Source organism: Streptomyces sparsogenes (assembly GCF_001704635.1).
In the GTDB taxonomy this organism is placed as follows: domain Bacteria; phylum Actinomycetota; class Actinomycetes; order Streptomycetales; family Streptomycetaceae; genus Streptomyces; species Streptomyces sparsogenes.
Genome location: NZ_MAXF01000136.1, coordinates 1 through 103,953, shown reverse-complemented (window position 1 = coordinate 103,953; position 103,953 = coordinate 1). Strand labels below are relative to the sequence as shown.

152 protein-coding genes (1 of these 152 only partly in view) are annotated in these 103,953 nt (G+C 70.8%); 43 read left to right on the top strand and 109 right to left on the bottom strand.

The window, feature by feature from the left end; translation table 11 throughout:
* From BBH68_RS28700 to BBH68_RS39845, 5 genes are all read right to left on the bottom strand, one after another.
* On the bottom strand, positions 1-1,177 hold the 5' portion of the coding sequence (locus tag BBH68_RS28700; protein WP_065966617.1) for a hypothetical protein. 473 nt of this gene lie to the left of the window's left edge; 1,177 of the gene's 1,650 nt are visible here — the first part of the coding sequence; it begins with the start codon at positions 1,175-1,177; the stop codon falls past the left edge of the window.
* Between the two features lie 8 nt (positions 1,178-1,185).
* Positions 1,186-1,644 (bottom strand): phage terminase small subunit, encoded by a 459-nt coding sequence (locus BBH68_RS28695; protein ID WP_245738348.1) that lies wholly within the window; start codon positions 1,642-1,644, stop codon positions 1,186-1,188.
* Between the two features lie 13 nt (positions 1,645-1,657).
* Positions 1,658-2,260, bottom strand: coding sequence for a DNA primase (locus tag BBH68_RS28690; RefSeq protein WP_065966616.1), 603 nt, complete (start codon positions 2,258-2,260; stop codon positions 1,658-1,660).
* Positions 2,261-2,496: 236 nt separating this feature from the next.
* On the bottom strand, positions 2,497-2,670 hold the full coding sequence (locus BBH68_RS42195; RefSeq protein ID WP_158080392.1) for a hypothetical protein: 174 nt from the start codon (positions 2,668-2,670) through the stop codon (positions 2,497-2,499).
* A 137-nt stretch (positions 2,671-2,807) separates the two neighbouring features.
* Positions 2,808-3,068, bottom strand: a complete 261-nt coding sequence (locus tag BBH68_RS39845; RefSeq protein WP_076972100.1) for a hypothetical protein — start codon at positions 3,066-3,068, stop codon at positions 2,808-2,810.
* Here BBH68_RS39845 and BBH68_RS28680 point away from each other — a divergent pair.
* Positions 3,067-3,321, top strand: coding sequence for a hypothetical protein (locus BBH68_RS28680; protein WP_065966614.1), 255 nt, complete (start codon positions 3,067-3,069; stop codon positions 3,319-3,321). The two genes, BBH68_RS39845 and BBH68_RS28680, sit on opposite strands and share 2 nt — an antisense overlap.
* On the opposite strand, the gene BBH68_RS28675 is transcribed toward BBH68_RS28680, so the two are convergent.
* The 37 genes from BBH68_RS28675 to BBH68_RS28510 all read right to left on the bottom strand — a co-directional run bounded on the left by BBH68_RS28675 (position 3,293) and on the right by BBH68_RS28510 (position 20,463).
* Complete coding sequence (locus BBH68_RS28675) at positions 3,293-3,646, bottom strand: hypothetical protein (protein WP_065966613.1); 354 nt, start codon at positions 3,644-3,646, stop codon at positions 3,293-3,295. The genes BBH68_RS28680 and BBH68_RS28675 overlap by 29 nt on opposite strands.
* Positions 3,646-3,966, bottom strand: a complete 321-nt coding sequence (locus BBH68_RS28670) for a hypothetical protein (protein ID WP_065966612.1) — start codon at positions 3,964-3,966, stop codon at positions 3,646-3,648. The genes BBH68_RS28675 and BBH68_RS28670 overlap by 1 nt, the downstream gene beginning before the upstream one ends.
* A gap of 23 nt (positions 3,967-3,989) precedes the next feature.
* Complete coding sequence (locus tag BBH68_RS28665) at positions 3,990-4,259, bottom strand: DUF7352 domain-containing protein (protein WP_065966611.1); 270 nt, start codon at positions 4,257-4,259, stop codon at positions 3,990-3,992.
* Positions 4,256-4,486: a hypothetical protein gene (locus BBH68_RS28660; protein WP_065966610.1), complete on the bottom strand. Its 231-nt coding sequence runs from the start codon at positions 4,484-4,486 to the stop codon at positions 4,256-4,258. Before BBH68_RS28660 ends, BBH68_RS28665 begins: the two co-directional genes overlap by 4 nt.
* Positions 4,487-4,502: 16 nt before the next feature.
* Complete coding sequence (locus BBH68_RS28655) at positions 4,503-5,522, bottom strand: hypothetical protein (protein WP_065966609.1); 1,020 nt, start codon at positions 5,520-5,522, stop codon at positions 4,503-4,505.
* A complete protein-coding gene (locus BBH68_RS28650) occupies positions 5,519-5,851 on the bottom strand; it encodes a hypothetical protein (RefSeq protein WP_141713075.1) in 333 nt (110 codons plus the stop codon). The genes BBH68_RS28655 and BBH68_RS28650 overlap by 4 nt, the downstream gene beginning before the upstream one ends.
* 15 nt (positions 5,852-5,866) lie before the next feature.
* The gene (locus BBH68_RS28645; RefSeq protein WP_065966607.1) at positions 5,867-6,733 is read right to left on the bottom strand and encodes an NAD-dependent epimerase/dehydratase family protein; all 867 of its coding nucleotides are present in this window, start codon (positions 6,731-6,733) and stop codon (positions 5,867-5,869) included.
* Entirely contained in the window at positions 6,733-7,518 is a 786-nt protein-coding gene (locus tag BBH68_RS28640) for a glycosyltransferase family 2 protein (protein ID WP_065966606.1), read from the bottom strand. The genes BBH68_RS28645 and BBH68_RS28640 overlap by 1 nt, the downstream gene beginning before the upstream one ends.
* Positions 7,519-7,835: 317 nt before the next feature.
* Positions 7,836-8,075: a helix-turn-helix domain-containing protein gene (locus tag BBH68_RS28635; protein WP_065966605.1), complete on the bottom strand. Its 240-nt coding sequence runs from the start codon at positions 8,073-8,075 to the stop codon at positions 7,836-7,838.
* 56 nt (positions 8,076-8,131) lie between these two features.
* On the bottom strand, positions 8,132-8,425 hold the full coding sequence (locus BBH68_RS28630) for a hypothetical protein (protein WP_065966604.1): 294 nt from the start codon (positions 8,423-8,425) through the stop codon (positions 8,132-8,134).
* A 142-nt stretch (positions 8,426-8,567) separates the two neighbouring features.
* The gene (locus tag BBH68_RS28625) at positions 8,568-9,257 is read right to left on the bottom strand and encodes a hypothetical protein (RefSeq protein WP_065966603.1); all 690 of its coding nucleotides are present in this window, start codon (positions 9,255-9,257) and stop codon (positions 8,568-8,570) included.
* Between the two features lie 398 nt (positions 9,258-9,655).
* Entirely contained in the window at positions 9,656-9,949 is a 294-nt protein-coding gene (locus BBH68_RS28620; protein ID WP_065966602.1) for a hypothetical protein, read from the bottom strand.
* 18 nt (positions 9,950-9,967) lie between these two features.
* Complete coding sequence (locus BBH68_RS28615) at positions 9,968-10,183, bottom strand: hypothetical protein (protein ID WP_141713074.1); 216 nt, start codon at positions 10,181-10,183, stop codon at positions 9,968-9,970.
* Positions 10,184-10,198: 15 nt separating this feature from the next.
* Positions 10,199-10,399, bottom strand: coding sequence for a hypothetical protein (locus tag BBH68_RS28610; RefSeq protein WP_065966600.1), 201 nt, complete (start codon positions 10,397-10,399; stop codon positions 10,199-10,201).
* Between the two features lie 35 nt (positions 10,400-10,434).
* Positions 10,435-10,629, bottom strand: coding sequence for a hypothetical protein (locus BBH68_RS28605; RefSeq protein ID WP_065966599.1), 195 nt, complete (start codon positions 10,627-10,629; stop codon positions 10,435-10,437).
* A gap of 17 nt (positions 10,630-10,646) precedes the next feature.
* Positions 10,647-11,204, bottom strand: coding sequence for a DUF6919 domain-containing protein (locus tag BBH68_RS28600; RefSeq protein WP_065966598.1), 558 nt, complete (start codon positions 11,202-11,204; stop codon positions 10,647-10,649).
* Entirely contained in the window at positions 11,204-11,509 is a 306-nt protein-coding gene (locus tag BBH68_RS28595) for a DUF7739 domain-containing protein (RefSeq protein ID WP_065966597.1), read from the bottom strand. The genes BBH68_RS28600 and BBH68_RS28595 overlap by 1 nt, the downstream gene beginning before the upstream one ends.
* A gap of 16 nt (positions 11,510-11,525) precedes the next feature.
* On the bottom strand, positions 11,526-12,140 hold the full coding sequence (locus BBH68_RS28590; RefSeq protein WP_079254615.1) for a DUF6197 family protein: 615 nt from the start codon (positions 12,138-12,140) through the stop codon (positions 11,526-11,528).
* A gap of 86 nt (positions 12,141-12,226) precedes the next feature.
* Positions 12,227-12,418: a hypothetical protein gene (locus BBH68_RS28585; protein ID WP_065966596.1), complete on the bottom strand. Its 192-nt coding sequence runs from the start codon at positions 12,416-12,418 to the stop codon at positions 12,227-12,229.
* Positions 12,419-12,454: 36 nt separating this feature from the next.
* A complete protein-coding gene (locus BBH68_RS28580) occupies positions 12,455-12,649 on the bottom strand; it encodes a hypothetical protein (RefSeq protein ID WP_065966595.1) in 195 nt (64 codons plus the stop codon).
* Positions 12,650-12,748: 99 nt separating this feature from the next.
* A complete protein-coding gene (locus BBH68_RS42190) occupies positions 12,749-12,910 on the bottom strand; it encodes a hypothetical protein (RefSeq protein WP_158080393.1) in 162 nt (53 codons plus the stop codon).
* Positions 12,910-13,314: a hypothetical protein gene (locus tag BBH68_RS28575; RefSeq protein WP_065966594.1), complete on the bottom strand. Its 405-nt coding sequence runs from the start codon at positions 13,312-13,314 to the stop codon at positions 12,910-12,912. Before BBH68_RS28575 ends, BBH68_RS42190 begins: the two co-directional genes overlap by 1 nt.
* A gap of 184 nt (positions 13,315-13,498) precedes the next feature.
* Entirely contained in the window at positions 13,499-15,340 is a 1,842-nt protein-coding gene (locus tag BBH68_RS28570; RefSeq protein ID WP_141713072.1) for an FtsK/SpoIIIE domain-containing protein, read from the bottom strand.
* A 216-nt stretch (positions 15,341-15,556) separates the two neighbouring features.
* On the bottom strand, positions 15,557-16,729 hold the full coding sequence (locus BBH68_RS28565; RefSeq protein WP_065966592.1) for a hypothetical protein: 1,173 nt from the start codon (positions 16,727-16,729) through the stop codon (positions 15,557-15,559).
* 38 nt (positions 16,730-16,767) lie between these two features.
* Positions 16,768-16,986: a hypothetical protein gene (locus BBH68_RS28560; protein WP_065966591.1), complete on the bottom strand. Its 219-nt coding sequence runs from the start codon at positions 16,984-16,986 to the stop codon at positions 16,768-16,770.
* Positions 16,983-17,228, bottom strand: a complete 246-nt coding sequence (locus tag BBH68_RS28555; RefSeq protein WP_141713071.1) for a hypothetical protein — start codon at positions 17,226-17,228, stop codon at positions 16,983-16,985. The genes BBH68_RS28560 and BBH68_RS28555 overlap by 4 nt, the downstream gene beginning before the upstream one ends.
* A 47-nt stretch (positions 17,229-17,275) precedes the next feature.
* Positions 17,276-17,551, bottom strand: a complete 276-nt coding sequence (locus BBH68_RS28550; protein WP_065966589.1) for a hypothetical protein — start codon at positions 17,549-17,551, stop codon at positions 17,276-17,278.
* Positions 17,552-17,644: 93 nt separating this feature from the next.
* On the bottom strand, positions 17,645-17,857 hold the full coding sequence (locus tag BBH68_RS28545; protein ID WP_065966588.1) for a hypothetical protein: 213 nt from the start codon (positions 17,855-17,857) through the stop codon (positions 17,645-17,647).
* Between the two features lie 73 nt (positions 17,858-17,930).
* Positions 17,931-18,155, bottom strand: coding sequence for a hypothetical protein (locus tag BBH68_RS28540; protein WP_065966587.1), 225 nt, complete (start codon positions 18,153-18,155; stop codon positions 17,931-17,933).
* 31 nt (positions 18,156-18,186) lie between these two features.
* The gene (locus tag BBH68_RS28535; protein ID WP_065966586.1) at positions 18,187-18,399 is read right to left on the bottom strand and encodes a hypothetical protein; all 213 of its coding nucleotides are present in this window, start codon (positions 18,397-18,399) and stop codon (positions 18,187-18,189) included.
* Between the two features lie 2 nt (positions 18,400-18,401).
* On the bottom strand, positions 18,402-18,584 hold the full coding sequence (locus BBH68_RS28530) for a hypothetical protein (protein WP_065966585.1): 183 nt from the start codon (positions 18,582-18,584) through the stop codon (positions 18,402-18,404).
* Positions 18,585-18,749: 165 nt separating this feature from the next.
* The gene (locus BBH68_RS42185) at positions 18,750-18,905 is read right to left on the bottom strand and encodes a hypothetical protein (protein WP_158080394.1); all 156 of its coding nucleotides are present in this window, start codon (positions 18,903-18,905) and stop codon (positions 18,750-18,752) included.
* Positions 18,902-19,363 (bottom strand): DUF6197 family protein, encoded by a 462-nt coding sequence (locus BBH68_RS28525; protein WP_141713070.1) that lies wholly within the window; start codon positions 19,361-19,363, stop codon positions 18,902-18,904. Before BBH68_RS28525 ends, BBH68_RS42185 begins: the two co-directional genes overlap by 4 nt.
* Complete coding sequence (locus BBH68_RS28520) at positions 19,363-19,668, bottom strand: hypothetical protein (protein ID WP_065966583.1); 306 nt, start codon at positions 19,666-19,668, stop codon at positions 19,363-19,365. The genes BBH68_RS28525 and BBH68_RS28520 overlap by 1 nt, the downstream gene beginning before the upstream one ends.
* Positions 19,668-19,835 carry a hypothetical protein gene (locus tag BBH68_RS42180; RefSeq protein WP_170066605.1) on the bottom strand — a complete coding sequence of 56 codons (168 nt, stop codon included), beginning with the start codon at positions 19,833-19,835 and terminating at the stop codon, positions 19,668-19,670. Before BBH68_RS42180 ends, BBH68_RS28520 begins: the two co-directional genes overlap by 1 nt.
* On the bottom strand, positions 19,835-20,143 hold the full coding sequence (locus tag BBH68_RS28515; RefSeq protein ID WP_065966582.1) for a hypothetical protein: 309 nt from the start codon (positions 20,141-20,143) through the stop codon (positions 19,835-19,837). Before BBH68_RS28515 ends, BBH68_RS42180 begins: the two co-directional genes overlap by 1 nt.
* 83 nt (positions 20,144-20,226) lie before the next feature.
* Positions 20,227-20,463 (bottom strand): helix-turn-helix domain-containing protein, encoded by a 237-nt coding sequence (locus BBH68_RS28510; protein ID WP_076972101.1) that lies wholly within the window; start codon positions 20,461-20,463, stop codon positions 20,227-20,229.
* A gap of 174 nt (positions 20,464-20,637) precedes the next feature.
* Between BBH68_RS28510 and BBH68_RS28505 the strand changes: the two genes are divergently transcribed.
* The 6 genes from BBH68_RS28505 to BBH68_RS28480 all read left to right on the top strand — a co-directional run bounded on the left by BBH68_RS28505 (position 20,638) and on the right by BBH68_RS28480 (position 24,786).
* Positions 20,638-21,165 (top strand): GntR family transcriptional regulator, encoded by a 528-nt coding sequence (locus BBH68_RS28505; protein WP_065966580.1) that lies wholly within the window; start codon positions 20,638-20,640, stop codon positions 21,163-21,165.
* Between the two features lies 1 nt (position 21,166).
* On the top strand, positions 21,167-21,928 hold the full coding sequence (locus BBH68_RS28500; protein ID WP_065966579.1) for a GntR family transcriptional regulator: 762 nt from the start codon (positions 21,167-21,169) through the stop codon (positions 21,926-21,928).
* A gap of 137 nt (positions 21,929-22,065) precedes the next feature.
* Positions 22,066-22,707: a GntR family transcriptional regulator gene (locus BBH68_RS28495; protein ID WP_065966578.1), complete on the top strand. Its 642-nt coding sequence runs from the start codon at positions 22,066-22,068 to the stop codon at positions 22,705-22,707.
* Between the two features lie 741 nt (positions 22,708-23,448).
* Entirely contained in the window at positions 23,449-23,868 is a 420-nt protein-coding gene (locus tag BBH68_RS28490) for a DUF6907 domain-containing protein (RefSeq protein ID WP_141713069.1), read from the top strand.
* Entirely contained in the window at positions 23,865-24,251 is a 387-nt protein-coding gene (locus BBH68_RS28485; protein WP_065966576.1) for a RapZ C-terminal domain-containing protein, read from the top strand. Before BBH68_RS28490 ends, BBH68_RS28485 begins: the two co-directional genes overlap by 4 nt.
* A gap of 202 nt (positions 24,252-24,453) precedes the next feature.
* Positions 24,454-24,786, top strand: coding sequence for a hypothetical protein (locus tag BBH68_RS28480; protein ID WP_079151245.1), 333 nt, complete (start codon positions 24,454-24,456; stop codon positions 24,784-24,786).
* 257 nt (positions 24,787-25,043) lie between these two features.
* Here BBH68_RS28480 and BBH68_RS28475 read toward each other — a convergent pair whose 3' ends face one another.
* Positions 25,044-25,439 (bottom strand): hypothetical protein, encoded by a 396-nt coding sequence (locus tag BBH68_RS28475; protein WP_065966574.1) that lies wholly within the window; start codon positions 25,437-25,439, stop codon positions 25,044-25,046.
* A 119-nt stretch (positions 25,440-25,558) separates the two neighbouring features.
* Here BBH68_RS28475 and BBH68_RS28470 point away from each other — a divergent pair, with 119 nt between their 5' ends.
* Complete coding sequence (locus tag BBH68_RS28470) at positions 25,559-25,882, top strand: hypothetical protein (RefSeq protein WP_141713068.1); 324 nt, start codon at positions 25,559-25,561, stop codon at positions 25,880-25,882.
* A 68-nt stretch (positions 25,883-25,950) separates the two neighbouring features.
* Here BBH68_RS28470 and BBH68_RS28465 read toward each other — a convergent pair whose 3' ends face one another.
* The 14 genes from BBH68_RS28465 to BBH68_RS42175 form a co-directional block, all read right to left on the bottom strand.
* Positions 25,951-26,781, bottom strand: a complete 831-nt coding sequence (locus tag BBH68_RS28465) for a coiled-coil domain-containing protein (protein WP_245738347.1) — start codon at positions 26,779-26,781, stop codon at positions 25,951-25,953.
* Between the two features lie 153 nt (positions 26,782-26,934).
* Positions 26,935-27,186: a hypothetical protein gene (locus tag BBH68_RS28460; protein WP_065966572.1), complete on the bottom strand. Its 252-nt coding sequence runs from the start codon at positions 27,184-27,186 to the stop codon at positions 26,935-26,937.
* Complete coding sequence (locus BBH68_RS28455) at positions 27,183-27,491, bottom strand: hypothetical protein (RefSeq protein ID WP_065966571.1); 309 nt, start codon at positions 27,489-27,491, stop codon at positions 27,183-27,185. The genes BBH68_RS28460 and BBH68_RS28455 overlap by 4 nt, the downstream gene beginning before the upstream one ends.
* Positions 27,492-27,785: 294 nt before the next feature.
* Positions 27,786-28,031 carry a hypothetical protein gene (locus BBH68_RS28450; RefSeq protein WP_065966570.1) on the bottom strand — a complete coding sequence of 82 codons (246 nt, stop codon included), beginning with the start codon at positions 28,029-28,031 and terminating at the stop codon, positions 27,786-27,788.
* Positions 28,032-28,049: 18 nt separating this feature from the next.
* Positions 28,050-28,334, bottom strand: a complete 285-nt coding sequence (locus BBH68_RS28445; RefSeq protein WP_065966569.1) for a hypothetical protein — start codon at positions 28,332-28,334, stop codon at positions 28,050-28,052.
* Positions 28,335-28,590: 256 nt separating this feature from the next.
* Positions 28,591-28,803 (bottom strand): DUF6011 domain-containing protein, encoded by a 213-nt coding sequence (locus BBH68_RS43430; RefSeq protein WP_076972104.1) that lies wholly within the window; start codon positions 28,801-28,803, stop codon positions 28,591-28,593.
* A gap of 13 nt (positions 28,804-28,816) precedes the next feature.
* Complete coding sequence (locus BBH68_RS28440; RefSeq protein ID WP_141713067.1) at positions 28,817-29,119, bottom strand: hypothetical protein; 303 nt, start codon at positions 29,117-29,119, stop codon at positions 28,817-28,819.
* Between the two features lie 13 nt (positions 29,120-29,132).
* Positions 29,133-29,474 carry a hypothetical protein gene (locus BBH68_RS28435; RefSeq protein WP_141713066.1) on the bottom strand — a complete coding sequence of 114 codons (342 nt, stop codon included), beginning with the start codon at positions 29,472-29,474 and terminating at the stop codon, positions 29,133-29,135.
* Complete coding sequence (locus BBH68_RS28430) at positions 29,471-29,668, bottom strand: hypothetical protein (RefSeq protein ID WP_065966566.1); 198 nt, start codon at positions 29,666-29,668, stop codon at positions 29,471-29,473. Before BBH68_RS28430 ends, BBH68_RS28435 begins: the two co-directional genes overlap by 4 nt.
* 39 nt (positions 29,669-29,707) lie before the next feature.
* Complete coding sequence (locus BBH68_RS28425) at positions 29,708-29,902, bottom strand: hypothetical protein (RefSeq protein WP_065966565.1); 195 nt, start codon at positions 29,900-29,902, stop codon at positions 29,708-29,710.
* Between the two features lie 45 nt (positions 29,903-29,947).
* Entirely contained in the window at positions 29,948-30,160 is a 213-nt protein-coding gene (locus tag BBH68_RS28420) for a hypothetical protein (protein WP_065966564.1), read from the bottom strand.
* An 86-nt stretch (positions 30,161-30,246) separates the two neighbouring features.
* Positions 30,247-30,582 (bottom strand): hypothetical protein, encoded by a 336-nt coding sequence (locus BBH68_RS28415; protein WP_065966563.1) that lies wholly within the window; start codon positions 30,580-30,582, stop codon positions 30,247-30,249.
* Positions 30,583-30,655: 73 nt separating this feature from the next.
* The gene (locus BBH68_RS28410) at positions 30,656-30,949 is read right to left on the bottom strand and encodes a hypothetical protein (protein WP_065966562.1); all 294 of its coding nucleotides are present in this window, start codon (positions 30,947-30,949) and stop codon (positions 30,656-30,658) included.
* 125 nt (positions 30,950-31,074) lie between these two features.
* Entirely contained in the window at positions 31,075-31,251 is a 177-nt protein-coding gene (locus BBH68_RS42175; protein WP_158080395.1) for a hypothetical protein, read from the bottom strand.
* A gap of 140 nt (positions 31,252-31,391) precedes the next feature.
* Here BBH68_RS42175 and BBH68_RS28405 point away from each other — a divergent pair, with 140 nt between their 5' ends.
* Entirely contained in the window at positions 31,392-31,679 is a 288-nt protein-coding gene (locus BBH68_RS28405) for a hypothetical protein (RefSeq protein ID WP_065966561.1), read from the top strand.
* A 54-nt stretch (positions 31,680-31,733) separates the two neighbouring features.
* On the opposite strand, the gene BBH68_RS28400 is transcribed toward BBH68_RS28405, so the two are convergent.
* From BBH68_RS28400 to BBH68_RS28330, 15 genes are all read right to left on the bottom strand, one after another.
* Positions 31,734-32,297 (bottom strand): hypothetical protein, encoded by a 564-nt coding sequence (locus BBH68_RS28400; RefSeq protein WP_065966560.1) that lies wholly within the window; start codon positions 32,295-32,297, stop codon positions 31,734-31,736.
* Positions 32,298-32,357: 60 nt separating this feature from the next.
* Positions 32,358-32,537: a hypothetical protein gene (locus BBH68_RS28395; protein ID WP_065966559.1), complete on the bottom strand. Its 180-nt coding sequence runs from the start codon at positions 32,535-32,537 to the stop codon at positions 32,358-32,360.
* Entirely contained in the window at positions 32,537-32,803 is a 267-nt protein-coding gene (locus BBH68_RS28390) for a hypothetical protein (RefSeq protein ID WP_065966558.1), read from the bottom strand. The genes BBH68_RS28395 and BBH68_RS28390 overlap by 1 nt, the downstream gene beginning before the upstream one ends.
* Positions 32,804-33,086: 283 nt before the next feature.
* A complete protein-coding gene (locus BBH68_RS28380; protein WP_141713065.1) occupies positions 33,087-33,326 on the bottom strand; it encodes a hypothetical protein in 240 nt (79 codons plus the stop codon).
* Positions 33,326-33,664, bottom strand: a complete 339-nt coding sequence (locus BBH68_RS44575; RefSeq protein ID WP_065966555.1) for a response regulator transcription factor — start codon at positions 33,662-33,664, stop codon at positions 33,326-33,328. Before BBH68_RS44575 ends, BBH68_RS28380 begins: the two co-directional genes overlap by 1 nt.
* Complete coding sequence (locus BBH68_RS42170; protein ID WP_065966554.1) at positions 33,661-33,882, bottom strand: hypothetical protein; 222 nt, start codon at positions 33,880-33,882, stop codon at positions 33,661-33,663. Before BBH68_RS42170 ends, BBH68_RS44575 begins: the two co-directional genes overlap by 4 nt.
* Positions 33,879-34,352 carry a DUF4031 domain-containing protein gene (locus BBH68_RS28365; RefSeq protein WP_065966553.1) on the bottom strand — a complete coding sequence of 158 codons (474 nt, stop codon included), beginning with the start codon at positions 34,350-34,352 and terminating at the stop codon, positions 33,879-33,881. The genes BBH68_RS42170 and BBH68_RS28365 overlap by 4 nt, the downstream gene beginning before the upstream one ends.
* 83 nt (positions 34,353-34,435) lie before the next feature.
* Positions 34,436-34,699 carry a hypothetical protein gene (locus BBH68_RS28360; protein ID WP_065966552.1) on the bottom strand — a complete coding sequence of 88 codons (264 nt, stop codon included), beginning with the start codon at positions 34,697-34,699 and terminating at the stop codon, positions 34,436-34,438.
* Between the two features lie 70 nt (positions 34,700-34,769).
* A complete protein-coding gene (locus BBH68_RS28355; protein WP_065966551.1) occupies positions 34,770-34,949 on the bottom strand; it encodes a hypothetical protein in 180 nt (59 codons plus the stop codon).
* Positions 34,946-36,676: a DNA cytosine methyltransferase gene (locus BBH68_RS28350; RefSeq protein WP_079151257.1), complete on the bottom strand. Its 1,731-nt coding sequence runs from the start codon at positions 36,674-36,676 to the stop codon at positions 34,946-34,948. Before BBH68_RS28350 ends, BBH68_RS28355 begins: the two co-directional genes overlap by 4 nt.
* On the bottom strand, positions 36,676-36,873 hold the full coding sequence (locus BBH68_RS40940) for a hypothetical protein (protein WP_065966550.1): 198 nt from the start codon (positions 36,871-36,873) through the stop codon (positions 36,676-36,678). Before BBH68_RS40940 ends, BBH68_RS28350 begins: the two co-directional genes overlap by 1 nt.
* Positions 36,870-37,106 carry a hypothetical protein gene (locus tag BBH68_RS41580; RefSeq protein WP_141713064.1) on the bottom strand — a complete coding sequence of 79 codons (237 nt, stop codon included), beginning with the start codon at positions 37,104-37,106 and terminating at the stop codon, positions 36,870-36,872. The genes BBH68_RS40940 and BBH68_RS41580 overlap by 4 nt, the downstream gene beginning before the upstream one ends.
* On the bottom strand, positions 37,103-38,473 hold the full coding sequence (locus tag BBH68_RS28340) for a replicative DNA helicase (RefSeq protein WP_065966549.1): 1,371 nt from the start codon (positions 38,471-38,473) through the stop codon (positions 37,103-37,105). Before BBH68_RS28340 ends, BBH68_RS41580 begins: the two co-directional genes overlap by 4 nt.
* Positions 38,470-39,087, bottom strand: a complete 618-nt coding sequence (locus BBH68_RS28335; protein WP_065966548.1) for a DnaA ATPase domain-containing protein — start codon at positions 39,085-39,087, stop codon at positions 38,470-38,472. Before BBH68_RS28335 ends, BBH68_RS28340 begins: the two co-directional genes overlap by 4 nt.
* Positions 39,071-39,976, bottom strand: a complete 906-nt coding sequence (locus BBH68_RS28330; protein ID WP_141713063.1) for a helix-turn-helix domain-containing protein — start codon at positions 39,974-39,976, stop codon at positions 39,071-39,073. Before BBH68_RS28330 ends, BBH68_RS28335 begins: the two co-directional genes overlap by 17 nt.
* 166 nt (positions 39,977-40,142) lie before the next feature.
* On the opposite strand from BBH68_RS28330, the gene BBH68_RS28325 reads away from it, so the two are divergent.
* Complete coding sequence (locus BBH68_RS28325) at positions 40,143-40,436, top strand: hypothetical protein (protein WP_065966546.1); 294 nt, start codon at positions 40,143-40,145, stop codon at positions 40,434-40,436.
* A 57-nt stretch (positions 40,437-40,493) separates the two neighbouring features.
* On the opposite strand, the gene BBH68_RS28320 is transcribed toward BBH68_RS28325, so the two are convergent.
* From BBH68_RS28320 to BBH68_RS28210, 25 genes are all read right to left on the bottom strand, one after another.
* Positions 40,494-41,183: a BRO-N domain-containing protein gene (locus tag BBH68_RS28320; protein ID WP_065966545.1), complete on the bottom strand. Its 690-nt coding sequence runs from the start codon at positions 41,181-41,183 to the stop codon at positions 40,494-40,496.
* Between the two features lie 85 nt (positions 41,184-41,268).
* On the bottom strand, positions 41,269-42,033 hold the full coding sequence (locus tag BBH68_RS28315; protein ID WP_065966544.1) for a helix-turn-helix domain-containing protein: 765 nt from the start codon (positions 42,031-42,033) through the stop codon (positions 41,269-41,271).
* Positions 42,030-42,278: a hypothetical protein gene (locus tag BBH68_RS28310; RefSeq protein ID WP_065966543.1), complete on the bottom strand. Its 249-nt coding sequence runs from the start codon at positions 42,276-42,278 to the stop codon at positions 42,030-42,032. Before BBH68_RS28310 ends, BBH68_RS28315 begins: the two co-directional genes overlap by 4 nt.
* Positions 42,275-42,643, bottom strand: coding sequence for a hypothetical protein (locus BBH68_RS28305; protein WP_065966542.1), 369 nt, complete (start codon positions 42,641-42,643; stop codon positions 42,275-42,277). Before BBH68_RS28305 ends, BBH68_RS28310 begins: the two co-directional genes overlap by 4 nt.
* A 76-nt stretch (positions 42,644-42,719) precedes the next feature.
* Positions 42,720-43,220, bottom strand: a complete 501-nt coding sequence (locus BBH68_RS28300; RefSeq protein WP_065966541.1) for an endonuclease VII domain-containing protein — start codon at positions 43,218-43,220, stop codon at positions 42,720-42,722.
* Between the two features lie 57 nt (positions 43,221-43,277).
* Positions 43,278-44,249 (bottom strand): ATP-binding protein, encoded by a 972-nt coding sequence (locus BBH68_RS28295; RefSeq protein ID WP_079151241.1) that lies wholly within the window; start codon positions 44,247-44,249, stop codon positions 43,278-43,280.
* A gap of 10 nt (positions 44,250-44,259) precedes the next feature.
* Positions 44,260-45,093 (bottom strand): PD-(D/E)XK nuclease-like domain-containing protein, encoded by an 834-nt coding sequence (locus BBH68_RS28290; RefSeq protein ID WP_065966540.1) that lies wholly within the window; start codon positions 45,091-45,093, stop codon positions 44,260-44,262.
* Positions 45,094-45,199: 106 nt separating this feature from the next.
* The gene (locus BBH68_RS42780; protein WP_065966539.1) at positions 45,200-45,520 is read right to left on the bottom strand and encodes a hypothetical protein; all 321 of its coding nucleotides are present in this window, start codon (positions 45,518-45,520) and stop codon (positions 45,200-45,202) included.
* A gap of 61 nt (positions 45,521-45,581) precedes the next feature.
* A complete protein-coding gene (locus BBH68_RS42165; RefSeq protein WP_158080396.1) occupies positions 45,582-45,734 on the bottom strand; it encodes a hypothetical protein in 153 nt (50 codons plus the stop codon).
* On the bottom strand, positions 45,731-46,936 hold the full coding sequence (locus BBH68_RS28280) for a beta clamp domain-containing protein (protein ID WP_065966538.1): 1,206 nt from the start codon (positions 46,934-46,936) through the stop codon (positions 45,731-45,733). The genes BBH68_RS42165 and BBH68_RS28280 overlap by 4 nt, the downstream gene beginning before the upstream one ends.
* Positions 46,937-47,051: 115 nt before the next feature.
* The gene (locus BBH68_RS28275) at positions 47,052-47,381 is read right to left on the bottom strand and encodes a hypothetical protein (protein WP_065966537.1); all 330 of its coding nucleotides are present in this window, start codon (positions 47,379-47,381) and stop codon (positions 47,052-47,054) included.
* Positions 47,378-47,665, bottom strand: coding sequence for a hypothetical protein (locus BBH68_RS28270; protein WP_065966536.1), 288 nt, complete (start codon positions 47,663-47,665; stop codon positions 47,378-47,380). Before BBH68_RS28270 ends, BBH68_RS28275 begins: the two co-directional genes overlap by 4 nt.
* Entirely contained in the window at positions 47,665-48,087 is a 423-nt protein-coding gene (locus BBH68_RS28265) for a hypothetical protein (protein ID WP_065966535.1), read from the bottom strand. Before BBH68_RS28265 ends, BBH68_RS28270 begins: the two co-directional genes overlap by 1 nt.
* Positions 48,087-48,560: a hypothetical protein gene (locus BBH68_RS28260; protein WP_065966534.1), complete on the bottom strand. Its 474-nt coding sequence runs from the start codon at positions 48,558-48,560 to the stop codon at positions 48,087-48,089. The genes BBH68_RS28265 and BBH68_RS28260 overlap by 1 nt, the downstream gene beginning before the upstream one ends.
* Positions 48,561-48,675: 115 nt before the next feature.
* Entirely contained in the window at positions 48,676-48,837 is a 162-nt protein-coding gene (locus BBH68_RS42160; RefSeq protein WP_158080397.1) for a hypothetical protein, read from the bottom strand.
* Entirely contained in the window at positions 48,822-49,004 is a 183-nt protein-coding gene (locus BBH68_RS28255) for a hypothetical protein (protein WP_065966533.1), read from the bottom strand. Before BBH68_RS28255 ends, BBH68_RS42160 begins: the two co-directional genes overlap by 16 nt.
* Positions 49,001-49,321, bottom strand: a complete 321-nt coding sequence (locus BBH68_RS28250; RefSeq protein WP_065966532.1) for a hypothetical protein — start codon at positions 49,319-49,321, stop codon at positions 49,001-49,003. Before BBH68_RS28250 ends, BBH68_RS28255 begins: the two co-directional genes overlap by 4 nt.
* Complete coding sequence (locus BBH68_RS28245) at positions 49,318-49,563, bottom strand: hypothetical protein (RefSeq protein ID WP_065966531.1); 246 nt, start codon at positions 49,561-49,563, stop codon at positions 49,318-49,320. The genes BBH68_RS28250 and BBH68_RS28245 overlap by 4 nt, the downstream gene beginning before the upstream one ends.
* The gene (locus BBH68_RS28240) at positions 49,560-50,021 is read right to left on the bottom strand and encodes a hypothetical protein (RefSeq protein WP_065966530.1); all 462 of its coding nucleotides are present in this window, start codon (positions 50,019-50,021) and stop codon (positions 49,560-49,562) included. The genes BBH68_RS28245 and BBH68_RS28240 overlap by 4 nt, the downstream gene beginning before the upstream one ends.
* Positions 50,018-50,635 (bottom strand): hypothetical protein, encoded by a 618-nt coding sequence (locus BBH68_RS28235; protein WP_065966529.1) that lies wholly within the window; start codon positions 50,633-50,635, stop codon positions 50,018-50,020. Before BBH68_RS28235 ends, BBH68_RS28240 begins: the two co-directional genes overlap by 4 nt.
* On the bottom strand, positions 50,632-50,835 hold the full coding sequence (locus tag BBH68_RS28230) for a hypothetical protein (RefSeq protein WP_065966528.1): 204 nt from the start codon (positions 50,833-50,835) through the stop codon (positions 50,632-50,634). The genes BBH68_RS28235 and BBH68_RS28230 overlap by 4 nt, the downstream gene beginning before the upstream one ends.
* Positions 50,835-51,398 (bottom strand): hypothetical protein, encoded by a 564-nt coding sequence (locus BBH68_RS28225; RefSeq protein WP_065966527.1) that lies wholly within the window; start codon positions 51,396-51,398, stop codon positions 50,835-50,837. The genes BBH68_RS28230 and BBH68_RS28225 overlap by 1 nt, the downstream gene beginning before the upstream one ends.
* Positions 51,395-51,805, bottom strand: coding sequence for a hypothetical protein (locus BBH68_RS42585; RefSeq protein WP_065966526.1), 411 nt, complete (start codon positions 51,803-51,805; stop codon positions 51,395-51,397). The genes BBH68_RS28225 and BBH68_RS42585 overlap by 4 nt, the downstream gene beginning before the upstream one ends.
* Before the next feature lie 86 nt (positions 51,806-51,891).
* Positions 51,892-52,221 carry a hypothetical protein gene (locus BBH68_RS28215; RefSeq protein ID WP_065966525.1) on the bottom strand — a complete coding sequence of 110 codons (330 nt, stop codon included), beginning with the start codon at positions 52,219-52,221 and terminating at the stop codon, positions 51,892-51,894.
* A gap of 1 nt (position 52,222) precedes the next feature.
* Positions 52,223-52,435, bottom strand: a complete 213-nt coding sequence (locus BBH68_RS28210; protein ID WP_245738346.1) for a helix-turn-helix domain-containing protein — start codon at positions 52,433-52,435, stop codon at positions 52,223-52,225.
* A 211-nt stretch (positions 52,436-52,646) separates the two neighbouring features.
* On the opposite strand from BBH68_RS28210, the gene BBH68_RS28205 reads away from it, so the two are divergent.
* The 7 genes from BBH68_RS28205 (at position 52,647) to BBH68_RS28175 (ending at position 58,842) form a co-directional block, all read left to right on the top strand.
* The gene (locus BBH68_RS28205; protein ID WP_065966523.1) at positions 52,647-53,072 is read left to right on the top strand and encodes a helix-turn-helix domain-containing protein; all 426 of its coding nucleotides are present in this window, start codon (positions 52,647-52,649) and stop codon (positions 53,070-53,072) included.
* Positions 53,073-53,490: 418 nt separating this feature from the next.
* The gene (locus BBH68_RS28200) at positions 53,491-54,831 is read left to right on the top strand and encodes an integrase (protein ID WP_107501314.1); all 1,341 of its coding nucleotides are present in this window, start codon (positions 53,491-53,493) and stop codon (positions 54,829-54,831) included.
* 149 nt (positions 54,832-54,980) lie between these two features.
* Positions 54,981-55,916 (top strand): M56 family metallopeptidase, encoded by a 936-nt coding sequence (locus BBH68_RS28195; protein ID WP_065966522.1) that lies wholly within the window; start codon positions 54,981-54,983, stop codon positions 55,914-55,916.
* A 127-nt stretch (positions 55,917-56,043) separates the two neighbouring features.
* Positions 56,044-56,496, top strand: a complete 453-nt coding sequence (locus BBH68_RS28190) for an NUDIX domain-containing protein (RefSeq protein ID WP_065966521.1) — start codon at positions 56,044-56,046, stop codon at positions 56,494-56,496.
* 94 nt (positions 56,497-56,590) lie between these two features.
* Entirely contained in the window at positions 56,591-57,280 is a 690-nt protein-coding gene (locus tag BBH68_RS28185) for a phosphatase PAP2 family protein (protein WP_065966520.1), read from the top strand.
* A 26-nt stretch (positions 57,281-57,306) separates the two neighbouring features.
* On the top strand, positions 57,307-58,017 hold the full coding sequence (locus BBH68_RS28180; protein WP_065966519.1) for an HAD family hydrolase: 711 nt from the start codon (positions 57,307-57,309) through the stop codon (positions 58,015-58,017).
* A gap of 156 nt (positions 58,018-58,173) precedes the next feature.
* A complete protein-coding gene (locus BBH68_RS28175; RefSeq protein WP_065966518.1) occupies positions 58,174-58,842 on the top strand; it encodes a TetR/AcrR family transcriptional regulator in 669 nt (222 codons plus the stop codon).
* Here BBH68_RS28175 and BBH68_RS28170 read toward each other — a convergent pair.
* Entirely contained in the window at positions 58,833-60,290 is a 1,458-nt protein-coding gene (locus tag BBH68_RS28170; protein WP_065966517.1) for an LVIVD repeat-containing protein, read from the bottom strand. The two genes, BBH68_RS28175 and BBH68_RS28170, sit on opposite strands and share 10 nt — an antisense overlap.
* A 229-nt stretch (positions 60,291-60,519) precedes the next feature.
* Here BBH68_RS28170 and BBH68_RS28165 point away from each other — a divergent pair, with 229 nt between their 5' ends.
* Together BBH68_RS28165 and BBH68_RS28160 are read left to right on the top strand one after the other, a co-directional pair.
* The gene (locus BBH68_RS28165; protein WP_425428855.1) at positions 60,520-61,191 is read left to right on the top strand and encodes a DUF305 domain-containing protein; all 672 of its coding nucleotides are present in this window, start codon (positions 60,520-60,522) and stop codon (positions 61,189-61,191) included.
* A 149-nt stretch (positions 61,192-61,340) separates the two neighbouring features.
* Entirely contained in the window at positions 61,341-62,681 is a 1,341-nt protein-coding gene (locus BBH68_RS28160) for an FAD-dependent oxidoreductase (protein WP_065966516.1), read from the top strand.
* A 17-nt stretch (positions 62,682-62,698) separates the two neighbouring features.
* On the opposite strand, the gene BBH68_RS28155 is transcribed toward BBH68_RS28160, so the two are convergent.
* Positions 62,699-63,073, bottom strand: coding sequence for an ArsR/SmtB family transcription factor (locus BBH68_RS28155; protein WP_065966515.1), 375 nt, complete (start codon positions 63,071-63,073; stop codon positions 62,699-62,701).
* A gap of 145 nt (positions 63,074-63,218) precedes the next feature.
* Here BBH68_RS28155 and BBH68_RS28150 point away from each other — a divergent pair, with 145 nt between their 5' ends.
* From BBH68_RS28150 to BBH68_RS28125, 6 genes are all read left to right on the top strand, one after another.
* The gene (locus BBH68_RS28150) at positions 63,219-64,316 is read left to right on the top strand and encodes an NADH:flavin oxidoreductase/NADH oxidase (protein WP_065966514.1); all 1,098 of its coding nucleotides are present in this window, start codon (positions 63,219-63,221) and stop codon (positions 64,314-64,316) included.
* A gap of 155 nt (positions 64,317-64,471) precedes the next feature.
* Positions 64,472-65,557 carry a WD40/YVTN/BNR-like repeat-containing protein gene (locus tag BBH68_RS28145; protein ID WP_065966513.1) on the top strand — a complete coding sequence of 362 codons (1,086 nt, stop codon included), beginning with the start codon at positions 64,472-64,474 and terminating at the stop codon, positions 65,555-65,557.
* A 108-nt stretch (positions 65,558-65,665) separates the two neighbouring features.
* Complete coding sequence (locus tag BBH68_RS28140; protein ID WP_065966512.1) at positions 65,666-66,328, top strand: uracil-DNA glycosylase; 663 nt, start codon at positions 65,666-65,668, stop codon at positions 66,326-66,328.
* A gap of 39 nt (positions 66,329-66,367) precedes the next feature.
* Entirely contained in the window at positions 66,368-67,183 is an 816-nt protein-coding gene (locus tag BBH68_RS28135) for an LURP-one-related family protein (protein ID WP_065966511.1), read from the top strand.
* A gap of 3 nt (positions 67,184-67,186) precedes the next feature.
* Positions 67,187-68,293, top strand: a complete 1,107-nt coding sequence (locus BBH68_RS28130; protein ID WP_065966510.1) for an N-acetylglucosamine kinase — start codon at positions 67,187-67,189, stop codon at positions 68,291-68,293.
* Positions 68,294-68,304: 11 nt separating this feature from the next.
* Positions 68,305-69,297: a sirohydrochlorin chelatase family protein gene (locus BBH68_RS28125; RefSeq protein WP_079151239.1), complete on the top strand. Its 993-nt coding sequence runs from the start codon at positions 68,305-68,307 to the stop codon at positions 69,295-69,297.
* A 96-nt stretch (positions 69,298-69,393) separates the two neighbouring features.
* Here the strand turns inward: BBH68_RS28125 and BBH68_RS28120 are convergent, their stop codons facing one another.
* Together BBH68_RS28120 and BBH68_RS28115 are read right to left on the bottom strand one after the other, a co-directional pair.
* Complete coding sequence (locus BBH68_RS28120; RefSeq protein WP_065966692.1) at positions 69,394-70,446, bottom strand: lactonase family protein; 1,053 nt, start codon at positions 70,444-70,446, stop codon at positions 69,394-69,396.
* Positions 70,447-70,534: 88 nt separating this feature from the next.
* Positions 70,535-72,034, bottom strand: coding sequence for an FUSC family protein (locus tag BBH68_RS28115; protein WP_065966691.1), 1,500 nt, complete (start codon positions 72,032-72,034; stop codon positions 70,535-70,537).
* Positions 72,035-72,290: 256 nt separating this feature from the next.
* Here BBH68_RS28115 and BBH68_RS28110 point away from each other — a divergent pair, with 256 nt between their 5' ends.
* The 8 genes from BBH68_RS28110 to BBH68_RS28075 all read left to right on the top strand — a co-directional run bounded on the left by BBH68_RS28110 (position 72,291) and on the right by BBH68_RS28075 (position 83,476).
* The gene (locus BBH68_RS28110) at positions 72,291-72,806 is read left to right on the top strand and encodes an Lrp/AsnC family transcriptional regulator (protein ID WP_065966508.1); all 516 of its coding nucleotides are present in this window, start codon (positions 72,291-72,293) and stop codon (positions 72,804-72,806) included.
* A 26-nt stretch (positions 72,807-72,832) separates the two neighbouring features.
* Positions 72,833-73,603 carry an HAD family hydrolase gene (locus tag BBH68_RS28105; RefSeq protein ID WP_065966507.1) on the top strand — a complete coding sequence of 257 codons (771 nt, stop codon included), beginning with the start codon at positions 72,833-72,835 and terminating at the stop codon, positions 73,601-73,603.
* A gap of 76 nt (positions 73,604-73,679) precedes the next feature.
* The gene (locus BBH68_RS28100) at positions 73,680-74,612 is read left to right on the top strand and encodes a D-alanyl-D-alanine carboxypeptidase family protein (protein WP_065966506.1); all 933 of its coding nucleotides are present in this window, start codon (positions 73,680-73,682) and stop codon (positions 74,610-74,612) included.
* Positions 74,613-74,828: 216 nt separating this feature from the next.
* The gene (locus BBH68_RS28095; protein ID WP_065966505.1) at positions 74,829-76,712 is read left to right on the top strand and encodes a serine/threonine-protein kinase; all 1,884 of its coding nucleotides are present in this window, start codon (positions 74,829-74,831) and stop codon (positions 76,710-76,712) included.
* 146 nt (positions 76,713-76,858) lie between these two features.
* Complete coding sequence (locus BBH68_RS28090; protein WP_065966504.1) at positions 76,859-78,271, top strand: family 2B encapsulin nanocompartment shell protein; 1,413 nt, start codon at positions 76,859-76,861, stop codon at positions 78,269-78,271.
* A gap of 36 nt (positions 78,272-78,307) precedes the next feature.
* Complete coding sequence (locus BBH68_RS28085; protein WP_065966503.1) at positions 78,308-80,548, top strand: family 2 encapsulin nanocompartment cargo protein terpene cyclase; 2,241 nt, start codon at positions 78,308-78,310, stop codon at positions 80,546-80,548.
* 78 nt (positions 80,549-80,626) lie between these two features.
* Positions 80,627-82,183 carry a bifunctional phosphatase PAP2/diacylglycerol kinase family protein gene (locus BBH68_RS28080; protein WP_065966502.1) on the top strand — a complete coding sequence of 519 codons (1,557 nt, stop codon included), beginning with the start codon at positions 80,627-80,629 and terminating at the stop codon, positions 82,181-82,183.
* Positions 82,184-82,279: 96 nt separating this feature from the next.
* A complete protein-coding gene (locus tag BBH68_RS28075) occupies positions 82,280-83,476 on the top strand; it encodes a DMT family transporter (RefSeq protein WP_065966501.1) in 1,197 nt (398 codons plus the stop codon).
* 168 nt (positions 83,477-83,644) lie between these two features.
* On the opposite strand, the gene BBH68_RS28070 is transcribed toward BBH68_RS28075, so the two are convergent.
* Complete coding sequence (locus tag BBH68_RS28070; protein ID WP_107500875.1) at positions 83,645-84,652, bottom strand: NAD(P)-dependent oxidoreductase; 1,008 nt, start codon at positions 84,650-84,652, stop codon at positions 83,645-83,647.
* 6 nt (positions 84,653-84,658) lie between these two features.
* On the opposite strand from BBH68_RS28070, the gene BBH68_RS28065 reads away from it, so the two are divergent.
* From BBH68_RS28065 to BBH68_RS28055, 3 genes are all read left to right on the top strand, one after another.
* The gene (locus BBH68_RS28065; protein WP_065966690.1) at positions 84,659-85,018 is read left to right on the top strand and encodes a winged helix-turn-helix transcriptional regulator; all 360 of its coding nucleotides are present in this window, start codon (positions 84,659-84,661) and stop codon (positions 85,016-85,018) included.
* Positions 85,019-85,439: 421 nt separating this feature from the next.
* A complete protein-coding gene (locus BBH68_RS28060; protein ID WP_065966499.1) occupies positions 85,440-86,801 on the top strand; it encodes an MFS transporter in 1,362 nt (453 codons plus the stop codon).
* A 103-nt stretch (positions 86,802-86,904) separates the two neighbouring features.
* Entirely contained in the window at positions 86,905-89,232 is a 2,328-nt protein-coding gene (locus BBH68_RS28055; protein WP_065966498.1) for a heavy metal translocating P-type ATPase, read from the top strand.
* Between the two features lie 117 nt (positions 89,233-89,349).
* Here BBH68_RS28055 and BBH68_RS28050 read toward each other — a convergent pair whose 3' ends face one another.
* Positions 89,350-90,318, bottom strand: a complete 969-nt coding sequence (locus BBH68_RS28050) for a ferritin family protein (RefSeq protein WP_245738345.1) — start codon at positions 90,316-90,318, stop codon at positions 89,350-89,352.
* 214 nt (positions 90,319-90,532) lie between these two features.
* On the opposite strand from BBH68_RS28050, the gene BBH68_RS28045 reads away from it, so the two are divergent.
* The 3 genes from BBH68_RS28045 to BBH68_RS28035 all read left to right on the top strand — a co-directional run bounded on the left by BBH68_RS28045 (position 90,533) and on the right by BBH68_RS28035 (position 94,223).
* Entirely contained in the window at positions 90,533-91,204 is a 672-nt protein-coding gene (locus BBH68_RS28045; RefSeq protein WP_065966497.1) for a response regulator transcription factor, read from the top strand.
* On the top strand, positions 91,195-92,538 hold the full coding sequence (locus BBH68_RS28040) for a sensor histidine kinase (protein ID WP_065966496.1): 1,344 nt from the start codon (positions 91,195-91,197) through the stop codon (positions 92,536-92,538). The genes BBH68_RS28045 and BBH68_RS28040 overlap by 10 nt, the downstream gene beginning before the upstream one ends.
* A gap of 95 nt (positions 92,539-92,633) precedes the next feature.
* Positions 92,634-94,223, top strand: coding sequence for a class I adenylate-forming enzyme family protein (locus BBH68_RS28035; protein ID WP_076972107.1), 1,590 nt, complete (start codon positions 92,634-92,636; stop codon positions 94,221-94,223).
* A gap of 64 nt (positions 94,224-94,287) precedes the next feature.
* Here the strand turns inward: BBH68_RS28035 and BBH68_RS28030 are convergent, their stop codons facing one another.
* From BBH68_RS28030 to BBH68_RS28005, 6 genes are all read right to left on the bottom strand, one after another.
* Entirely contained in the window at positions 94,288-95,568 is a 1,281-nt protein-coding gene (locus BBH68_RS28030; RefSeq protein ID WP_065966495.1) for a cation:proton antiporter, read from the bottom strand.
* Positions 95,565-97,034 carry a cytochrome P450 gene (locus BBH68_RS28025; protein ID WP_065966494.1) on the bottom strand — a complete coding sequence of 490 codons (1,470 nt, stop codon included), beginning with the start codon at positions 97,032-97,034 and terminating at the stop codon, positions 95,565-95,567. Before BBH68_RS28025 ends, BBH68_RS28030 begins: the two co-directional genes overlap by 4 nt.
* Positions 97,031-98,143: an alpha-hydroxy acid oxidase gene (locus BBH68_RS28020; protein WP_065966493.1), complete on the bottom strand. Its 1,113-nt coding sequence runs from the start codon at positions 98,141-98,143 to the stop codon at positions 97,031-97,033. Before BBH68_RS28020 ends, BBH68_RS28025 begins: the two co-directional genes overlap by 4 nt.
* 8 nt (positions 98,144-98,151) lie before the next feature.
* The gene (locus BBH68_RS28015; protein WP_065966492.1) at positions 98,152-99,774 is read right to left on the bottom strand and encodes an NAD(P)-binding domain-containing protein; all 1,623 of its coding nucleotides are present in this window, start codon (positions 99,772-99,774) and stop codon (positions 98,152-98,154) included.
* 126 nt (positions 99,775-99,900) lie between these two features.
* Complete coding sequence (locus tag BBH68_RS28010) at positions 99,901-100,854, bottom strand: TAXI family TRAP transporter solute-binding subunit (protein ID WP_079151236.1); 954 nt, start codon at positions 100,852-100,854, stop codon at positions 99,901-99,903.
* Positions 100,855-100,994: 140 nt separating this feature from the next.
* Positions 100,995-101,450, bottom strand: coding sequence for an ATP-binding protein (locus tag BBH68_RS28005; protein WP_245738344.1), 456 nt, complete (start codon positions 101,448-101,450; stop codon positions 100,995-100,997).
* A gap of 214 nt (positions 101,451-101,664) precedes the next feature.
* Here BBH68_RS28005 and BBH68_RS28000 point away from each other — a divergent pair, with 214 nt between their 5' ends.
* From BBH68_RS28000 to BBH68_RS27985, 4 genes are all read left to right on the top strand, one after another.
* Complete coding sequence (locus tag BBH68_RS28000; protein WP_065966490.1) at positions 101,665-102,522, top strand: helix-turn-helix domain-containing protein; 858 nt, start codon at positions 101,665-101,667, stop codon at positions 102,520-102,522.
* A 32-nt stretch (positions 102,523-102,554) separates the two neighbouring features.
* On the top strand, positions 102,555-102,827 hold the full coding sequence (locus BBH68_RS27995; protein WP_065966686.1) for a DUF397 domain-containing protein: 273 nt from the start codon (positions 102,555-102,557) through the stop codon (positions 102,825-102,827).
* The gene (locus BBH68_RS27990) at positions 102,824-103,642 is read left to right on the top strand and encodes an SAM-dependent methyltransferase (protein ID WP_065966489.1); all 819 of its coding nucleotides are present in this window, start codon (positions 102,824-102,826) and stop codon (positions 103,640-103,642) included. The genes BBH68_RS27995 and BBH68_RS27990 overlap by 4 nt, the downstream gene beginning before the upstream one ends.
* Positions 103,639-103,953 (top strand): SAM-dependent methyltransferase (locus BBH68_RS27985; protein WP_174589105.1); only part of this gene is annotated, 315 nt, incomplete at its 3' end. The genes BBH68_RS27990 and BBH68_RS27985, both read left to right, overlap by 4 nt.

The window sequence follows — 103,953 nt, the reverse complement described above, 5'->3', positions numbered from 1 at the left end:
CTTCCCAGCCCTTGCCCAACGGGCCTTCCGGGCGCTCCCAGATCCCCAGCGGCTGCACCAGCCGGTCCGCGATCCGCATGGCGATCAGCGCCGTCGCGTCGTCGGTCTTACCGCCGTCGAAACCGAGGGCGATTTCGTCGCCGTCCTGCAGCCGCAACTCCGAGGCGCACCGAGCCCACTTACCCGGGTCCAGCAGCGCATCCTCCGCCGCCACAGGTTGGTTCAGCCAGTAGCGGCGCGAATCCGACGGGGCCGACTGCGGATCCCAGATCTCAGCGATGATGCCGTCCAGGTCCATCCAGGACGCGGCCGGCCCGTAGGCCTCCTTCAACCCGACGAGCAGCGCGTCCCGATCCGCGAGGTCCGTGCCGTCCTTCGCCTGCCGATGGTCGAAAAGCAGGCCCGCCGCATCAGCGTCACGGATCCGGCCCTCCCGGATGGCCTTGTAGTAGGTGTGCGTCGCCTCGGCCACCGAGTCCTGGCCCGGCTCGTACATCGTCGACGTCTCAAGGCACCACGGCTCGGCTTCCTTGCGCTTACGCAAGTTCCGGCGGACCGTGCCGTGCATGCGCCGCAACTCGGGCAGCACGTACAGGTGCGTCTCGTCGAAAACCGCGAAGGTCTCCTTACCGCCGTCCTTCGCCGCCGAGGAAGCCGTCGACGGCGTGATCTCCCCGCGCTGATGGTGCAGGATGATCCGGCTCGACGACTGCGCCGACTTGCCGATGTCGATGCCCGGGAACTCATCTCCGTGATGCTCAACCAGGTACTCGAGCATCGTGGAGACGTTGTCGTAGGTGTTGCCGGACTGGCCTTCCTCCGTTGCCAGGCAGCGGATGAACGGCGACTTCACCGGCCGACCGACCGGCTCACCGTCCGCGTCCCAGCCGTCGAAGCGCACCGGGAACAGCGCCTCGGCGCAGACGAGCATTCCCGCGATCTCAGACTTGGCGCGGCCCTTCGCCCGTGACAGGAACGCCCTGCGGTAGACGCGCCGCCCGGTCTCAGGATCGAGACGGTAGGCCTTGACGATGAACGCGTAGAACTCGTCGTCCAGATCGATCGGCTCGCCCACCACGTCGCCAGGCCCATGGCAGAGGTACTGCTCGACGTGCTCGACGAGCTGATGCCCGAGTGAAGGGAACTCGCCGTCGTATCGGGGTCCGCGCCACGGCATGGCACCCCCTATACGGCATCCTCACTGACGATCCGCAGGTTCTTCCGCCGGTCCGACGTCGACCGCGGCGTCTCGGCCGGGGCCGGCTTGTCCGTAGGCGTTTCGATCTGAAGTTTCAGCCGCATCCGGTCCTCTGGCGTCGCCCCGTATTTGGCGGCCCGCAGCCGGACTTCGGATGCGAATTCCCAGCGTCCCTTGGTCCACATGACGTGATGCAGCAGCGCCGTATCCAGTAGGAAGTCCCAGTCGGTGTCGATGAACACCTGAGCCTGCGCCGAGGCCCGCCACGTGTCCCACCACTGCCGCGTGCGTGGATGCCAGTCCTCGTCGTCCGGCAGTACCCCCTCGGGGAGCAGCGGCCCTCGCAGCTCGTCATCGTCCTCAACCCGCTGCATCTCGGCATCGCGACGCTTCGTGTCCCGAGCCCGGGAGCGCGTCTGCTTCGGCGCGAAACCACGACCAGCCATCAGGGGCGCCCCCTCACAGCAAATCGGCGATCACCTTCGACAGGTCCGCCAGCTTTGATGGCGCGTTCTCGAACGGCCTGCGGGTCATGCAGATGTACCGCTCGCGGTCGTACACCTCGACGGCCACCTCGCCGCGGCGAATTCGCCGGCCCCGACCGACCTCTCCATAGCCCCAGACATGCAAGCCCTGCCCCGACGGAGAGACCTCAATGTACGTCCGCGGCAGGCGATCCACGATCTCTCGAGCCCACGGAAGCAACTCACCGTCGGCCAGGGCGTGGTCGAGGTCGATGCACGCGAGGCGGTCTTCCGCGCTGAGCACGAAGCCCAGCCCGGCGCCAGCCGTGGACCGCGTGGCGGTACGGTACGTCGTCCAGGTATCAGGCGCCGTCGACGAGGCCACCGTCGCCTTCCCAGCCGCGACCGACAACGGCACCTTGCGATCCGTGTGGCGCACCCACTGCCGACGACGCCGCAGCGCGGCCGGCGTCGGGTCAGCGCTCCGCTGCCGCTTCCGACAGGCCGCGGTCCGGCAACGGCCAGAACAGAAGCGCGCGTTGTGGGCATGCCGTGCACCGAGCGGTCCCCGGCAGTGCTCGCAGCGCTTCATCGTCATGCCACAAGGATACGCCGACGTGTAACGGCAATAGGCACTCTGACCTGCATTGATACGGGGTCGTGACGTTCCAGGAGTGGCTCGCCAGCCGCGAAAACCGGGCAAGGTCACGCAACATCTCCGCAGGTGAGGCCATGATCACAACTTCCCCAGTGTCGCGCGCACCGCGCCAAGCTAACGTGCCCGATCCTCGGGATTTTTCAAGATCGGAGTCCCCTCCCACCCCTCATGACACCTCAGTGGATCATCCCTGGGTGCTCCTCGGGTGGCCGGCGCCTGGGCGGCTTGGCGTGGGCCACGGCGGACGCTTCGCCTCCGGTCTTGCGGTTGTGGTGCCACTCGCACAGCGACCACAGGTTCGAGTCGCTGTGGTCGTCTACGCCCTGGGCTGCGCCGATCTTGTGATCCACCTGGTTGGCCGGCTCGCCGCAAATGCCGCCGGTTCCGAGCGGCCACTGGCAGACTCGCCTATCGCGCTTGAGGATGCGCCCGCGGATGCGATGCCACCCCTTGGGAAGGGGTGCTGAGCGCCGGCCTTGGCTGGACATCAGTCCCCGCCCTTGGCCTTGCGTGAAGCCTCTTCGCCCGGGGCGTGGCCTGGTCGGGCTCCGGTGGCTCGCTGGTGCAGGTTCGAGCACAGGCCCTTCACTACGCCCGGGCTGACATACTTGCCAAGTTCGACGACGCAGCGGTCGAAGTCTCCGGGGACGCCCCATTGGATCTTTGCTGCGCCTTCACCGTGCGCCCAGTACTCCATCAGGCGTTCGGTTGCTGCGGGGTGTCGCTGTGCTCCTCCGGTGTCCACCATGTCAACCACCTCCATCCTCTGTCGGCGCCTGGTCGAGGCGTTGGATGCTGCGGATGCGGTCGATGGGGATGGCGAGTGCGAGGCCGGCACTGTCGTTGAAGACGGCCCATTCGGCTCGGAGGTCGAGTTCGAGTGCGGGGTCTTCGACGATGAGGCCGTTGGTGTTATCGAAGGTGACGACGTAGCGGATTACATCGGTGCCGAGGATCTACCCGATCCGCTGCTCAGCCATCGACGGCCTCTTGCCTACTGACGGCTCGCAGTTGCTCTACAAGCCGCTTGTTGGCGTCGGCGATTGCGGTCTCGATCTTCTCGCTACAGTCTCCCAGGTCGGGGTCTACCTTGAGCCGGATGGCCTGTCCGTCGTCGACGGTGACCTGGTTGGCGGGGATGTCGATGGTCTCTTCGAAGACGAGAACACCGCGGGCGCCGATCTTCTCGGCGACCCCGTCGAAGGGCGAAGTGTCACCGGGCTCGTCCGGGTAGGGCGGCGGCTCGTACTGGTCGATGACGAGCACGAAGGGCGGCTGGTCGTCTCCGGCGCCTTCGGGGAGTTCAAGGATTTGCAGGCGGGCCATCAGTCGGTCACCGCCTCGTAGGTGGCAGCGAAGATGTCGGGCTTGACGGGGTAGAACTCGCCCGCCACGCCTTGGACGACGTAGTCGCCGCGATCGACCCAGTGAAGGCCCTCCAGGGTGGAAATGATCATTCGGCCGTCGCGCGGGTCAATGGTGACACCGCTCTCCGGGTAGGGCTTGCGCCCCTCGATGACGTCCAGGGGCTCGAAGGAGCCGAGCGTGTTGAGCTCTATCCACTGGTAGACGGCGTGCGTCTCGGCGGTTGATCCATCAAAGAGCATGGCTTCGATCTCGACGGGCTTCTTGCGGTAGCGGGCCATGGCGCGTCGGGCTCCTCTGGTGGTCAGGTGGTCTCGGGGAGTTCGAGGAGGTGCCAGACAAGTTGTCCGCCGGGCGGGATGGCCGTGCCGACGTGGATGGCGTCGTCGGGGATGGGGTGGCCGGTGCCGTACACGCGGAAGCCGCGCCGGGTCGGCTCGCCGGGCCCGTGGATGGCCCAGATTTCGACGGTGTGCATGCTACGGCTGTCCACATGCACGATCTCCCCCGTCAGGTCGACTGCATGCCAGCAATCATCGACGGGGACCTCGTAGCGGTGGATCGCGCGGGTCACGTCAGGTCCCCCTCGGCGGCGATGGTGATGCGTCGGGCGAAGAGGGTGAGGGTGACGGTGACGAACTCGTCGGCGCTCAGGTCATTGATGCGAATCTTCGCATCTTGAGGGATCGGGACCTCGATCCCGTTGATGCGTACTGCGCTGGGCACGAGCACGTCGCGTGTGCCGGAAGGGTTGCGGTCGATGATCTCGATGTCGGCCCCGGCGGGAGGGGTGGATGTCATGGGCGCCGGCCTCCTGTCATGCGGGTTCGACGATCATCCAGGCGACGGTGGAGGTGTCGGTGCCGCTGGAGCTGGTGATCGTGAACGAGGTTCCGGCGGTGCGGGCGGACACCCGCAGGAACCCCGCGGTGCCGCCGAGTGCCTGGTTGGTGAGGAAGATCCTGCTGTTGGCGGTGACCGCCGTGGTCGAGACGGTCGCTGCCCCCGCAGCGAGCGCCACTGTGCCCATCTTGGCGTTCGATCCTTCGGCGACCATGAGGCCTCGGCCGGCTGTAGCGACGCGGAGATCGGCACCAGTGACCGACCACTGGTTGGCTGCTGTGCGCCCGTAGGTGACTTCGCGGGCCGCTGCCCCGGAGCCCTGCTCGATGTTCCCTGATCCGAGGACGCGATATCGGTCGAATGTGTCGCCGCCGAGGATGACTGCGTAGGCGACGTCGCTGGTGGCGGTGCGGTTTGAGGTGACGGCGCCGGTGAGGTTGCCGCCTGCTGTTGACAGGACGCCGGTGGTGGGGTGGACGTGTCCGGCATCTGCTGCTTTGCCGGTCGAGCCGGCTGCCTGTGTGCCGAGGGCCGCGATGTCGGCGGCTGTCCCGTCGAGCTGCACCACGCCGGCTGTGGAGGTGCTCGCGGCGGGGAGGGTGGGGGTTCCGTGCGTGTGGTCGCCGCGCGAGTAGGTGGTGGCAGAGCCTGCGCTGGAGGGGGCGCCGAACGAAGTCTGCGCGGCGACCGTACCGGCGGCACTGGGTCCCGCTGCTGGGGTCTGCCAGGTTGCAGCGGTTCCGGAGGTCGCGGTGGGCACTTGGCCGGCGGTGGGGGTTCCGGTGACCGCGACGCCGCTGACCTTGGCAACGGTCGGGTTGGGGTAGGTGCCGGTGAGGTCTCCCCCGGCTGCGTCTCCGGCACTGATGGCGCCGAGGTCGGCTGCGGTGATGGTGACGTCGCCACGGTCACCGTTGACGGAGGTGACGGCTCCTTCGGTGACCTGGATGACGCGCGGGGGTTGGGTGCCGTTGGGGGTAACCGTGATGTTCACTGGGTCACCTCCGGCGCCAGGAGCGCGCGGCCTTCGAGGAGCCGCATCACGGTGGTTCCGTCGGTGACCTCGAGGTCCCAGCGTCCGGAGCGGGTGAGGGTGGCGGTGATGGTGGCCGGAATCAGGACGGTGATCGCGGCGCCGGTGATGGTGAGGTACGGGGTGAGGTCGAGCAGCAGCTCGGCGTCAGGGGCGGCGAGGACTCGAATCTGTGCGCGGGCTGTCCACCTGGCCCAGTCGATCGGCGACCCGTCATCGTTGGTGCACGTGTAGGTCTCAGCGAACGTGCTGCCCTGCTCGATCTGGAGGTCCCACGCGCCAGCGGTCACCACGCCCCCCTTCCGTCAGGCGGCCAAGGCCCGGGCGATTCCCTCTTCGAGCGTCACCTTCGGCTGGTAGAAGTCGAGCATGCGGCTCGGGTCGGCCACGCGGTGGTGGACGCCTTGCGGCGCCGTGGCGAGGTGCTTGAGCTCGGGCCGATAGCCCGCCGCTTCGGTCACCATCTGGGCGAGTTGGTCGAAGCTGGTTGCCCGCCCGGTGCCGAGGTTGACCGGCCCGGTGACGTCCTGGTCGACGGCTGCCAGTGTGGCCCCGACGAGATCCGAGACGTGGATCCAGTCGCGCGTCGAGTCACCCGCGCCCCAGATCTCGAACGGGTCCTGCCGCTCGCGTGCCCGCCGGATGAACGCCGGGAACGGGTAGCAGTTGGCCTGGTCCTCGCCGTAGCCCGAGAAGGGCCGCAGCACGGTCATGCGGGTGCCCTCGGCCGCCGCGTACTGGCGGAGCTGTTCCCCCGCCAGCTTGGTCAGCCCGTAGGTTGCGTCGGGGCGCCCTGGCTGCTCGTAGTCGATGTCGTCCTCGCGTAGCCGCCGCACCTCGCCGGGCTGCTGAAGCGCCACCGGGTACGCCGCGCTGCTGCTGAAGTACACCGCCCTCGGGGTGCGGGTGCGGGCGAGCCACCGCATGTACCAGGAGTCCAACGCGAGGTTGGTGGCGACGCCGAGCGGGCTGCCGTCGATGCTGGCCCGGCCGCCGACGACCGCTGCACAGTGGATCGCGAGGTCGTACCTGACGTCTGCCGTGCGGAAGTAGTCGAGGGCGTCGTGCCCATTCTTGAGGTCGACGGTCACGACGTAGTCGCCGCGGTCCTGGAGGGCGGCGTGCAGGTGCCTGCCTATGAAGCCTCGGTGACCGGTGAGGAGGACACGCATCAGGTCCCCTTCACGACAGTCTCAGGTTCTCCGCTGGTGTTGACCGCCACTGATTGGCCGGGGATGAGAGTCCCGCCGTGGCTGTAGGCGACGAGCTTCCGCAGCTTGTCCAGGTCGGCTTCGAGCCCGCCGCCGTCCCGGTACTCGTAGTAGGCGGCCGAGTCGGCAGACACCTGCTCGCTGCTGTTGGCCTCCTCGTAACCCTGGTCGAGCTCGGCCTTGCCTGCTGCGGGGTGGAGGTGCTCTATCACCATGTCGTCGAGGTAGGTGATGCGGCCCATGCCGCGACCCCAGTCCAGCCAGCAGAGATCCAGGCAAAGATGGGTGAGCACGGGCGGCGCGAAGTAGCCCAGCGTGCTGACGATGTCCGATGTCATCGCCACCGCTGTCGGCATCCGCTCCCCCATGAGCAGGTCGTTGCCGTACACGATGCCGGGGCCGCCGGAGAGGCACTCCCGGATGCGTGCATCCCACGGCCGGTCGGCCGGGCGCGGCCGGTGGTCGTCACCCATGAAGCCGAGGAACCGGTACTGGTTGGCCGCCTTCAGGGCCTGCTGGTTGAGGGTGCCGCACAGCCGGCGCCGCTTGCCGAACGTGAAACGGACCCGCCCATCGCTCTTGAGGGCAGCGGCGTGCTTCTTGTACGCGGCCAGCTCCGGGTCGTCGGTGTCAACAGCGAACAGCACGTCCGCGGTGGCCCCAGTGTCGTCCCACGCCTGCACGATCTCGGGCACGGCCTGGGGTCGGCCGCGGGTGGGGATGATGACGAGCAGGTCGTCTGCCATGGCGCGGGCCGCCCTTCTCAGATGGCGTGGAAGAGCCGCAGGAGGAGTAGCAGTGCGGCGATGACGAGGATGAAGGCGAGCGCTGAGCGCCACGGCTCTTGCACAGTTCCTACCCTTCTGTGGTCTGGCCCGCCGCCCGGCCGCGGTCCTTCGGGCGACGGGTGTTGGGGTCCGCCCGGCCGTGACGAGTCGACCGGGCGGACGGGACGCCGTACTGGGGGGATGGCGTCCGGCCTGCCCCCGCAGAGCAGGCGCTGTTCCTCGCGGGCGAGAGCGGCCACCACCCCGGTACTGCTCGACCAGCCCGCGAGGAGTCGTTAGGTGGCGTTGTCGATGCGGACACAGCCGGTGATGGGTGGTGCGGGGGTGGGTTCGGTGACGTTGCCGTCCTCGTCCCTCTTGGCGGGGTCGATCTCCATGAGGTTGTAGCGGGCCGCCTTGCCGTGGCCGTGCACGGTGATGCGGCCTTCGGATGCCCATCGCCAGATGGTGCCGACGGGGCGGCCGGTCCAGTAGGCGACGTCTGCGGCGGTGGCGAGCGCGATCGTGGAGGCCATGGCCACCTCCAGGAATGACGAAGGCCACCCGGTGTGGGGTGGCCTCAGCGCGAAGTTCAGCTATCTGAGCAGATCATGACTTCGGTTCGTGCGATTGTCAACCAAGCGTCGATTTCGCTCACGTTGCGGCTCCAGTGGCATTCCAGCGCATCGGCCTCGTAGTCGATGGCAGCAGCTGCTGATTCGAGGCCGCAGTCGGGTTCGCTGGCGAGGTTGCGGCAGGACTCGGCGATGGCCCGTAGCAGGGCGAGCACGGCATCGCAGCCGAGGTAGGGCTGCCCGTCGGTGGCGGTGACGATGGGCAAACTGGTGGAGGCGGGCTGCACTGGGGCGTCGTCGTCCTCGGTCACGGCCGCCGCCTGTCGTATAGAGCCCGCGTCCTGTCGAGGGCAGCGCGTGCTCGAGCGGCGTGTCGCCGGGCGCTGATGGCGCACGCTACGGACGAGATGGCGGCGAGCCAAATGATGGCGGATTGGATGACCTGCTGGTGGTTCATGCCGCCCTCTTCCCTGCCGAGGCGACGGCTTCCTGTGCCTGCCGGAGTTCTCGCCAGCCCCACATGTCGTCCCACTGGGCGCCGCAGGTGCCACACCGTATGCGGCTGTTCGCGGCGGATGCGGTGAGCTGTGCCCCGCACAGTTCACCGTCCACGACGACGGGGCAGACGCCGACACTGACGCGGCCGGGTTTCCGGTCGTGCGTCAGTGCTTGCTTGCACTCGGCGTGGAGTTGGCGGATCTCTTCCACGTCCTGGCCGACGGATTCGTAGGCGTCGCAGGCCCAGGGCAGGTTGTTGATGAGGAACCGCAGGTGCTCGGGCACCGCCTGGGCGGGGCTGCCGCGCCAGGGTGCGATGGTCCAGGCGAGGGCGGCCCGCCACGCATCTTCAATGTCGCGGAGTCGAGTGGCTACTCCCCCGGTGGCCGCGAGGGAGAGAACTTCAAGGCGTGGCGGGATCGGCGGTGTTCTGCTGCCGGAGGTGGGTGCGCCGCCGCGGCGGGCGCCGCGCATCAGGGCCGCACTGCTGTTGATCTGCTGGAAGATGGTGGCGAGTTCGCCGAGCCGTTCGCCTGTGCGGGTTTCGCAGGGGCGGCAGGCGAGGCGTCCGGCTTCGCTCTCCCACAGGTCTCGTCCGCATGCGGTGCAGGTGGGCCAGGCGTATTCCTCGGCGGCGTGGTTCACGGTGGCTCCTCGGTGGCACGGGTGGTTCGAGGTGCTGGTGGCGCTGCCCCAATTGTGCATGCGTGTCCCGACAGCCCCGGGGCGCTGCACTCGGGCGGCACCTCCGCACAGGTGCCGCCCCTCGTTTGAGTGTTTCGCCCCGCATCACCTGGCTCGCGCGGCCACACTGTCTTGTATGGGCGTGACGTGGACGGTGCTGGCGGAGTCGGAGGATGAGGCTCGGGCCGAGCTGGAGCGGGCGTGTACTGCGCTGGGTCTGGTGCCGTTGGGTCGCCCGTCGCGGGTGGTGGGCCGGGACCGGTGGATGGCGCGGGCTCGGCCAGCACCGGCCCCGCAGCCTGCTGGCGCCGGGCACGAGTAGGCCCCGCCCGTTGGGCGGGGCCGTGGCATGCGGCAGGTCAGACCATCAGCGCGTACTCGTCGAACAGATCCCAGGCGTTCCGCAGCCGCTGGTCGGCCTTATTCAGAAGCACCTGCTGCTCGCGTCCGCTGCTGGTGCGGGCGTCGGTGAGGTAGGTGGCGGCGGCGTCCACGTCGTCGGTGTCGAAGTGGGCGAGGCCCAAGTTCCGGCTGGCGTCCTGGAGCTGGTCGATGAGCTCGTCTACGTCGGTGGCGGGCGCCTCGTCCTTGTCGGCGACGACGGCGAGGGGCTTGGCGTAGCGGTCGATGATCTGCTCTATGGTGACGGTCATGGGTTGTTTCCTTCCTGGTCAGGTGTAGGCGGGGCCGTTGACTTGGGCACCGACGATCCGGGCGTTGGGGTGTTCGCGCTGGGTTGCGAGGATGTCGGCGACGATGGCGTTGAAGCTGTTCGTGGAGCTGAAGCTGAGCAGCTGACCGGTGCGGCCGTCGTACAGCCGGTAGTGGATCTCTTCGTGGACGGGGCGCCGCTCGGGCAGTAGCTTGCCTTTCCACATGTCTGGCATCGGGGTTCTCCTCTACTACTTGCGGGCGTTGTAACGGATGCGGTCAAGTTCGCGGGCTTCGGCGAGCAGCCGTCCGGCGGTCGGGCGCTGGTGCCGGTCTTCGCATTCGGTGGCCCAGCACTGGTGGGTGTGGCAGGTCTCCCGCTCGTCCGCGTGCATCCCGGCGGCCTCGCGGGCGTCGTCACGGCGGAGAGCGGCGGCAAGTCGCTTGTTCACGGGCGTGTCCTTCCGGGATAGGTGGCGGTGTGCTGTCAGCACCTGACGCTGGGTCCGGTCATCGACACGAGCCGGGCGCAGCCGTACTTGGCGGTGGCCTTCTTTGAGGCCGCCTGCATGATCCGGTCGTCGAGGGGGTCGGTGGTGTCCACGTCGACCTGGATGGCGACCGTCTTGTTCGGTAGCCCCAGGGGGCGGGTGATTTCCGCTTTCACGGTGTAGCGGGGCATAGCTCTCCTTGGAGATGTCAGCGGATGACGTTGGCGAGTGCGGGCCACAGCCGGTCGTCACGGCCCCACACCGGATCGATGAGATCGATATGGGTGGCGTGGCAGAGTTCGTTGGTGGCATGGCGTCCGATGCCACGCCACTCGGTGTTGATCATTCGGCGGTGGCCGGGGTAGTCGCCCGCCGCCATCTGAATCTCGTCGTCGGCGTCGGTGAGAGGGATCCAGTCGCCGCCACGGCTGCTGGGGCCGTGCGCTACCACGGTCATCCCAGCGCGCTTCGCTGCGGCACGGATCCGGGCGAGGAGTGCGCCGTCGGCGATCCAGCCCTCGACGAATGCCCGCTGCCGCCACGTGCGCCCGTCGTAGCCACGCACCGGCGGGTGGCCGGGCTGTGAGTTCGTGGTGACGAGCCCGGCCCGGCATGCGGGTGCGAGCACGGGGATGAGATGGTTGGTCTCCTCGTCCGGCTGTGTGTCGCAGTACCCCGGCCGTGTCGGGATCCGGCCCTCCAGCCAGTCGGCCATCAGGTTGCCCAGGTCGGCCACCGAGCGGGCGCTTTTCCACGGGTTGCTCATCAGCTCCACTCCCACGGCTGGCGGGCGGTAGCCGCACACTGCGCGGCGTCGGCCAGCGCCGAAACCTCACCACGCCAGGCAACCGGCATCAGCGAGTGACCGGCCGCCTTGCCGAGGGCTGCCGCCATTCGCCCAGCGTCGCGGGAGGAGATCGTGAACGGCCCGTCAGCACGGTTGGCGAGTTTGAACAGCTTGTGTACGGCCCGCCAGTCCCTGGCGGAGAGCACGTTCGCAACGTGCCTGCCTACCTCCGAGACAGAGTCGGCGGACCGGTAGGCGGTGTCGTGACTGGTACTCCAACCCATGGGGGTTCCCTTCGGTTTACTGGCCTGCGCTGACGGCGCGGTGGTAGGCGGTGAGGGTGACGTCGATGGCCTTCTCGGGGCTGCCGCACTGCCTGTTCCAGTCCCCGATCAGCCGGGTCCATCCCTGGTCGCGCAGCACGCCGAGGACGTGCCAGGCGGCGGTTTCGGCGCCGGACATGGTGCCGACGCCCAGGGCGACGGTGGTGACGAGCGCCCCGCAGATGCAGCGCTGCCCGCGCTTGTTCCGTAGCTTGTGCGGCTTCGCCTGCCAGCCCCACTCGCGCAGGATCGCCGCGGCCACGTACAGCTGGGTGGACGGCGGGTGGGTGCAGTCCCGGCGCCGCCCACGGTGCGCCCAGTCCGGCAGGACCGCGGCGAGCCGGCCGGGGAGACGGACATCGATCGGGGGCCGGGTTCCGTGCGGGTTGATGCCGCCGAGGGCCTCCTCGACGAGCTCGTCCACCGTCTTCGTCAGCAGTTTCCGCGAGGCCGGCGCGGCGGGGGCGGTGCGCTGGTAGTCGGCGGCGATGGCGTCGAATGCCCGGCGGTCGGCGGGAGTGAGGGGCCGGGTTTTGTACATGCGGGCGGCGGCCTGATCCAGGCTTGCCGCATCGGGCATGGCTGTGGTCATCTAGTGGCCTCCTACGGCCTTCGTGGTGACGGGGAGGGGTGGGGCGCCCCGGTGCTGTCCAGGCGATGCGGGGCGCCCCGGCTGAGCTACAGGTCTTCGCCGAGGTGGAAGCGTTCGATGGCTCGCCCCAGCTCCACGAGCTCGGTGCCGTCGGTGATGCGGGTCTCGAAGCGGGCAATGACCTCGTCCTTGATGCGACCGCTGGTCTTCTCGTCGCCGCGCTTCTTCGCGGCGATGTAGTCGCGCACGGACTGGTGCGTGATCTCTAGATCGGGCATTGGGTCTCCTTCGTCGATGCCGGCTGCGTCAGGGGGCTACGGCTTACTGAACGAGCAGGTCTTCGCGTGCTTCTGGGCCTCTTCGCGCGCCCTGTAGCTGCTGCCACCCTCGTCGCATCCGCCGCATTCCCACCCGTCGCTGAGGAGGTAGCCATTGCTATCCCTCCGCTCGAAGACGCGGACAGCTACTCCGACCCGGTTCTCGGTCGTGGCGGTGATCTTTTTCTTCACGGCTGTGCTCCTTTGGGATTGATCGGTGATGACGACGGGGATTGGGCGGGGCGAAGAGTGGGCGGCCCGCGTCGGGGATGCTCGGTGGTGCCCGGTCCGCTATTGATCGCGGATCTCCTCAAGGGTGATCCCGGCCTTGCGGGCGTCTGTTGTGGCGGCGCGGGCGGCGACGTAGTCCTCGTCGGTGCCGCTGGCCTCGTATGCCGCCCAGGTGCGGCGCGCCTCGGCGAGCAGCTGCTCCCGGCCGGTGGTCGCGGCCATCAGATCCACCGGCCGCGCCGCTTGGCCTTGCGGCGGTCGTCGTTGGCGTCTCGGACCTGCTTCGCCAGCCCGCGGATCTCGGTCTCGTCCAAGTACCGCTCGGTGTCGTTCCCGAGCGGCCCGGCGACCTGCGGGCTGGGCTCCCACATGCCGCGAACCCCCTTGGGCTGGGAGGTGTAGACGGTGCCGTGCTCGGCCAGCAGCTGTTCCACGCTCTTGGAGCCGACCATGGCCCCGCCCAGGAGCGGGTGCGTGTGGGTGACCTCGTAGCGGGCGCAGAGCCGGGGGTCCTCGTAGGGGGCGACGCGTCGGGACACTTCCTCGATCACGTACAGGGTGGTGCCCGTGGGGACACGCTGGATTGCTTTCATGTCGCGGCGGTTGTTGCGGTAGACGGTGGGCATGTTGATCTCCTTCAAGTGAGCCGTTTGCGGTAGTTTGTCCCCCGGTCGGGAGCGTGGACAGCCCCCGGACAGGGGGTGGACGTGACCCGGGTCGCGTCCGGGTGCTGTCCGCCCCGTGTCCGGCCTCTGACCGGGGGATATATCGGGATGAACTAGGGCAGTGTCCGGGGGTGTCCGGGCACTATCAGTCGCCCTGGAGGTACCTCACGGCGCCGGCGATGTCCTCCCGCCGGTAGCCGTTGACACGGCCCCGACCCGGGATCGTGACCTTGATCGTGCCGCCCGCCCCGGCCGCCCGAAGCAGCTCGCCGAGCCGCTCCCCCGTCATGTCGCCGATCAGCTCAGCCATCTCATCCAACTGAGCCGCGTCCCGACCCAGCCGGTCCATGGCCTCCAGCGCGCCGAGTGCCGCATCGAGCTGGAGCTTCTGCTCCGGGGTCATGTGCAGCACCTCCAGGCCCGGCTCGCCGTTACGCTTCGGCCCGCCAGCCGCGGAGGACAGGCCGGTGGCGTTGATCAGGGCCCGCTCGATCGGGTCCTCCCACTGACCCACCAGACGGCCGGCGGCCTCGCGGAGCTGGGCCGCGCGCTGCATCAGCTCGGTGACCTCGCCCCGCTCGTCCTCGTCAAGGTCGAAGCTGCGCGCCTTGTCGGTGACCCCCGCGAACGGATTGACCAGCCAGCCCAGGCCCGGCATCGGCGGGTCGAACTTGGACGCGTCCCTGCCGCTGCCGCTGGCGCTGCCGCCGAGAATGGCGTTGGACTGGGTCGCGTTGTCGACGCGCATGGCCCACCTGGCACCGCAGTTCATCGCCAGGCCCTGGGGAATGACGTCGACCTCCGGGTACTGGGTGATCAGCACCATCAGGATCCCGGCGCCGGCCGCTACAGCGGACAGTTTGATCAGGGCTTCGAGAATCTCGTCCCGCAGCGGCAGACCGGGGCGGGTGAATGTGGCCAGCTCGTCAATGACCAGCACTTCGATGCCGCCGAGACGGTTGATGGTCTCCACTGTCAGCTTCGACTTGCCGATCTCGCCGAGGATCTTGTTGCGGCGGTTCATGTCGGCGATCAGGGCCTCAAGGAGGTTCAGGAGCCGCTGCGGGTTGGGCTTGAAGTATGTTGCGACGACCCCGGCCTTCGCACCGGCGTCCCACTCACCGTTGGTCTTCCCGGCCACGATCCGCAGGTTGATCCGCACGTCCATCGCGGCCCCAGCGACGAGGTTGGCGGCGCCGACGCCCTTACCGGAGCGGGTCATGCCTGCGATGACGAACGAGCAGTTGTTGATGGCCAAGTTGATCGTGATGCCGCGCTTGTTGAACGCGACTGGCACCCCGACCTTGAAGGCATCGAGCCCCCCGCGCATGTCCATCAGGGGTGACGGACGCGGCGCCTCGAACGGGTCCCGGTCGGTCATCCACAGCGATGCCCGCCCGGCGGCGCCCGCCTTCGTGATGTCGATCATCGACGAGTCGAGGCCAAGGAACGCGGCCAGCGCCTCCTCCCGCTTCTTCAGCGCGGTCACGGTCACAGCGGGCGGCAGGTCGAACACGACGGTGGCGGTGCGATCCGCGCCCCACGGCGATGCGGACAGGACCCGAATGGCGCCGCGGAAGCCGATGCTGTTGATGGCCTCGGCCAGCCGCTCCTCGGTGAGGGCCGGCTGGCCCTCGACTGCTGTCAGCTGCAGCGGAGCCTCGCCGGGGCTGGGCCGTCCGTGCCAGACGCCGACGGCGTAGGCGCCGACCGCCATGCATGCCTCGACCAGGGTGCCGCCGACCATCACGCCTGCGGCGGTACCGGCCGCGGCTGCGACGGTCCATCCGCCGGTTTTGGCGGCGTGCCACAGCTTGTGCTCGCGGGACTCGGCACGCAGGTTCTTGACTGCCTTGTGTGCGGCCTTCTCGGCGCCGCTGTCGCCCTTGGCGTCCTTCCGCTCGGCCTTGGCGGTGGCGATCATCTGCGGGTAGTCGTCGCGCCACACGTCGAGCCACCGGGAGGCGAGGTTCTTGTAGCCGCGCACGGACCAGCCGACGTACAGCTTGTTGTCGATCGCGTGATCCTTGGCGCGCTCGATGCGGGCTGCCGCGGACTCGATCCACGCGGGCCGGACGATCTCGCCCTGGTGCTTGACGACGGTCCCCTCGACGGCCGGGGAAGCCTCGGCCGGCTCCTTGACGAGGCTCAGGTTGGGCTGGCGGATGGGGTGCGGTGCGGTAGTCATGGCGGCGTCTCCCGATCAGTGGTGGTAGCCGTTGACGACAAGGTGCTTGCGGGCGGTGTCGGCCGCGGCAACCCGTGCGGCCGGGTGGTAAGGAGCGGTGTCACCCTTGCGGCGAACCGGGGGAACAGGCTTCTGGCCAGACCGCTTCTTCGGCGCCTTCTGCGGCCCGCCAGAGGGCCGCTCAGAACCCGGGGGGATTTGGGACGCCACCTGCGAAGATCCAGGCTTCAGGAAGCGGCTCACAGGGGCCGGGTGGAGCAGTTCCAGGAGCCTGCCTCGCGTGCTCACCGGGGAGCCGTTCGCGGCATCCATGGCGTCGACGAGGGCCTTGCTGGAGGCGAGCTTCTCTCCGTGCAGGGCCGGGGTCATGCCGGGCGTCTTCGTGCCGTACTTGATCTCCCAGGCGGAGGCGAACGCGTCCTCGAACGCGAGCGCGCCGTAGGGTGCGGCGGACACCAGCTTCCGGGCCAGCTTCACGACGTCCTTGTGGTCGCTGTACCGCTGCCGCTCATGCTTGGCGCGCGCCTTCTCCTCGGCCCGCTTCTTCGGATCGGTGACGGCGGCGGTGAGAGTGAGGACCCACTGGCGGACTTCGAAGAACAGTGGGCCAAGCATCGTGACCGCGGCGAGGCCCCAGCCGACGGCGGCGGCGTCCGCTGGGTCGAGTCCGTGGCCTTCGAGACTGAGACCGTACTTCAGGTTGATGTTGGCGGCGTATCCGGCGGCGGACATCGCAAGACCGCGCATCAGCCACCGCACCCAGCCGGGCAGCTTCCGGTCGTCGGCGTAGGCGACACCGGCGTTCATCACCCAGGCGGCGCCTTCGAGGGCGAAGGGGATCGGCAGCAGCATGATGCTGATCCCGACGAAGTGCATGACCTGCGCGGGCAGTGATGCCGCGGCGGAGGCGAGCACGAGGGCGAGGGTGCCCTTGCGGTACACGTTGCCGGGGGTGAGGGTCTTCTCCCGGCGGGCGGCGCGGGCTTGTCGTCGGGCGGCACGGTCGCGCCGCTGCTGCGCCTTCTCGGCGCGCTGCTCTTCGCGGTTGGCCCGGCGCTCTTCGCGGCGGCGCTTGTCCTCGGCCGCCTTGTCCTTGCGGCGGCGTTCGGCGGCGGCGTCCTCGTTCTTCCGGCGCTGCTCGGCTTCGGCAGCCAGATTGCGCCTGCGCTCCTCGCTCCAGCTGCTCATCGGGCTGGTCCTTTCTGTGGGGGTGTCGGGGGGGGTGGTTAGGCGGTGGTCTTGTACTCGTCGGGGGTCTTGGTGCGCACGTAGTGGCGGCTGATCTTGTCCTCGTCGATCAGCCCGTCGAGGACGAGAGCGGCGAGCACGAGGACGCCGAGCAGGATCCGCATCCCCACGGGCGGGACGATGCCGAACAGCCAGCTCAGTCCGGCGATCATCAGGGCGATCCGGAGACGGGCGAGCCCCGCGAGGAACACGATCACGGCGCACCGTCCGCGTTCTTCAGCAGGCGGGCGGCGTCGAACACAACGTCGGTAAAGGCTCGCCGGTCGTCGTGGGTGCCGTTCTCGACGATCTCCCGCATGTGGGCGATGGCGCCGTCGTGGTCGCCAGCGTCGATCGCGGCCACGGCCTGGTCGGCATGATGCCGGGCCTTGGGACTGAACCGGGGCATGAGGTACTCCAGGTCGATGGGTGGTGGGGTGTCTGACGGGCTCTCCACCACCGCCCGGAGTGCAAGGTCGGGCGGGATGGGCTGCCGTCAGGCGCAGGTCAGTCGAACTGACTCGGGCGGGGGGACGGCCCGACAGACCACTGGGTCTCGCGCCGGGGGGCAGCGGCGCTGTTGAGCTGCTCCAGCAGCCACGGCTGGTCGAACGGTGCCGGCGCCTTGAAGTCGTGGCCACACGGGCACGTCACACGCGGCTTCTTGCCGAGGTAGCCATAGATGGTCAGGCCCTTGTCTCGGCGGCAGTTGGGGCAGCGCAGGATGTCCTGCCCATTGAAGACGACCTGGCTGCGCATGAGGTGCTTGTACAGTACGTCCATGTAGGTTCCCTTTCGATTCGAGTCGGCCTGTCTGTCTGACGGGCTCCCCTCACCGCCGGTACGAGACCGGCGGATCGGGCAGCGGTCAGGCGGTCAGGCGAAGACGTCCCCGCAGCGGGTGCACTCCCAGTCGCCGTACTTGTTCAAGGACGCCTCGGCCCCGCAGTGCATTGGTGTGAGGCCCTGCCGCCGGCGCCGATCGTTGACCTCTGCGGTCCTCTGCTCCCGGGTCGCCTGGCTGTGGGTCCGCAGAGCCTTGTCGAGGCTGTTCTCGGGGTCGCTCTCCGCTCTCCGCTTGCCGAACACTGGTGCTCCTTCCTGTCCGGGCCTGTCCCGGCTCCCCTCACCACCCGTGCGAGACGGGCGGATCGGGCAGCCGTCAGGCGGCGCGGAGCCGCTCGGCGGCGTCCAGCACCCGGCGCCGGACCGCAGCGTCGCGGGACATCACGTAGCCGTCCCGCCAGAACGCCAGCCGGCGAGCCGCATGGAACTCGCAGCCGGTCACCTGCGACCCCGGGTCGTCGGCCAGGCCCACGATCACGGCAGTCCGGGAGCCCTTGCACGGGGCGGTATCGTCGGCGGCTGCCGCGGAACAGAGAGACATGTCAGTCCTTTCGTCGATTGAGTAAGGGCGGTCAGGCGCGAGGCCCGTGCTTGCTGTGGTCGCCGGCCAGATCGCGGAGCCGGCCCAGCTCCGCCTCGCTGCTGCCGCGAGCCACGATCGAGACGCCGCAGTCCTTGACCGGGCAGGTGAAAACGGTCGTGCGGTGGGCCAGGTGGAGCCGCTGGATGAGGTACATGCAGGCGAGGCAGGCGACGATGCCGACGGAGCAGAAGACGAGGAGCACGGTCAGCCCTTGGTGCTGAGCTTGACGATCGTGTGCCAGGGGTACGTGGTCTCGCGGGTCGGGTAGAGGGTCCGCACCATCACGCCGTAGTCGAGGACGTGAAGCTGAACATCAGCGCCGACGAAGTCGCTGCGCTTGACGGCTTCACCGTTGACGAGGTCGATGGTCCAGTCAGTGGGCTCCATGCCGATGTCCTTCCAGTAGTTCGAGTGGGCTCTGGGCGGTCTGGTCGTGCTCGGCACCCGCCAGCCGAAGCTGGAGAGTCCCGGGAACAACCGGGCCAGTCGGTGGGGAGCCGTGCCCGCGGGGCCGCGGGGGGTCGGAATCCCGCGGGCACGACGATCAGGGGGTCAGGCGGCGAGCGCCTTCTTCGACGCGGGCTTCGGCCGGCCGAACCCGGTCCGGTAGTCGGCGGCAGCCTGCTGGTGGAGCTTCGCGACCCGCTTCCTCCGGGCCTCCGCCTCCTCCGGCGTGCGCGGCTCCGGATCACGGCCCACAGCGGTCACCGGACAGCCTCCGGCCCGTACAGGCGAGCAAACTCCCCCGTGATCAGCAGCAGGTCCCGCACCTCGCCGAACCGGCGACCCCGCTTCTCCGACCACGCCTCGAAATCCGCGCTCCCCGACTCCGAACGAGCCTCCAGAATCAGATTCAGGCAGCGACGGGACACCGCCCACGAATCCGCATCCCCCGGCCCATCGGTGCGCACCAGCCACAGAGCCCCGGAGAGGGTGTGCCCCAACTCGACAGGCCCACTCGACCGGCGGACGGAGATCCAACCGTCGCGCTCCATCAGCATGAACGCCGCACCCAGATGGCTGCCGACCTCGGCCCCGGTCACCCGCTCACCGGACGGACCGACCCACAGGTGAGGCTGCTTCGTGGCCAGCTCCAGAACGCGGGCAAACCGCGGGTCACTGGTCGCAACGGTTCCGGCGTGGCGCCAGGCCAGCCCGCCAGCCATCACGCCACCGCCTTCAACAGCGGCGCGTAGCCGATCAGCGCCACCTCGACACCGGCAAACCGGCCCCTCGCGGTCAGGCTCATGGCACTGGGCTGGGTTCGCTTGTCGACCCACTCGGGGAGCATCCCGAGCGCCACACGCCAGGCCTCGAAGTCGGCGAGGCTGTCGTGGAGGCTGATGTCGAGCTGGCCCGGCGTGATGCTCGACACCTGGAACGTGGCGGGCGGCAGGTGGCCGAACACGCGGGCGATCGTCGCAGCCGCCTCGGTCGCCTTCCGCTGATCGGCAAGCGTCCCGGCAGCCATCACGCCACCCGCTCTCGGGGCACGATGCGGAACACGTCGCCGCGCGGGGAGTACACGACCTCGACATCCTCGCCCTGACGGCGCAGGCTCTCGGCGATCCCGTCCAGCGTCGGCAGCGACCGGGAGTCCCCGGCGGGCAGCTCACGCACCATTTCGGCGACGGTCATCACGCCACCTCCGCCAGGTCACCGACGCCGGCCGCGTCCAGCTCGGCGATCAGCGACGGCTCACCCGGGCGGGCCTCGTCCATCGCCGCCGCCTCCAGGTAGGCGGTCGCCATCGCGTCGACGTCACCCCGGGCACGGGCCGTCACGTAGGTGGTGACGATGTCGGCACGGGCCCGGTCCTCCGCGTCCAGATCGGGGACGAGGGTCAGGGCACGCAGCCGGGCGACCCTCGGCGAATCGGACGCCGCGTCGCCGTCGAAGAGAACGGTCGCGGTAGGGAGCGGGGCGAGAGTCGTACTACGATTCACGGTGATCTCCAGTTGCTCAGCAGGCTTCGGGTGGTCAGCCCCGGTCCACACGGCGTTGGCGCGCCGGGCCGGGGTTTTGTGCGTCAGGCCGCCTCTGCGGCGGGGGGCACGGCGGTGAAGGCCGCCGTACCAGAAGAGGATGAGGAGAAGCCCACGAGGGCGGCCTCAGGGACTCGGATCGCACCACCGCCCCGCTTGGCGGCCCCGGGTACGACCGGCTGCCCGTAGCGGGTGGCCGGGATGCGGCCCTCGTTGATCCAGCGGTACACGGTCGCGGGGTGGACTCGCAGGCGGGCAGCGACCTCCTTTACACGCAGCATGAACGGCTCCAATCGCAGGCTTCGCGTCTGTGCACAACCATAAAAGGTTATTCGGCAAGCTGGCAAGCACTACGAGGCATGCAAGTCCACCTGAGTCCACTGCCGAGAGCCGACGCATATGCATCAAGCACTTAAGGTGGAGGTCAGAGCGTTACAGCGACCAGGAGATGCCGGATGAGTGAGAAGTGGACGAGCACCTCAGCGCCATACGTGTCGCCACGTGCCCCCGGCGACACCGACGCATGGACGCAAGAGGCAGGCAGCAGGGGAAGCCAGCACCTGATGGAGGTAGCTACGAGGAAACCGCCACCGGAAGTCGCCGCAGCTCTCGGGCTGCCCCCCGACGAGCAGGCTGTTGTTCGTCGCCGAGTCATGCTCGTAGACGACCAACCGGTCGAGTTGACGGACTCGTACTACCCACAGCGCATAGCGCTTGGAACAGCTCTAGCGAGACCCGGCAAGATCCGAGGAGGCGCACCTACCTTGCTCGCCAACCTCGGGCACCACACACACCGGGTGATCGAGGACGTCGAAGCGCGCACTGCCACCGCGGAGGAGTCCGAGGCTCTCGCCCTCGCAGACGGGGCCCCGGTACTCACCCTTCTGCGAGTGAGCCTGTCTCACAAAAACGAACCCATTGAGGCTTCACTGATGGTCATGAAGGGCCCTCGTCGCCTCCGATACGAAATGGAGATCGACTGACATGGCCAAGCACGAGGACAAGCGGCCAGTGGCCGAGAGAATCGCCGCCAACATCAGGTACCTGATCATGTCCGGCGAGTGGGAGCCCGGCAAGAAGCTCCCCACCACCTCGGAGCTAATGGAGGAGCACGACACGTCGAACGTGACCGTGCAGCGCGCCCTGACCATCCTCAAGAACGAGAAGCTCCTGGAAGGCCGATCAGGGAAGGGCGTCTACGTTCGCGACCGTGCACCTCAGACCATCACCCCGGCCGCCTACATGGCCCCTTCGGAGGACGGGCAGCCGTACCGGTGGGTGACGGAGGCCAACCGAAGGAACCAGCGCGGCAGCAACAAGATCCTGCAAGTCGCCGAAATAAGGACACCGAAGCGGGTCGCGAAGGCCTTGGGTATCGAGGAAGGCGGAACGGCTGTGCTGCGGGTGCGTCTCGGCCTCCTGGACGATGAGCCGGCCGAACTGACCTACTCGTACTATCCAGCCGACCTAGCACTCGGCACGCGGCTTGCCGACCGGAGGAAGATTCCTGGTGGGTCTCCGACCTTGCTTGCCAGCATGGGGTACCCAACGCGCGGCCAGATCGAGGAGGTAGCGGCCCGCGTCGCGACGACGGAGGAATACGAGCTCCTGGAGATCCCGGGCGATGTTCCCGTGATCGAGGTGTTCCGCATCGTCTACAGCGACGACGAACGCCCGATCGAGGTAACCGTCATGGTGAAGCCGGGCCACCTGTATAAGATGGGCTACCACCTGCCGGTTTCCTGACCTAACTCCCCAGCGCCCCCGCCATAGTTGGCGGGGGCTTTGTTGTACCGGCAGCGAAGCCTTGCTACAAATGCGATTACGCCTTACGGTCGTCTCGTGACCGTGGCGCAGGCCACCTGGTACAGCGAAGGGACGCCATGAGCCCTGCCCAAAGTTCGACATCGCCCCCCGAGCGCACCGCGCTCTACCGTTACTTCGACACCGACGGCGGCCTGCTGTACATCGGCATCAGCCGAGACCCCGACGGGCGCTTGAAGGCCCACCGCGACACCCACCAGAAGTGGGTTCCGATGGTCAAAAGTCGCACCCTGGAGTGGTTCGACAGCCGGCCCGAGGCGGCAGAGGCGGAGAAGCAGGCCATCCAGGTCGAGAGACCCAGGTTCAACAAGGCACACAACCAGGACCGGGTTGCCTTCGCCCCCTCCCGCTGGCCATCACTGGCCGAGCAGGACAACAAGAGCAACCGCCTAGCCGCCCTCATACGCGACGAGATCGAGACCAAGCGGTGGCTGCCTGGCCAGCTCATCCCGTTCCTCAACACGCTCGCCAAGGCGTCCGGAACCAGCAAGTCGATCGCCGCCAAGGCGGTAGGTCAGCTCCGGCACGAGGGGCTGCTGACCTTCCGGGCCGGGCACGGGCTTTTCGTGGCCCATCCCCACTCCCGCAGGAATTCGCTCATTGTTCCCCCACCACAGGAGGGGAGCACGGTTCGGCCTCGCACGCCGCGTCCAGCTGTCCGCACCATGTGGCTCCACGACCCGCTCATGTCAGTCTGCTGACCTCCACCGCGTCTTCCTCGGCTTGGCAGTGGCGGCCACTCGGCTGCCGAATTCCAGCCGATTCGCACCCGCGGTCGCGACTGCCGCGCGTGCGAAGGGAGCGCGCCAGATCCTACCGAGTCAGGCAACTCGGACTCTGCACAGGTCAGCGGGTGATCAATCAGCTTCCGGATCTGCACTGGGCTGGAAGTCCTTGGCCGGAACATCGCCTAGCGTCAACCGGGCTGCGTCCAGTAGCACAACGGCCGGCTGTCGCCGACATCCGGTCGGCGGTCCGAGCCGCGCAACTGCATCACCGTTCAGATCTCGCCAAACTCGGATCGCGCACCAAGGGAGGGCATGTGAGTGGATTGCGACATTATGTCGGTGGTTCGCGTCGTGTCTGTCGATTGACCAATTAATTGCAGGGGGCATTCCACGTGAGCAGCTCGCCCACCAGTCGGGTGGTTCAGCAGAGCCACGGGTACTCCCCAAACCCTAGAGCCAGAACTGTACTGGTTGGTCAATTGACTGCAGGTCAGCCGGATGCGTGCGACAAGACGTTGACGCTCGTCGCACTTCGGCTAGCGTCCTGATCGTCGCCGAGTTCGGCGCACAAGTCCGCCGCCCGGGGAGTGGAGTCCCTGGTGGCGTGGCTGTCAGCACAACGGCCGGGGCGTGGAGGCCCCGGCCGTCGAAGTGGACCAGCGGGGTGGAGCCCGCTGGTCAAGAAACCCGCTCCTAGCAGAGAGAAGGCTCAACGTGAGCGTATCAACCCCTGCCACCCCCCAGCAGACCTCGGCGCCCACTCCCCCCGCGTCCCCGCGTCTGGTCGCGGCGGTGGTGCGTGGTCAGCGGATCGCCGTTCCGTGCCCGTCGTGGTGTGTGGTGGACCACTCGGCGCAGGATCTGGCGTTCCTGGAGGACCTGTCGCATGCCGGAGAGGCGGTGACGCTTCCGGTGCGCCAGTTCGACGGCAGCGTGGAGAAGGTGCTGGCGGCGCAGGTGGTGCAGTGGCCGTTCGCCCGGGAGAGTGAGCCGTACCTGTCGGTGGACGCGGACGGCTCGGGTGAGTGCAACCAGTACGCCGAGCCGGCTGCTCTGGCGTTCGCGGATCAGTTGGTGGCGCATGCGGAGCGGATCCGGTGCGAGGTCGGCAAGCTGGGCGGTGCGCGGGCATGACGACGGTCGAGATCGTCTCATTCGACTACGGTCATGCTGCGCCTCCGGAGGCGCACGTGATTCTCGACCTGCGGCAGCATTTTCGGGATCCGCACGTGAATCCGGCGCTGCGGTACATGACTGCTGAGGATGGTGCGGTGCGGCGGTCGGTGCTGGGCACGGCTGGGATCCGTCCGCTGCTGCGGGCAACTGTCCGGCAGGTTCAGGCGTTCGCCGCGGGCCCGTCTGGTGACCGGATCGCGGTCGCGGTGGGCTGTGTCGGGGGACGTCACCGCAGCGCCACAGTGGCGCATTGCCTTGCCCGCCGGCTGCGTCGCCGCGGCCTCGAGGTCGAGCTGTGGCACCGGGATTTGGCACGTCCGGTGCTTGAGCGGGCTGCCTGACGCTTTCTGAAGTGCGTTGACGGCCGGACGGTTCGATCCACCGTCCGGCTGTCGTGTGACACGTCCCGGATCTCGTCATGATCCCCGTCTGGCCCCTCCTAGGATGGGCGGGCCGTCACCGAGAGGAAGATTCATGCGTCCTAGGCGCTTTCAGTCGTTCGTTCTGGAGCTCGCGTCCAAAGATCCGTCGGCTGGTTCACCGATGACGTTGGCGGAGGCGGGTGATACGAAGCATCCGGGCGGCATGGCGGTAAAGCTGGAGGGGCGTGAGGCCCGCTTCCATTTCGTCGCACAGTCGGCGCCGGGTGACAAGTATGACGAGCCGGAGGGCGCGCCGGTGGAAGGCGACCCGGTCTCTCTCGAGCGACGGGCGGATGGGGCGGAGGGTTGGCTGGCCGGTCTGCTGGCTGGTTCGGGGTCGCGGGAGATCGCGAGTATTGAGCAGTGGTCGCTGAGGGAGGACCCGGCGGATCGGCGTAACGGGCTGACGGTGGAGTTTCACAGTGGCGCGAAGATTTACTCGCGCATCCTTTGACGCGCCTCCTGTGCGCCCCGTGTTCGGGTGCATCCTGCGGGTAACCAATCCTGGGGAGGCCCGATGCGCCGCGATCCCGTTCAATGCTCAGCCTCATGTCCCGTGTGTGGTGCCAGCACCTCGGCTGGCGCAGGTGAGCCGACTCCGCAGCATCAGCCGGAGGGCAGTCGGGAGATGTGCTCCGGCGCCGGCCAGCCAGCGCAGTGAAAGCAGGAAGTCCCGGCCAGATCGGCCGGGACTTCCTGCTGTTCGGTGGTTCATGCTCCGACCGCTTCCCGCTCTGGCTCCAGCACCGAGATCGCGCAGTCAACGAACTTGTCGAATGTTTCCTGGTCCAGCATGCCGTGGATGGCCAAGAGGATGTGCCACGCCGCCACGTGACCTTCATCCTGATCGTCGAACCCGTGCTCGCTGTCAAGGGCAAGCACCAAGGAGTACTGATAGAGGCGCGATGTGAGCCGGGCCCGTTCATGGAGGTGAGTGCTCGCTTGACGCGCACACCGCAGGAAGCGGTACAGCTCTCGATCGTGGAGAGGGATGGTGCAGAGAAGATGTCGAGCTGTGTTGAAGCCGACAGGCCAGTCGTTCCTCGAGCCGCACTGTTCTCTCAGTGCGACGTAGAGTTCGAATTTGAGGTCGAAGTCTCGGCTCATGTGGGATAGGTAGCGCGCCTGGGAGTGGCCGCGGGGAGGCGCGCCGCTGCGCAGCGGAGGTTACGCCGACCTGGTGAGTCACTCGGCTTGCCTACCGCCGACTGCGCTTCGCCGCCTGGATGATCCACGACATGCCTGCGGTACATCTCTTCTCCGTTCCAGACCCCCTGCCCAGTGTCGATGTGCTGCTGCCGGACAAGGGCGGCAGACTACGCGGCAAGGTCGCCACGGTGGAGGAGAGCCCAGACGGCGCCGTGTGGATCGAGGTGTTGGTCTCGAGTTGGGTCCGCTGGTCGACTCAGCTTGCTGTCGGCGAGCCTTCAAGCGAGGGCATCGGACCTGAGACTGTTCGCATGTGGGTTCCGCCGGAGGCGGTGTTCGCTGACGAGGGGGAGGTACAGGCGCTCAAGCGGCTCTATCAAGCAAGCCTGGCGCATGTGTAGGCCAGAGCCCCCTTCAGCCCGGCGGAACGCCCCCAGCAGATTGGTGGGGGCGTTCGCGTTCGGCTGGGTCAGTTGCTGGCCTCGGCCGGGGGTCGATCATCGATGACGATGCGCGTCACGTCGGGCTGGCGCTGTTCGGCGCCGGCCCGGTGCTGTTCGGGGCTGCCGTCGGCTTCTACTTTGCCGAGGGCGTCGCCGATGCGCCCGTACACCTTGGCTGCGAGGCGCCGCGTGCCCGGTTCGACATCGGGGTTGCGCTGGGTGTGCCAGAGGGCATCGAGGACGGCGATGAGGGTTCGGCCGGACAGGTCGGCGTCGATGAGGCAGTCTTTCTCTTCGACCATGCCGGGGAGTCGGAAGTGCTGGCCGCGGCTGGATTGGGCGACGAGGAAGTCCCAGGTGTCGCGGTGGCAGGAGATTTCGGCGTAGGCGACGCCGGCAGCGAGGTCAAGGAGCTTGTCGAAGTCGCCGGTGTCGGCCTCGCCGGTGGCGGCCTGTGCCTGCTGCTGCTCGGCTTGGGGGACTTCGGTCGCCGCCTGGCGGGCTTCCGCTGCGTCTGCTCGGCAGCCTTCGACGGCGGCGCGCAGGTCGGCGATCTCCCCGAGGATGCGCTCGTCGCTGCGGCCGTCCGCGACTGCCCGTGTGGTGGCTTCGACGCTGGTGCGGAGCCGCTCGATGTCGCCGCGGAGTCCTTGGATCTCGCTGTGAAGGTTGTCGATTCTGCCGCTGAGGGTCTCGGCGGCGTTGCTGGTGCGCTGGGTGTCGTTGCGGATCTCGTCGATGCTGGCCTTGATGCCGTCGAGCCCTTGCTTGATCGCGTTGGTGAGGGCTTCTCGTAAGCCGCCGACACTGGTCTTCAGTTCGTCGATGGCCTTGTGCACGGCTTTGGTTCCGAACACGCATTCCCCCCTTGCCGGTTGCGGTATTCACCGGAAAGAAGGCTCCCCCACAGGGCCGGCGCGACGCGCCAGGTTCTGGCCGATGTGGTGAGTGCGACTGAGACTCAGGCGGCGCCCCAGCGTGCCTCCGCGTATGGGGAGGCCGCAGCAGCCCTACGGGGCCGCCCAGTTGATCTGTAGCGGCGTGATGCGCTTCGTCGCCTGGCTAGCCCAGAACACGATGATTCCGAAGCCGCCGAAGACGGCTTGGCGGGTCATGCCGTCGTCTTCCCCGTAGGGCTCGGTGCCCGCGAGTGGATCGGCTTCGAGCCGGTCGATGAGGTCGAAGAGTGCCATCTGGCCTTCAAGCGGCAGCCCGCCGATCATGTCGAGGGTGTGGGGGCTGCGGCTGAAGTTCCAGGTCACGCGGCGTGATGTCCTTCGCGGTGGGCGTTCAGACGGGCTTTGAGGTCCTCGAACGCGGCGATGCTCTCGGGCGTGTCTTCATCGTAGTCGTCCAGTAGCCGTCCGTGCTGCTCAATGTAGGAAAGCAGTTCCTCGGTACGAGGTCGGTCGGCTTCGAAGTCTTCGATGAACTGCACCCACCGCCGGAAGATCGCGGGCAGCTTGCCGACATCCGTGAAGGAGACCTCACGCTGGAAGGTAGCTCGCAGTTCGGGGTGGGGGAGTGCGTGGGCGATGCTGTCGATCGTCCAGTTCTCGCTGCTCATAGCCTCGACCTCGACCCTGAATTCATGAATCCCGTAACCAAACAGTGTGTCTCTGAGCCTAGCGCCCGGCCGGGCGGCCGGGCGGGCGCCCGGGCAGATCTGGCTGGCGCGATGTGCCGGGCAGCCGGCTCGGGACGCAGGTGGCGGGGCGAAGCAACCTGTCACGTGCAACTGTGCTCGGTGGTGGGGCAGACCCTGGCTGATGTGATGGTGATGGCTCAGGACACGCGAGACGGAGCGCAGCAGAAAGCCCCCGGCTGGCGCGGATGCACGGCCGGGGGCTTTAGCGCGCGCCTACCCGAGGTGCTTGAGGTCGAGGATGCGTACCCGCTGCAGGGGGTGCTTGAAGACGACCAGCACGGCCCTGGTGTGGTTGAGGATGAGGAGCCGCTTGATGTCGCCGTCGCCACCGTGGGGTGTGGTCTCGGCGAAGGGGTCCTCGCAGACGGCGAGGATGGCGCGGTCGAATTCGACCCTGGCCTCGTCGGGAAGCGAGTCCCAGACGGCCTCTACGTGAGGCGGGTAACGAAGCAGATACACGCTGTACAGCGTGCCAGGTCAGGCGGCCCCGCGTGCCCGGATTCGGTCAGCTACTTCCTGAACCCGCTGATCTCCGTCGAGCCACTCGCCGGGAGGCTCTTCACCTTGGCTTTCGTAGGCGATGACCTCGTCTGCTTGTTCGAGGGCCGCATCCGTGTCCTCGGCGATCTGCCGCCACTTTGCGAACACGGACAGCAGCTCATGAGCCGGCGCCCGGTTGATCTCGCCGAGGAACCGCTGCGCGAGGTTGGGGTCCCCCAGTGCGGCGCTGATGCGTTCGATGGTCCAGGGCGCGTCACTCATGTGGATCGCCTAACTGCCGCCTGCTTGCTTCTGTCGTGACGCCCACCACCGTAGCGAAGTGATACCGCCTTCTTGCAGGAACCAGGTAGGGAAACTCTCGCGAAAATGCCTGTAGGGGTCCCTGTTCGGCTTGGATTCGAGAGCCTTGCTAGCTTTGCTTTTGCCGGTGGCATAGGCCAAAGGTCTGCGGCGCGGCCGGCTACCGAGGCTGACCAGCCAGGCATACCGTCACGTGCCAGTGTGCTGCGAGCGGCCCTCAGGTCCCGGGGAGCGTCTCTTGTTCGATGTCGTGCTCGGGCGGCTTCGGTGCAGCGCGGAGGGCGAGTTTGCCCCGGCAGTCCTCCCCGAGCCCCCACAGTCGGGCCTGCCTGCCTCGCAACGGCCGCCCGCACATGCGGCAGGTGATACGACTGCGCCCCGCGGCCGGCTCGTCGAAGCCAGGCAGCGGGGCGGGATCGTCTGGGGTCATGGGGTTCAGAGTCTCATGGGGAGGGTCGGGTGGTGGCCCAGCGTTCCCAGGCATCGAGTCCGGCGACGGCGGCCTGCTCGCAGGTCTTCTCGGGTCGGGTTGCCGAGGAGGGCCCGGAGCCGGCGAGCCACCACTGCCAGCCGTTTCGCCCCGACTGGGACACGCCGCCGTAGGAGGGGGCGACCACGACGAGCACCTTGCCGTCGCCGTCGACGACGTGCCAGTGCCGGTCCTCGGACCAGGTAGGGGCTTTGACGAGGGCTGCGGATTCGATGACGGCACGGGCCCGGAGGGCGGACATCGGGCGCCTGGTCACTGGCTGCTCCTGTTCACCAGCCGGTCGCCTCTCCCCCGTGGCATACGGCGTCTTCGGGGTGTCCGCAGTCGCTGCACCCGTCGAGGCCGGAGATTAGGCACTGGTGCGGCGGCAGGCTGTCAATGGGTGGGGGCGGGTCGCCGGACCAGCGGTTCCACAGAGGCGGGCGGCCGGCCTTCTGCAGCATGACCAGGTTGGCGGTGAGTCGCCACACCGCGCCCCCGCTACGGGTCGCCTCGACCGGGGAGGCGTCGACCCGGTGCAGGATTTCCCGCAGGCCGTGTTCCAGGCCCCGAAGTCGAGCAAGCTCGGCATGCATTTGATCGACCTCGGTGTGCTCTGGTGGGGTGGTCACAGGGGCCGCCCGTCGCAGTCGACGTAGCCGTCGGCGGTGCGGTGGGGTTGGAAGCAGTCGTCGTGGTCGGCATCGTCGTGGTGCTCGGCGGCGAGGCGGGCCAGCGTGGCGTTGTCGACGATGTTGTGGATGCGGATGAACTCGTCTCCGGTGATCGGCTGGTCTTCCGGCAGCAATGACCGGTTGATCTTCATGGGTGCTCCTCTGCTGGATTGGGTGGAGTGGATTGAGGTTCAGTCGACAGCCGGCTGGGACACGTGCTGGGCTTTGACGTTCCGCAGGCGGCCGATGCCGCGGGCGGCCAGCGTGTAGGTGCGGATGCCGCGACTGTTGTGGACTGCTTCGACGGTCCACCACTTGCCGCGCCACCGTTCGCGGCTGCCGTCGTAGCGGACGAAATCACCGCGCTTGAAGGGGCGTGCAGGCATACGGGCCTCCCGGGTGGGGGATGGTGCGGCGGTCAGCGGCAGCAGTCAGACGGCGGTGATGGATCGGGGCCGGACGCAGGTGGCGGCGGTGTTGCCGTCCGCGTCCTGGAGGGCGAAGCGCACGCCAGGCAGGTTGTGGGTGTCCGTGCACCGCAGGCACCGGCAGGGGTGCGCGGCGTACACCCCGTGCAGCTCGACGAGAGAGCCGTGGTAGCGCACTTTGGTGCCGGGCTCCCAGCGGGTCATCGGGTTGAGCATGGCGACTCCTCGGCAGGTCGCTGGTGGTTTGGAGTGCCCCGCGCCGGATTCGAACCGGCTACGTCCGCCTGACGGGGCTGGGTGGGTCAGCAGAAGTCGCCGTCATAGAAGGGGCAGCCGCGCCGGTCCCGCCATTCCACGACGGCGGTAGCCCGGCTGCTCATGTGCGGGGTCGCCTCGGCGGGGCGGAGGATGGCCTGCTTCCAGAAGTCGGCCAGCGGCACGACGGTCCCGTACTCGGTCTCGATGGTGACGCCCTCACGGGACAGGAACCTCAGCCAGGTGTCGGTGCAGGTCAGGCCGTGGTCGTTGTGGGCGCGCCACAGGAACTCCCAGCCCCCTGCGTGCTGCCCGATGTGCAGTCCCTCACCGTCGGCCTCACCGCCCGGGAATTCACCGAACGCGAAGTAGTTCGTGGACATTGCGGTCTCCTCTGCGGATCGGGGTGCGGCGGGTTCGGGGGCGGGCCCGGCCACCGGGGGCCGGGCAGGAATGTCAGGCGGTGACGATGGCGTCGGTGAAGTCGAGGAACCGGCGCTCGCCGAGGAACCGCATCGCGGCCTTCATCTCGCGACGGATGACGGCGGGGGTCAGTTCGTACACGTGCCCGTCGGCGCGGTGACCGTTGGGGGTGATCACGATGTGGCCGTGTTCGTCTTCGGACGCGTCGAGCCAGCAGGGGACGATCCGCTGCCACCAGTCGAGCGGCCGGGGGAACTCCGAGCCCGGCTTGACCTTGAGCGAGTCGTCGATCTGAATCTTGGCTTGGTCGATGACGATGCGGTCCATTGCGGTCTCCCCTGCGGTGCGGTTGGTGGTGGCGGGTGAGGGCCCGGCCCGAAGGCCGGGCGGGATGAGGTGCCGCCCGGTGCGCTACGACGCGCGCACGGTTTGACCGTCCGGGGGCTGGTGGTTCAGCCGCGTGTCACCTGTCCACGGCGGACGAACGCCACCGTGGAGCCCGACGCGTTGACGATCGAGAACGACCGGTCATCGCTGCCGTTCCACCACGCGTTACGCGCACCCCTGATGGCCTCCTCCAACGTGTTGGAGTGCGAGGTGACCTCTCGGTGGTCCATGGTCTTGTACATCTCTCCTCCTACGGCCTGCCTCATCAGGGGCTTAGCGGCACTTCATCGATCCTCATCAGCGATACTATGTATCGCTGTCGATACCTCAAAGCTACTCCTGAAGGGCTGTCAGCGCAAGTCGGTTGCGGTACCTTGTTGCTATGACAGTCGACGAGACCCCCGAGCAGCCGACCCTCGAAGAGATCGAGGCAGCCGGTACGCGCCGAAAGCGCGACGAGGAACGCCTCAAGAAGTCCAGCACCCACCTGAAAGAGGTCGTCCTCGCCGCCCTCCGCAATGGGGAGCACCGCCCTACCGAGGTGGCCAAGGCGTCCGGCTGGACACCCGCCCACGTGCGGAAGATGGCCCGGGAAGCGGGCATCGAACCCGACGAGCGCTACAAGGAGCGGGCCGAACGCCTCCGCCGCACCGCCCAGCCGGACGCTTGACCTGCCCTGTGCCGCACACCCTCCCCCGGTGTGCGGCACACGCACGTCCGGGGGTCAGCCGGCCTGGTGGTGGCCGCAGGTGCAGAGCTTCCCGGTGAACTTCTGGTTCTTCCGGCACCTGGCGTGCATCCGCCGCGCCCACTCCCGCAGCCCGGCCTGCCTGTCGGGGTGCTCGGCCACGGCCTGCTCGAGGAGCTGCGCTGTCTCACATGCGGTGGACAGGTACGGCGGCGGGTCGATCAGGGCCAGGACGTCGGCGGGCAGCTGCTCGGCCGTCGAGCCGGGCGGGTTGACGAAGCCGGGTGTGAGGTTGGAGTCACGAGCGCCAGCCTCGCCCCGCATGTACACGGCTGCCGCCTCGGGCCCCTCGAACACGGCGAGCACGTGCCCGATGTCAACCAAGTGGGCGGCGGCCATGCCCTCGTTGACCCACCGCGCCTCCTCGGTCCGGCACAGCGGGGCGTTGTGTTCGGCCTTGGTCCGCTCGTCCTCGATGCAGGCCAGCAGGACGCGGTACGGAGGCTGGGTGATGGGCGGTCGGTCAGGGTTGGTGAGGCAGCTGTCGGGGTCGACCCCATCGCAGTTGCGGCAACGGTGAGTGGCGGCCTGGTCGGTCATGGGTGTGGTCTCCGGCGGGTCGGGGCCCGGCCGCGGGGACGGCGGCCGGGCACGGGGCGGTCAGGCGGTGCCGGGCTCGGGCGGGCAGATGCGGGCACAGCCGGGGCACGGCCAGTCGACGCAGTGCTGCTCCATGGCGTGCCACGCGCCGTTGCAGTTGCAGGCGCTGGTGTCTCCGGCGTCGGGCGATTCGGCGTAGGGGTCGGTCAGCGCGGGTTCGGTCGGCTGGGTGTCGGTCATCAGTGGGTCTCCTCGGGCTGGTAGTTGGCGATGTCGGGCAGGTGGTGGACGCGCCGGCCGCGGCGTCGTGCGGACGGGATTGGGACGGGCAGGAGCACGGCGGCGATGAGCTCGGCGGGCAGAGTGAGTTGCTCTGGAAGCCCTGCGTGGCTCTCTGCGGCGCGTTGGGCGGGTGGCTGGTCCTGGGCGTCATCCGGGCGCTGCGGGGCGCCCTGGGGGCCGCTGTAGCCGCGCGGCGGGGTGTCCGTATCGAGCCGGGCCGTCATGACTCGCCCTCCACGGGCCCTGAGCGGGCGCCTGACGGCCTGTGAACGGAAGAACGGGGCTCGGGAGCTTCGACACCCGGAACGCCCCGCAGACGGCCACTGGGCGGCTCGGGGTCCGGCACGGCCCGCAACACCGGCGGCTCGTCAACCGTCCACCCGTCGAGTTGCAGCACCTCCATCAGCAACACGGCGGCTTGAGCCCGGGTAATCGGCCGCTGATCCCCGGACCATTCCTCGGCCAGAGAGTGCGCGCGATCCAGGGCGCGGACGTAGCGGTCATCCATCACTGTTGCCCCTCCTCGACGGTGAAACTGATGACGATCTCGTTGTCGGCGACCTTGAAGCGCAACGCGTCGTCCAACAGCGGCGCATCCTCGGGGAGCTGGTGCACCTCCCGGTACGCGACGCTCGCCACCGCGATGGCGGCACGCACGTCGCCGAGGAACGCACCCCATGGCTCGGCGGCGGGAACACTCCACTCGCGGCGAGTGCTCACAACAGTGCGGCTGGAGAAGGTGGCCATCACGCCACCTCCCGGTTCCCGGCCCGCTGGGTGCTGCGGTACGCCCGCTCCCCCAGTCGGCACGGCTCGCACGGCTCCTCGCCGCGGCGGAGGTGCGCCGTGTAGCCCGCGTGGTCCCCGTGCCGCTGCGGCTGGCCGTCCAACAGGCCCGCCCGGCAACCCAGAAGAACCGCATGGGCGATGCTGCGAGCCCCAAGGGCCTTCCGCATGCGGTGGGAGTACACCCGCAGGGACACTTCGGAGATCCCAAGCTCGTGGGCGATGCGTGAGCAGGTGGCACCTTCAGAGAAGCGACGGAGGACGATTTGTTCCCTCGGGCTGAGGTGCGGCCCGGTCACGACTCGGCCCCGAGGATCCGGCGGGCCGTAGCCATGGCCCGGGGGTCCGCGCCGATCTGCTCGGCGTCCACGGCCGCACTGTCCAGCCACGCGGCGAGTTCGGGCCCGAACGTAGTGGCTGCTCCTGGCGCCCACGGGTCAGACGTGGCCTCGGTGGCCCACTGGCGTACCTTCTCGGCGGCGGCCCGCAACAGGGCAGCCGGAGACTGGTCGGTCACGACGCCTCACCCGCCCGGCGCTCACGCAGGTACGCCATGAACTCGTCCACGGCCGTCCGATCGCCCTCGGAGAGCTTCACGTTCGGGTTGTTGCCGCAGCGGGGGCCAACCTCGCTGACCTCACCGGCAGCGGCGGCCTTGTCGAGCACCCGCTGGAACACGGCGTCGCCCGACTCCAGTCCGGCGGCGGCGCGGCGGGCGTCCATTAGGGCCACCACACCGTGCCGGTCGATCTCCACCGCACCCATGCGCACGGCGGCGGCCCGCTTCGACGGGACGATGTCGTAGTGCCAGCGGTAGTCACGGTCGGACTTCTTCTGGAACCAGGAGCGGCGCAGCCCCAGGCGCTTGGCGAACTCGTGCAGTTCCTCCTCGGTGTCGGCGGTGAGGTGGGACCAATGCGTGTGCCGCAGACGCCGGGCCTTCGCGATCAGGGTGTAGTCGCGGATCTCGTCCACGTAGATGGTCATCGGGTTCTCCGTCCGTCATTCAGCGTGCGTTGTTTATCGGTGGCGGTCACGGCGGCCGGTGTTGGCCGCCGTGACCAGGGGGTTCAGGCGGCGGGGGCGACGCGGAGATCTGGCAGACCGCGGTCGCGCATCAGGTCGGCCGCGGTGTCGATGAGGGCGCCGGACAGCTCGATCTCCATGTCGTCGAGCAGCTCCGGGTGGTCGGCCGGGTCGTGGCCCCACTCGGTGATCAGGTTCGCGGCGACGTCCCGCATGCCGGTCAGAGGCGACCAGTAGCAGGCGAGCAGCCATTCGTAGTCGCTGCGGGCCAAGGTCACGTACTGCGGGTCGTGCGACAGGGCGAACACGGTGGCCTCCTCATGTGGTGGGATTGGTGGGTGGCCGCCTCCGATAGCCCCGGAGGCGGCCCGTCGTGCGTCAAGCGGCGTGGTCGGGGCACAGGTCGCGCCCGTCACGGGTCCGGCGCCAGCCGCGGTGCTTCTTCAGCAGCCGGCGGAGCTCGCGGTGCGTGTGCGGCTCGAAGCGCACAGGCCAGTGCCCCTCGGTGTCGCAGCCAGCGCGGTCGCAGAGGATGACGAGGTAGGCGTCGGCAGTCACGCGGCCACCCCCAGTTCCGGGGCAGGCTCGGCGTACCGGCTGATCTCCTCGCCGGTGATGCACTCGACGAGGGCACACAGCAGCACCTCGGCGGCATTGGGTGTCACGGCGTTGCCGTACTGGCGCACCCGCTCCCGCTTCGACCCGAGGACGACGTAGTCGTCCGCGAACGACATCGCGCGGCCGATCTCGTGCGGCTCCAGCATGCGGAACAGCACGTCCTCAATGGCTGGCTCGCCGTGCACCAGGGCGTACCGGTCGCGGGTCGTCAGCGCACCGATCGGCTCGCTCACCGGGCGGGCAGTCCCATTGCCGTAGTACGGGACGAGCAGGTGCTCCCAGGTGATCAGGGACTGGTGCCCAGTGGTGGTCATCGTCCGGAACGGCTCGCTAGCCGGCGTGCAGTGCTCCCCGCCATCGCCCTTGGAGCCGTTGTTCCGCATAACAAACCCGGGGATGTTCGGGGTGACGAGGCCGTGGTGGTTGCCGGAAGCGGTGACGGTGGCCAGAGCCTCCGAAACCGAGCGGGCGACGCTGCCGCCACCGCGGAGCTCGGCAATGAACGGCAGCCACGCGAGGCCCGTTTCGTTACGCGCGGTCTGGGTGCGGAGCGGGAGATTCGCGGAGTTCGCTTCCTTGCCGTCCCGTCCTTCGACAGGGATGAGAAGCGGCGGCACGGCCAGGCCGTCGTTCTCGCGCGTGGTCCGGGTCGGCATCGGGTCGAGGACGCTGGCCGCCTCGTTCCGCCAGGTGCCGCCAGCGGGGACCATCATCGGCACCGGGCGGGCGAACTTCTCCAGCCCGGCCTGGATGCGAGCCAGGGTCTTCGCCGCCAGCGGCTTGGCCCGGTCACCGATCCGCTGGCCCGGGATCGACCAGTCGATCGCCGCCAGCGCGGGCAGCGCCTCCGGCTCCACCACGCTGTTCCGGCACGCGGTGCGAGGGCACCGGTACACGTACTGCTGGCGGTACCGGCCCATGTCGACACCGGGACGCTTCCACGACTGCACGGCCTGCACCCACTCGCCGCACGGCTCGCACCAAGCGCGGGGCCGCAGCCACTTGTCCCAGTCCGGCGTGCGGCGCAGAGACTCGTGCCAGTACCCGACGTACAGCCGGTCGCGGGACTGCGGCGCCTTGTGCACGCTGCGCGGGTTGGCGTGCATGCTGTTGAGGGCGATGATCCGAGTCTTGTAGCCCATTTTGTGGATCTCGCCGATCCAGCGGTCCCACTCGTCCCAGGCGCGGACGTCGACGACATTCTCGACCACCCCGGCCTTGACCAGGCCGCCGCGCTCTATGACGCCGCGCAGGTACAGCGGCACCTCCTCCATCAGGGCGCGTGACTCCTCCTCGAGGGACGGTCCGCCGTCGTCGTCGGCCTCGAACTTCTCGCGTTCCATTTCCGCGTACAGGTCCAGCAGGTCGCCCTGCATGGCGTTGATGAAGTCCCGCTTCTTGCCCTTCGCCACGGACCAGTTGGTGCACTCCGGGGAGGCCCAGAAGAGATCGGTCACGGGCCACGCCCACACGGGGGCCTGGCGGATGTCGCCGCGGTAGTGGTCGGTCTCCGGGAAGTTCGCGGCGTGGGATTCGATCGCCCGCTCCCAGTGGTTGGCGGCGCGGGTTACCCGGAGTCCGGGGACGGCGTGGGCTCCCTGGCTGCTGCCGCCGGCTCCGCAGAACCAGTCCATGACGGTCAGCGCGTCGTTGTCGTGTCGGTACATCAGGCGGCCTTCCTGTTGGGCTGCTGGGTGCGGCGGGTGTGCAGGTCGGAGTAGGCGGTCAGGTCCCGGGTGGTGGTCCAGGTAGCGCCGCAGCGGGGGCATCGGTAGCCGTGGACGATGCGGTTGCTGCGCCAGCGGGTGGCGGCGGGGGCTATGCCGCGGCGGAGGCACGACGGGCAGGAGTCGGTGAGCGTCACGACTGGTCTCCCTTCTGCTGGCAGTCGGGGCAGCAGGGTCCGGGTGTGGGGCCGGTTGCTGCGGTGCCGCAGGGCCAGGCCCCGGGGCGGGCGATGTGGTAGGCGGGCGGCTCGTCTTTGGCAGCCGGTTTGGGCTGGGGCGCGGTCTTGCCGACGAGGAGGCGGAGGAATTCGTCGAGACTTCCCTCGGCACGCATGGCCGCGATGTCAGCGGCGTCGAATTGGGCGGTCACAGGTCGGCGGCCATGTCTACGAAACGTGCATAGTGGCCTTGGAAGGCGCAGGTGATCGTCGCGGTGGGCCCGCCCCGATGCTTGCCGACGATCAGGTCGGCCTCGCCTGCCCGTGGGGATTCCTTGTCGTATGCGTCCTCGCGGTGCAGAAGGATCACGATGTCGGCGTCCTGCTCGATCGACCCGGACTCCCGCAGGTCGGACACCATCGGCTTCTTGTCGGTGCGCTGCTCGGGCCCGCGGTTGAGCTGGGCGAGCATGACGACGGTGATGCCGAACTCCTTCGCGAGGAGCTTCAGCCCGCGGGAGAGCAGCGACACCGCGACCTGGCGGGATTCAGCGCGCGGCGCTTGCATCAGCTGCAGGTAGTCGACGATCAGGTAGCGCAGGCCGAACACGCGGACCAGGGTGCGGACGACGGCGCGCAGACCGGGCAGGGTGACGAGCGGGTTGTCGTCGAGCTGCAGTGGAGCCTGGGCCAACTCGGGGGCCATGGACGCGGCGCGGGCCATGACGGTGTCATCGACGATGCCCTGCTTCAAGTGGTGCAGCGGGATGGTGACGGCCGCGCACATGATGCTCGCGGCGAGTTCCTCCTTGCCCATCTCGAGCGACGCAAAATACGTGGGGATCTTGTTCTTGACTGCCGCGGCATAGGCGAAGTTGTGGGCGAGTGTCGACTTCCCGATTGCCGGACGTGCCGCGACAACCACGAGCTGCCCGGGTGCGAAGCCACCGCACAGCAGATGGTCGAGATCGATGAACCCGGTGGGGATGCGATCCTCGTTGCTGGGCGGGGTGGTGGCCCGCTTCAGCACGTCGGGAAGTAGCTCGCCGAGCGTGGACGCCTGCGAGATGGCGGTCGGCCGGACCAGGTTGTCGATCTCGGCCTGCATCTCGGCAATATCCGAGTCCGGGTCGAACGCCGGCGAGGTGGCTTTGACTCGCATAGTGACGCCGAGGGATGCGGTGCGGGCCGCGATGGCGACGCGGGTGACGCGTTCGGCCCAGTAGTCGGCGGAGCCGGGCATCGCATGGTTGTACAGCTCGGCGAGTTGGTCGCTGTCGAGCGGCATGGTGACCATGCGGCCTTCGGCGTGCCAGGCTGCGAGCTTGCGGGCGACGGCTTCCCAGCGGATCTCTCCGGCGGCCAGGTTGCTGGAGAGGTCTTCGACGGCGTACCAGACCCACCGGTAGCGCTCGTCGCTGATGTCTGCGGGGTCGAAGCCGTTGGCGGCGAGGTCGTCGATGAGTTGGGTGCGGGCCATTACCGACGCTGCGAGGATCTGCTCGGCTTCGCGGTCGGCGGGCATGGACTGCGTCGGGGAGGGCTGGTCGGGGCCCCACATGTCGATTTCGGTGGTCACGCGGCGACTCCCTTGCGGCGGTCGTAGCCCTCGAGGAGGACGACGCTGCCGCGGCACATTTCGGCGAGCCGGGAGGCGACGCGCGGCCCGGTGACCTCCGTGAGTTTCGCGGGGACCACATCGCTGGTGATGATCACGGGGCGTCGGTTGATGTACCGCTCGTCGAACAGCTCGAACAGTCGCTCCTGCGTCCACGAGGAGGCGCGCGCTGCGGCCAGGTCGTCGATGAACAGCAGGTCGCACCGCTGCAGTTGCCGCAGCAGGGTTCGGCCCTCGCCCTCCCCTGCGTCAGGGCGGAGTGCGTCGAACAGGGCCGTCGACCGCCACGTCTGGATGGTCGGGGTTCCCTGCCACGGCTCGCCCGGGGCGTACTGGGCCTGGAGCCAGCGGCGGCACGTCTGCCACGCGGTGCAGGTCTTGCCGACACCGATCGCGCCTGTGAGGAACAGGCTCGACCCGCCCCAGCCTGCGATCCACTTGGCGACGTCTTCGGGCAGGTTGATGGGCTGGCGGTAGATGACGGGGATGCGGTCGTCGAAGCGGTTGAGCGCGATGACCTGCCGCTCGATGAGCACGCCATCGCGGCGGCTGGGCAGGTCAGAACTGGAGTGCACGCTGCTTCTCCTCTTCGGTCATGTAGCGGGGTGCGGTCTCGGCGTCGGGGCCGCTGTTGGATCGCGGCTCGGGGTCGGGCTGGTCTTCGTAGCGGCCGTCGTCGAGCCAGCGGGCGGGGTACGGCGTGTACCGAGGGTCTTGGCCGTGGCGTTCGTGGGCGTATGCCTTGGCGGCCTTGACGATCAGGTCGGGGTCAGCGCCGCGGTCGAGTGCGTCGCACCAGGCGCGCTTGGCTTTCTCGATCTGCTTGCTGCGCGGGTAGCAAACCCAGAACTCGCCGAAGGCGGGCCAGCGGTAGTCACGTTCGTCGTCGGCTTGCGGCTCGCGCGCGCCATAAGAGTCTTTTGGTTCAGCTTTAGGTTCAGTCTTTTGGTTTGGGTGACGTGGGCGTCGCCCCTCCTGTGACGTGGACGTCACCCCATCCGCGACGTGGACGTCACCGGTGACGTGGGCGTCAGGGGTGACGTGGACGTCACCGGTCCCTAGCTCCGAGGGCTCGCCTGAGCTGGTCTTTTTTTTGCCGCCCCTGCGACGGGATGACGCCAGCGTCACCCGTGACGCCCGCGTCACCTCATCTGCGCTGGCACGGCCCCCTGGAACAGTGCGTTCCATGGCCAGGTCGTAGACGTCGGGGCGTTTGCCTTCGGGGAGGTGGGCGGCCTTGCTTTGGTCGCCGAGGCGGATGAATCCGAGGGCGCGAAGCTGCTTGAGGTCGCGCTGAACGGAGCGCTCCGCCTTGCACGCGTAGGCAGCGAGTCGGGCCACGGACGGGAAGGCGCCGCGGCCGTGCTTGTCGGCGTGCCGCGCGAGTCCGCTCAGCGTGGCGACCAGCTGCGACGGCATTGGTGGGGCGTACTCCATAGCCCAGTCCATGGCCTCTTTACTCACGTGAGTCTCTTCTCGGGGAGGGATGTCTCTGCTGGTCGGGGCTGTTTCTGGGCAGCCCTCACGGGGGCTTCAGCAGGGCACGGTCCTTGCCCTTGACGTTTCCAAGCTTACCAAACTTACAACTTTGGTGACTCGCGCCAGAGTGAAAATGCCTTACACTCTCACCATGGCCACGGACCAGGAACCGGAGATCGCCGAGGACGGCGTGCAGGAGGTGCCGCTGACGATTGCGCGACCGCTTCTCACGCGGCTCATCGAGCAGGCACGAGAAGACGACCTCGTCAGCGCACTCACCGTGCGCGGCCGACGCCGCGCCTACCTGGTGACGCCCGACTTCTACGACCAGGCGGAGAAGGACAGGGCGTTCATGAAGCGGCTCGAGGCGGCCACGCGAAAACTCACACCCGCCCAGCAGGAGGCGCTCGGCACGGACCTGGTCCGGCTGATGTTCCCGTCCTGACGTCATCGCTTCCTCCCCTCCTTGCCCCGCCGTGTGGCGGGGCTTTGTCGTGTGCGGCTACTGGCGTCCGTCTTCGAGCGCGCGTCGGGCTACGGCGTCGAGTTCGAGTGCGGTCTGCACTCCGGATTGAGCCTCGGCGAGCCGGTAGAGCTCTTGGGCGACGCGGCCGGCGAGGATCGGCAGAGCGTGCACGTGGATGTCGAAGCGTCGGCCGACAGGCCAGAACAGGTCCCGGTACTCCTTGCGAGGCGTTCCGGTGAGTCTGAGGACTCCGGCGTCGGTGAGGCGCTCGCGGAGCTTGATGGCGTCGTCGATGGGCATTCCGTACCGCTGGCGCAGGTGTGCGGCGGCGGTGTCCCAGGTGAGGACATCGGGCTCGGGAAAGTTGCCGGGCACGGGCGGGCTGTAGTGGCCGTGCTGGCGCAGCGACGGGAGGACGTCGTGGAAGACCCAATGTTGGAACCGGTCGACCTGGTCCCGGACGAAGCCGTCCTTGATCCTCGACGTCTGCCGTTGGCCAATAACGCGGTAGAAGCCTGGCTCAGTAACGTGCCAAACCCGCTGGTCACCGCCAGGGGTACACGCCAACGTGTACCCCTTCTCTGCGGGCGGGAGGGATTCGACGAGCCGATGCGCGTCGCGGTAGCCGAGCCCCTTGGCCAGCCCTGATGCGAGGACGATGAACGAGGTGTCCCGAGGCAGGACCTCGATGTCGAACTCGGCGTTGGTGAAGCGTTCGATATGCACGGGTTGATCTCCTGGTCGGTCGGCTGGGCCCCGTGGCGTCCCGCGGGGCGTTTGTCGTGTGGGGCTGGCGTGCGGGCCGGCCGGGCTAGGCGGCTTGCTGGAGTGACTGCCGGTAGCGGCGGATGTTGGTCTCGAGGGTGCTGAGGCTGACGCCGAGCCGCTGGGCCGCGTGCTGGCGGCTGTAGCCCTGCGCTTCCAGTTCGAGGGCGTTCTCGCCGATGACGATGTGGCGGGGCGTGGGGATGTCGTGTTCGGGCGCCTGGGGGTCGTCGATGCCGCCCATGTCTTCCCACCAAAGGGGGTCGCGCCAGTCGCCGGCCGCGGCTATTGATCGTGCGCGGGTGGAGGTGCCTGGGGTGTGGGCGAGCTGCTTGTACGCGTGCTCGATCTTGTCGGCGAGTTTCTGGCGCATGGTCGCCTGGCCTTGCGCGAGGCGCCAGACGCGACATGTGGCTGTTTTGGCTGCCTCGGCGATGGCGTACTGGCTGTGACCGATGGCCATGAGCGCTCGGACGCGGCGGACGGACCCCGTGGCGTCGATGTAGAAGCCGCTGTCTCGCCGCTCCGCAGGCTGCACCGCCATGATCTTTTCGTGGGTTTGGCGGTTGATTTGCGACATGCGGCCAGCGGCGATGTTGCGGAGGTGGGCGGCGCTGCATCCGCTGGCTTCGGCGATGTGGACCCAGCTCATGGTCTGGCGCAGCTTTGCGAGGTGGTGGCGGGCGAGGGTGGGGTCCAGCCTGTTGGGGATGCCGAGGTGCCGGTTGAGTGCGCGTTGCTTCTTGGCTCGGCGGCGGCGACGGTCGCAGTTTTCGCAGTGGCACGTTCGCGGGTGGGTGGCGGTGGTCATCGGTCCCCCTTTGTGGTGGGCAGGTGGCGGATGTCGCGGAGTAGTTGGTGGGCCCAGTCGTCGTCGGGTCCGAGCTGGTCGCGGCCGAGGAGGAACATCTCTTCGGGGAGGCGGGCGCGGGCTCGTGCGCGGGTGATGCGGTCGGCTGCCTGGCGGCGGTGGTGCCGGCGGATGATCCGGGCGGCGGCCCAGCCGGTGGCCAGGAAGGCGGCGGCGTGGAGGGCGAGGGCCAGGGCGGGGCTCATGCGGCCGTCTCCGCCGGCCGTGCGCGCCGCTGTGCGGCTATGGCCCGCCCTTTGTCGGTCAGCTGCCAGACGGCCAGGCGGTGGCCGTGGGTGGCCTCGCTGGTCGAGGGGACGACCTGCCCGGTGTGGGTGATGATGCGGGCGGTCCGCATCGAGTTGATGGCGGCGCCGATGAAGCCGTGGCCCAGCTCGGGCAGGACTTCCCGGAGGTCGTTGGCGCTGACGGTTCCGTTGGCGAGGCAGAACGCGAATACGGCCTGCTCGACGAGGAACTGGGACCACTCGGACTGGCGGACGATGTCGTCGAGCAGCTGGTCCTTGGCGACGGCGGCGAGGCGCTCGGCGGGCGTGAGGCGGCGGGTCATGGTGGGTGTCCTTCCGGGTGTGGTTCCGTGGAGGGGTGGGCCGCCCGCATTACGGGTGCGGGCGGCTCGGGTAGGACTAGGACGGGGGCTCGTCGATCCGGGCGGATGGCGTGCCGGGGGTGATCAACAGCGGATTGCCAGCCCCGTACACGGCGAGGTACTCGGTCGCTGTCCGGTGGTGGTTCTCGTAGACGCCGATCATCAAGTTGCAGGGGTTGCAGAGAAGGGCTCGAACAACTCCCGTGGTGTGGCAGTGATCGACGTAGAGTCGTGTGCCTCCGTTGGGCGCCCTTCTGCAGATGACACACACGCCGCCTTGCGCGTCCGCGAGAGCCAAGTACTGGGTGAGGGTGAGCCTGTATTCCTCCCAGAGCTTTCGCTCGAGTCGCTGCTGAGGCGTCTCCTGCCGCTTCTTCCGGCTCTTGTTTCGGCACTCGGCGCAGACCGGCTTACGGCCTTTGCCTGGACCGCGGCTGTGAAAGGCGGTCTCGGGCTTGGTTGCACCGCACTGCTTGCAGATCTTGATCGATTCGGACAGGACGGCGATTGGCGAGTCGATATCGTTGTGGTCGGACACCGGTCGTCTAACTCCTCGTAGGTCGCATGGCGGTATGAGGGGCGGCCCCAGTGCCGGTTAGGCGGCGTTCTTCAGCGCGGTGCCGCGTTCCTTGATGAAGGCGCCGAGGCTGGTCGGCTGGCCCGTCTTGGGGTGCAGGAACGGGGTGGCCAGGGCTCCGTGGGACTCGACCTCGCGATACAGGGCGAGGAGGCTGTCCGGGGTCGCATCGTCGCCTGTGGCGGCGTCGATCCAGGCCGAGGTGTCGACCGTCTCGGCTCCGTCGTTGAGCCAGTCGAGGAGCGGCTTGGCGATGTCGATCGCGCCGTTCGGCTCCTTGATGACCTTCTTGTGGAGGGCAGGGCAGCGGGACTTGACGACGGTGAGCGTGTTGTTGATGTCCATGGAGCAGACGAGCCCGAACTCGTACTCGACGCCCTTACGCTGCTCGGCCCGCATGCCCATGGCGACGGGCTCCTTCTTGCCGCGCTCGTTCTCCTGCAAGACCCATTCGGTGTGGGAGCGCATGGTGACGACGACGTGCCCGGGGTACGAGAGGAGTGCGTCGATCATGTCGTTCTGCATCGGGGTGCCCTCCTTCCATCCTGCGAAGGAGTTGCCGCCGTACCGAGACTTGGCCTTGTCGACCTGCTCGAGTGTTCCGTCGGTGCCCTTCCAGAAGTGCGACAGGGAATCGATCTTCACGGCCGGGTATCCGGCCTGCGCCGCCGCAGCGAGGGCCTTGACCAGGTCGCGCGGGTCGTAGCGATGCATCTGCAGCACGTCGAACTGGATGCCGTTGATGCCGACGTACAGGGACGCGGCGCCGCGCTCGGTGTCGATGACGGCGAACCGCTGCCCCTCGGCGAGACCGTGGGCGATGGACAGGCCGGTCCAGGTCTTGCCGGAGCCGGACACACCCTGAACGGCGACGCGGGCCTTGGCCTTGTCCTTGGTGGCCGGGCGGAAGATGAAGGCGCCATCGTCGTACTCGTCGGTGTTCTGCTGCTGGCGTCCGACGCGAACGGGCTGGCCAAGCTGCTGGTTCATGTGGTTGCTCCTAGGCGTACTGGCGCTCGACCCAGGCGGGGAGCGGCCTGAGAGGTGCTTCGAGGTAGCCGGGCCATTCGCCGGTCTCGAGGCAGTGGGCGTAGGTGTAGAGGGCCCGGTCGTTGAGGTGGCGACCTATGCCACGGGCGGTCGCGTCGCAAGTGGTGACCGTGACCAGGTAGGGCGGTTCCTTCTCCTGGAACACGAACTGGAGGGGCCGCTCAGGGTCGACGATGTCGAGGGCGATGCCGCCGTCGAGGTACCACTCCTGCTGCTGGTGGTAGCCGCAGTCGTGAATGGTCTTGGGTAGGTCGATGGGGTTGGCGGACCGGGTGGTCTTGTAGTCGACGATCTGGCCGTTGTCGCTGAGCCAGTCGAAGCGGGCCCGCCGCCAGATGCCGTTGTCGTTCCAGAAGAGGGACTGTTCGGCCACCCCGGACCCGGGTTCAAGGAGTTCCGCGGCTTCGGGGTGCTGGCGGAGGGCGGCGGCCATGGCGTGGACCTGCTCGAGGGCGGCCCGCTTGAGCGGTATCTTCCCTTCGGCGCGTATCGCCGCGACTTCCGCCTTCACGGCCTTGGTGTCCCAGCGTTCGGCGTCGACGAGTACCAGGTCGGGGCCGTCGTCGAGGACGAGCTTGTGTGCGGCGGTGCCGAACTCGAAGACCTGCTTGTACGGCTCGGGGTTGTCGAGCTGGTACTTGAACGCGGCCGGGCACTTTGAGGTCAGCGTGCGGGCTCCGGTGGAGGAGAGGCTGCCGCCGGGTATGGGGTCGCTGTGGTACAGCTCGGCGGATATGTCGTAGACCCCGGGTGTGACGGCCGGCGCCTCGGTCGTGGCGGTCACTTGCTGCCGCCCTTCTGCTGCTTGTCGGCGCAGTTTTCGCAGAGGTGGCGTCCGTCGATGCGGACGAAGGGGCCGTTGGTGTTGCCGCAGGGGCAGGTGATGGGGCTCATGCGGCACCGGCCTGGGGCTCGTCGCGGTTGATGTAGCACGAGACGCAGCCGGGGTGGCCGCAGTCGATGCGGTGGGCGTGTTCGGTGGCCTGGGTCCAGGCGTAGCCGTGGTGGAGGACGACGGCGTAGCAAGTGGGTGAGAACTCATTGCCGTCGCGGGTGTGGAGGTCGGCGAAGGTGGCGTTGAGTTCGTTGGCCAGTTCCAGGGCTTCGGCGAGGCTGTCCTTGTCGTGGATGTCGTCCATGCCGGAGACCCAGACGGACCATTCCTGGTCTGCGTAGCCAACACGCTGACGGTCGGGGCCGAAGAGCTTCACGTATGTTCTCCTTGGGTTGTGGCCACCCCGCCTGTTTGCGGCGGGCGGGGCGGCCGTGCGTTCAGGTGAGGTCGTCGAGGAGGTATTCGCCGAGCCAGACGAGGACGGCGACGGTGGCGCCGATGGCGATGGTCCAGCCGGTGTTGTGGCTGGCGGCCCAGGTGATGGCGGAGCCGCAGCCGCCGAGGAGCAGGCCGAGGAGGAAGCGGGTCACGCGGCGGCCTCCGCGGTGGTGGCCTCGACGGCGATCCAGCGGTTGTTGTTGGCGTCCCACTGGACGTGCGGGTTGGGCTCGACCCGGAACTTGACCCCAGCCTGGGTGGCGGCGTTGAACGCCATGGCGAGGCGTTCCCACTTCTCGACCTGCTCCTGTGCCTGCCGCTTGGCAGCCAGCTTCTCCAGGTGGGCCTTGTAGTCGTCGTACCACTTCTGCGGGTCGTGACCGGCCTTCTTCGCCTCGTCCCAGGCCCATTCGCCGATCTCGCCGGAGTCGAGTTGGTCGGCGGTCTCACCGACGATGCCCTCGGCCGCCCGCGGGTCGACCTGGTAGAGGGCGTCGAGGAAGCGGTACGCCATCCACGAGCGGACACCGGAGGACACCCAGGCGTTGAAGGCGGCGCGTCCCTCCTCTGTGTCCATGTCGGCGCCGTACATCTGCCAGGTGGACCGCAGTGCCTGGTGGAGCAGGTCCTCGCCGGTTTCGCGGACGTCGGTGGTGGCCTCGTAGCGGGACCGGTCTCGATCCGCGTCGGGCATGTCGGTGACCATGTCGGCGCGGCTCGTGCCGGCGTGGAGGACGTCCTTCCACAAAGCTCGGGCGCTGTCGATGGTCTCGTCCTTGACGGGCCCGACGCCGGCGTAGCGGGCGGGCATCTGGGCGCCGATGAAGTCCTCGGCGAACACGAGGACAGCCTTCTGGTCGGCGGTGACGCGGACGCGGATGGTGCTGCCGGTGTCGGCCCATCGGGCGAGGAAGCCGGAGTGGAGGGCGGGGAACGGAGCTTCCTCGGTTGTTTGCTCGGCGATGGTGCGGAGCAGGCCGCGCCAGTCCGGGTACTTGATGTCGGGTTTGGTGGCGATGCGGAACTCGGTGAGTGGCGCGGCGAAGACGAGTCGGTCCTCGTCGGTGCTGATGGTGATGCTGGCGTGGCCGATCTGGGTGCTGATCCACTCACGGAGCGGGCGCAGGTACTCGCCGGGGATGGTGCGGGCGTAGGGTTCGGCGCCCTTGTCGGCGTAGAGCAGCTCGTAGCGGGCGACGGCGAGGGTGTAGCGGTCGGAGGCGATGGCGTATAGGTGGGTGCTGTCGAGGTCGAGGCGGATGCCGTGCAGCGGTTCGATGCTGTCGTCGGCCATGTGGCTGATGGTCTTGTCGATGAGTCGGCCGAGCTGGTGGGCGTTGATGGTGACCTTCACGGTTTCCCTTTCTGGGATGCTGGGTGGTGGGCCCCCGCCGAATTCGCCTCGGCGGGGCGTCCCTGGTCTGGTCCCGGCCCCGCCGGCCGGTGTCTTCCGGCGGGGCGCGGGCGTCTCAGGCGGCGCGCAGCGGGATGCTGCCGGGCGCGGTGGGCCGCTCGGCGGTGCTGTCGACGCGGGTGATGCGGGGCCGTGCGTTGTGGAGGTCCCGGCGGAGGCGGGCCATGCGGACGGTGTCGTCGATGTGCTGCTGCTGGAGCCGGCGGATCTCGGCGACCGCGGTCTCGAGGTCGGCCCAGGCGCCGGTGAGTGCGATTCCGGTGGTGTCGAGCTGCCGCTGGAGGGTGTCGTTCTCGCGAGCGAGCCGGATCGTCTGGCAGACGAGCTCGTGATTCTCGGCTTCGAGCTGGGCGACGCGGTCGATGGCGCGGTGGCGGCCGGTCACGAGGCGGCCTTCTTCACGTGGGGGCACCGCTTGGCGAGGTCGATGTCGGCCCGGTAGCGGTCCCAGCTCATGAGCTCCAGGCGGTAGTCCTGTCGCTGGTGCCTGTCGCGCTCTCGCTTGGTCGGGTAGATCTCCCGCCACGCCTGCTCTTCGGTGGCGAATGCTTCGTCACCGAACCCAGCGGTGAGGGCTCCACACGGGCAGCCACACGGGGCCCAGGTGATCCACACGCAGTTGGTGAGCGGCAGGGTCTGGCCGTCGATCTGGACGAGCAGGTCAGGCATCACGCGTCCTCCTCGTCGAGGCCGAGGGCGTCTGCGATGTCGTCTGTGTCGATCTGGGTGATGCCCTTGGCTCGGGCCCGCTCGACGAGGGTTTCCGCTGCACCCCACTGGAGGGCCCGCTTGCGGTAGCGGTCCTGCATGTCGGGTCCCCAGGCTGCGGCCTTCAGCTCGGCGAGCTCGTCCGTCAGCCGGGCGTTCTCGTTTTCCAGCTCGACGGCGCGGCTGATGGCCATCTCCAGCCGCTCTCGCATGGTCGGGACGCGAGGCTTGACGGTCTCGCCCATCGCGACGCGGTGGGCGCGGTGGGCGTCCTCCTGCTCGCGGGCGGTGCCCTTGATGGGCTGGTAGTTGCGGCACTTGCAGGCGATGATCAGGCGGCCGTTGGTGTAGCCGCGCACGGCGAGGTGCTTGCGCTCGCTCATCACTCGCCCACCTTCCGGGCCTCAGCGGCGGCCCACGTCTCGCACGCCGCGTTCAGTTCCTCGGCGCGCTCCCACTGCTCGGCAGGCGTCGACTGGTTGCGGCGCTCGATGAGCGCGCGGACGCTCTCCACCACGTAGGTCGGCGAGGCGTAACCCACCGCCGTGAGCGCCTCGCGCTCACCGCACTGGCCGTGGGAGTCGACCAGCCGGGCCCACTCCCAGGACGGGCCGCGCTCGGGTTCACCGTCGGCGGACTCGATGCCGGTGTGCCACTCCCAGATGAGGATCAGGCCATGCGGCCATCGCTTGGAGTCGATGCCGGAGGTGTCGGGGTCGAGGGTGATGACGGCGCGGAGAAATTGGTACGTGCCGCGGGTGTCGGAGTCGTCGGTGAAGGCATCGGCGGGGCTGAAGCCGGCGGTGGTGAGGGCGTCGATGACGGCGGTGAAGTACGGATCGTGCGGAAGAGTCACTGTCCCCCCTTGGGGTGTTGGATTCGGTGGCCGAGGGCGATGAGCCCTGCGGCGGTGCCCCAGCAGACGGCCAGGGCTGCGATGCATTGGGTGGTGAGGCGGGCCAGTGGCCGGCTCACTCGGCGGTCCGGCGGTCGATCTCGGCCTGTGCCGCCTCAGCGATGGCCCGGCCGACTTCACTCACATACGGCCGGCCGAGGGCCCGGTCTCGCATGTCCTCCAGGTCCGCGATGGTGAACTCGGGGTCCTGCAGAGCGGTGATCAGGTCGAAGGCCACGCCGCCACCCCCTTCCGAGGCGGGTTGGCGAGCCGGTAGGCGGCGTGCGACTCCTGCTCGGCCACCACCGCCGCGCGGGCCCCGTCGAGGGCGTCCGTGAGGTCGGCGATGATGACGACGAGGAGGATCAGCAGCGCCGGGGGCATGGCGATCAGCGGGGTGCTCATGCCACACCTGCCGTGATGGCGGCGGGTCCGAAGCGGTTGCCGTCGGCCTGCCAGCGGAGTGCCCTCGTCCAGTCGGCTTCGGGGTGGGCGGTCTGCAGCAGCCCGAGCAGGTGCGCCAGCACCTCCGGCTGCAGGGTGAGGGCCCGGCCAGCGCGGTCGTAGACGGTGACGTCGCGGATGGTGTCGTCGTCCGGCAGCGGGGTGATCAGGATGCTCGCGACGTCCGGCACCAGTGTGCGGATCTTGAACGGCAGGTAGGCCACGTGGTGGCGGCGAGACCCGGCCGAGGAGCGGCGGATGCGACCCGTGGGGTTCACGCTGCTACCTCCTTGAGTGCGGGGCGGGCGTCCTGGGCCCGCATCCAGTCGGCGAGTTCGGCGGCAGCGGCGGCCAGCGCGTCGATCGCTTCGGGGGACGCGAGTGACACGTGGAGGGTGAGTCGGTCGCCGATGTGCAGCAGCCCGTACTCCCGGCCGCCGTCGGTCCCGTAGGCGGCGGCTATCGCGGACGGGTCATCGCCGAGGACCACGGCGACACCCTGGACGTAGGTGCGGTTCACGACGTCTCACCCCGCTCGATGACTCGGCGGACGGTGTAGGTGCCGTCGGTGTGGCGGACGATCGTGTCGCCGAAGTAGGCGACGAGGTGGCCGGGCTTCTCACCGATGCGCAGGCCGACCGTCGTGAGCTTGTCGTCCACGTACCGCGTGTACTGCTTGGCGAACACCCCGGCCTTGTCGAGCCAGTTGTCGACCGCATACAGAGTCTTCTCGGTCAGCAGACGCGTCTCGTACACGCTGGCATCCGGCCCATCGATCACGTCCACGTGGCTGAGGGCGATGCCGCCCGTGTAGCCGTCGACCATGACGACGGGCTCGCCGTGACCCAGCGTCCACGCCACGGAGCGGGTGCGGGTCTGGAGCCGCTTCTCGTTGGGGAACTTCTCCGGGCGGGCGCCGGGGTAGGCCATGACCGGGGTCCCGACCGGGTAGCGGGCGTTGAACTGCTCGGCGTTCACGCGGCCACCTCCGCCTCGGGCGTGCGAGCGGCGTCCCACAGGTCGATGCCGTGGCGGATCGCGTAGCAGGACCACAGGAAGCCCGGTGTGAAGTCGTAGAACTTCCATTCGGTGGTGTCCCCGAACGTCCAGTCCTCGTAGCGGAAGTCCTCCAGCTCCTTGCGGGCACCAGCTTCGTGGTTGATGTCGCCCCACTCGAAGATGTCCCGAGTGACCTCGGCGCCGATGCCGCGCGGGGCGTCGCCGTTGCGGATGGCGGCGACGACGTACTGCTTGACTTGGTGTTCGAAGAGGTCCGGGTTGAACCCCTCGACCTCATCGCGGCCAGCCCGGACCTTCTCCGACCAGTAGCCGGGGTTGATCTCGCCCGTCAGAGCGGTGCGACGGAACAGGTCGAACATGTCCTCGGTCGCGTCGATGTCGAAGTGGAACGTCCAGCCCGTCTTGACGACGAGGTTGTACGGCCACGTGATCAGCTCGAAGGCGCCGAAGTTGCCGTACTCCGGGTTCGCGAACCGCAGGTGCCGGTACAGCCCGTCGTCGTGGAGCACGATCATCTGGTGTTGGGCGGTGTCGCGGGCGAACCGCTCGGCGATCTCGGGATACTCGGTCATGCGGTCCTCCCAGGGGTCCAGCCGGGGTAGTCGTCGGCGCAGGAGCACGTCTCGGGGTGCTCGGCGGCCAGGCGGTCGAAGGAGGCGCCGGCCGTGTCCAGCAGGTGCCGCAGCTCGACCAGCGGCAGGCCAGCCGCCACCTGCTCGGTGGGCGCGTCCAGGTCGGCGAGCGGGCGGCGGGGAGTCGTCGGAGTGGCCATCACTGGTCACCTGCCTCGGGGATGTCGCAGGTGCGGACGATGTAGGCGGCGCCCTCGTCGCCGATGCTGGCCAGCCAGTTGGCCACGTCCTCGATGGCAGCCATGCGGGCGTCGACGACGCGCTTCTCCAGCTCGTCGCGCTCGCTCTTGACCTTGTCGTGCTTCTCCGCCAACGTCTCGAAGGCGCGGACGGCCCGGTCACGCTCGGCCCGGACCCGGCCCAGTTCGGCGAGCAGCTCGGGCACCGCCTCGCGTGCATCAGCGATGAACAGGGCCAGGCCCTCGGCGAAGTCGGGCAGGGTTGCGATCGTTTCCCCTTCGGAGATCACTCGCCAGTACGAGGGGTCGTCGGCCTCGCCGTTGCCGTTGACGAAGGCGGTTGTCCAGGGGGCCCGGTACCAGTCGCCGGGGTCCGTCTCGCGGATCTCCTGCTCGCGTTCCGGCGACAGCGGGGCGGGCGCCTCGGGCTCGTCGTCGCGTTCGGGGATGTACGGCGGGTTGTTGGCGTGGGCGCTGAGGAACTGCAGCAGCTCGGCCGGTGTCACGCGCTCGGAGTTCGTCACCGGGCACCCCCGAGGAGGGTGCGGGCCAGGCGGGCGATGTCCGCGTTCAGCTCCGGCGACGGTTCGATGCCGAGCACCCGGCGCGCCTCAAGCACATCCAGGAGGTCAGCCAGCTCGGTGCGCGTCTGCTGCTCCCGCTCGTAGCGGGCCATCTCCTCGCGGTCGTTCTCCCGCGCCGACCAGTACGTGTAGAACAACTGGTCCATCGCCTCGTCGCGCTCCGCCTCGGGCAGCGACTCGTAGGCCAGCCGGCCGATGTCCTCCGGGGTGAAACCCTCCGGACGGTCGACCAGCAGCGTGTCCTCCGCCGCGTCGAACATCGCCGTGAACGGGGAGACCCGGCGGAGGCCGGAGGTGATCTGCTCGAAGATCGTGTCGGGTTCAGGGTTCTGGAAGAATGTGGACAAGGGTCCACTCCTGTTCTTCAGGGTTCTGGGTTTGGATCCGAGGCCGGCGTCGGGTCTAGGCCCCCGGCGTCGGCCGCAAGCCGCACTCAGGCGGCGGTGGCCAGGTCCGACGTAACGCGCGTGGCCGCTGACGACTTGCTCGCCTTGGTCGCTGCTGTCTTGCGCGGGCGTCGGGTGGTGCGGCGGGGGCGCTTCGGTCCCTCAATGCGGTGCTCGTAGAGAGCCCGACGGGTGGCGCTGTCGGTGACGATTCGATTGCCGGGCTTGCTCTTGAGGTCGAGTTCGTCGAGCAGGCGGGTGACCGTCTTGACGCTGCATTTGAGGACGTAGGCGGTCTCCTGGATCGTCATGTACTCGGCGTTCGGATCCGTGGGGGGCTCGCCCTTGCCGTACTTCTCGTACTTGTCGCTGGGCATGTCACTCCTTCTCGATGGCTGGGTCCTCGGTGGGGGCGAGGAGCTCGTCGTCAGTTGCGCTCAGCGCGGCACGGAGGCGGGTGTAGCTACCTGGCCCCATGCACTCGCGGACGCCGGTTTCGAGCTTTCGGATGTAGCTGGCGGTGACCCCCACCAGCGCTGCGAGCTGCGCGACCGAAAGGCCGGCCTGCATGCGGCGCTCGTTGATGGCCACCCCTCTCACCCGGAAGGTGGTCGGGGCTTGCATGGCCTCTAAGTTAGCCCTAGATGACCCTCTCGTCCAGCCCTAGTTAGACATTTCTTAGCTCCAGACGACCCACGGGGTGCACACGGGCTGTAGTTCATCCGGCTACTTAGGGTGCACTTTCCGGCCCTTGTTACCCCCGGTCCTGGCTGGTCCCGGCCAGTCCTGCCAAGATGCCCCCATGGACCGTGACCGTGACCTCGACCGCCTCGCACGCGTCGCCACACAGCGACGCCTCGAGCTGGGTCTCGCACGCAACAAAGCAGCCGCGGAGATCGGCATCTCCAAGGACACCTGGAAGCGGCTCGAGCGGGGCGAGCCGATCCGCGAAATCAACTACGGGAAGATCGACGGCGCACTCGGCTGGGCCGTCGGAAGCTGCGTTGCCATCGCAGAAGGCGGCGAGCCGATCCCTGTCGAAGCGAACGGCAATGACACCGTGATCGCCCACGTACCCGTGGAGGGACTTAGGAGCGAGGTGCAGGACGCTGTCGCGGTGGCCGCAGTTGTGACGACGCCCGACCTCACCGCCCGCGAGATCAAGGCGCTAAGTGATCAGATTGTGGAGGAGCTGCGAAAGCGCGGCATCCTCCCAGGAGCCGACTAATACAACCGTCCGCCCGTACAACCTTTTGGTTGTTATGTGATCGATACCGTTCGGCCTAGTGCAACCTTCGGCTAACGGGTGTTGCGCTCGTTTACGCCGTGACACTCTTTGTGACACCTGGGGGTTCTCCCACCGCAGGAAAGGGGGGCCCATGCACAAGTTCGTCACGATGGAACTTGGGCCAAAAGTTGTCGCCTGGTCGACACGAGTACGAGACGACGTCGTGTGCGTCATGACGCCAGCATCGCTCAGGGATGCGTCAGCCAGACGCAAGGCAAGAGCGATGATGCGGCGCCACGGAGTCGACTGCGGCACCTGCCGTGGCTGCCCGCTCGGTCGGGCAGACTAAGGCAGAGTTGGACGTGGAACCCGGCGGAACCCACCGCCGGGCCCCACGAAAACGATTGGGGGTAGCCGCGTGCCCTATGTGGAACAACGCGGGAACAGCATCCGCGTCAAGTGGTGGGGTGGAGAGTACAAGCTCGACGCCGACGGCAGACCCACCAAGACGAAGAAGTACGAGTCCGCCAGCGGCCCCGAGCCCGGGGTGAAGTTCCAGTCCGAAGACGAGGCATACGACTACGGCCTCGACCGCGAGTATGACGTCCGGCACGGGAAGCACATCCGACGAGCCGACACCAAAACACTGATGAAGGACTACTGCTGGCTCTGGTACGGGGCCCAGGACCTGCGGCCCATGTCCATGGACAGGTACCGGTCCCGGCTGCGCGCGAGGATCATCCCCTACTGGGGCGAGCACGCCGTCGGCGACATCACCGCCTGGGAATACGACGCGTGGAAGAAGGGCCTCAAGGCCGCAGTTGCCCGAGGCGAACTCTCACAGAACTACGTCGACCAACTGGTCAGCCTCTTCGGCATGCTGATGAACGACGCGGTCGTGAAGTACAAGCTGCGCAGTGAGTCTCCCGTGGTCGTGCAACGTCGCCGCGGCAAGTACACCAAGAGACGCCGCGAGAAGAAGCGCCCCATGCAGATGGCCGTGCTGCACCAGCTAGCGACGAACGCCTACACGGTGTGGGGATACACCGGGTGGGTGTACATGTGGACCATTGCGTTCACGGGGATGCGCCCCCCCGGAGAGATGCAGGGATTCCGGCGGGAGTTCGCGTCTCCCACCTGGCCGGCCAGCGACCCGGATCCTGAACGGCGCGAGGAGTCGCTGGAGCGCTATGGGCCGGACCGGATGCCTGCTCTGCGCGTCCAGTACCAGTTGCAGTACGTGGACAGCGTGCGAACGCTCGTCGAGCCGAAGTACGAGTCGCATCGCACGCTGGTCTTGCCCCCGTTCCTGCACGACATGCATGTGGCTCTCCTTGCCTCGCATGCCTCGCCATGGGTGTTCCCGGCTCCGACGGGAGAGGCCATGGGTACTCAGTGGTACAAGACCTACTGGTCCCACATCCGTGACGGTTGCCCAGAGCGCACTGCACGGCGTGACTACCTTCGGCCCGGGATTCCGGCAGTTCCGGAGATGGCGGGGAAGCGGATCTATCTGTTGCGGCACTGGATGAAGGAGATGCTTGAGGAGGACGGTCATCCCCGCACCGCTCAGGAGACGCGGATGGGGCATGAGGTCGCGGGGGTGGAGGGGCTGTATGGGAACCTGACTCCTGGGATGGAGCTGCGTATCGTGGAGACGCTGCAGGAGCGCTGGGAGAAGTTCATGTGTTCCGAGGGGGGCAGGTGGCAGCCGCCTTTTCCCATTCCTCTCCCAAAGAGCCAGTCCGCAGCGAAGTAAGTCCAGCTCAGAGGCAAGTTCCGCCGCCGTGCATGGGCATGTTCGCGATGCTCCTGACCCTCTGAGGTGACACCGAGGGCGGCGTGGCATACGTCACTTCGCCCGCCGGACCGTACCCGGCCCCGCACCGCCCTCATAGGCTGACGGCCATGATGGTCCCTCTCGCGCTGATGGGCCTCGGCGCTCTGGCGGCGGCAATGGCGCCCCGTCTGCTGGCCCGGTCCGACTGGGCCGACCGCGAGCCCGTGCTCGCCCTGTGGGTGTGGCAGTGCGTGGTGGTCGCGGTGTTGCTGTGCTGCGGGCTGACGATGGCGCTGACCGCGGCCGCCGCCTCGCAGGCCGTGCGCGGCAATGTCTTCGCCCCCGCGCCGCACGGCGTGGTGGAGGCGTACGCGCTGTCCGCGTACGGGCCCTGGGCCGCGCCGGTCGCCGTCGCGCTGGCCTGCGGTGCCGGGTGGACGGCCGTGATGCTGACGCGGGAGATCGGCCGGGCGCGGACGCGGCGCAAGCGCGGCCGGGCCGAACTGCTGGAGCGCTGCCCGGTCCTGCCCGGGGAGGAGTCCACCGGGAACCGCCTGGTGGTGCTGGAGGGCGAGCGCCCCGAGGCGCGGTGGCTGCCCGGCACTCCGCCGCGCCTGGTCATCACCACGGCGGCGCTGCGCCGGCTCGACGGCCGCCGGCTGGACGCCGTGCTGGCGCACGAGCAGGGGCACGCCCGGGCCCGCCACCACTGGCTGCTGCACTGCTCGTCCGCGCTGGCCGTCGGCTTTCCGCAGGTGCCGGTGTTCGCGGCCTTCCGCGACCAGGTGCACCGGCTGGTGGAGCTGGCCGCCGACGACGCCGCCTCGCGCCGCTTCGGGCGGCTGACCACCGCGCTCGCGCTGGTCGAACTGAACGAGCACCGCGGGGTGTTCGGTCCCGTCCCGGCCCAGCTCGCGGAGGTCCCGCGGCGGGTGGACCGGCTGCTCGCCCCCGCCGCGCGGCTCTCCCCCGCCCGCCGACTGCGGCTGACGGCCGCGGCGGCGCTGGTCCCCGTCGTCCCGCTGGTGGTCACGCTGGTCCCCGCCCTGCGGGTGCTGGGCTGAGCTGACCGGGAGGCGCCGGGGTGCCGGGGTGAGCGGTGCGGCGGCGTGCGCGCGGAAATCCTTCGCCTCGCCGGGGTGCTCCCGACTACAGTCACGCGCTGTCACCTCTACCGGAAGGCAGCACCGCATGGACCCCGCACTCTCCGCACGCCCTGGCGACCGGGCGCTGACGGCCCCCACCGTCTCCTGTGTCTTCGTGTGTCACGACGGCGAGGGGCGCGTCCTGCTCGCCCGGCGCGGCGCGGGGGCGCGCGACGAGCCGGGGACCTGGGACACCGGGGCCGGGGCGCTGGAGCACGGCGAGTCGTTCGAGGCGGCCGTGGCGCGTGAGGTCCGCGAGGAGTACACGGCCGAGGCCCTGCGGATCGAGACGATCGGGGTCCGCAACATCCTGCGCGGCGAGCCCGTCTCCCACTGGGTGGCCGTGGTGTGCGCGGTGGAGGTGGACCCGGCCCGGGTCGCGATCGGCGAGCCGCACAAGTTCGACGCGCTGGGCTGGTTCGGCCTGGACGACCCGCCCGCCCCGCGCCATTCCCAGCTGGAGGAGACCCTGGCCCTCTTCCGCGCCCGGCGGAGCTAGCCTTTGAGGACAGGCCCTGGCCGGGGCCCGGCGGAGCCGGCCGGAGCGGCCCGACGGGCGACGCGCGCGCCCGGCGGTGCGCGATCATCGAGTCATGCACCTCGTGAAGCTCCCCGCCGTACGTGCCGCCGCCGTGCTCGCCGCGCTCTTCGTGGTCCTGCTGGTGCTGGTCGTGACCGGCTGGAGACCGATGGAGGACGCGGACCAGGACATCGCCGGGGCCCTGCACCGTACGGCGGTGACGCACCACGGCTTGACCGGGGTCAACAGGGTGCTGACCGACTGGGTGTGGGACCCGTGGATGATGCGCCTGGGGATGGCGCTGATGGCGGGGTGGCTGCTGTGGCGCCGGGAGACGCTGCTCGCGATGTGGGTGGTGGCCACCGCCGCCCTGGGGACGGCGCTGCAGCAGGGCGTCAAGGCGGCGGTCGGCCGGGAGCGGCCGCACTGGCGGAACCCGGTGGACTCGGCGCACTACGCGGCCTTCCCGTCCGGCCACGCGCTCACCGCGACGGTCGCCTTCGGGCTGCTGCTGTGGGTGATGGCGCGCCGGGGCGCGCGGGCGGTGTGGCTGAGGATCGTGGGGCTGCTCGCCGTGGTGTCCGTGGCCGGGGTGGGGTTCACCCGCGTGTACCTGGGGGTGCACTGGCCCACCGACGTGCTGGCCGGCTGGCTGCTGGGGGCCGCGCTGGTGTGCGCGGCGGTGGCCGCGTATCCGGGTCCGGCGGCCGGAGAGGCCGGAGCGGACCAGCCGGCCCGGGAGGCGCCCGCCTCACCCCGGTGACGCCGCCCGCCTGGAACGATGGGGGCATGACGATCAAGGGCGCGCTCTTCGACTTCTCCGGGACCCTCTTCCGCGTCGAGCCGACCGACGCCTGGCTGCGGGCCGTGCTCGACGCGTCGGGCACGGCCGTGCCGGAGGAGGATCTCCAGCGGTACGCCCGGCGGTTGGAGGAGGCGGGGGCGCTGCCCGGCGGCGCCCCGCCGCGGGTGGTGCCGCCGCATCTGGCCGGGGTGTGGGAGTCGCGGGACCGCACCGCTGAGGACCACCGCGCCGCCTACACGGGGCTGGCCCGCCAGGTGCCGCTGCCGCGTCCCGAGCTGTACGACGCGCTGTACGACCGCCATATGCGGCCGGCCGCCTGGCGGCCGTACCCCGACGCGGCCGAGGTGCTGGGCGAGTTGCGGCGGCGGGGCGTGCGGATCGCGGTGGTCAGCAACATCGGCTGGGACCTGCGGCCGGTGTTCCGGGCGCACGGCCTGGACGGGTTCGTGGACGCCTATGTGCTGTCGTACGAGCACGGCGCGCAGAAGCCGGACCCCCGGCTGTTCCGGGTGGCGTGCGAGGCGCTCGGGGTGGCCCCGGCGGACGCGGTGATGGTGGGCGACGACCGGCGGGCCGACGCGGGGGCGGCACGGCTGGGGTGCCGGGTGCGCTTGGTGGACCATCTGCCGGTGGAGCGACGCCCCGACGGGCTGCGGCCGGTCCTGGAACTCGCGGGCGGGCCCGCGGCGCCGTGACGCCCGGTCAGGGGCGCGGTGGATCCGTCGATTTCGGACGATCCCCCGCGTCGCCCGAAATCGACGGAACATCGGGGCCGCCAGGGCACGGTGGCGGACAACCCGAGACCGCACTGAGTATATTGGCCAGGAGCCAGTCAACGCAGGAGTTACAGGATGTCCCCCCGCAGCGCTTCGGTCAATGAGGAATTGCGCCGCCGCTCCCAGGAGCGTCTGCTGCAGGCGACGGTGGAGCTGGTCGGCGAGCGCGGATACGAGGCGACCACCCTCGCCGACATCGCCGACCGGGCCGGGGCCGCGCGCGGGCTGGTCTCGTACTACTTCCCCGGCAAGCGCCAGTTGCTGCAGACGGCCGTGCACCGGCTGATGCACCTTGAGCTGGCCAGGGGGCTGGAGCGCGAGCCGCTGCCGGACGGGGCGGACGCGGGCCGGGAGTGGCTGGCCCGGGCGATCGACGCGATCCTGGGGCTCGCCGTGGAGCGGCCGCGGCTGATGCGGACGCACATGGCGGGCATCCTGACGGCCGAGGGGTTCATCCAGTGCCCCGAGCAGCAGCGGCTGGCCGCCCTGCTGCGGGAGACGATGGTCCGGTACGGGTCGCCGGACCCGGACGCCGACTACCGGCTGTTGCGCGCTCAGCTGATGGGCGCCGTGGTGGCGATCCTGCTGCCGGGGGCGCCGATGCCGGCGGAGCGGCTGCGGGCCGAGCTGTTCCACCGCTACGGGCTGGACTGGGAGTTGGGCGCCCCGCCGGGCCCTGAGGGGACCGGCGGGACACAGGCCCCGGACGACCGGCGGCCGCCCGGGGCGGACGGTCAGCGGTAGTCGGGCTGCGTCTGCACGTTCAGCTCGCGCAGCCGCACCGACCGGGCGCCGTCGGTGCGCCGGTCGTCGATCTTCAGGACGTCGAAGCCCTTGGCGATGTCGTTGGAGTAGATGTAGCCGTTGTAGTAGTACGCGGACCAGGCGCCGCCGCCGACGAGGGTGTCGGCGGAGAGGGGGCCGCGCTCGAAGTAGCCGATCTCCTTGGGGTGCTCGGAGTCGGTGAACTCCCAGATGGACACGCCGCCCTGGTACCAGGCCTGGACCATGATGTCGCGGCCCTTGACCGGGATCAGCGAGCCGTTGTGGGCGACGCAGTTCTCGGTGTCCGCCTGGTGGCGCGGGATCTTGTAGTAGCTGCGGAAGACCAGCTTGCGGCGGTCGCCCTTGCCGACGATGTCGTAGATGCCGTCCGCGCCGTGGTCCGGGCCGACCTCGGCATTGCAGGTCGCGGCCCCGCCGCCGCCGAGTTCGTCGGTGAACACGACCTTGTCGCCGCGCTCGTTGAAGGTCGCCGAGTGCCAGAAGGCGAAGTTGACGTTGTCCTCGACCCGGTCGATGACCCGCGGCTTGGCGGGGTCGGCGATGTCGAGCAGGATGCCGTCACCCATGCAGGCACCCGCCGCCAGCTTCAGCTCGGGGAAGGTGGTGATGTCGTGGCAGCCGGTCGTCTTGGAGACGCCGGGGTTGGTGGGCGCGCCCGGGTTGCCGCCGTCCGGGAAGAGCACCGGGAAGTCGATGACCGCGGACTTCTCGGGCGCGCGGCGCGGCACCTTGATGACGGAGATCCCGTCGTGCGGCGGCTGGCAGTCCGGGAAGCCGGCGTCCGGGGAGTAGGAGGAGACGTAGATGTAGACGTTGTCCCGCTCGGGCACCAGGGTGTGGGTGTGCGAGCCGCAGGACGTCTCGACGGCGGCGACGTACTTGGGGGCGGTCTTGTCGGTGATGTCGAAGACCTTCATGCCCTCCCAGGACGACTTCTCCGTGGCGGGCTGCGTGGTGCTGTTGCAGGAGTTGTCGCTGCGCGAGGAGTCCGTGGACAGGAAGAGCAGGTTCCCGGAGACGCTGACGTCGTTCTGCGAGCCCGGGCACAGCACCTGGCTGACGGTCCTGGGGGCCTTCGGGTTGCTGATGTCGTAGATGACGAAGCCGTCGTAGTTGCCCGCGAAGGCGTACTTGCCCTGGAAGGCCAGGTCCGAGTTGGTGCCCTTGAGGGCCTGCTTGGGGATGTTCGTCAGATGGCTGACGTTGTCGCTGTGGACGATCTCGTCCACGCCGGGTATCTCGCCGTCCTTGATGGCGGCTCTGACGTCGTCGGCCTGATCCTTCGTCACCCGTTCACTCTTGGGGGTGGCTCCGGGGTCGGGCGTCGCGGCCGCCGGGCTCGCCGCGAACAGCGAGGCGAGGAGGCCGAAGGCGGCCACGGCCGTACCGAGGTGCCTGGGTCGCATCGGAGATCTGTGGCGCACCTGGAGTCTTTGCCACGGCTTCAACTGCGTCCTCCCTTGTCTTCCGTCGGGGTTGAACGATGGCGCGGGGGGCGGGTCCTGGGCAGTATGGCTCGATCCATGTACACCTCAACAGTCGGCAATGAACATGTAACGAAAATCTCTAGTCAGGAGCAGTCCTTGACGTGCTAATACGGTCAGCACAGCCCACAAAACGACCCTGGAGGCCACGGTGTTGAACCGGCGTACGACCACGACCGCGCGCGCGGCCTCGCTCGCGGCGGCGGTGGCCGCGGCCCTGGCGCTGGCCCTCACCGGCTGCGAGGGCGGGGGCGGCGCCAAGGCCGACAGCCCGGACGGGAGCGCCGGGCCCTCGGTGATCGCGCCGGGCAAGCCCGGGGAGCCGGCCAAGAAGCTGTCCGCCGAGGAGGCGGCGAAGGCGAAGGACGACGACTCGCCCAACTCGGCCGACTTCACCTACGTACGCATGATGATCCAGCACCACCGGCAGGCCCTGGTGATGACCGATCTGGTGGCCGACCGGGCGGGGTCATCGAAGATCAAACGGCTCGCACGGCGCATCTCCGCGGGGCAGGAGCCGGAGATCGAGGCGATGAAGGGCTGGCTGCGCACCAACGGCGGCACGGCGGACCACGAGGGCGGGCACGTGCACGGGGACATGCCCGGCATGGCCACCCAGGACCAGCTCGACCGGCTGCGCGCGGCCCGCGGGGCCGGCTTCGACAAGCTCTTCCTCGAGCTGATGATCACCCACCACGAGGGGGCGATCTCCATGGCCTCGGACGTCCTGGCCCAGGGCAACAACGTGCGGGTGGAGGAGATGGCGGACGACGTCATCGCGCAGCAGGGCGCCGAGATCCAGCGGATGCGGCAGCTCGGGTAGCGGGCGCCCGGGCCCCGGGCGCCCGCCGGTGCCGGGACGTCAGCTTCCGGCCCGGCCGTCACCCGGGAGCCTGGCGTCCGGCGCGTAATGCCGGATCGGGGCACCGGCCGGGTGCGATGCTGGAGTCATCCTCCGGAAGGAGCTCCGCCGTGCTTCGCGTCGCAGTCGTCGGGTCCGGGCCGAGCGGGGTCTACGCCGCCCAGGCGCTCGTCCAGCAGCAGGCCGTGCCGGAGGTGGCGGTGGACGTCCTGGACCGGCTGCCGTGCCCGTACGGCCTGGTGCGCTACGGGGTCGCCCCGGACCACGAGAAGATCAAGTCCCTGCAGAACACCCTGCGCGCGGTGCTGGAGCACCCGCGGATCAGCTTCCTGGGCAATGTGCCGGTGGGGCCCGCGCCGCTGGTGCCGGAGCGGCTGCTCGGGCTCTACCACGCGGTGGTGTACTGCGTCGGGGCGGCGGCCGACCGCCGGCTCGGCGTCCCCGGGGAGGACCTGACGGGCAGCTTCTCCGCGACCGAGTTCGTCTCCTGGTACAGCGCCCACCCCGACTCGGCGATCGACGCCTTCGCGCTGGGCGCGCGCTCCGCCGTGGTCATCGGGGTGGGGAACGTCGCGGTCGACGTGGCGCGGGTGCTGGCCCGCGGGGCGGAGGAGCTGCGCGCCACCGATGTGCCGCACGCCGCGCTCGGCGCGCTCGCCGCCAGCCGGATCACCGACGTCCACATGGTCGGCAGGCGCGGCCCCTCGCAGGCCAAGTTCACCACCAAGGAGCTGCGCGAGCTGGCCACGCTCACCGGCGCGGATGTGCTGGTGCGGCCCGAGGAGCTGGCGCTCGACCCGGCGTTCGCCGACCCGTCGGGGCTGCCGGGGCCCGGCCGGCGCAATGTGGAGGTGCTGCGCGACTGGGCGCGCCGCGCGCCCGCCGGCCGGCCGCGCCGGATCCACCTGCGCTTCTTCCTGCGCCCGGCGGCCCTGCTCGGCGAGGAGGCCGTGCGGGCGGTGCGGTTCGAGCGGACCGCGCCGGACGGGACGGGCTCGGTCGTGGGGACGGGCGAGTTCGAGGACGTGCCGGCGGAGCTGGTCCTGCGCTCGGTCGGCTACCGGGGCGTGCCGCTGCCCGGGCTGCCGTTCGCCGCGGACAGCGGGACGGTCCCGCACGAGCGGGGGCGGGTGCTGCGCGGCGGCGCGCCGTCGCCCGGCGAGTACGTGGCGGGGTGGATCAAGCGGGGTCCGACCGGGGTCATCGGGACCAACCGGCCGTGCTCCAAGGAGACGGTGGCCTCGCTGCTGTCCGACGCGGACGCCCTCCTCGCGCGCCCGGTGGCCGGGGATCCGCGGGCGGCGCTGCGCGCGATGGGCCTGGAGCCGGTGGAGTGGCCCGGCTGGCTGCGGATCGAGGCGGCGGAGGCGGCGCTCGGGCGGACGCTGGGGCGCGCGCGGGTGAAGATCCCGGACTGGCCGGGGCTGCTGACGGCGGCGCGCGACGGCTGAGCGCGGCCCGGCGGGGCTCAGCCCCCGTCGCGGCCGAGGCGCAGGTCCTGGTCGGCGGCGGCGCGCAGGACGCTGTCGAGGAGTCCGGGGAACAGCGCGTCCAGGTCCTCGCGGCGCAGCGCGTTCATCTTGGCGGTGCCCCGGTAGATCTGGTTGATCACGCCGCACTCCCGCAGCACCCGGAAGTGGTGGGTGGTGGTGGACTTGCTCACCGGCAGGTCGAAGACCGAACAGGACAGCTCGCCGGTCTCCCCCGCCAGGGTCCGCACCACCCGCATCCGCATCGGGTCGGACAGCGCGTGGAGCACGTCCTCGAGGCGGATGGCGTCGCGCGCGGGGTGCTCCAGCGAGCGGCCGGACGACGGTGGCTGGACGGTGGTTCGCGGCTGCACGACTGCTCCTCGGTGCCTCGTTTCGAGACCCCATTGTACGAGGATCTTCGTAATTTGACATCCGCCGTACTACGAGGCTTATCGTACTAGCGTCCCTGTGGAACGTCCCCGTGAAACCACGCGCCGACGCGAGATGGAGCCTGCCGTGAGCGCACTGTTCGAGCCCTACACCCTGCGGTCGCTGACCATTCCCAACCGGATCTGGATGGCGCCCATGTGCCAGTACTCCGCCGAGGTCAGCGGCGCGGCGGCGGGGGTGGCGGGCGACTGGCACTTCTCGCACTACACCTCGCGGGCCAGCGGCGGCACCGGCCTGATCCTGACCGAGGCGACCGCCGTCAGCCCGGAGGGCCGGATCAGCCCCGCCGACCTGGGCCTGTGGAACGACACCCAGGCGGAGGCCTTCCGCCGGATCACCGCCTTCCTCAAGGAGCGCGGCACCACCCCGGGTGTCCAGCTGGCCCACGCCGGGCGCAAGGCCTCGACGGGCCGGCCGTGGGAGGGCGGCGGGCCCGTGGCCGAGGAGCGGGGCGGCTGGCGGCCGTACGGGCCCAGCCCGGTGCCGTTCGACGAGGGCTACCCGGTGCCCCTGGAGCTGACGGCCGAGCGGCTGGGGGAGATCGTCGGGCAGTTCGCGGACGCGGCGCGGCGCGCGCTGGCCGCCGGGTTCGAGGTCGCCGAGGTCCACGGCGCGCACGGTTATCTGATCGGCGAGTTCCTCTCCCCGCACAGCAACCGCCGCACCGACGAGTACGGCGGCTCCTTCGAGAACCGGACGCGCTTCGCGCTCGAGGTCGTGGACGCGGTGCGCGCGGTGTGGCCGGACGAGCTGCCGCTGTTCTTCCGGGTCTCGGCGACCGACTGGCTGACCGAGAACGCCTCCGACGACCGCGAGGGCTGGACGGTCGAGGAGACCGTGCGGTTCGCGCGGGAGCTCCAGGCGCACGGCGTGGACCTGCTGGACGTCTCCAGCGGCGGCAACGCGCCGCGGGCGCGGATCCCCGTCGGCCCCGGCTACCAGGTGCCGTTCGCCGCCCGCGTCAGGGCGGAGACCGGGATGCCGGTCTCCGCGGTCGGCCTGATCACCGAGCCGGAGCAGGCCGAGAAGATCATCGCCAACGGGGAGGCGGACGCCGTGCTGCTCGGCCGCGAGCTGCTGCGCGACCCGTACTGGGCGCAGCGCGCGGGACGCGAGCTGGGCACGGCCGCCACAGTCCCGGCGCAGTACGGCTACGCCGTCTGAGCTGGGGTGACGCGGTGAAGCGGGCCGTTGTCAGTGGCGGGGTGCAGACTCTGTGATGTCGGACACATCAGGCCGGACACATCAGGCCGGACGCATCAGTCGGGCACATCAGACCGGGCACATCAGGTCGGGCACATCGCAGGGAGTGATACCCCATGGACGACGTCCTGCTCGCCATCGGCACCCGTAAAGGGCTGTTCCTCGGGCGCCGCCGCGGCGGCGGCTGGGACCTGACCGGCCCGCACTTCCCGATGCAGGCGGTGTACTCCGTCGGCGTCGACACCCGCCGCGCCGTGCCCCGGCTGCTGGTCGGGGCCGACAGCTCGCACTGGGGCCCGTCGGTCTTCCGCTCCGACGACCTCGGGCGCACCTGGCACGAGCCGCCCGCGCCCGCGGTGCGGTTCCCGGAGGGCACCGACACCTCGCTGGAGCGGGTCTGGCAGCTGCACCCGGCCGGGCCCGCCGCGCCCGAGGTGGTCTACGCGGGCACCCAGCCGGGCGCCCTCTTCCGGTCCGACGACGGCGGGGAGACCTTCGCGTTCGTCCGGGGCCTGTGGGAGCACCCGCAGCGGCCGGAGTGGGGCGCCGGCTTCGGCGGCCAGGCGGTCCACACGGTCGTCACCGACCCCCGCGACCCGGGCGCGGTGCTGGCGGCGGTGTCCTCGGGCGGGGTCTACCGGTCGGCTGACGGCGGGGCGAGCTGGGCCCCGTCCAACACCGGCCTCAAGGCGGAGTTCCTGCCCGACCGTTACCCCGAGTTCGGCCAGTGCGTGCACAAGATCGCGCCGGACGCGGTGGACCCCGACCGGCTGTATCTGCAGAACCACGGCGGTGTCTACCGCAGCGACGACGCCGGGGCGAGCTGGTCGGAGATCGGCAAGAGCCTGCCGGCCGACTTCGGGTTCGCGGTCGCCGCCCACCCCCGGCGCGGCGGCGTGGCGTATGTGTTCCCGGTCAGCGACGGCTCGGACCGCTATCCGCCCGGCTACCGCTGCCGGGTCTTCCGCACCGAGGACGCGGGCTCGTCGTGGACCGAGCTGTCCGCCGGGCTGCCGGAGGGGGACCACTACGGGGTGGTGCTGCGGGACGCGCTGCGCACGGACGACGCCGACCCGGCGGGCGTCTACTTCGGCAACCGCAACGGCGAGGTGTACGCCAGCGCGGACGAGGGCGACAGCTGGCGGCTGGTCGCCGAGCACCTTCCGGACGTGCTGTGCGTGCGGGCGGCGGTGGTGGGGTGAGCGGCCCTGAACGGATGAGCGGCCCGATCGGGTGAGCGGCCCCTGATCCGGTGAGCGGGCGCGGGGCCACGCGCCGAGCCACTAAAGTGACGCGACGTGGCACGACCCTTGAACGAGATCGTAGAAGCAGGCTGGGCCAAGGCACTTGAGCCGGTCGAAGGACGCATCGCCGCGATGGGCGACTTCCTGCGGGCCGAGATAGCGGCGGGGCGCACCTACCTCCCCGCCGGGCGGAACGTGCTGCGCGCCTTCCAGCAGCCCTTCGACGAGGTGCGCGTCCTGATCGTCGGTCAGGACCCCTATCCGACGCCGGGCCACGCCGTGGGGCTGAGCTTCTCGGTGGCCCCCGACGTGCGGCCGCTGCCCGGCAGTCTGGAGAACATCTACCGCGAGCTGCAGACCGACCTCGGCCTGCCGCGCCCGTCCAACGGCGATCTGACCCCGTGGACCGAGCAGGGGGTGCTGCTGCTGAACAAGGCGCTGACCACCGCGCCGCGCAGGCCCGCCGCGCACCGGGGCAAGGGCTGGGAGGAGGTCACCGAGCAGGCCATCCGGGCGCTGGCCGAGCGCGGCCGCCCCCTGGTGTCCATCCTGTGGGGCCGCGACGCCCGCAACGTACGCCCGCTGCTCGGCAGCCTGCCGGCCATCGAGTCCGCGCACCCCTCCCCCATGTCCGCCGACCGCGGCTTCTTCGGCTCGCGCCCGTTCAGCCGCGCCAATGAGCTGCTGGCGCGACAAGGGGCCCAGCCGGTGGACTGGCGCCTTCCCTGACGGCTTCCGTCCAGGTGGGCGGCGGGTAGTCTGCCCGCCATGACGACACATCCGAACACCCCTGCGGGCTGGTACGCCGACCCGCAGGGCACGCCGAACCTGCTGCGCTGGTGGGACGGCGCGCAGTGGACCGAGCACACCCACCCGGGGCAGCCGGGCCAGGCGCAGCAGCAGGCCCAGCCGGTCGCCGACCCGGCGAAGATCCAGCGCCAGGTGCAGCAGCAGGCGGGCGTCGCCCCGGCCCACGCCGGCGGCGGCACGCTCTTCACCGAGCCGGTGCTGGTGGTGAACCAGAAGGCCAAGCTGATCGAGCTGACCAACGAGTACAGCGTCTTCGACCAGCACGGGCGCACCATCGGGTCGGTGGTCCAGGTCGGTCAGAGCACGCTCAAGAAGGTGGCTCGGTTCGTGTCGAGCCTCGACCAGTTCATGACCCACAAGCTGGAGATCCGGGACGCCCAGGGGCAGCCGCATCTGGTGCTCACCCGCCCGGCGAAGTTCATCAAGTCGAAGGTGCTGGTGACCCGCCCGGACGGCCAGCCGGTCGGCGAGATCGTGCAGCAGAACGCCATCGGCAAGATCAACTTCGCGATCCAGGTGAACGGCCAGCAGATCGGCGCCATCAAGGCGGAGAACTGGCGGGCCTGGAACTTCGCCATCGTGGACCACACCGGCGGCGAGATCGCCCGGATCACCAAGACCTGGGAAGGTCTGGCGAAGACGATGTTCACGACCGCGGACAACTATGTCCTGCAGATCCACCGCCAGCTGCCCGATCCGCTGCTGAGCCTCGTCGTGGCCACCGCGCTGACCGTGGACACGGCGCTCAAGCAGGACGCGCGCGGGTTCGGCTGACCGGTGGGCGGCCAAGCGGAGCGGGCATACGTACTCGGGATCGACTCGGGCGGCTCCGGCGTCCGGGTCGCGCTGGCCCGCGCCGACGCCCGGCCCGAGGGCGGCGGCGACGGCCCGGCCCCGGGCCCGACCTGGTCCTCGCCCACGCCCGCCGTGGTCGGCGACCGGGGCATCGACGCGGAGAGCCTGCTGGCCCGGGTGGTGCCGGCGGCCCGCGCGCTGCTGGACGAGGCGGGGGCGTACGGTGTGGCGGCGGTGTGCGTCGGCGCCGCGGGCATGGCCACGCTCGGCGACGACCTGCGCGCCAGGCTGCCGGAGGCGCTGGCGCGTTCCCTCGGCGCCCGGCGGCTGGCCCTGGCGGCCGACGGGGTGACCGCCTACGCGGGGGCGCTGGGCCAGCGGCCCGGCGCGGTGATCGCGGCCGGTACGGGCATGATCGCCCTGGGCGTCCTGCCGGACGACGCGGGGGGCGGAGGCGGCGGCTGGCGCCGCGCGGACGGCTGGGGGCATCTGCTCGGCGACTGCGGCGGCGGGGCCTGGATCGGCCGGGCCGGTCTCGAAGCGGCGATGCGCGCGTACGACGGGCGGGAAGGCGGCTCCCGGCCGCTGCTGGCCCGCCTGGAGGCGGTCTTCGGCCCGGCGGGCGAACTGCCCGGGAAGCTGTATCCACGCCCCGACCGGCCCGCCGTACTGGCCTCGTTCGCACCCGAGGTCGGGCGGTGCGCGGACCGGGACCCGGTCGCGGACGCGATCCTGCGGGACGCCGCGCGGCACATCGCGCAAGCCGCGGAGGCGGTCTGTCCCGCGGTCGAGGGGGGCGAGGTGGCGCTCACCGGCGGGCTGTTCCGCATGGGCGACCCCCTGCTCGCGCCCCTGCGCGCCGAGTTGGCGACACGGCTGCCGCACGCCCGCGTGACCGAGGCCGCCGGGGACCCGCTGACCGGCGCGGTGCGCCTCGCCTCGGCGCTGGCCACGGACTCGCTGCGGCTGCCCGTGGACGCGGCGCTGCTGAGCGTCGTACGGGGCGGCCCGGACGGCACGACTCGGCAAATGGGGACAGATGGCCCCCCGTCGGCCCCTCCCGAACAGTCGATCACACCAAGCGACTAACATGCGGCGCCATGAGCTCCCCCACTGGGCCCGCGTCCGGCCTGCCTGTACGAATGCCGCGTCCCCGCCAGCCCGGACGGCACCGCCGGCCGGAGCCCGTGGTCGCCCCCGTCGGCGCCCCTCCGCTGGTACTCGCCGTCCCGGGCTCCCCTGACGACGCCATCCGGAGCCTGGCCGAGGAGGTCGTGAGCATCGCCCGCTCCGAGCTGCCCGGCCTGGACGCCCGGATCGGTTATGTGGACGCCGAAGGCGAGAGTGAGGACTTCCCGGCGCTCGAGGCCCAGCTCACCCGCGCCGCCCAGGAGCGCGGCGAGCGCGCGCGGCGGGCCGCCGAGGCCGCCAAGGCCGAGGCGGAGGCCCACGGCGGGGAGGGCGAGGCCGTCGCGGAGGCCGCCGCGGCCGCCAAGGCCGCCGTCGCGGCCGACGACGCCCCGTCCGCGGTCGTGGTGCCGCTGCTCGCCGGGCCGGACAACGCGCTGCTGCGCCGGATACGCCAGGCGGTCAAGCACAGCGGCTCCGCCGCCGAACTCACCGACGTCCTCGGCCCGCACCCGCTCCTCGCCGAGGCCCTGCACGTGCGCCTGTCGGAGGCGGGCCTGGCCCGCGCCGACCGCGCCCGGCTCTTCACGGTCGCGACCGCCGCGGACGGGATCATCCTGGCCACGGTCGGCGGCGCCGAGGCGGCCCAGGCCGGTGGCATCACCGGCATGCTGCTCTCCGCGCGCCTGGCCGTGCCGGTGATGGCCGCCGCGCTGGACGAGGACGGGGCCGTGCTCCGCGTCGCCGAGCAGCTGCGCTCGGCGGGCTCCTCCCGGCTCGCCCTGGCCCCGTACCTGATCGGCCCCGAGGTCGCCGCCGACCTCCCCGCGGCCGCTGCCGAGGAGGCGGAGTGCGCGGCCGCGGAGCCGCTCGGCGCCTACCCGGCCGTGGGCAAGCTGGTGCTGTCGAAGTACGCGACGGTGCTGGGCATCAAGCTCCAGCAGCCGTCCCCCGCCCTGCGCTGACGCGGCGCCTGCCCCCATGGGAGAGCGGCCGGGCCCGCCGTGCGCGGCCGGCCGCGCCGCTCGGCCGGGGACCGTGTGGGGGGCCGGCCGCGCCGCTCAGCCGAAGACGACGCAGGACGCCGCCGGGGCGTCGAGGGAGCCCGCCAGGGTCGGCACGCCCGTGGCGGGGTCGACGCGGAACCAGGTGACATCGCCCGAGCGCTGGTTCGCCGCGTAGAGGTGCCGGCCCGAGGGAGCGAGGGTCAGGTCGCGCGGCCAGTGGCCGCCGCAGGGCGTGGTGGCGACCAGGGCCACGGTGTCGCCGGACGCGTCGAGGGCGAGGGTCGTGACGCTGTCGTGGCCGCGGTTGGCCACCCACGCGAAGCGGCCGTCGCCGGAGACGACGACCTCCGAGGGGAAGGTGGGAAGGTCCGTGCCGGCCGGCAGGACACCTGCCTCGCCGAGCGGGTCGAGGACGCCGGACGCCGCGTCCCAGCGGCACACCGTGACCGTCGGCTCCAGCTCGCCCACGACGTACGCGCGGTCGCCGCGGGGGTGGAAGGCGAGGTGGCGCGGGCCGCTGCCGGGGCGCAGCCGGACCTCGCGGTGGAGGCGCGGCGGGGTCTGCCCCGCGCCCAGGGCGTACACCCACACCGAGTCCGTGCCCAGGTCGACCGCCAGGAGCCAGCGGCCGGAGGGGTCCGGGTGGACGGCGTGCGCGTGCGGGCCCTCCTGGCGGTCGGCGTCGGGACCGCCGCCTTCGTGGCGCAGCACCGCGGACGGTTCGGCGAGCGCGCCGTCGTCCCGTACGGGGAGCGCGGTGACGCTCCCGGAGCCGTAGTTGGCGGTCAGGAGGCATCCGGCGGCGAGCGCGAGGTGCGTCGGGCCGGCGCCGCGCACGGGCACCGGGGGGCCGAGCGGGGCGGGGGGCCGCGCCGGGTCGGCGACGCGGAAGGCGGCGGCCGCGCCGTCGTCCGTCTCGCTCACCGCGTAGAGGACCTCGCCGCCGGGCGCGAGCGCGAGGAAGGAGGGGTTCGGCACGGCGTCCGTGGTGTGCCGGGCGCTCAGCGCGCCCGTCTCCGGGTCCACGGCCGCGACCGTGACGCCGGCGCCGCCCTCCGAGGTGAACGATCCGATGTACGCCCGCTGTCCACTGCCTGTCCGGCTCACCACGCTGCCCTTCCGCCGACTTACGGTCGGAGCCGACCGTAGCGCACCGGTCTAGACCAGCCCGTATACCCGTGCGCTCTCGCGCGCGTCACGCCCCCGCCAGGGGCGTCCTCGCGCCCCCGAGCAGGGGCGCCGCGAGGGCGGTGAGCGACGCCTCCAGGCCGTGCAGATGCGCCAGCGCCCGCTCCGCGCCCGGGTGGGGGTGCGGCTCGGCGCCCGGGGCCAGGAGTCCGGCGGCGGGGCGGGCCGCGGGGTTCACCAGGCGTCCCACCGCGGCCTCGACGCGGAGGCAGGCGGCGGTCAGCCGGGCGTCGTGCGAGGCGTCCGGGTCGGCGGCGACCTCGGCGAGGCCGCGCGCCTGACGGGCGCAGTCGTCGAGGGCCACCATCACCTGCCGGGCCCTGGCCCTGCGGGCGCGCAGCGGGCTGAGGGGGTGCAGCAGCGGGGCGAGGGACATCCGCAGCCGGCCCAGCACCGCTTCCAGCTCGGCGACCCGGGGCGCGGGGTCGGCGGCCGGGTCGCCCGCGAGCCGCCGCGCGGATTCGGCGGCGCACTCCCGTACGCAGCGCAGGGCGCGCCCGATCCAGGCGTCGGTCGCGGCGTGCGTGGTGATCGGCAGAACGAACGTGACGGCGAGGGCCGCGCCGAGGGCGCCGACGGCCGTCTGCTCCAGGCGCAGCGCGAGCAGCCCCGGGTGGAGCACGCCGAGGAGCCCGTAGAGCAGCCCGGCCAGCAGCGTGACGAAGAACATCATCCAGCTGTAGGACAGGGGCGCGGTGTAGAAGATGCCGAAGACGCAGGCGGCGAGGAGGGCGAGGGTGGGCGCGGGGGCGCCGTGCAGCGGCACCGCGATCAGCAGCCCCGCCGCGATGCCGCACACCGTGCCCACGACCCGGCGGAAGCCGCGGACCAGCGTCTCGCCGCGGGAGGCGGTGTTGACGAAGATCCACCAGGCGGTGCCGACGGCCCAGTACCAGCGCTCCTGGGAGACGGCCTGCCCGACGGCGAGCGCGAACGCGCAGGCGGCGGCCGCCTGGAAGGCCTGCCGGACGGCCGGGTGGGCCGTCCCCCGCCCGGCCGCGGGCGGCGCCGGGGCGGCGGGCGGCGGGGTGCGGCGCTCGAGGCGCCAGAGGCCGAAGCGCACCCCGGCCGCCGTGGCGAGCGCGAGCAGCACCGCCGCGCACAGCTGCGGCAGGCGGTCCGGCACCGCGTGGAGGAACTGGGTGGCGAAGAACATCATGAAGGCGAAGATGCCCAGCGCGTTGCCGCGCGGCCCGTGGCGCCGGGCGGCGACCCCGCAGAAGACGACCGCGAGGAAGGCCGCGTCGCGGGCGAGCGGCCGCTCGTGCAGCGCGGTGGCCAGGGCGAGCACCGGAAGCCCGGCGAGCGGGAGCAGCGCGGTGGTGACCGCCTGGCCCCGCACGGTGGGGTCGGCGACGGTGAACAGGGCGAGCAGCGCCGCGAGCCCGCCGGTGACCGCGGCGGCCGTCGGCAGGCCGGCCGCCACCACGGCGGCCACGGCCAGGCCGATGCCGAGGACGGCGCGCGCGGAGGCGCGCAGCCGCAGCCGCCCCGGGTCCGGAGCCATGAACACCCTCTTCAGCCGCACCGCTTCCCCGCTCCCTCTCGGCGCCCGCGCGTGAAAAAGGCGCCGCGGGATTCGCAGCGCCATTGACCCCGTCATCACAGCACGGTCCGGGCTCCTGGCTCAAGGCAGGCCGGGATCGCTGGGCCATTGGCACAGTCCTGGCCGTCATCGGCGGGCCGGAGGAGAGCCAATGGCCCCGTGGCGTACAGTCGCCTTCCGCAGAGGGCAGGGACAGCCGGAGGGAGGGCTTCCGCTCATGGCGGCAGCGGTGGACGCGCTGGACGCGAAGATCCTGCGGCTGCTCCTGGAGCAGCCGCGCACCAGCGTGCGCGAGTACGCCCGCGTCCTGGGCGTCGCGCGCGGCACCGTGCAGGCGCGGCTGGACCGGCTGGAGCGCGCGGGGGTGATCACCGGCTACGGGCCGAGCGTGTCCCCCTCCGCCCTCGGCCATCCGGTCCTGGCGTTCGTCCATATCGAGGTGACCCAGGGCCATCTGGACGACGTCGGCGACGCGCTGGCCGGGGTGCCCGAGATCATCGAGGCGTTCTCGATCACCGGCGCCGGGGATCTGCTGACCCGGGTCGTGGCGCGGGACAACGAGCATCTGGAGGACGTCGTCCAGCGGCTCATCCGGCTGCCCGGGGTGGTCCGCACCCGCACCGAGATGGCGCTGCGCCAGCGGGTGGCCCACCGGGTGCTGCCGCTGGTCGAGTCGGTGGGGCGGGCGGCCGCGGCCGGGCGCGACCGGGCGGGGGCCCGCCGGGAGGGCTGACCGCCCGCTTGGCATGCTTGGTGCCCATGACGTCCCGCGCCACGCCCCCGCCCCGCACCCCCGCGGTGCTCTTCGACCTGGACGGCACGCTCGTGGACAGCGAGCCGCACTACTACGAGGCGGGGCGGCTGACCCTGGAGCGGTACGGCGTCACGGGCTTCACCTGGGAGCGGCACCTGCGTTTCCTCGGCATCGGCACCCGCGAGACGCTGGAGATCCTGCGCCGCGAGCACGGCATCGACGCGCCGGTGGACGAGCTGGTCGCCGTCAAGAACCGGCACTACCTGGAGCTGGTCCGCACCTCCGCCAGGGCCTTCCCGGGAATGCGTGAGTTCGCGGAGCGGCTGCGCGCCGCCGGGCACCCCGTCGCCGTGGCGTCCGGGTCCTCCCGCGCCGCGATCGACGCCGTACTGGAGGCCACCGGTCTGGGCCCGCTGCTGACCGTGCGGGTCTCGGCGGAGGAGGTGGGCCGCGGGAAGCCGGAGCCGGATGTCTTCCTGGAGGCCGCGCGCCGACTGGGCGTCGCCCCCGCCGACTGCGTGGTGGTGGAGGACGCGGCACCCGGGGTGGAGGCGGCGCGCCGGGCGGGCATGCGCTGCATCGCGGTCCCCTACGCCCCCGAAGGCGGCGCCCCGGGCGGCATGCCCGACGGCGAGGCCCCGGGCGGCGGCGCCCCGGGCGGGGGCGACCAGCCGGGGGGCACCGCCCCGTTCGCCTCGGCCGGGCTGCTTTTCGCCGGCGGCCAGCGGGAGTTCGACGCCGAGGCCGCCTACGCCTGGGCGGCATCCGGCAACTGACGCCCCGACGTCGTCCCTTCCGTCCCTCGATGACATGATGCGCTCGCCCATGAACTCACGAGGAGATGGAGGGCATATGGGAAGATCTGGGGGAACCGCGGTGCGTCGCTGGGGAGCGGCCGTCATCGCTTCCACGGCCGCCCTGTCGGTCGCGCTGCCCACGTCGAGCGCCCAGGCCGCCGGCGGCCCGTCGGGCATCAGCGCCAAGGGCGCGTACCTGTTCGACAGCGGCGCGAACAAGCAGCTGTGGGCCAAGGCGGCCGACACCAAGCGGCCGATGGCGAGCACCACGAAGCTCATGACCGCGGTCGTGGTGCTCGACACGAGGGGGGTGGACCTCGGCAAGAAGGTCGCCGTCAAGCAGTCGTACATCGACTACGTCGCCCGGGTCGGCGGCAGCAAGGCCGACCTGAAGAAGGGGGACAAGCTCACCGTCAAACAGCTGCTGTACGGCCTGATGCTGCCGTCCGGCTGCGACGCGGCCATGGCCCTCGCCGACACGTTCGGCACGGGTGACACCACGGCCAAGCGCACCAAGTCCTTCATCGGGAAGATGAACAAGAAGGCCGCCGCGCTGGGGATGACCAAGACCCACTACGACACCTTCGACGGCATATCGGACGGGGGGCAGAACTACACCACGCCCCGCGACCTGACCAAGCTGGCCCGGCACGCGCTCGGCAACTCCACCCTGGCCACGGTCGTCAAGTCCGTGGACACCATCCAGAAGGCCCCCGCGGCCAACGGCAGGACCAGGACGTACTACTGGAACAACACCAACCGGCTGCTGGGTTCGTACAGCGGCGCGATCGGCGTCAAGACGGGCACCGGCACGGCGCCCGGCAGGTGCCTCGTCTTCGCCGCCAAGCGCGGCGGACGCACGATCGTGGGCGTGATCCTCAACGCCCCGAAGCGGTACCCGGACGCCAAGAAGATGCTGGACTGGGCGTTCAACACCCGCACCACGGTGAAGTGGCGCCAGCTCCCCGAGGGCGCGCAGCAGGACTGATCACCGCCCTGTAGCCCCCGGTGGCCGACGCCCCGCCCGGACGACCTTTTCCGGGCGGGGCGTCGCGCGTTCCTCCCGGCCGGCCGCCGGGGCCCCGGGCCGGGCGGGGAGCCGTAAGCGGCCGAAACGCTGTGTGGCCGGTCCCTCACGCAGTAAGTTCGGTGCACGCGCCCGGCCGTGGCGCGGATCCGGACCCGTGTGAGGGGAGCGTCCGAAGTGCGCCCGGGTGAGATGGTCGGCAGGTACCGGCTCACGAAGGGGCCCGTCGGGGGCGGCCGCGGTGTGGTCTGGTTCGCCGTCGAGCCGGAGCTGGGCCAGCGCGTCGTCCTGAAACGGGCCAAAGTGGCGGACAACAGCCAGGCCGCCTACGAGGAGCTGGTGGCCGAGGCCCGCGCGCTGGTGAAGTTCGCCGACCACCCGAACGTGGTCACCCTGTACGGAGTCGAACGCACCGGTCAGGGGCGGAACGCCACCTTCTGGCTGGTGATGCAGCAGGTGACCGGCGGCAGCCTCGACGGCTCGGCCCGGCTGCCCGTGAGGTCCGCGGCGCACATTGGCGCCCAGATCGCGAACGCGCTGGTGGCGCTGCACGCCAAGGGCATCGTGCACTGCGACGTGAAACCGCACAATGTGGTGATCACCGAGGACGGTGTGGCGAAGCTGGCCGACTTCGGCGCCGCCTACCGCCTCGACCCCGAGGCGACCGAGTCGCCCCGTCGCCCGATCCGCTTCACCCCCGCCTACGCCGCCCCCGAGCTGTTCCACGGGGTCCCCGAGCCGGCGTCCGACGTGGCCTCGCTCGGGGCCACCGTGTACGCCCTGGTCGCGGGAGGACCGCCGCCGCGCGGCCCCGGCCACACGTTCCGGACCGAGGCGCTGGGCGAGGAGTTCGGGCCCCTGCGCGAGCCGCTCACCGCGATGCTACGGACCGAGCCGGGGGAACGGCCCGGCGCGGCCGAGGCGCTGGGGGCGCTGCGGGAGGTGGCGGGGCCGGTGGCGCTGCTCCCCGAGCTGCGCCTGGACGAGGTGACCCGGCCGCTCACGCCGTTCGGGGGCGGGCAGGGCGCAACGACCACCGCGCCCCGGCGGCCGTCCCTGATACCGCCCCGCCCGGTCGCCTGGGGGGTCGCGGCCGTGGTGGTGGTGGCCGCCCTGGTGGCGCTGTGGCCGCGCGACTCCTCGTCGAAGGAGGCCTCCCCGTCCGCCGGCGGCAGGTCCTCGCGGACCGCCGCCCCGAGCGCCACCCCGGCCCCGGGCTTCGGCTTCGGCGATCCCCGCACCGCCGATCCGTGCGCCTTGCTGAAGGCCGGCGTGTTCGAGCGGTTCGGGCACGACGCCCGGGTCGACTCCCATTACGGCAACTTCAACCGCTGCGACGTCCTCCTGAGCTCGGACGACAACGAGATCGTCGATGTGACGGCGGAGTTCCGCGCCGAGGCCCCGCCGGGCACCACGGCGGCGACCACCGCCGCGAAGAGGGTCACGGTCGTGCCGGACCACGCCGGGAGCGGGCGTTGCGCCCGTACCCTCGTGCTGTCGGGGGTGCGGGACGCGGCCGTCGAGGTGACCGCGAAGCTGATCGACGAGGCCGAGGCGCCGCTCTGCGACATCGCCGATGTCGCGGCCCGGCACGCGGCCACCGTGCTCGGCCGGGGAGTGCTCCCCCGGCGCTCGCCGGGGCCGCCGGCCGGCTCATTGGCCCGGCGGGACGCCTGCGGGCTGCTCGACGCCCGGGCGCTGGAGGTCGTCCCGGGCATCGACGCCCGGGACCCGGACGCCGGCTTCGGCCGGTGGGCCTGCGACTGGACCAGCACGACCGGCCCCTTGGGGGTGGGGCTGAGGTTCGACCAGGGCTACTTCTCCCCTCCGGAGAACAGCCGGTTCACCAGGCTCAGCGGACACGACGCCGTCGTGATGCCGGGGTACGAGGGCGAGGGCACCTGCGCGGTCGACGTGTTCGCCCACCCCGGTCGGAGCCACGCCGACGGGCCGACCGAGAGGGTGCGCCTGGTCCTCAGCGGGGCACGCGCCGGGGACCGGCCCTGCGAACGGGCCACCGCCCTCGCCGAGTCGGCCGCCGCCGCCCTGCCGGGCGGCTGACCGGCGACCTGATCGTTAAACCCCGGCGATCTCACGATCATCCGATCTGATGAGTCGCGTCCACCGTTCCCGCTTCCGTCGCCCAACGGCCCCTAGCGTGCTGGTTGTTCGCGCCCAACCCCCCGCACGCAAAGGAGACACGGCTGATGTCGGTAGACGCGGCCAGCGAAGCGCAGCCGGAACCGCAGGAGCAGCTCAGCCTCGGCACCGCCGCCGCACGCAACCTCGCCACCACCACCAAGTCCGTACCGCAGATGCAGGGGATCACCTCCCGCTGGCTGCTCAAGGTGCTTCCGTGGGTGCAGACCGAGGGCGGGGTGTACCGGGTCAACCGGCGCCTGACGTACACGGTCGGGGACGGACGCATCGAGTTCGTGAAGACCGGCTCGCGGGTCCAGGTCATTCCGCGTGAGCTCGGCGAGCTGGCGGTGCTGCGCGGCTTCGAGGACGTGGGCGTGCTGACGGCGCTCGCCAACCGCTTCGTCCAGCGCGACTTCGAGGCCGGCGAGGTGCTGGTGGAGGAGGGCACGGCCGCCGACCACCTCTATCTGATCGCGCACGGCAAGGTGCAGAAGACCGGCAGCGGCGCGTACGGCGAGCCCACCCGCCTGGGCGTGCTGGGAGACGGCGACCGGTTCGGCGAGCAGTGCCTGCTTCGCGCCGACTCGACGTGGGAGTACACCGCCAAGGCCGTCACCAGCGGCACCTTGCTGGCGCTTCCGCAGCGCGAGTTCACCTCGATCGTGGAGGGCTCGCCCGCCCTCCAGGCGCATGTCGCCGAGTTCGCCGCGCTCCCCCGGCAGCGGCAGAACGAGCGCGGCGAGGCCGAGATCGCGGTGTCCTCCGGCCACGCCGGCGAGGTGGACCTGCCCGGGACCTTCGTCGACTACGAGCTCCATCCGCGCGAGTACGAGCTCAGCGTGGCCCAGACCGTGCTGCGGGTGCACACCCGGGTGGCGGACCTCTACAACAAGCCGATGAACCAGACCGAGCAGCAGTTGCGGCTGACCATCGAGGCCCTGCGCGAGCGGCAGGAACACGAGATGATCAACAACCGCGAGTTCGGGCTGCTGCACAACGCCGAGTACAGCCAGCGGATCCAGACCCACTCCGGCCCGCCGACCCCGGACGACCTCGACGAGCTGCTGAGCCGCCGCCGCGGCTCGCGGTTCTTCTTCGCCCACCCGCGCACCATCGCCGCCATCGGCCGCGAGCTGAACTCCCGCGGCCTCTACCCCGACCACGTCGATCTGAACGGCAACAAGGTGCCCGCCTGGCGCGGGGTGCCCATCCTGCCCTGCAACAAGATCCCCATCACCAAGGAGCGCACCAGCTCCATCATCGTCATGCGCACCGGGGAGGACGACCAGGGCGTCATCGGGCTGCACCAGACGGGGCTGCCCGACGAGTACGAGCCCGGTCTGTCCGTGCGGTTCATGGGCATCGACGAGAAGGCGCTGATCTCCTACCTCGTCACGGCCTACTACTCCGCGGCCGTCCTGGTGCCGGACGCGCTCGGCGTCCTGGAGAACGTCGAGATCTCCCACGGGCGCGACTGACCGTCCGTCCCCGACACGACGAGAGGTGAGGCGCGGATGTCACAGCCCTTCGAGCTGCCGGACTTCTACGAGCCCTATCCGGCCCGGCTCAATCCCCATCTGGCGGCGGCCCGGGAGCACTCCAAGCGATGGGCCCGCGCGATGGAGATGATCGAGGGGTCGGGCGTGTGGGACGAGTCCGACTTCGACTCCCACGACTACGCCCTGCTCTGCGCCTACACCCACCCGGACGCGCCGGCCGAGGTGCTGGCCACGGTGACCGACTGGTACGTGTGGGTGTTCTTCTTCGACGACCACTTCCTGGAGAGCTTCAAGCGCAGCCAGGACATGGCCGGCGCCAAGGCGTATCTGGACCGGCTGCGGGCCTTCATGCCGGTGCGCCCGGAGGAGGAGGCCGCCGGGGAGCCGGGGAACGCGGTGGAGCGGGGCCTCGCCGACCTGTGGGCCCGTACCACACCGGCCATGTCGCCGGGCTGGCGGCGGCGGTTCGCCGAGGCCACCCGGCATCTGCTCGAAGAGAGCATGTGGGAGCTGTCCAACATCCGCGAGGGCCGGGTGGCCAACCCGCTGGAGTACATCGAGATGCGCCGCAAGGTCGGCGGCGCCCCCTGGTCCGCCGGTCTTGTGGAGTACGCGGCGGGCGCGGAGGTGCCCGAGGCGGTCGCGGCGAGCCGTCCGCTGCTGGTGCTCAGGGACGCGTTCGCCGACGCGGTGCATCTGCGCAACGACCTGTTCTCCTATCAGCGGGAGGTCGAGGACGAGGGGGAGCTGTCCAACGGCGTGCTGGTCTTCGAGCGGTTCCTGGGCTGCGACACCCAGGCGGCCGCCGACGCCGTCAACGACCTGATCACCTCACGGCTCCAGCAGTTCGAGCACACCGTGTTCACCGAGCTGCCGCCGCTGTTCGCGGAGGCCGGCCTGGACCCGCGGTCCTGCGCGGACGTCCTCACCTACGCCAAGGGGCTGCAGGACTGGCAGTCCGGCGGCCATGAGTGGCACCTGCGCTCCAGCCGCTATATGAACGGCGGCGGGGCCGGCGCCCCCGGCGGGGCGGGGCTCCCGGGCGGGCCGACGGGCCTGGGCACCTCGGCGGCCCGCGTGGTCACCTCGCTGGCGGCCACCTTGCCGTTCCGGCTCAGGAGCCATGCGCACCCGCCCCGCCGGGCGGTCGGACCCGTGCGGCTCCCGGATCTCCACATGCCCTACCCGGCCCTGCTCAGCCCCCATCTGGACCGCTCCCGGGAGAACGTCGTGGGATGGGCGCGGCGGATGGGGATGCTGGACGTTCCGCCCGGGCTCCCCGGCTTCGGCGTGTGGGACGAGCACAAGCTGCGGGCCTTCGACTTCGCGCTGTGCTCGGCCGGCATCCACCCGGACGCCACCCTGGAGGAGCTGGACCTGACCACCGGCTGGCTAACCTGGGGCACCTACGCGGACGACTACTACCCGGCCGTCTTCGGGCGCACCTTCGACCTGGCCGGCGCCAAGGCGAGCAACGCCCGGCTGGCGGCCTTCATGCCGGTGGAGTCCACCGCCACGCCCGTCCCGGTGAACGCGCTGGAGCGGGGCCTGGCCGACCTGTGGTCGCGTACGGCGGGGCCGATGGAGGTGAGCGCGCGCCGCGCCTTCCGCCGCACCATCGAGGACATGACGGACAGCTGGATCTGGGAGCTCGCGAACGAGATGGAGCACCGCGTCCCGGACCCGGTCGACTACATCGAGATGCGCCGCAAGACCTTCGGGGCGGATCTGACCATGAGCCTGTCCAGGCTGTCCCACTGGCCCGAGATGCCGCCCGCGGTGCTGGGGGCCCGCCCGGTGCGGGCCATGGAGCACGCGGCCGGGGACTACGCGGGGCTGCTCAACGACCTCCACTCCTTCCGGAAGGAGGTCGAGTTCGAGGGCGAGATCCACAACTGTGTGCTGGTGGTCCAGGACTTCTTCGGCTGCGGCGTTCCCGAGGCCCTGCACATCGTCGGCGACCTGGCCAACTCCCGGATGCGCGAGTTCGAGCGGATCGTCTCCACCGAGCTGCCGGCGATGGCCGAGGACCTGGCGCTGGACGCCACGGTCCGCGCCACGCTCGACGGTTACACGCGCGAGCTGCAGAACTGGATGGCCGGGGTCCTGGTCTGGCACCGGCGGTGCCGCCGCTACACGGAGTCCGAGCTGCGGCGTCCGGTGGGCCTGCCGCCGCGCACCTCGTACGGCCCCACGGGTCTCGGCACCGCGGCCGCCCGCCTCGCCGCGCCCGCGACCGGGATGCCCGCCGTCTGAGGGGCGCGGACGGCGCGGATCCGGCCCCGGCGGGCAGGAAAATGGCGTGCCGGGGCCGATCCGGGATACGCATGTGCCATGAGACCTATCAGTGACCTCGACCGACGGCTGTTCGCGCGGGTCGCGGCCGGCCGGCTGCGCGGCGCCCACCCCCTGCTGCCCCGGCTCACCCGCGCGGCCAACCACGGCAAGCTGTGGTTCGGCACCGCCGGGGTGCTGGCCGGGGTCGGTGGCCGGACCGCCCGGCGCGCCGCGGTGCGCGGGGTCGGGGCGCTGGCCGCCGCGTCGCTGGCGTCCAACCTCGTGGTCAAGTGGACCGTGGAGCGCCGCCGTCCGGTCATCGACAGCGTGCCGCTGATCCGCCGGCTGGCGAAGCAGCCCTGGACCAGCTCCTTCCCCTCCGGGCACTCGGCCTCCGCGGCCGCCTTCGCCACCGGCGTCGCCCTGGAGTCCCCCGGGTACGGGATCCTCGTCGCCCCGCTCGCCGCCGCGGTGGCCTTCTCCCGGGTGTACGTGGGGGTGCACTACCCCAGCGACGTCCTCGCCGGGATCGCCGTGGGCGTCGGCGCGGCCGCGCTGACCTGCCGCTGGTGGCCGCCGCGGCCCACCGTCCCGGCGCGGGCGCGGCCGCGGGTCTCGGCCCCGGCGCTGCCCGAGGGCGAGGGCCTGGTGGTGGTCGTCAACCGCCGGTCGGGGGTCGCCACCCCGGGGGCCACGCTGACCCCCGCCGAGCAGCTGCGGGTGCTGCTGCCCGCCGCCGAGATCCTGGAGTGCGGGCCGGAGAACGACCTCGGGGCGCTGCTGGACCGGGCCGCCAGGCGCGCCGCCGAGCGGGCCGGGGCGCTGGGGATCTGCGGCGGGGACGGCAGCGTCAACGCGGCGGCCGCGCTGGCCGCCGAGCGCGGGCTGCCGCTGGCCGTGTTCCCCGGCGGCACCTTCGACCACTTCGCCCTGGACGCCGGGGTGCCCGCCCTCGAGGACACGGTGCACGCGGTGACCCAGGGCGACGCCGTGGCCGTGGACCTGGCCCGGGTGACCCCCCTGCCGGGCGACCGGCCGGCCGGCCACTTCGTCAACACCTTCAGCCTGGGGATGTACCCCGAGCTGGTGCGGGTCCGCGAGAGCCTGGAGGGCCGGCTCGGCAAGTGGCCGGCCACCGCGGTGGCGCTCGCGCGGGTGCTGCGCACCGCGACGCCCATGGAGATCGAGGTGAACGGCCACCGGCGGCGGCTGTGGGTGCTGTTCGTCGGCAACGGCCGCTACTCCCCCGAGGGGTTCGGCCCGGCGTACCGCGAGCGGCTCGACGACGGGCTGCTGGACGTCCGGGCCGTGGACGGGGACCAACCCCTGGCCCGCACCCGGCTGCTGGCCGCCGCCCTCACCGGAACGCTGGGGCGCTCCCGGGTGGTGACGGCGCGGCGGATGCGGCGGCTGACCCTGTCGGGCCTGCACGACGTGGACGTCCGCGCCTACGACGGCGAGGTCGCGCCCTCCCCCGCCCAGGCGCTGGTGATCGACAAGCTGCCCGGGGCGGTGACCGTCTACCGCCCGGCCCAGCCGCAGAACGAGCTGGCGCAGCGCGCCCGTACGGCCACCGCCACGGCGCGCTTCCGGAGGGCCGTACTGCGCCGGTAGTACGCGCAATGGGGGCTCAGGGACGACGACGCGGCGGTCGGAACCCGTCATCGTGGAGGACATGGACGACGACCGACCGGCCCAGGGGGCCCTGACGTGACCTCCCTGGCTCTCTCCGTGCTGCTGGCCCTGGCCTCGGCGGTCTGCTACGCCGCCGGAGCCATCCTCCAGGAGCATGTCGCGGCGACGACGCCGCCCCGCCCGTACGCCGCGCTGCGCCGGGGCCGCTGGTGGACGGCGGTGGTGCTCAACGGGACCGGCGCGGTCCTCCATGTGCTGGCGCTGGCGTACGGGCCGCTGAGCGTGGTGCAGCCGCTGGGCGCGCTGACCATCGTCTTCGCGCTCCCGATGGCCGCGGTGTTCGTGCGGCGCCCGGTGGGCGCGGCCGGCTGGCGGGGCGCGGTGCTGGCCACGGCGGGGCTCGCCGGGCTGCTCTCGCTGAGCGGTTCGTCGGGGTCAAGGTCGCTGGCGGACCAGGAGCGGGTCGCGGTGGCCGTGGTCACGGTGAGCGCGATCGCGGTGCTGGCGGTGGCCGCGCGCTGCTCGCGCCGCCCCGGAGTGCGCAGCGTGCTGCTGGCCGCGGCGGCGGGGGCCGCCTTCGGCGTCTCCTCGGTGTTCACCAAGAACGTGACCGTGGAGCTGGAGTGGGACGCGTGGGCCTCGGGGCTGCCCAGCCTGGCCATGATCGGCCTGCTGGCCGGGGCCGGGGTGCTGCTGTCCCAGGCGTCGTACCGGGGTGCCGGGCTGGCCTCGCCGCTGGCGACGGCCACCGTGGTCAACCCGGTGGTGGCGACGGCCGTGGGCGTCACCGCGCTGGGTGAGCACTTCCGCCACGGCGCGCCCGGTGCCCTGTTGGCCGTGGTCGCGGCGCTGGTCGCCGGCACCGGTCTGGTCATGCTGACCGTGCACGGCGTGGAGGCGTCGGCGAAGGCGGCGAGCCCGGCGGACACGGCGGACAGGATGAACGCGGGCGACGCGGTGCAGCAGGTGGACGGGGCGGCGGGTCCGGCCGCCGGGCGGCCGGACGGCACGGACGGGACGGACAGGACAGACGGGATCGACGAGAGGGACCGGAGGGGTGGACCGGGCGGCGGGGCGGCGGAGCCGGACGGGGGTGCGGGCGGTGCCGGCGCGGACGTCGGTCGCCCGCCCCGGCTGGTCCCCCGCATCCCCCGCCCGGCCCGAGGGGCCGACGACCGCCTGCCGCGCGGCCGCCGCTCATCCCGGCGGCGCCGCTCACCCGACCAGCGGCGGTCGGTCCGTGGCGAGCCGGTCCTTCAGGACCGGCCCTAGGGAGGGCTAGGGCCTCTCGTTTGGATCATGCCGGGCTCGCGGGCCCTGGCACCGCGCCTCGCGGCGTTGTCGTCGGTTGCCATGGCTCCGCCATGGCGCCCTCCTCCGCCTTGCGATGCCCGGCACCAGACCCCGCTCCCTGATCCGGCCTGATCCAAACGAAAGACCCTAGGCCCGGGTGCGGAGCAGGTGCACCAGGCCCGACAGGTCCTCGTGGCCGTGGCCGTCCGCGACGCGGCGGGCCATGAGCGGCCCGAGCGGGGCGAGGAGTTCGGGGCTGACGCCCTGCTCCTCCGCGGCCTCCAGGAGGTGGTGGTAGGCGGCCGCCTGCATGGCGAGGTTGGAGACCACGCCCTGGGCGTGGTCGCCGCTGTCGATCTGCGCGGCGAAGCCGGCCACGGCGCCCGACATGCTGTTCAGCCAGCGCTGGAGCATCGGCGCGAAGTCGGCCGCCTTGATGCCCTCGCTGCCGGTGAGCGCGAAGGCGTGCAGGATGCCGGAGAACATGCCGTACATCCCGCTGAGCAGGGCGATGTCCTGAAGGGGGGCCAGCGCGGCGTCCTCGCCCAGGTAGTGGCTCTGCGCCAGGGCGTCGAGCGCCGCCCGGTGGGTCTCGAAGACGCTCCGCGATCCGCTGTAGAGCACGAAGGCGGCGGGGGTGGCGATCATCGGGGGGACGGCCATGATGCCGCCGTCGAGGTAGTCGGCGCCGCGCTCCGCCGCCCATGCGGCCATCTCGCGGGCCTGGCGCGGGGTTCCGCTGGTCAGGTTGGCCACGGCCGTGCCGGACAGCGCCCCGGCCACCGGGTCGAGGGTCTGCCGCACGGAGTCGTAGTCCAGCAGGCACACCACCACCAGCGGGCTCGCCGCGACGGCCTCGGCGACCGTCTCCGCGCGCAGCGCGCCCTCGGCGACGAGCGCTTCGGCCTTGGCGGCCGTGCGGTTCCAGACGGTGGTGCGGTGTCCCGCCTTCAGCAGGGCGCGGGCCAGTGCCCTGCCCATGTCGCCCAGGCCGAGGACGGTCACGGGGGTGTTGCTCATGTTCGGGTGCTCCCGTTGCTCAGGTGATGCTCGGTCGTATCGGTCTCGGCGCGCCTGCCTTGAGCCTTGCCGCTCGCTGTACGGTGGGCAAGTACGGACTTGAAAGTGCGTACTTACCTTGAGGTCAGTGGGGATGGGGTCATGAGGAAGCGGCCATATGTCTGTGGCCTGGACGCGGCTGTGGATGTCATTGGCGGCAAGTGGAAGGTGCTGATCATTTGGGCGCTCGATTACCAGCGGTGCCGGTTCGGTGAATTGAAGCGACTGGTCCCGGGGGTGAGCGAAAAGGTGCTCACCCAGCAGCTGAGGGAGTTGGAGGCGGACGGGATCGTCCACCGGGAGATCTATGACCAGGTGCCGCCCAAGGTGGAGTACTCGCTCACCGAGCTGGGCGAGGATCTCAATACCGCGCTCAAGCCGCTGGGCGCCTGGGGAAGGAATCGGCTGGCCGCTCTGGGCGAGCTCTCCCTGCACGAACGTCAGCAATTGACGGGCAGGTGAGACAGCGGCTTCCGGGGTCGAGCCCCGGAAGCCGCGGCCCTTGTGTCCGGGGGGTTTTCAGGACGTGCGGTTGCGGGCCACAGCGGCTTTCCCGCGAAACCCTGTTGGAGTTCCCCTTGAATTCCAGGATGCCGCTCTCCGGCGGCCGGCTGTTGACCCCGGTCAGCCGGAACGCGGGCCAGGTGCCCGCGCCGCTCGGCGCCTGGAATTCACCCTTCAGCTCGTCGTCGGGGAACTGCTCGGTCACCACGATCTGGTTCTTGGCGTGCACCGCGCCCGAGTGGTAGCGGATCGGCGGGTGCGGGGAGGCTGTGTTAAGCGGAGGTTAGCTCTGGGCCCCGGGGCTGTACTCCGCGCGCCTCGCGCGTCGAAGCTGCCACCCGCGGCGGCGTCCCCCCGGGGCGGGCCGCCACTCACCCGCATGCTCGAGGAGGCCCCTGTGTCCGTCAGCAGTTCCCCCGCGCCCACGGCGCGCACACCGTGGCGAGCCGTGATCGGCGGCTCGATCGGCAACCTGGTCGAATGGTTCGACTGGTTCGTCTACGCCAGCTTCGCCACGTACTTCGCCGCGTCCTTCTTCCCCAAGGGCGACCCGACCGCGCAGCTGCTGAACACCGCCGGCATCTTCGCCGTGGGCTTCTTCATGCGCCCGGTCGGCGGCTGGCTGCTGGGCCGCTACGCCGACCGGCGCGGCCGCAAGGCCGCCCTCACCCTCACCGTGACCCTGATGTCGACCAGCGCGCTGCTCATCGCCATCGCGCCCACCTACGACCAGGTCGGCTACTTCGGCGCGGCGGTGCTGCTGGTGGCCCGGCTGCTGCAGGGCCTGTCGGTCGGCGGCGAGTACGCGGCGAGCGCGACATATCTGACGGAGGCCTCCCAGCCCGGCCGCCGCGGCTTCGTGTCCAGCTTCCAGTACGTGTCCATGACCGCGGGCCAGCTGATCGGCCTGGGCCTGCAGATCGTGCTCCAGCACACCATGTCCGACGACGCGCTGCACTCCTACGGCTGGCGCATCCCGTTCATCGTCGGGGCCGTGGCCGCGGCCGTGGTCTTCTGGCTGCGGCGCAACCTGCTGGAGACCGAGGTGTACGCCGAGGCCGACTCGGACCCGGCGGGCGAGCGCGGGTCCCTCGGCGAGCTGCTGCGCCACCGCAAGGAGGCCGCCCTCGTCATCGCGCTGACCATGGGCGGCACGGTCGCCTACTACACGTACACCACCTATCTGACCAAGTACCTGTCCAACACGGCGGGGCTGAGCAAGTCCGACGCCTCACTGGTCAGCTTCTGCGCCCTGTTCGTGTTCATGCTGCTCCAGCCGCTGGCCGGGGCGCTGTCGGACCGGATCGGCCGCCGCCCGCTGCTGATCACCTTCGGCGTCGGCTCGATGCTGGCCACCGTGCCCATCATGACCGCGCTGTCGCACGCCGACACCTTCCTCGGCGCGCTGCTGCTCTCGCTCGCCGCGCTGGTCGTCATCACCGGCTACACCTCCATCAACGCCGTGGTGAAGGCCGAGCTGTTCCCCACGCATGTGCGGGCGCTCGGTGTCGCCCTGCCCTACGCGCTGGCGAACGCCCTGTTCGGCGGCACCGCCGAATACGTGGCGCTGTGGTTCAAGAACGCGGGCGCGGAGTCCGGGTTCTACTGGTACGTCTCGGGCTGCGCGGCCGTGTCGCTGGTGGTCTACCTGACCATGCGGGAGACCCGGGACACCTCCCTCACCCAGGCCCGCTCCGAGGAGCCCGCCGCACCCGCGGAGGCGACCCGGACCGCCGTCTGACCGCCGTCTGACCACCGGCTGACCGCCGGCTCCGCGCGGCCGGACCGGCGCCGAGATGTGCCGGACCGGACGCGGGCCGAGGATGGACACCAGAGGTGTGCCCATGAACCCCTTCTCCGCCACGGGGCCGGTCCGCCGGTCGGCGGCCGCCGTCCTCGCGCGCCTGGAACCGTCCCTGCTCGCCGTCACGGCGGCCGCTCTGACGGCCGGCGGTGTGGCCTGGGCCGTCGGTGCCGGCGGGCTCGCGGACCTGTGCTGGGGGCTGGGGACCGTGGCGGCCTTCGTCCCCGCGGTGGGGTGGGTCGTGGCCGCGCTGCGTCGCGGGCACGCGGGCGTGGACCTGCTCGCGGTCCTGGCCCTCGGCGGCACCCTGGCCGTGCGCGAGTACCTGGCCGGCGCGCTGATCGCCCTGATGCTGGCCACCGGCCGCACCCTCGAAGCCGCGGCGAGGCGGCGTGCCTCCCACGATGTGCGGGCCCTGGTGGAACGCGCGCCGCGCACGGCCCGGCGCGTCACCGACGCCGGGGCGCGCTCGGTGCCGCTCGCCGAGGTGGCGGTCGGCGACCTGCTGGTGGTGGGCCCGGGAGAAGTGGTCCCGGTCGACGGCCGCCTGGAGAGCGCCACGGCCGTGTTCGACGAGTCGGTGCTCACCGGGGAGGCCGTTCAGGTCGAGCGGGCGAAGGGCGAGGCCGTACGCAGCGGGGTGATCAACGCCGGCGGCGCCTTCGACCTGAGGACCACCGCCACGGAGCAGGACAGCGCCTATGCCGAGATCGTGAGGCTGGCTCGGCAGGCCGGCGCGGAATCCGCGCCCGTGGTCCGCCTGGCCGACCGGTACGCGGCCTGGTTCCTGCCCCTGTCCCTCGCGGTGGCCGGGGTGGCCTGGCTGCTCAGCGGATCCGCGGTACGGGCGGTGGCGGTCCTGGTGGTCGCCACCCCGTGTCCGCTGCTGCTGGCCGCGCCGGTCGCGATCGTCTCCGGGCTGTCCCGTGCCTCACGCCTGGGTGTGGTGGTCCGCGGTGGCGGGGCTCTGGAGAACCTCAGCCGAGCCCGCACCCTGCTGCTGGACAAGACGGGCACCCTCACCGGCGGCCGCCCCCGGGTGCTCGACGTCGCCGCGGCACCGGGGTGGAAGCCGGCGCAGGTGCTGCGCCTGGCGGCCGCACTCGACCAGTACTCCCCGCATGTGCTGGCCCACGCCATCGTCGACGCCGCCCGGGAACGCGGACTGGGACCGCCCGTGGCGTCGAACGTCACCGAGGATCCCGGCCGGGGCGCCTCGGGCACCGTGGACGGGCACCGGGCGTCCATCGGCCGGATCGACACCGCGGGGGGAGCGCCGTCCTGGGCCGCGGGGGTGGACAACCGCGCCCTGCTCGACGGTGCGGCCGTCGCCTGGCTGACCGTCGACGGGCAGGTGGCCGGCGCCGTGCTGCTGCGCGACCCCATCCGCTCCGACGCGCCGAGGACCCTGCGCCACCTGCGGGCGGCGGGCGTCGAGCGGATCATGATGCTCACCGGTGACCGGGCCGAGCCCGCCCACGAGGTCGCCGCCGTGCTCGGCCTCGACGGCGTACGGGCCGAGCTCAGCCCCGCGGACAAGGTCGCCGCGGTCCGCGCCGAACGCGACCGCGCCGTCACCGTCATGGTCGGCGACGGCGTCAACGACGCCCCCGCGCTCGCCGCGGCGGACGTCGGGGTGGCCATGGGCGCCCGCGGTTCCACCGCCTCCTCCGAGGCCGCCGATATCGTGCTGACCACCGACCGCGTGGACCGCCTCGCCGATGCCGTCACCATCGCCGGACGGGCGCGGCGCATCGCCGTACAGAGCGCGCTGGGCGGGATGCTGATGTCGCTCGCCGCCATGGCCGCGGCCGCCGCCGGCCTGCTGCCGCCCGCCGCCGGCGCCCTGCTCCAGGAGGGCATCGACGTCGCGGTCATCCTCAACGCCCTGCGGGCCCTGCGCGTCGACCAGGCTGCCCGGCCGGCTCTCGCGCCGGCCGCCGAAGCCCTCATCCACCGCTTCGCCGCCGAACACGACGATCTCCAGGACGTCCTCGAGGCGGTGCGCGCCGCGGCCGACCGCCTCTCCGACAGCTCCGGCCCCCAGGCCCTGGCGGCCGTCGAGGAGACGCACCGGCTCCTGACCGAACGGCTCCTGCCGCACGAGTACGCCGAGGAGCACCAGCTCTACCCCGCGCTCGCTCCCACGCTCGGCGGCCCCGAGGCCACCGCCACCATGAGCCGCGCCCATACCGAGATCGAGCGTCTCTCCCGGCGCGTCGCCACACACCTGCGCCTGGCCCACGCACGCGGCGGCCTCGACGCCGATCAGCTCGACGATCTGCGCTCGTGCCTCTATGGGCTGCACACCGTCCTGCGGCTGCACTTCTCGCAGGAAGAGGAGAGCTACTTCTCCCTGGCCCCGTGACAGCGGGAGGGTGTCGGCGGCGGCCGCGCCGGAGGCGGTCCGGCCGGCCGGCGTGAAGCCTTGGCCGACCGGACCGCCTCGCGTATGCGCGGGCGCCCCGCGGGTTCCGCCGGGCGGTCAGCCCAGCTTGTTGAGCGCCTTCCGGAAGGCCGCCTCGTGCTTGGCCTCGTCGGCGGCGGTGTCCCGGAAGTAGCGGGCGGCGGTGGTGTCCCCGACGGCGGCGGCCCGCTTGGCGAAGCCCGGGTAGAGGACGGTGGCCTCGTGGTGCTCCCCGGCGATGGCCTTGCGCAGGTTCGCCTTGGTGGTGCGGACCAGGCCGGCCAGCACCGCCTCGCCGGCGAAGTGCTCGTGCAGCTCGACGTCGGCGGTGCCCTGGAACAGGCGGGCCAGCGCGGTGTCACCGGTCTGCCGCGCATGGGCGGCGAAGAGCCGGTACTTGGCGTGGGCGAGTGCCTCACCGTGCATCGCGGTGTCGAGGTTGGCCTTCGTCCGGGCGGCCTTCACCTTCGGCGGCCCCGCGGGCACCGGCACCACGGCGGCTTTCGGCGGGGCCGGGACGGTGCCGTGGCCGGTGGTCACGACCTTGAGCGCGGTACGGTAGGCGTCGCGGTGGCGGCCTTCGTCCGCGGCGATCTCGGTGAACAGTCCGGCCGCCGCCCGGTCCCCGTCGGCGCGGGCCTGAGCCGCGAAGCCGCGGTACATCACCTGGTGCTCGTACGTCTCGCCGTTGATGGACTCGCGGAGGTTGGCCGCGTTCGATCCGACGGTACCGGCCAGGGTGGCGGCCTCGCGGAAGTGCTCGTTCAGCTCGGTCCGCGCCGTGTCGCGGAAGAGCCTGCCGACGGCCGGGTGGGCCTCACGGCCGGCTTCGGCGGCGAAGAGGTCGTAGGAGGCGTAGGCGAACGCCTCCCCCTTCATCGTGGTGGCCAGGTCCGCGAGGGTCCGCGCGTGCACAGCCGGGGCGGCGGCCCGCGTGGCCTGCTGCCGACCGTCCGGCACCGTGCGCGCCACGGCCGTGGCGGCGGGCGTGGCCGCCGTCAGCGCGCACAGGCCGACCACGAACGTGCGTATCGAGTGACGGAACATGACGTCCTCCTTCGGGGCACTTCCAGGTGCGGGTGCCCCTCCTCATGCCACCCGCACGGACGCAGCGCCGCCCTTTTCACGGCCCATCCGGGTGAATACCGACCGTCACCGGCTGCCTCCTCCCCGCGCCCTTCGAGCGCGCCCCCCATGGGTGCCCGCCCGGGGCCGCCTCCGTCCCTGGACTTCGGGCCGGGGAGCAGGTCAACCTACGCCCATGCGTATTCTCCTGGTCGAAGACGACGACCGGCTGGCGGCGGCGCTGACCGCCACCCTCGACCGGCTGGGGCACCAGGTCGCCCGCGCCGGGCGCGGGGACGACGCCCTGCGGCTCAAGGACGGCGCCGACTTCGTCCTGCTCGACCTGGGCCTGCCCGACATGGACGGCCTGGAGGCGCTGCGCCGGCTGCGCCGCGCCTCCGCCGTCCCGGTCATCGTGCTCACCGCCAGGTCGGAGGAGCGGGATGTGCTGCGCGGCCTGCGCGGCGGCGCCGACGACTACCTCGTCAAGCCGTTCCGCACGGCCGAGCTGGTGGCCCGCATGGAGGCCGTCGTACGGCGGGGCACCCGCCCGCTGCCCGCGCCCGGCCCGGTGGTGGCCGTGGGCGGGGTCCGCATCGACCTGGCCGCCCGGCAGCTGGAGGTGGACGGCCGGCCGGTCGCCCTCACCCGCCGGGAGTTCGACGTGCTGGCCCTGCTGGCCCGCGAGCCCGGGGTGGTCCGCAGCCGGGAGGAGATCCTGGACGCGGTGTGGGGGGACCTGCTGCTGTCGGCCTCCCGCTCGCTGGACGTGCACATCGCCGGGATCCGCTCCAAGAGCGGCTGCCCGTGGCTGGTGGAGACGCTGCGCGGCACCGGATACCGCCTGGGAAGCGGCGGATGCAGCTGAGGATCCTGAGCGTCTACACCGTGCTCATCGCCTGCCTGGTGACCGCGCTCGCCGTGCCCTTCTCCCTCGCGTACTCCTCGCACCGCACCGGCCGGCTGCTGCTGGAGCGGCGCGCGGACGCCACCCGCTTCGCCGAACTGGCCGACCAGGCGATCCGCGACGGGGACACCTCCGGGCTGGTCCAGGAGGTGTCCCGCTACCACCGGCTGTACGGCACCGCGGTGGAGATCCGCGACCGGGACGGCAAGCGGGTGGCGGGCGGCGGGGCCTGGGCCGAGGACCCCGCCGAGCGCGCGCTGTCCGGCCGCACCACCGCCGGCCTGCCCCTGGTCACCCCCTTCGGCCCCGCCTCGGCCCGGGTCGCGGAGCCGGTGGGCCGGGACGCGCAGGTCTTCGGCGTGGTGGTGATGAAGGTGTCCACGGCGGCGGCCCGGCGCGATGTCACGCTGGTCTGGGCCGCCATCGCGGCCGGCTCGGCGGTCGCCGTGCTCTGCGCCCTGATCGCCGCCCGCAGGCTGGCGCGGTGGATCCTGCGCCCGGTGACCGAACTGGACCTCACCACCCGCGCCATCGCCGAGGGCAGGATGGACGCCCGGGTGCGCGACGGCGGCCGCGGCCCGGCCGAGCTGCGGCTCCTGGAGCGCCGCTTCAACACGATGGCCGACGCCGTCTCGGCCGCCCTGGAGCGGCAGCGCGCCTTCGTCGCGGACGCCTCCCACGAGCTGCGCACCCCGCTGACCGTGCTGTCCCTGCGGCTGGAGAACCTGGAGCCGCACCTGACAAAGGAGGGCTCCGAGGAGTTCGCCGAGGCCCTGGCCGAGGTGGACCGGCTCGGACGGCTCACCGAGGACCTGCTGGAGCTCGCCCGGGTCGAGGCCGGCACGGCGGCGCCCGAACCGATCACCCTGGCGGCGCTGCGGGAGCGGCTGGCCATCTGGCACGACGTCTACGCGGCACGCGAGCTGACCCTGGCCGTGGAGCTGGACGAGCCGGGCCCGGCCACCGCCCCGCTGCCCGCAGCGGCCGCCCGGATCGCGGACATCGCCCTGGACAACGCGGCGAAGTTCGTGCCCCCGGGCGGCACGGTCACGGTCCGTCTGGAGGGGCGCGTGCTGCGGATCGCCGACGACGGCCCCGGGCTCGCGGCCGAGCAGCTCGACGCGGCCCTGGGCCGCTTCTGGCGCTCTCCCGGCCACGGCAACGTCCCCGGCAGCGGGCTCGGCCTGGCCATCGCCTCGGAGCTGGCCCGCGCCGCCGACTGCGAACTGGCCCTGCGGCCCGCCACGCCGCACGGCCTCGTCGTCGAGGTGCGGCTGCCCGAGGCCGTGGCCTGATCCCGGAGTTCCGGTCACGCGGGGGCCGCCCGCCGTATCGTGGCGGTCGATCCACCACGTCCCACTCGGCACCACCGCCCCGAACGGAGACGCACATGGATACGCTGCCCACTGCCTCCGGCCAGCACGACGTCGCTGGTGACCTTGCGCCCTTCCCGCAGGCCCTCATCGACACCTTCCGCGCCCGGCCCGGGTCGCCCGCCTTCGAACACCGCTCGCGCACCCTCTCCCGCGGCGAGGTCCTGGAGTTGATCGGCCGGTGCGCCGACGGGCTGCGGGCGGCGGGGCTCGGGCCGGGGCGGTCGGTGGCGGTGGCCACCGATGTGACGCCCGAGGGGTTCGCGGTGCACGTGGCCGCGTATCTGGTGGGCTGCCGGGTGACGGGGCTGAAGCCCGGAATGACCCCGGCACATCTGGCATACGTCCTCTCCGCCGGCATCGACGCCCTCGTGGCCGACGAGACCGGCGCCACCCCGGAGCTGCTGGAGGCGGCGCACCGCGTGAAGGTGCTGCGGCTGGGGCCGGATCTCCTGGACGCCCATCCGGTGGCCGAAGGAGAGCTGACCGCCCAGGGCCGCCCCGACGACATCGCCATGGTGACGCTGACCAGCGGCAGCACCGGACGGCCCAAGGGCTGTGCGCAGACCTACCGGTCGCTCACGCTCAACTGGTCCTGGCAGCCAGCGAGATGGACCGAGCGGACCGCGCGGCTGGCCGCGGGCTACGGCCGGTTTCTGCTCTTCGGCACCCTGACCAGCGCGGTGATGTTCGAGCACCTCGGGCTGTGCCTGCTGGGCGGCGGCACCGCCGTCATCCCCGAACCGCCCCTGGAGTTCCCCCAGCTCTTCGAGCGCCACCGGATCACCGCGTGCCTGATGACCGTTCCCCGGCTGCACCACGTACTCGACGTGCTGCGCACAGAAACCGAAAGCGTCGAAAGCGCCCGACGCACCGACACCAGCAGCCTCGAGGTGCTGCTCGTGGCCGGGTCCCCACTCGCCCCGCACCGGCTCGCGGAGGCGGTGCGGCGGCTGGGCCGCGCGGTCCACCAGGGGTACGGGCAGACGGAGACCGGCATGCTCACGCTGCTCGCCCCGGACGACATGGCCGAGTGGCCGGACCAGGTGTACGACTCGGTGGGCCGGGCGTGGTCCGGTGTGGAGATCGGCATCCGCGACCCCGAGGGGCTGCCGGTGCCCGTCGGGACCGTCGGCGAGATATGGGTGCGCACCGACTCCGCGATGGCGGGCTACTGGAACGACGAGGAGCAGACCCGGGAGGTGCTGCGGTCGGGGTGGGTGCGCACCCGCGACGTGGGACACCTGGACGACCGCGGCTTTCTGCGGCTCACCGGACGCGCCCGGGACGTGGTCATCATCAACGCGATCGTGCACTACGCCGGGGCGATCGAACGTGCGCTGGCGGCCCACTCCGATGTCGACGAGGCGTATGTGGTGGGCGCGCCCGACGAGTCCACCGGCGAGGCCGCGTACGCCTTCGTCGTACCGGCCGAGGGCCGCACGCCGGACCTCGCGGCGTTGCGCGCCCTCGTCACGGGGGAGTTGGGGGAGGCGAGCGTCCCGGCCACCATCACCGTCATCGCACAGGTGCCGCTGGCGCCGAGCGGCAAGCCGGACAAGCGGGCGCTGATGTCCCGGGTGTCCCCGCCGCTTGAGACGCCGTGACGGCGCGGTGCCGCCCCTTGCCTCGTGACCCGCCTCCCTGGTGCCCCCGCGACGAGGGCGGCGCTCAGCCCACTGTCGGCACCGCCTCCTCCGCCGTACCACTCGGCTCCCCGGCCGCCCGGGCTCTGGCGTCCCGGCGGTCCAGCCAGCTGAGCACCGGGACCGTCATGACCGTGGTCACCAGGGCGACCAGGACCAGCGCGGCGAACAGCTCATCGCCGACGATGCCCTCCGACAGCCCGATGTTGAGGGCGATGAGCTGCATGAGCCCGCGCGCGTTCATCAGGGCGCCCACCCTGACCGCCACCGGGCCCGGCTCCCCGCACGCCTTGGCGGCCGCCCAGCAGCCGCCGAACTTGCCGAGCGAGGCGAGGAGCACGCAGGCCGCGCCGAAAGTCATCACGGCCGGATCGGAGAACACGTCGAAGCGGGTGTTGAGACCCGAGTAGGTGAAGAACATCGGCACGAACACCACCTGGGTCACCCCCTGGACACGGCGCACCATCCGCTCGGACGCCTCGTGGCGGGGCATGGCCAGCCCGACGCAGAACGCCCCGAAGACCGCGTACAGCTGGATGATGTCGGTGAACCAGGCGCCGCAGAACAGCACGGCGACCGTGAACAGCAGCCGGGTCTCCTCGCTGAGGCCCGGCCTGGTCACGATCCAGGCGAGCAGCCGCCGTCCCAGCAGGAACAGGACAGCGACGAAGAGCAGCGAACCGCCCACCGCCTTGACGACGGGCCCGGTCTTCTCCGAGGCCACGCTCAGCACCCCGGCGAGCATGAGCCAGGCGGCCGCGTCATCGGTGGCCCCCGAGGCGAGGGACAGCGAGCCGTGCCGGGTCCCGGCCAGTCCCCGCTCGGTGATGATGCGGGCCAGCATGGGAAAGGCGGTGATGGCGAGGGCGACCCCGACGAAGGCCGCGGTCACCCAGACCGAGACCCCGTCGACGAAGATGTCGACATGGCCATGGGACACGAAGGTCAGCCCCACGCCCAGCAGCAGCGGGATCACCACCCCCGCGGCGGAGACCGCCACGGCGGTTCCGGCCAGTCGGCGCCCCGCGTGGGCCCGGAATTCGTATCCGGCGTGGAACATCAGGGCCACCAGGCCGATCTGGCCGACCACGTAGAGCACCGGCTTCAGTTCCGGCGGGAAGACCGCGTCCGACGCGTCCGGCGCCAGCAGCCCGAAGAGGGACGGGCCGAGCACCACGCCGGCGATCATCTCCCCGACCACCGGCGGCTGCCCGAACCGGCCTACCGCCAGCACCACCAGGCGGCAGGTCAGCAGGATCACCACGGCGGCGATGAAGAACTTCGGGGCGAGCTCGGTGGGGGTCATCGTCTCCTCTCCTCCTCATCGGTTGCGGCGACGACCCGGCCGGCTGAGTCGCCGGGCGCCGTGGCGAAGTAGTGACGGCACAGCCCCTGGCGCCGGGCGTCCCACACCATGTAGCCGCCGAGCACCAGTTGGGTGAGGCTGCGCGGGATCGCCGCCCACCGGTCGCCCAGCCGCATTCCGGCGAGTCTGGCCGCCCGCCCGACCGGTCCCCATGTCCTCGCGTCCGTCCGGCCGGCCCGTGGGATCAGCAGACAGGGGCCACGGTTGGGCAGCGACCGGGTGTGCTCGGCCGAGGACGCCAGCCGGAACCGGCGCAGCACCTCCTCGGCCGCGACGCGCATGGTCAGGACGGCGAAGCCGCGTGCCGGGCAGGGCCGGTTGGCGGTCACGCCGAACGGGATGAAGCGGGTGGGCCTGGTGTCCGCGGACAGCCAGCGACCGGGGTCGAACCGCTGGTGGTCGGGGACTCCCGAGCGCTGGTACTCGGGGTAGTTGAACAGCAGGACCGAGCCCGCCGGGATCGGGGGTCTCCCGGCGCGGGGGATCTCGCCGGTCGTGATGCGGTGGGCCACCCCGAAGAGCGGGAAGTGCTGGAGCGTCTCGTTGATGACGTGGTCCAGGTAGTCGGCGTCCGCCGCGCCGGTCAGCAGGCGGTCCTGGACGGACCGGTGCGAGGCGAGGGCCAGCAGCAGATGGGCCATCGCCTCCGAGGTCTGCACCACGGCGGTGTTGAAGAACGTGCCCTGCAGGTAGTACGCCCGCTCCCGCTGGGTGAGCAGAGACGGCAGCGGCACCGGCGGGGGCGCGCTCGCCAGCCGCCCGCGCAGATACGCGGTGAGCCGGCGGCGCCGGTCCATATGGCGCAGTCCGGTGCACTTCAGGGCGCTGACCACGTCATCGGCGTTGGCCACGATCATGTCCCTGACATGCCGTGGGCACGGTTCGCGGAAGACCACCTCGTAGTAGACCTCGGCCCACACCGGCATCATCAGATCGCGCAGTCTCACCCGGCGCGCCCGGGCACCGGACGCGCCGTCGCATCCGTCAGGTCCGTCTGGTCCGTCGAGTTCGTCGAGCACCCGCCGGGTGCAACGGGCGACGAGCTCGGTCCACTGGTCCCGGGAGAGTCCGGCCAGGATCTGCCGGGTCGTCCTGGCCACGTCGTTGTAGCGCGGGCCGGGCTCCAGATGCTCCTGGTGGACCTCGGGACCGGGGGCGAGCCAGTACCAGAACAGATCGGACAGCGCGGCGCCCTGGCTGCGGCCGTTCGCCGCCGGATGCCCGTAGACCTGCTTGAACTCCTCGACGGGCACCTCGAGGCCCGGCACCGGTATCCCCTCCTCCCCGTTGATCCGGGCGAAGAGGCGCACCCGCAGATCGATCACCAGCCGGGGCAGCCAGTACGGCAGGCTGGCCGTCAGGCCCACGGCCGCCGCCGCGGCGGCCGGCCGCCTCATGCCGCTCATGCCCCTCCCTCCCGCTCAGTGTGGGCCGACGCGGGTCCCCAGGCGGGTGCGCGCACCAGGTCCGGGGGGAGGCCCCGCACCCCGGAGGCGCCGCACAACGCCAGGGCGTGGTCCAGCTCCTCGCGGAACAGCTCCAGCAGCCGCCGTACGCCCTTCTCCCCGCCCGCGGCCAGGGCCCACATCACCGGTCGGCCGATGCCCACGGCACAAGCGCCGAGCGCCAGCGCCTTGACCACATCGGTGCCCCGCCGCACCCCGCCGTCGAGCACGATCGGGATCCGGCCGGCGACCGCCGCGGCGATCTCGGGAAGGAGTTCGACCGTGGCGGGCACGGTGTCCAGCTGCCGGCCCCCGTGGTTGGACAGCAGCAGACCGTCGACCCCGTGGCGCACCGCCAGCCTGGCGTCCTCGGGGTGCAGGGCGCCCTTGAGCAGGATCGGGAGCGAGGTGGTCCCGCGCAGCCAGTCGATGTGCTCCCAGGAGATCACCGGGGACATGGCGATCGGGTGCACCCGCCCGCCCTCGCGCGGATCGACCATGTGCTCGCAGCGCAGTCCTGGCGGCAGATCGAGGAAACCGTTGCGCAGGTCCCGCTCATGGGCGCCGCGCACCGGGGAGTCCACGGTGACCACCAGGGCCGCGCACCCGGCGTCGGTGGCCCGCCGTACCAGGGCTTCGGTGAACCCCAGGTCGGGCTGGATGTAGAGCTGGAACCACAGCGGCGGCGGATCGCCGTGCTCACCGGCCTCGCGGGCGGCCGCCGCGATGTCCTCCACCGCCACCGTGGAGGCCATGCTCACGATCATGATGGCTCCGGCGGCCGCGGCGGCCCGTGCGGTGGCCGCTTCCCCTTCCTCGTCGACCAGTTTGTGGAAGGCGGTCGGCGAGAGCAGGACCGGCGTCCGCGCACGGCTGCCGAGCACGCTGATGTCCAGCGCCCTTTCGGCGCTGCCACGCAACACCCTGGGCAGCAGCCGCAGCCGCCGGAACGCCTCTTCATTGGCCCGTACGGTGATCTCGTCCCCCGCTCCCCCGGCGATGAAGTCGGCGTGGACGGGATCGATTCTCATCCGGGCGGCGGTTTCGAAGTCCTGGACGGTCATCAGCATGGGGGGTGTCACCGCCCCGCGCCGGCGGGTCCCGGATCCAGCTCACGGGCGAAGAACGCGACGAGCGGGGCGTGGTGGACCTCCGGGTGGTTCCAGTCGTTCTCCAGGTTCTCCGCCATGTGGTGGGTGCCGAGGAGTTCGCCGTCGCGGAAGTGGCGGATCACCGGATGCAGATACGCGGCGTCGAAGGCGCCCTCGACCGAGTTCTGCGCCGTCCGCCGCACCGTGATGTCGAAGGGGTCCACCTTGTCGTGGTCGGGGCCGTACTCCAGGGTGATGGTGAAGTAGTCGGCCCCCACGGTGGCGGGGCTGCCGTGGGCATAGGCGACCGGCACCTCCTCGTGGTAGCGGCTCTGTTCGCCGGCCGCCGTGACCAGCAGATCCCCGATCACCTCGAACTGCTGCCACAGCGCGGAGCTGCGGTTGACCCGCGCCACCACGGCGTCCGCGAGCGCGGCCGGATCAGTGGCGACCGGCTGGTGCGGCCAGGGCCGGTCGTGGTGGCGTTCGTCGAGGATGCGGCTCAGCGCGCGCACGGCGTAGCGGAATCCATGGATGAAGCCGTTGGTGGACTTCTTGAAGTCGCGCTGCTGGCTGAGGGTGCCGGCGAAGTACAGACCAGGCACGTTGACCGACTCGTAGGCCGGCGTGAGGGCGGCGAAGCGGTCGTTGATGACCAGCTCCGGGCGGCACTCGGGGTCGAACGGTGAGGCGTCGAAGCGGAAGCCGGTGCACACGATGACCCGGTCGTAGACCAGATCCTTCACGACCTCGTCCGCCCGGGAGAAGCTGAAGCGCACGCGGTACCGGCCGTCGCCCGGGTCCTTGTCGATCGACAGCACATTGCCGTCGAGCAGGGCGTTCAGCGACTTGAGCTGGTAGGTGTCCAGAAAGTTGTTGTTGACGGCGCGCAGATGGCCCACGTAGTGCGTGTTCCAGGCCAGCCGGATGGAGTGCGGCCCGGCCACATGGATCACGGCGGCCGTCTCGACGAGGTTGTCGGCCGTCTCCAGCGCGGAGTTGCCCTTGCCGAGGATCAGAACGCGCTGGTCGATGAAGTCGTCGGGGTCCACCGATACGACGGAGTAGTCCTCGGCGGCCTCGATGCCGGGCACGTCGGGGATGTAGGGGCGGCTCACTCCGGTGGCCATCACCACCCGACGGCTGCGGTGGTCCCGGCCGTGCTGATCGGTGACGGTGAATCCGTCGTCGGTGCGGCGGATCCGCACCGCCCGGGTGTCATGGACGATGTCGAGGTCGAAGGCCTTGGCGAAGTCGCCCAGGTAGCGCACGTAGTCGTCGGCCTGCGGAAAGTAGCGCCTGGTGTAGCGGGTGAAAAGGAGCTCGGGGTCCGGGGACAGCAGGGAGTTCCAGTCCATCCGGAGGTTCAGCTCGGGGTCGTCGGTGCCGTTGTGCACCTTGTTGATGGAGATCAGCTGGCGGTGGCGGGGAAACGTCCGGAAGAACGTGCCCGGCCCGGATCCGGCTTCCAGGATCCGGTAGCGGTGCCCCGCCGCCTGTAAGAGCTGTCCGAGCTGGAGTCCGGCGGGGCCGCCGCCGATGACGAGGTAGTCAAGAGAGTCGTGAGAGTCGTTGTGCACAGTGCCTTCCTTCCAGGAGCGCGATGCCATGGGAAAGCCGTCACAATTTTTCCTTTAAGTCTCAACAACCACTTTAGTGAGAGTCAGTCACTTCCAGCAATATCGAAAACAGGCCAGTGCCAGCGGCACGCCACGACACCGCGGGCCCCGGCCCGCTCAGCCGTAGACCGCGCGGTAGTACGCCGCCGCCCCCGGGTGCAGCGGCACCGTGCCGGTGTTGATGGCGTACCGCTCGTCGAGCCGGCTGCCGGGGGCGTCCGGGACCGGGAGGCGGCCGCGGGCCTCGAAGAGGACGCCGGTCACGGCGCGGGCCGTGTCGTCGGCGAGGCCGGTGCGGCAGACCAGATAGCTGGGGGTGGCGACGGTCGCGACCGGGGCGCGCAGGCCGTACACCCCGGCGGGGATGGAGACGCTCTCGTAGACGGGGCCGTGCTCGCGGCGCAGCGCCGGAGCCAGGCCGCCGAGCGGGACGAGACGGACGGGGCGGCGGCGGGCCAGCCGTGCGATGGCCCGGGTCGGCGCGCCGCCGGACCAGAAGAACGCGGCCACCTCCCGCCTGGTCAGCGCCGCGATGGACTCGTCGAGGCCCAGCCGTACGGAGTGGACGCGGCGTACGCCCGCGGCGGCGAGCACCCGGCCGGCGGTCACCGAGGTGCCGGACTCGGCCGCGCCGAGGGACACCGTGCGCCCGGCGAGTTGGCCCGGCTCCTCGATCGGCGAGTCGGCGGGCACGACGAGATGGAGGTAGTTGAGGTAGAGCCGGGCGAGCGCGGCGACGGGCGCGGGGCCGGGGAAGATGCCGCGTCCCGCGGTGGCGTCGGCCGCGCTGTCCGCGAGGGCCAGGGCCAGGTCGGCCCGGTCGTCGCCCAGCATGCGCAGGTTCTCCACGCTCGCCGCGGTGGTGAGCACGCGTACCGTGAGCCGGTCGTGGGCCCGGTGCACCTCGTCGGCCAGCCGGCTGCCGAAGATCGCGTACGGTCCGCCCCGAGGGCCGGTGGCCAGCCGGACCCGGCCGGCGGGGCCGTCGCCGGCGCATCCCTGGAGGGGGCCCGCCGCGAGGGCGCAGCCCGCCGTGAGGGTCAGCAGACGGCGGCGTGGAAGGGCGGGCACCCGGTCATGCTAACGACGCCGGGGCGGGCGGGAACGGGCAGGCCGGGGCGGTGGCGGGCAGGAAGGGGCAGGCCGGGGCGGCCGGACAGACGCACCCAGGCCGGAGAGGCTCAGACCCGGGCCGAGCAGGCCGGGGCGGCTCAGACCAGGGAGGTGAGCTGGGCCCACACCACCCGGCCGCCGTTCAGCCCGGGGCGGTCCCCCCAGGCCGCGGCCATGGCCCGGACCAGCGCGAGCCCCCGCCCGCCCTCGTCCTCCGCGCTCGCCTGGCGCGGGGCCGGTCCGGCGGATCCGCCGCCCTGGTCGGCCACCTCGACGTACAGCGTCCGGGGCGCCTCCGCCCGCAGGACGCAGAGGATCTGTTCGCTGCCGGTGTGGACGAGGGCGTTGGTGAACAGCTCGGACATCACCAGCTCCGCCGCGTCGCAGACGTCCTCGCAGAATCCCCAGACCGGCACCCGGGAGCGGACCCGGCGGCGGGCGGCGGCCACCGACGCGCCCAGCGCGGGCAGCTGGAACCTCTCCTGGCGGACCCCGGCGTCGAATCCGCCGAGGAGCAGCGGGCGGGCCATCGTCATGCGTTGAGGCAGTGCCACGGCCGTTCGCCTTCCGTCTACCGGTGGGGGGTTCGATGCCGCAAGTCGGCGACGTGCCAGCCCCTTTGGGACCGGTCACCCTCTCACTATCGATGCTGTACACGTCAGTTGGCAAGCGGCGTTCTGCAAAATGCAGAATAGCGAGAGCACTCTGTTCGGGTTCATCCCGAGCGTGGCACACTGAGGCCCACAAGACCGTCCGAGGAGGTAAGGCGTGGGTGAAGCGCGGTCTGCCCCGACCGTCGGGCAGATGGTCCTCGGCATGCGCCTGCGGGTCCTTCGCGAGAAAGCCGGCGTCGGCTACGACGAGGCCGCCAGAGCGCTGCACGTCAACCAGACGACGGTGCGCAGGATGGAGAAGGCCGAGGTCGGCCTCAAACTCCCCTACGTCGAGAAGCTGTTGCAGACCTACGGGGTCGACCAGGAGGAGATCGAGACCTTCCTCTCCCTGGCCGAGGACGCCAACAGACCCGGCTGGTGGCATCGCTTCCGCGATGTCCTGCCGGACTGGTTCAGCCTCTATGTGAGCCTCGAGGGAGCGGCCAGCCGCATCCGCGCGTACGAGCCCCACTTCATCCCCGGACTGCTGCAGACCGAAGACTACGCACGGGCGCTGCTGAGCATCGGATTCCCGCAGGCCGACCCCGAGGAACTCGACCGGCGGGTCGCCCTGCGGATGGAGCGTCAAGAACTGCTCAACCGACCCGACGGACCTCATCTGTGGGTCGTGATGGACGAGCCGGTGTTCCGCCTGCCCATCGGCGGACCGGACGTCATGCGCGCGCAGATCGACCGCCTCATCGAGGCCATCCAGATGCCGAACGTCACCTTGCAGGTGGTGCCGTTCGCCGCCGGACCGCACCCGGGCATGGGCGGACCGTTCCAGCTCTTCCGGTTCCAGATCCCGGAACTGCCGGACATCGTCTATGTCGAGGGACTGACCGGGGCCGGCTATCTCGACGAACGCGCGGACGTGGCCGCCTACTTGGAGGCCCTCGACCGAATGGGCACCCAGGCCACACCGGCGCGGCGCACGGAGGCCTTCCTCCGTGAGATTCGCAAGGAGCTCTGACCGTGGATCAGGTGGATCACATTTACAACGGCATGCCGGCCAAGCACCTCGGTGCCGAAGGCTGGCGCAAGCCCTGGAGCGGCCCGAACGGCGGCGCCTGCGTCGAGGTCATGAAGCTGAGCGACGGCCGCGTGGCGCTGCGCCAGTCGACCGACCCCGACGGCCCCGCGCTGATCTACACCCCCCTCGAGATCGAGAAGTTCATCCAGGGCGCCAAGGCCGGTGCCGCGGACTTCCTCCTCACCCGTACAGAACCGAACCTGACCACCTCGGCGGGTACCGCAGCAGAACGGAGGGCCGCATGAGCGAGCGCCATCTCGCCCCCGGCCGGATCGACACCACCAAACCGCACCCGGCCCGGATGTACGACTACTACCTGGGCGGCAAGGACCACTACGAGGTGGACGCGGAGGCCGCCGCCAAGGTGATGGCCGTCCATCCGACCGTCAGGCTCAACGCCCACGTCAACCGGGGCTTCATCCACCGGGCGACCCGCTGGCTGGCGGGCGAGGCGGGGATCAGGCAGTTCCTCGACATCGGCACCGGCATCCCCACCGAGCCCAACCTCCACCAGGTCGCCCAGAGCGTCGCCCCCGACGCCCGCGTCGTCTACACCGACAACGACCCCATCGTGCTGGCCTACGCCCAGGCCCTGCTGAACGGCACCCCCGAGGGGCGTACCGCCTATGTCGAGGCCGATGTGCGCGAGCCGCGAAAGATCATGACGGCTCCGGAGCTGCTGGAGACGCTCGACCTCGACCGGCCGGTGGCCCTGTCGGTCAACGCGCTCTTCCACTTCATCCCGGAGGAGGCGAAGCCGTACGAGATCATCCGCGAGCTGATGGACCCCCTCCCCTCGGGCAGCTTTCTGATGCTCTCGCACTCCACCCACGACTTCTCGGCGGACACCTGGCAGAAGGTCATCGCGGTCTACAAGGAGAACGGGATCCCCTTCATCACCCGCTCCAAGGACGAGGTCGCGGGCTTCTTCGAGGGCATGGAACTCGTCGACCCGGGCGTCTCGGAGCCGCACCACTGGAAGCCGGACGCCGATGAGCGTCCCGGGGACATTCGCAGCGCGGACATATCGATGTGGGCGGGGGTCGCACGCAAGCCATGAACACGATGAACATCGACACCACCAAGCCGCACTCGGCGCGGATGTACGACTACTACCTCGGCGGCAAGGACCACTACCAGGTCGACGAGGAGGCCGCCGCCCATGTCATCGCGGTCTTCCCGGGCATCAAGACCTGTGCCAGGGAGAACCGTTCCTTCATGCACCGGGCGACCCGCTGGCTGGCGGGCGAGGCGGGGATCAGGCAGTTCCTCGACATCGGCACCGGCATCCCCACCGAGCCCAACCTTCACCAGGTCGCCCAGAGCGTCGCCCCCGACGCCCGTGTGGTGTACGCCGACAACCATCGTGCT

Excerpts from the sequence above, each read along its gene's own strand:
- BBH68_RS28695 (WP_245738348.1), bottom strand. The coding sequence starts at position 1,644 with ATGGCTGGTCGTGGTTTCGCGCCGAAGCAGACGCGCTCCCGGGCTCGG.
- BBH68_RS28215 (WP_065966525.1), bottom strand. The coding sequence starts at position 52,221 with ATGCCCAGCGACAAGTACGAGAAGTACGGCAAGGGCGAGCCCCCCACG.
- BBH68_RS28350 (WP_079151257.1), bottom strand. The coding sequence starts at position 36,676 with ATGTACCGACACGACAACGACGCGCTGACCGTCATGGACTGGTTCTGC.
- BBH68_RS28670 (WP_065966612.1), bottom strand. The coding sequence starts at position 3,966 with ATGGCCCGCTACCGCAAGAAGCCCGTCGAGATCGAAGCCATGCTCTTT.
- BBH68_RS28595 (WP_065966597.1), bottom strand. The coding sequence starts at position 11,509 with ATGGGTTGGAGTACCAGTCACGACACCGCCTACCGGTCCGCCGACTCT.
- BBH68_RS28690 (WP_065966616.1), bottom strand. The coding sequence starts at position 2,260 with ATGACGATGAAGCGCTGCGAGCACTGCCGGGGACCGCTCGGTGCACGG.
- BBH68_RS28065 (WP_065966690.1), top strand. The coding sequence starts at position 84,659 with ATGAGGAAGCGGCCATATGTCTGTGGCCTGGACGCGGCTGTGGATGTC.
- BBH68_RS28170 (WP_065966517.1), bottom strand. The coding sequence starts at position 60,290 with ATGCGACCCAGGCACCTCGGTACGGCCGTGGCCGCCTTCGGCCTCCTC.
- BBH68_RS28400 (WP_065966560.1), bottom strand. The coding sequence starts at position 32,297 with ATGACCGACCAGGCCGCCACTCACCGTTGCCGCAACTGCGATGGGGTC.
- BBH68_RS28380 (WP_141713065.1), bottom strand. The coding sequence starts at position 33,326 with ATGGCCACCTTCTCCAGCCGCACTGTTGTGAGCACTCGCCGCGAGTGG.
- BBH68_RS28180 (WP_065966519.1), top strand. The coding sequence starts at position 57,307 with ATGACGATCAAGGGCGCGCTCTTCGACTTCTCCGGGACCCTCTTCCGC.
- BBH68_RS28395 (WP_065966559.1), bottom strand. The coding sequence starts at position 32,537 with ATGACCGACACCCAGCCGACCGAACCCGCGCTGACCGACCCCTACGCC.
- BBH68_RS28475 (WP_065966574.1), bottom strand. The coding sequence starts at position 25,439 with ATGAGCCGAGACTTCGACCTCAAATTCGAACTCTACGTCGCACTGAGA.
- BBH68_RS28050 (WP_245738345.1), bottom strand. The coding sequence starts at position 90,318 with ATGTTCCGTCACTCGATACGCACGTTCGTGGTCGGCCTGTGCGCGCTG.
- BBH68_RS28255 (WP_065966533.1), bottom strand. The coding sequence starts at position 49,004 with ATGAGCACCCCGCTGATCGCCATGCCCCCGGCGCTGCTGATCCTCCTC.
- BBH68_RS28085 (WP_065966503.1), top strand. The coding sequence starts at position 78,308 with ATGTCACAGCCCTTCGAGCTGCCGGACTTCTACGAGCCCTATCCGGCC.
- BBH68_RS28410 (WP_065966562.1), bottom strand. The coding sequence starts at position 30,949 with ATGGACCGCATCGTCATCGACCAAGCCAAGATTCAGATCGACGACTCG.
- BBH68_RS28315 (WP_065966544.1), bottom strand. The coding sequence starts at position 42,033 with ATGACCACCGCCACCCACCCGCGAACGTGCCACTGCGAAAACTGCGAC.
- BBH68_RS28060 (WP_065966499.1), top strand. The coding sequence starts at position 85,440 with ATGCTCGAGGAGGCCCCTGTGTCCGTCAGCAGTTCCCCCGCGCCCACG.
- BBH68_RS28205 (WP_065966523.1), top strand. The coding sequence starts at position 52,647 with ATGGACCGTGACCGTGACCTCGACCGCCTCGCACGCGTCGCCACACAG.
- BBH68_RS28415 (WP_065966563.1), bottom strand. The coding sequence starts at position 30,582 with ATGTCCACGAACTACTTCGCGTTCGGTGAATTCCCGGGCGGTGAGGCC.
- BBH68_RS28020 (WP_065966493.1), bottom strand. The coding sequence starts at position 98,143 with ATGCTGATGACCGTCCAGGACTTCGAAACCGCCGCCCGGATGAGAATC.
- BBH68_RS28585 (WP_065966596.1), bottom strand. The coding sequence starts at position 12,418 with ATGCCCGATCTAGAGATCACGCACCAGTCCGTGCGCGACTACATCGCC.
- BBH68_RS28645 (WP_065966607.1), bottom strand. The coding sequence starts at position 6,733 with ATGCGTGTCCTCCTCACCGGTCACCGAGGCTTCATAGGCAGGCACCTG.
- BBH68_RS42190 (WP_158080393.1), bottom strand. The coding sequence starts at position 12,910 with ATGGCCGCGACCACCGGCCGGGAGCAGCTGCTCGCCGAGGCGCGCCGC.
- BBH68_RS28195 (WP_065966522.1), top strand. The coding sequence starts at position 54,981 with ATGATGGTCCCTCTCGCGCTGATGGGCCTCGGCGCTCTGGCGGCGGCA.
- BBH68_RS28500 (WP_065966579.1), top strand. The coding sequence starts at position 21,167 with ATGGCCAAGCACGAGGACAAGCGGCCAGTGGCCGAGAGAATCGCCGCC.
- BBH68_RS28035 (WP_076972107.1), top strand. The coding sequence starts at position 92,634 with ATGGATACGCTGCCCACTGCCTCCGGCCAGCACGACGTCGCTGGTGAC.
- BBH68_RS28495 (WP_065966578.1), top strand. The coding sequence starts at position 22,066 with ATGAGCCCTGCCCAAAGTTCGACATCGCCCCCCGAGCGCACCGCGCTC.
- BBH68_RS28325 (WP_065966546.1), top strand. The coding sequence starts at position 40,143 with ATGGCCACGGACCAGGAACCGGAGATCGCCGAGGACGGCGTGCAGGAG.
- BBH68_RS28185 (WP_065966520.1), top strand. The coding sequence starts at position 56,591 with ATGCACCTCGTGAAGCTCCCCGCCGTACGTGCCGCCGCCGTGCTCGCC.
- BBH68_RS28100 (WP_065966506.1), top strand. The coding sequence starts at position 73,680 with ATGGGAAGATCTGGGGGAACCGCGGTGCGTCGCTGGGGAGCGGCCGTC.
- BBH68_RS43430 (WP_076972104.1), bottom strand. The coding sequence starts at position 28,803 with ATGACCCCAGACGATCCCGCCCCGCTGCCTGGCTTCGACGAGCCGGCC.
- BBH68_RS28405 (WP_065966561.1), top strand. The coding sequence starts at position 31,392 with ATGACAGTCGACGAGACCCCCGAGCAGCCGACCCTCGAAGAGATCGAG.
- BBH68_RS28030 (WP_065966495.1), bottom strand. The coding sequence starts at position 95,568 with ATGACCCCCACCGAGCTCGCCCCGAAGTTCTTCATCGCCGCCGTGGTG.
- BBH68_RS28445 (WP_065966569.1), bottom strand. The coding sequence starts at position 28,334 with ATGAGTGACGCGCCCTGGACCATCGAACGCATCAGCGCCGCACTGGGG.
- BBH68_RS27990 (WP_065966489.1), top strand. The coding sequence starts at position 102,824 with ATGAGCGAGCGCCATCTCGCCCCCGGCCGGATCGACACCACCAAACCG.
- BBH68_RS28680 (WP_065966614.1), top strand. The coding sequence starts at position 3,067 with ATGTCAACCACCTCCATCCTCTGTCGGCGCCTGGTCGAGGCGTTGGAT.
- BBH68_RS28550 (WP_065966589.1), bottom strand. The coding sequence starts at position 17,551 with ATGGACGTACTGTACAAGCACCTCATGCGCAGCCAGGTCGTCTTCAAT.
- BBH68_RS28425 (WP_065966565.1), bottom strand. The coding sequence starts at position 29,902 with ATGCCTGCACGCCCCTTCAAGCGCGGTGATTTCGTCCGCTACGACGGC.
- BBH68_RS27995 (WP_065966686.1), top strand. The coding sequence starts at position 102,555 with ATGCCGGCCAAGCACCTCGGTGCCGAAGGCTGGCGCAAGCCCTGGAGC.
- BBH68_RS28305 (WP_065966542.1), bottom strand. The coding sequence starts at position 42,643 with ATGACCCGCCGCCTCACGCCCGCCGAGCGCCTCGCCGCCGTCGCCAAG.
- BBH68_RS28025 (WP_065966494.1), bottom strand. The coding sequence starts at position 97,034 with ATGAGCGGCATGAGGCGGCCGGCCGCCGCGGCGGCGGCCGTGGGCCTG.
- BBH68_RS28175 (WP_065966518.1), top strand. The coding sequence starts at position 58,174 with ATGTCCCCCCGCAGCGCTTCGGTCAATGAGGAATTGCGCCGCCGCTCC.
- BBH68_RS28520 (WP_065966583.1), bottom strand. The coding sequence starts at position 19,668 with ATGGCTGCCGGGACGCTTGCCGATCAGCGGAAGGCGACCGAGGCGGCT.
- BBH68_RS42180 (WP_170066605.1), bottom strand. The coding sequence starts at position 19,835 with ATGACCGTCGCCGAAATGGTGCGTGAGCTGCCCGCCGGGGACTCCCGG.
- BBH68_RS28295 (WP_079151241.1), bottom strand. The coding sequence starts at position 44,249 with ATGAACCAGCAGCTTGGCCAGCCCGTTCGCGTCGGACGCCAGCAGCAG.
- BBH68_RS28605 (WP_065966599.1), bottom strand. The coding sequence starts at position 10,629 with ATGCCCCGCTACACCGTGAAAGCGGAAATCACCCGCCCCCTGGGGCTA.
- BBH68_RS39845 (WP_076972100.1), bottom strand. The coding sequence starts at position 3,068 with ATGGTGGACACCGGAGGAGCACAGCGACACCCCGCAGCAACCGAACGC.
- BBH68_RS28590 (WP_079254615.1), bottom strand. The coding sequence starts at position 12,140 with ATGACCACAGCCATGCCCGATGCGGCAAGCCTGGATCAGGCCGCCGCC.
- BBH68_RS28135 (WP_065966511.1), top strand. The coding sequence starts at position 66,368 with ATGACGACACATCCGAACACCCCTGCGGGCTGGTACGCCGACCCGCAG.
- BBH68_RS28265 (WP_065966535.1), bottom strand. The coding sequence starts at position 48,087 with ATGAGCGAGCGCAAGCACCTCGCCGTGCGCGGCTACACCAACGGCCGC.
- BBH68_RS28310 (WP_065966543.1), bottom strand. The coding sequence starts at position 42,278 with ATGAGCCCCGCCCTGGCCCTCGCCCTCCACGCCGCCGCCTTCCTGGCC.
- BBH68_RS28145 (WP_065966513.1), top strand. The coding sequence starts at position 64,472 with ATGGACGACGTCCTGCTCGCCATCGGCACCCGTAAAGGGCTGTTCCTC.
- BBH68_RS28530 (WP_065966585.1), bottom strand. The coding sequence starts at position 18,584 with ATGGAGCCCACTGACTGGACCATCGACCTCGTCAACGGTGAAGCCGTC.
- BBH68_RS28575 (WP_065966594.1), bottom strand. The coding sequence starts at position 13,314 with ATGCCCACCGTCTACCGCAACAACCGCCGCGACATGAAAGCAATCCAG.
- BBH68_RS28040 (WP_065966496.1), top strand. The coding sequence starts at position 91,195 with ATGCAGCTGAGGATCCTGAGCGTCTACACCGTGCTCATCGCCTGCCTG.
- BBH68_RS28115 (WP_065966691.1), bottom strand. The coding sequence starts at position 72,034 with ATGGCTCCGGACCCGGGGCGGCTGCGGCTGCGCGCCTCCGCGCGCGCC.
- BBH68_RS28430 (WP_065966566.1), bottom strand. The coding sequence starts at position 29,668 with ATGAAGATCAACCGGTCATTGCTGCCGGAAGACCAGCCGATCACCGGA.
- BBH68_RS28600 (WP_065966598.1), bottom strand. The coding sequence starts at position 11,204 with ATGAGCAACCCGTGGAAAAGCGCCCGCTCGGTGGCCGACCTGGGCAAC.
- BBH68_RS28045 (WP_065966497.1), top strand. The coding sequence starts at position 90,533 with ATGCGTATTCTCCTGGTCGAAGACGACGACCGGCTGGCGGCGGCGCTG.
- BBH68_RS28420 (WP_065966564.1), bottom strand. The coding sequence starts at position 30,160 with ATGCTCAACCCGATGACCCGCTGGGAGCCCGGCACCAAAGTGCGCTAC.
- BBH68_RS28080 (WP_065966502.1), top strand. The coding sequence starts at position 80,627 with ATGAGACCTATCAGTGACCTCGACCGACGGCTGTTCGCGCGGGTCGCG.
- BBH68_RS28620 (WP_065966602.1), bottom strand. The coding sequence starts at position 9,949 with ATGACCGTCACCATAGAGCAGATCATCGACCGCTACGCCAAGCCCCTC.
- BBH68_RS28055 (WP_065966498.1), top strand. The coding sequence starts at position 86,905 with ATGAACCCCTTCTCCGCCACGGGGCCGGTCCGCCGGTCGGCGGCCGCC.
- BBH68_RS28505 (WP_065966580.1), top strand. The coding sequence starts at position 20,638 with ATGAGTGAGAAGTGGACGAGCACCTCAGCGCCATACGTGTCGCCACGT.
- BBH68_RS28110 (WP_065966508.1), top strand. The coding sequence starts at position 72,291 with ATGGCGGCAGCGGTGGACGCGCTGGACGCGAAGATCCTGCGGCTGCTC.
- BBH68_RS28470 (WP_141713068.1), top strand. The coding sequence starts at position 25,559 with ATGATCCACGACATGCCTGCGGTACATCTCTTCTCCGTTCCAGACCCC.
- BBH68_RS28455 (WP_065966571.1), bottom strand. The coding sequence starts at position 27,491 with ATGAGCAGCGAGAACTGGACGATCGACAGCATCGCCCACGCACTCCCC.
- BBH68_RS28540 (WP_065966587.1), bottom strand. The coding sequence starts at position 18,155 with ATGTCTCTCTGTTCCGCGGCAGCCGCCGACGATACCGCCCCGTGCAAG.
- BBH68_RS28390 (WP_065966558.1), bottom strand. The coding sequence starts at position 32,803 with ATGACGGCCCGGCTCGATACGGACACCCCGCCGCGCGGCTACAGCGGC.
- BBH68_RS28640 (WP_065966606.1), bottom strand. The coding sequence starts at position 7,518 with ATGGCAGACGACCTGCTCGTCATCATCCCCACCCGCGGCCGACCCCAG.
- BBH68_RS28365 (WP_065966553.1), bottom strand. The coding sequence starts at position 34,352 with ATGACCATCTACGTGGACGAGATCCGCGACTACACCCTGATCGCGAAG.
- BBH68_RS28615 (WP_141713074.1), bottom strand. The coding sequence starts at position 10,183 with ATGCCAGACATGTGGAAAGGCAAGCTACTGCCCGAGCGGCGCCCCGTC.
- BBH68_RS28015 (WP_065966492.1), bottom strand. The coding sequence starts at position 99,774 with ATGGCATCGCGCTCCTGGAAGGAAGGCACTGTGCACAACGACTCTCAC.
- BBH68_RS28230 (WP_065966528.1), bottom strand. The coding sequence starts at position 50,835 with ATGGCCACTCCGACGACTCCCCGCCGCCCGCTCGCCGACCTGGACGCG.
- BBH68_RS28235 (WP_065966529.1), bottom strand. The coding sequence starts at position 50,635 with ATGACCGAGTATCCCGAGATCGCCGAGCGGTTCGCCCGCGACACCGCC.
- BBH68_RS28635 (WP_065966605.1), bottom strand. The coding sequence starts at position 8,075 with ATGGCCTCCACGATCGCGCTCGCCACCGCCGCAGACGTCGCCTACTGG.
- BBH68_RS28270 (WP_065966536.1), bottom strand. The coding sequence starts at position 47,665 with ATGCCTGACCTGCTCGTCCAGATCGACGGCCAGACCCTGCCGCTCACC.
- BBH68_RS28510 (WP_076972101.1), bottom strand. The coding sequence starts at position 20,463 with ATGCTGCGTGTAAAGGAGGTCGCTGCCCGCCTGCGAGTCCACCCCGCG.
- BBH68_RS28190 (WP_065966521.1), top strand. The coding sequence starts at position 56,044 with ATGGACCCCGCACTCTCCGCACGCCCTGGCGACCGGGCGCTGACGGCC.
- BBH68_RS28660 (WP_065966610.1), bottom strand. The coding sequence starts at position 4,486 with ATGACATCCACCCCTCCCGCCGGGGCCGACATCGAGATCATCGACCGC.
- BBH68_RS28525 (WP_141713070.1), bottom strand. The coding sequence starts at position 19,363 with ATGGCTGGCGGGCTGGCCTGGCGCCACGCCGGAACCGTTGCGACCAGT.
- BBH68_RS28105 (WP_065966507.1), top strand. The coding sequence starts at position 72,833 with ATGACGTCCCGCGCCACGCCCCCGCCCCGCACCCCCGCGGTGCTCTTC.
- BBH68_RS28565 (WP_065966592.1), bottom strand. The coding sequence starts at position 16,729 with ATGAGCAGCTGGAGCGAGGAGCGCAGGCGCAATCTGGCTGCCGAAGCC.
- BBH68_RS28125 (WP_079151239.1), top strand. The coding sequence starts at position 68,305 with ATGAGCTCCCCCACTGGGCCCGCGTCCGGCCTGCCTGTACGAATGCCG.
- BBH68_RS42175 (WP_158080395.1), bottom strand. The coding sequence starts at position 31,251 with ATGTACAAGACCATGGACCACCGAGAGGTCACCTCGCACTCCAACACG.
- BBH68_RS28485 (WP_065966576.1), top strand. The coding sequence starts at position 23,865 with ATGACGACGGTCGAGATCGTCTCATTCGACTACGGTCATGCTGCGCCT.
- BBH68_RS28480 (WP_079151245.1), top strand. The coding sequence starts at position 24,454 with ATGACGTTGGCGGAGGCGGGTGATACGAAGCATCCGGGCGGCATGGCG.
- BBH68_RS28675 (WP_065966613.1), bottom strand. The coding sequence starts at position 3,646 with ATGGCCCGCCTGCAAATCCTTGAACTCCCCGAAGGCGCCGGAGACGAC.
- BBH68_RS28090 (WP_065966504.1), top strand. The coding sequence starts at position 76,859 with ATGTCGGTAGACGCGGCCAGCGAAGCGCAGCCGGAACCGCAGGAGCAG.